107 protein-coding genes, 2 pseudogenes and 1 riboswitch (2 of these 110 running past the window's edge) are annotated in these 111,927 nt (G+C 72.4%); of the genes and pseudogenes, 48 read left to right on the forward strand and 61 right to left on the reverse strand.

The window, feature by feature from the left end; genetic code table 11:
* Positions 1-400, forward strand: partial view of a spermidine synthase gene (locus ACWD3E_RS18680; protein WP_451388650.1) — the 3' portion only. It extends 446 nt beyond the left edge of the window; only the last 400 of its 846 coding nucleotides appear in the window; its start codon lies beyond the left edge, outside the window; the stop codon is at positions 398-400.
* Here ACWD3E_RS18680 and ACWD3E_RS18685 read toward each other — a convergent pair.
* A pseudogene (locus tag ACWD3E_RS18685) lies at positions 362-643 on the reverse strand (MFS transporter); the annotation flags it as partial. The gene ACWD3E_RS18680 and the pseudogene ACWD3E_RS18685 sit on opposite strands and share 39 nt — an antisense overlap.
* 452 nt (positions 644-1,095) lie before the next feature.
* On the opposite strand from ACWD3E_RS18685, the gene ACWD3E_RS18690 reads away from it, so the two are divergent.
* Positions 1,096-1,533, forward strand: coding sequence for a cupin domain-containing protein (locus ACWD3E_RS18690; RefSeq protein WP_451388651.1), 438 nt, complete (start codon positions 1,096-1,098; stop codon positions 1,531-1,533).
* A gap of 157 nt (positions 1,534-1,690) precedes the next feature.
* Here the strand turns inward: ACWD3E_RS18690 and ACWD3E_RS18695 are convergent, their stop codons facing one another.
* Entirely contained in the window at positions 1,691-1,816 is a 126-nt protein-coding gene (locus tag ACWD3E_RS18695) for a hypothetical protein (protein WP_451388652.1), read from the reverse strand.
* Positions 1,817-1,854: 38 nt separating this feature from the next.
* Between ACWD3E_RS18695 and ACWD3E_RS18700 the strand changes: the two genes are divergently transcribed.
* Both ACWD3E_RS18700 and ACWD3E_RS18705 read left to right on the forward strand, forming a co-directional pair.
* Positions 1,855-2,070 (forward strand): nitroreductase family protein, encoded by a 216-nt coding sequence (locus tag ACWD3E_RS18700; RefSeq protein WP_451388980.1) that lies wholly within the window; start codon positions 1,855-1,857, stop codon positions 2,068-2,070.
* Between the two features lie 179 nt (positions 2,071-2,249).
* Positions 2,250-2,978: an SDR family oxidoreductase gene (locus tag ACWD3E_RS18705; RefSeq protein WP_451388653.1), complete on the forward strand. Its 729-nt coding sequence runs from the start codon at positions 2,250-2,252 to the stop codon at positions 2,976-2,978.
* 490 nt (positions 2,979-3,468) lie between these two features.
* Here the strand turns inward: ACWD3E_RS18705 and ACWD3E_RS18710 are convergent, their stop codons facing one another.
* Together ACWD3E_RS18710 and ACWD3E_RS18715 are read right to left on the reverse strand one after the other, a co-directional pair.
* A complete protein-coding gene (locus ACWD3E_RS18710) occupies positions 3,469-3,858 on the reverse strand; it encodes a hypothetical protein (protein WP_451388996.1) in 390 nt (129 codons plus the stop codon).
* 10 nt (positions 3,859-3,868) lie between these two features.
* Positions 3,869-4,264: pseudogene (locus ACWD3E_RS18715) on the reverse strand (MFS transporter); the annotation flags it as partial.
* A gap of 206 nt (positions 4,265-4,470) precedes the next feature.
* Here ACWD3E_RS18715 and ACWD3E_RS18720 point away from each other — a divergent pair.
* Positions 4,471-4,806, forward strand: coding sequence for a hypothetical protein (locus tag ACWD3E_RS18720; protein WP_451388654.1), 336 nt, complete (start codon positions 4,471-4,473; stop codon positions 4,804-4,806).
* 54 nt (positions 4,807-4,860) lie between these two features.
* Here the strand turns inward: ACWD3E_RS18720 and ACWD3E_RS18725 are convergent, their stop codons facing one another.
* On the reverse strand, positions 4,861-5,859 hold the full coding sequence (locus tag ACWD3E_RS18725; RefSeq protein WP_451388655.1) for a hypothetical protein: 999 nt from the start codon (positions 5,857-5,859) through the stop codon (positions 4,861-4,863).
* 142 nt (positions 5,860-6,001) lie between these two features.
* On the opposite strand from ACWD3E_RS18725, the gene ACWD3E_RS18730 reads away from it, so the two are divergent.
* From ACWD3E_RS18730 to ACWD3E_RS18765, 8 genes are all read left to right on the forward strand, one after another.
* Positions 6,002-6,445 (forward strand): DUF4442 domain-containing protein, encoded by a 444-nt coding sequence (locus ACWD3E_RS18730; protein WP_451388981.1) that lies wholly within the window; start codon positions 6,002-6,004, stop codon positions 6,443-6,445.
* Between the two features lie 290 nt (positions 6,446-6,735).
* A complete protein-coding gene (locus ACWD3E_RS18735) occupies positions 6,736-9,216 on the forward strand; it encodes a beta-glucosidase (protein ID WP_451388656.1) in 2,481 nt (826 codons plus the stop codon).
* 199 nt (positions 9,217-9,415) lie between these two features.
* Positions 9,416-16,237: an SDR family oxidoreductase gene (locus tag ACWD3E_RS18740; RefSeq protein ID WP_451388657.1), complete on the forward strand. Its 6,822-nt coding sequence runs from the start codon at positions 9,416-9,418 to the stop codon at positions 16,235-16,237.
* Positions 16,238-16,301: 64 nt separating this feature from the next.
* Entirely contained in the window at positions 16,302-20,837 is a 4,536-nt protein-coding gene (locus ACWD3E_RS18745; RefSeq protein WP_451388982.1) for a beta-ketoacyl synthase N-terminal-like domain-containing protein, read from the forward strand.
* Between the two features lie 92 nt (positions 20,838-20,929).
* Complete coding sequence (locus ACWD3E_RS18750; protein ID WP_451388983.1) at positions 20,930-21,184, forward strand: acyl carrier protein; 255 nt, start codon at positions 20,930-20,932, stop codon at positions 21,182-21,184.
* 3 nt (positions 21,185-21,187) lie between these two features.
* Complete coding sequence (locus ACWD3E_RS18755) at positions 21,188-22,009, forward strand: alpha/beta fold hydrolase (RefSeq protein ID WP_451388658.1); 822 nt, start codon at positions 21,188-21,190, stop codon at positions 22,007-22,009.
* Positions 22,006-23,217, forward strand: coding sequence for a glycosyltransferase (locus ACWD3E_RS18760; RefSeq protein ID WP_451388659.1), 1,212 nt, complete (start codon positions 22,006-22,008; stop codon positions 23,215-23,217). Before ACWD3E_RS18755 ends, ACWD3E_RS18760 begins: the two co-directional genes overlap by 4 nt.
* On the forward strand, positions 23,214-24,290 hold the full coding sequence (locus tag ACWD3E_RS18765; protein WP_451388660.1) for a class I SAM-dependent methyltransferase: 1,077 nt from the start codon (positions 23,214-23,216) through the stop codon (positions 24,288-24,290). Before ACWD3E_RS18760 ends, ACWD3E_RS18765 begins: the two co-directional genes overlap by 4 nt.
* 55 nt (positions 24,291-24,345) lie before the next feature.
* On the opposite strand, the gene ACWD3E_RS18770 is transcribed toward ACWD3E_RS18765, so the two are convergent.
* Positions 24,346-25,362 carry a lysylphosphatidylglycerol synthase transmembrane domain-containing protein gene (locus ACWD3E_RS18770; protein ID WP_451388661.1) on the reverse strand — a complete coding sequence of 339 codons (1,017 nt, stop codon included), beginning with the start codon at positions 25,360-25,362 and terminating at the stop codon, positions 24,346-24,348.
* Between the two features lie 250 nt (positions 25,363-25,612).
* Here ACWD3E_RS18770 and ACWD3E_RS18775 point away from each other — a divergent pair, with 250 nt between their 5' ends.
* Positions 25,613-26,257 carry a DedA family protein gene (locus tag ACWD3E_RS18775; RefSeq protein ID WP_451388662.1) on the forward strand — a complete coding sequence of 215 codons (645 nt, stop codon included), beginning with the start codon at positions 25,613-25,615 and terminating at the stop codon, positions 26,255-26,257.
* A 6-nt stretch (positions 26,258-26,263) separates the two neighbouring features.
* Here ACWD3E_RS18775 and ACWD3E_RS18780 read toward each other — a convergent pair whose 3' ends face one another.
* The gene (locus ACWD3E_RS18780; protein ID WP_451388663.1) at positions 26,264-26,791 is read right to left on the reverse strand and encodes a gamma carbonic anhydrase family protein; all 528 of its coding nucleotides are present in this window, start codon (positions 26,789-26,791) and stop codon (positions 26,264-26,266) included.
* 120 nt (positions 26,792-26,911) lie between these two features.
* On the opposite strand from ACWD3E_RS18780, the gene ACWD3E_RS18785 reads away from it, so the two are divergent.
* Entirely contained in the window at positions 26,912-27,676 is a 765-nt protein-coding gene (locus ACWD3E_RS18785; RefSeq protein WP_451388664.1) for an acyltransferase, read from the forward strand.
* 1 nt (position 27,677) lies between these two features.
* Here the strand turns inward: ACWD3E_RS18785 and ACWD3E_RS18790 are convergent, their stop codons facing one another.
* On the reverse strand, positions 27,678-28,535 hold the full coding sequence (locus tag ACWD3E_RS18790) for an EamA family transporter (RefSeq protein WP_451388665.1): 858 nt from the start codon (positions 28,533-28,535) through the stop codon (positions 27,678-27,680).
* A 93-nt stretch (positions 28,536-28,628) separates the two neighbouring features.
* Here ACWD3E_RS18790 and ACWD3E_RS18795 point away from each other — a divergent pair, with 93 nt between their 5' ends.
* Entirely contained in the window at positions 28,629-29,201 is a 573-nt protein-coding gene (locus ACWD3E_RS18795; protein WP_451388666.1) for a helix-turn-helix domain-containing protein, read from the forward strand.
* Between the two features lie 41 nt (positions 29,202-29,242).
* The gene (locus tag ACWD3E_RS18800; protein ID WP_451388667.1) at positions 29,243-29,800 is read left to right on the forward strand and encodes a YbaK/EbsC family protein; all 558 of its coding nucleotides are present in this window, start codon (positions 29,243-29,245) and stop codon (positions 29,798-29,800) included.
* Positions 29,801-29,850: 50 nt separating this feature from the next.
* Here ACWD3E_RS18800 and ACWD3E_RS18805 read toward each other — a convergent pair whose 3' ends face one another.
* Entirely contained in the window at positions 29,851-30,978 is a 1,128-nt protein-coding gene (locus ACWD3E_RS18805) for a cation diffusion facilitator family transporter (protein WP_451388668.1), read from the reverse strand.
* Between the two features lie 61 nt (positions 30,979-31,039).
* Here ACWD3E_RS18805 and ACWD3E_RS18810 point away from each other — a divergent pair, with 61 nt between their 5' ends.
* Positions 31,040-31,405, forward strand: a complete 366-nt coding sequence (locus tag ACWD3E_RS18810; protein WP_451388669.1) for an ArsR/SmtB family transcription factor — start codon at positions 31,040-31,042, stop codon at positions 31,403-31,405.
* A 2-nt stretch (positions 31,406-31,407) separates the two neighbouring features.
* On the opposite strand, the gene ACWD3E_RS18815 is transcribed toward ACWD3E_RS18810, so the two are convergent.
* The 3 genes from ACWD3E_RS18815 to ACWD3E_RS18825 all read right to left on the reverse strand — a co-directional run bounded on the left by ACWD3E_RS18815 (position 31,408) and on the right by ACWD3E_RS18825 (position 34,989).
* Complete coding sequence (locus ACWD3E_RS18815) at positions 31,408-32,631, reverse strand: 4-hydroxybenzoate 3-monooxygenase (RefSeq protein WP_451388670.1); 1,224 nt, start codon at positions 32,629-32,631, stop codon at positions 31,408-31,410.
* Positions 32,632-32,711: 80 nt separating this feature from the next.
* Entirely contained in the window at positions 32,712-34,349 is a 1,638-nt protein-coding gene (locus ACWD3E_RS18820) for an APC family permease (protein WP_451388671.1), read from the reverse strand.
* A gap of 211 nt (positions 34,350-34,560) precedes the next feature.
* Positions 34,561-34,989: a CoA-binding protein gene (locus ACWD3E_RS18825; protein ID WP_451388984.1), complete on the reverse strand. Its 429-nt coding sequence runs from the start codon at positions 34,987-34,989 to the stop codon at positions 34,561-34,563.
* A gap of 153 nt (positions 34,990-35,142) precedes the next feature.
* Between ACWD3E_RS18825 and ACWD3E_RS18830 the strand changes: the two genes are divergently transcribed.
* From ACWD3E_RS18830 to ACWD3E_RS18850, 5 genes are all read left to right on the forward strand, one after another.
* Positions 35,143-36,153 (forward strand): hypothetical protein, encoded by a 1,011-nt coding sequence (locus ACWD3E_RS18830; protein WP_451388672.1) that lies wholly within the window; start codon positions 35,143-35,145, stop codon positions 36,151-36,153.
* Complete coding sequence (locus ACWD3E_RS18835; protein WP_451388673.1) at positions 36,150-36,689, forward strand: SixA phosphatase family protein; 540 nt, start codon at positions 36,150-36,152, stop codon at positions 36,687-36,689. The genes ACWD3E_RS18830 and ACWD3E_RS18835 overlap by 4 nt, the downstream gene beginning before the upstream one ends.
* Positions 36,690-36,751: 62 nt before the next feature.
* A complete protein-coding gene (locus ACWD3E_RS18840) occupies positions 36,752-37,378 on the forward strand; it encodes a YigZ family protein (protein WP_451388674.1) in 627 nt (208 codons plus the stop codon).
* A 107-nt stretch (positions 37,379-37,485) separates the two neighbouring features.
* Entirely contained in the window at positions 37,486-38,649 is a 1,164-nt protein-coding gene (locus tag ACWD3E_RS18845) for an exonuclease SbcCD subunit D (RefSeq protein ID WP_451388675.1), read from the forward strand.
* Positions 38,646-41,654 carry an AAA family ATPase gene (locus ACWD3E_RS18850; RefSeq protein WP_451388676.1) on the forward strand — a complete coding sequence of 1,003 codons (3,009 nt, stop codon included), beginning with the start codon at positions 38,646-38,648 and terminating at the stop codon, positions 41,652-41,654. The genes ACWD3E_RS18845 and ACWD3E_RS18850 overlap by 4 nt, the downstream gene beginning before the upstream one ends.
* Here ACWD3E_RS18850 and ACWD3E_RS18855 read toward each other — a convergent pair.
* Positions 41,651-42,097: an Lrp/AsnC family transcriptional regulator gene (locus tag ACWD3E_RS18855; protein WP_451388677.1), complete on the reverse strand. Its 447-nt coding sequence runs from the start codon at positions 42,095-42,097 to the stop codon at positions 41,651-41,653. The genes ACWD3E_RS18850 and ACWD3E_RS18855 overlap by 4 nt on opposite strands.
* Positions 42,098-42,191: 94 nt before the next feature.
* On the opposite strand from ACWD3E_RS18855, the gene ACWD3E_RS18860 reads away from it, so the two are divergent.
* A complete protein-coding gene (locus tag ACWD3E_RS18860) occupies positions 42,192-42,668 on the forward strand; it encodes a rhodanese-like domain-containing protein (RefSeq protein WP_451388678.1) in 477 nt (158 codons plus the stop codon).
* 58 nt (positions 42,669-42,726) lie between these two features.
* A complete protein-coding gene (locus ACWD3E_RS18865) occupies positions 42,727-43,242 on the forward strand; it encodes an immunity 21 family protein (protein WP_451388679.1) in 516 nt (171 codons plus the stop codon).
* Between the two features lie 36 nt (positions 43,243-43,278).
* Here the strand turns inward: ACWD3E_RS18865 and ACWD3E_RS18870 are convergent, their stop codons facing one another.
* The 6 genes from ACWD3E_RS18870 to ACWD3E_RS18895 form a co-directional block, all read right to left on the reverse strand.
* A complete protein-coding gene (locus ACWD3E_RS18870) occupies positions 43,279-44,517 on the reverse strand; it encodes a cytochrome P450 (protein ID WP_451388680.1) in 1,239 nt (412 codons plus the stop codon).
* Between the two features lie 33 nt (positions 44,518-44,550).
* Positions 44,551-45,942 carry an NAD(P)/FAD-dependent oxidoreductase gene (locus tag ACWD3E_RS18875; protein ID WP_451388681.1) on the reverse strand — a complete coding sequence of 464 codons (1,392 nt, stop codon included), beginning with the start codon at positions 45,940-45,942 and terminating at the stop codon, positions 44,551-44,553.
* Positions 45,932-46,174 (reverse strand): ferredoxin, encoded by a 243-nt coding sequence (locus ACWD3E_RS18880; protein WP_451354025.1) that lies wholly within the window; start codon positions 46,172-46,174, stop codon positions 45,932-45,934. The genes ACWD3E_RS18875 and ACWD3E_RS18880 overlap by 11 nt, the downstream gene beginning before the upstream one ends.
* 154 nt (positions 46,175-46,328) lie before the next feature.
* Positions 46,329-47,006 (reverse strand): hypothetical protein, encoded by a 678-nt coding sequence (locus ACWD3E_RS18885; RefSeq protein WP_451388682.1) that lies wholly within the window; start codon positions 47,004-47,006, stop codon positions 46,329-46,331.
* A gap of 152 nt (positions 47,007-47,158) precedes the next feature.
* Positions 47,159-48,850 carry a DUF885 domain-containing protein gene (locus ACWD3E_RS18890; RefSeq protein ID WP_451388683.1) on the reverse strand — a complete coding sequence of 564 codons (1,692 nt, stop codon included), beginning with the start codon at positions 48,848-48,850 and terminating at the stop codon, positions 47,159-47,161.
* Positions 48,851-48,903: 53 nt separating this feature from the next.
* Positions 48,904-49,389 carry an Lrp/AsnC family transcriptional regulator gene (locus ACWD3E_RS18895; protein ID WP_451388684.1) on the reverse strand — a complete coding sequence of 162 codons (486 nt, stop codon included), beginning with the start codon at positions 49,387-49,389 and terminating at the stop codon, positions 48,904-48,906.
* Between the two features lie 60 nt (positions 49,390-49,449).
* Here ACWD3E_RS18895 and ACWD3E_RS18900 point away from each other — a divergent pair, with 60 nt between their 5' ends.
* Entirely contained in the window at positions 49,450-50,649 is a 1,200-nt protein-coding gene (locus ACWD3E_RS18900; protein ID WP_451388685.1) for a trans-sulfuration enzyme family protein, read from the forward strand.
* A 68-nt stretch (positions 50,650-50,717) separates the two neighbouring features.
* On the opposite strand, the gene ACWD3E_RS18905 is transcribed toward ACWD3E_RS18900, so the two are convergent.
* The 4 genes from ACWD3E_RS18905 to ACWD3E_RS18920 form a co-directional block, all read right to left on the reverse strand.
* A complete protein-coding gene (locus ACWD3E_RS18905) occupies positions 50,718-52,166 on the reverse strand; it encodes an N-acetyltransferase family protein (protein ID WP_451388686.1) in 1,449 nt (482 codons plus the stop codon).
* Between the two features lie 88 nt (positions 52,167-52,254).
* Positions 52,255-54,756, reverse strand: coding sequence for a DUF7824 domain-containing protein (locus ACWD3E_RS18910; RefSeq protein WP_451388687.1), 2,502 nt, complete (start codon positions 54,754-54,756; stop codon positions 52,255-52,257).
* 36 nt (positions 54,757-54,792) lie between these two features.
* Positions 54,793-56,379, reverse strand: a complete 1,587-nt coding sequence (locus ACWD3E_RS18915; protein WP_451388688.1) for an alkaline phosphatase D family protein — start codon at positions 56,377-56,379, stop codon at positions 54,793-54,795.
* Between the two features lie 122 nt (positions 56,380-56,501).
* Positions 56,502-57,332: an alpha/beta fold hydrolase gene (locus tag ACWD3E_RS18920; protein ID WP_451388689.1), complete on the reverse strand. Its 831-nt coding sequence runs from the start codon at positions 57,330-57,332 to the stop codon at positions 56,502-56,504.
* A gap of 195 nt (positions 57,333-57,527) precedes the next feature.
* Here ACWD3E_RS18920 and ACWD3E_RS18925 point away from each other — a divergent pair, with 195 nt between their 5' ends.
* Positions 57,528-58,289, forward strand: a complete 762-nt coding sequence (locus tag ACWD3E_RS18925; RefSeq protein ID WP_451388690.1) for a GntR family transcriptional regulator — start codon at positions 57,528-57,530, stop codon at positions 58,287-58,289.
* A gap of 114 nt (positions 58,290-58,403) precedes the next feature.
* Here the strand turns inward: ACWD3E_RS18925 and ACWD3E_RS18930 are convergent, their stop codons facing one another.
* From ACWD3E_RS18930 to ACWD3E_RS18940, 3 genes are all read right to left on the reverse strand, one after another.
* Positions 58,404-59,561: an ROK family transcriptional regulator gene (locus ACWD3E_RS18930; protein ID WP_451388691.1), complete on the reverse strand. Its 1,158-nt coding sequence runs from the start codon at positions 59,559-59,561 to the stop codon at positions 58,404-58,406.
* Between the two features lie 100 nt (positions 59,562-59,661).
* Positions 59,662-60,318 (reverse strand): response regulator, encoded by a 657-nt coding sequence (locus ACWD3E_RS18935; RefSeq protein WP_451388692.1) that lies wholly within the window; start codon positions 60,316-60,318, stop codon positions 59,662-59,664.
* Positions 60,319-60,332: 14 nt separating this feature from the next.
* Entirely contained in the window at positions 60,333-61,487 is a 1,155-nt protein-coding gene (locus ACWD3E_RS18940; RefSeq protein ID WP_451388693.1) for a sensor histidine kinase, read from the reverse strand.
* A 107-nt stretch (positions 61,488-61,594) separates the two neighbouring features.
* Between ACWD3E_RS18940 and ACWD3E_RS18945 the strand changes: the two genes are divergently transcribed.
* From ACWD3E_RS18945 to ACWD3E_RS18955, 3 genes are read left to right on the forward strand one after another with little or no spacing between them, the layout of a single operon-like run.
* Positions 61,595-62,515, forward strand: coding sequence for an ABC transporter ATP-binding protein (locus ACWD3E_RS18945; protein WP_451388694.1), 921 nt, complete (start codon positions 61,595-61,597; stop codon positions 62,513-62,515).
* Between the two features lie 2 nt (positions 62,516-62,517).
* Positions 62,518-63,228, forward strand: coding sequence for an ABC transporter permease (locus tag ACWD3E_RS18950; RefSeq protein ID WP_451388695.1), 711 nt, complete (start codon positions 62,518-62,520; stop codon positions 63,226-63,228).
* Positions 63,229-63,269: 41 nt separating this feature from the next.
* Positions 63,270-63,713 (forward strand): hypothetical protein, encoded by a 444-nt coding sequence (locus ACWD3E_RS18955; RefSeq protein WP_451354009.1) that lies wholly within the window; start codon positions 63,270-63,272, stop codon positions 63,711-63,713.
* Here the strand turns inward: ACWD3E_RS18955 and mug are convergent.
* The 9 genes from mug to ACWD3E_RS19000 form a co-directional block, all read right to left on the reverse strand.
* Positions 63,710-64,255: a G/U mismatch-specific DNA glycosylase gene (gene mug / locus ACWD3E_RS18960; RefSeq protein ID WP_451388985.1), complete on the reverse strand. Its 546-nt coding sequence runs from the start codon at positions 64,253-64,255 to the stop codon at positions 63,710-63,712. The two genes, ACWD3E_RS18955 and mug, sit on opposite strands and share 4 nt — an antisense overlap.
* Positions 64,252-65,694, reverse strand: a complete 1,443-nt coding sequence (gene purB, locus ACWD3E_RS18965) for an adenylosuccinate lyase (RefSeq protein WP_451388696.1) — start codon at positions 65,692-65,694, stop codon at positions 64,252-64,254. Before purB ends, mug begins: the two co-directional genes overlap by 4 nt.
* Before the next feature lie 83 nt (positions 65,695-65,777).
* Positions 65,778-66,566, reverse strand: coding sequence for an SGNH/GDSL hydrolase family protein (locus ACWD3E_RS18970; RefSeq protein ID WP_451388697.1), 789 nt, complete (start codon positions 66,564-66,566; stop codon positions 65,778-65,780).
* Between the two features lie 60 nt (positions 66,567-66,626).
* A complete protein-coding gene (locus ACWD3E_RS18975; protein ID WP_451388698.1) occupies positions 66,627-67,640 on the reverse strand; it encodes a hemolysin family protein in 1,014 nt (337 codons plus the stop codon).
* Positions 67,637-68,980: a hemolysin family protein gene (locus tag ACWD3E_RS18980; RefSeq protein ID WP_451388699.1), complete on the reverse strand. Its 1,344-nt coding sequence runs from the start codon at positions 68,978-68,980 to the stop codon at positions 67,637-67,639. The genes ACWD3E_RS18975 and ACWD3E_RS18980 overlap by 4 nt, the downstream gene beginning before the upstream one ends.
* Before the next feature lie 35 nt (positions 68,981-69,015).
* A complete protein-coding gene (locus ACWD3E_RS18985) occupies positions 69,016-69,441 on the reverse strand; it encodes a GNAT family N-acetyltransferase (protein WP_451388700.1) in 426 nt (141 codons plus the stop codon).
* Positions 69,442-69,498: 57 nt separating this feature from the next.
* The gene (locus tag ACWD3E_RS18990; protein ID WP_451388701.1) at positions 69,499-70,422 is read right to left on the reverse strand and encodes an LLM class F420-dependent oxidoreductase; all 924 of its coding nucleotides are present in this window, start codon (positions 70,420-70,422) and stop codon (positions 69,499-69,501) included.
* Between the two features lie 198 nt (positions 70,423-70,620).
* Positions 70,621-73,188: an ABC transporter permease gene (locus tag ACWD3E_RS18995; protein ID WP_451388702.1), complete on the reverse strand. Its 2,568-nt coding sequence runs from the start codon at positions 73,186-73,188 to the stop codon at positions 70,621-70,623.
* Between the two features lie 4 nt (positions 73,189-73,192).
* On the reverse strand, positions 73,193-74,005 hold the full coding sequence (locus ACWD3E_RS19000) for an ABC transporter ATP-binding protein (protein WP_451388703.1): 813 nt from the start codon (positions 74,003-74,005) through the stop codon (positions 73,193-73,195).
* 148 nt (positions 74,006-74,153) lie between these two features.
* Here ACWD3E_RS19000 and ACWD3E_RS19005 point away from each other — a divergent pair, with 148 nt between their 5' ends.
* Positions 74,154-74,414 carry a toxin-antitoxin system HicB family antitoxin gene (locus ACWD3E_RS19005; RefSeq protein ID WP_451388704.1) on the forward strand — a complete coding sequence of 87 codons (261 nt, stop codon included), beginning with the start codon at positions 74,154-74,156 and terminating at the stop codon, positions 74,412-74,414.
* A 4-nt stretch (positions 74,415-74,418) separates the two neighbouring features.
* Complete coding sequence (locus ACWD3E_RS19010; RefSeq protein WP_451388705.1) at positions 74,419-74,793, forward strand: fic family toxin-antitoxin system, toxin component; 375 nt, start codon at positions 74,419-74,421, stop codon at positions 74,791-74,793.
* On the opposite strand, the gene ACWD3E_RS19015 is transcribed toward ACWD3E_RS19010, so the two are convergent.
* The 4 genes from ACWD3E_RS19015 to bioB all read right to left on the reverse strand — a co-directional run bounded on the left by ACWD3E_RS19015 (position 74,794) and on the right by bioB (position 78,806).
* Positions 74,794-75,486 (reverse strand): class I SAM-dependent methyltransferase, encoded by a 693-nt coding sequence (locus ACWD3E_RS19015; RefSeq protein ID WP_451388706.1) that lies wholly within the window; start codon positions 75,484-75,486, stop codon positions 74,794-74,796.
* Positions 75,487-75,582: 96 nt separating this feature from the next.
* Positions 75,583-76,299 (reverse strand): dethiobiotin synthase, encoded by a 717-nt coding sequence (gene bioD, locus ACWD3E_RS19020; RefSeq protein ID WP_451388707.1) that lies wholly within the window; start codon positions 76,297-76,299, stop codon positions 75,583-75,585.
* A 1-nt stretch (position 76,300) separates the two neighbouring features.
* Positions 76,301-77,581, reverse strand: a complete 1,281-nt coding sequence (locus tag ACWD3E_RS19025) for an adenosylmethionine--8-amino-7-oxononanoate transaminase (protein ID WP_451388708.1) — start codon at positions 77,579-77,581, stop codon at positions 76,301-76,303.
* Entirely contained in the window at positions 77,574-78,806 is a 1,233-nt protein-coding gene (gene bioB / locus ACWD3E_RS19030) for a biotin synthase BioB (RefSeq protein ID WP_451388709.1), read from the reverse strand. Before bioB ends, ACWD3E_RS19025 begins: the two co-directional genes overlap by 8 nt.
* Positions 78,807-78,953: 147 nt before the next feature.
* Between bioB and ACWD3E_RS19035 the strand changes: the two genes are divergently transcribed.
* The gene (locus ACWD3E_RS19035) at positions 78,954-80,081 is read left to right on the forward strand and encodes an 8-amino-7-oxononanoate synthase (protein ID WP_451388710.1); all 1,128 of its coding nucleotides are present in this window, start codon (positions 78,954-78,956) and stop codon (positions 80,079-80,081) included.
* A 114-nt stretch (positions 80,082-80,195) separates the two neighbouring features.
* Here ACWD3E_RS19035 and ACWD3E_RS19040 read toward each other — a convergent pair whose 3' ends face one another.
* Together ACWD3E_RS19040 and ACWD3E_RS19045 are read right to left on the reverse strand one after the other, a co-directional pair.
* The gene (locus ACWD3E_RS19040; RefSeq protein WP_451388711.1) at positions 80,196-80,420 is read right to left on the reverse strand and encodes a DUF397 domain-containing protein; all 225 of its coding nucleotides are present in this window, start codon (positions 80,418-80,420) and stop codon (positions 80,196-80,198) included.
* Between the two features lie 9 nt (positions 80,421-80,429).
* Positions 80,430-81,296: a helix-turn-helix domain-containing protein gene (locus ACWD3E_RS19045; RefSeq protein WP_451388712.1), complete on the reverse strand. Its 867-nt coding sequence runs from the start codon at positions 81,294-81,296 to the stop codon at positions 80,430-80,432.
* Positions 81,297-81,509: 213 nt separating this feature from the next.
* Here ACWD3E_RS19045 and ACWD3E_RS19050 point away from each other — a divergent pair, with 213 nt between their 5' ends.
* Positions 81,510-81,968, forward strand: coding sequence for an ATP-binding protein (locus tag ACWD3E_RS19050; RefSeq protein ID WP_451388713.1), 459 nt, complete (start codon positions 81,510-81,512; stop codon positions 81,966-81,968).
* Positions 81,969-81,990: 22 nt separating this feature from the next.
* On the opposite strand, the gene ACWD3E_RS19055 is transcribed toward ACWD3E_RS19050, so the two are convergent.
* The 3 genes from ACWD3E_RS19055 to ACWD3E_RS19065 form a co-directional block, all read right to left on the reverse strand.
* Positions 81,991-82,464 (reverse strand): C40 family peptidase, encoded by a 474-nt coding sequence (locus tag ACWD3E_RS19055; protein ID WP_451388714.1) that lies wholly within the window; start codon positions 82,462-82,464, stop codon positions 81,991-81,993.
* 3 nt (positions 82,465-82,467) lie between these two features.
* A riboswitch (cyclic di-AMP (ydaO/yuaA leader) is annotated at positions 82,468-82,606 on the reverse strand.
* A 433-nt stretch (positions 82,607-83,039) separates the two neighbouring features.
* On the reverse strand, positions 83,040-83,345 hold the full coding sequence (locus ACWD3E_RS19060) for a hypothetical protein (protein ID WP_451388715.1): 306 nt from the start codon (positions 83,343-83,345) through the stop codon (positions 83,040-83,042).
* 7 nt (positions 83,346-83,352) lie between these two features.
* Positions 83,353-83,988: an ATP-dependent Clp protease proteolytic subunit gene (locus tag ACWD3E_RS19065; protein WP_451388716.1), complete on the reverse strand. Its 636-nt coding sequence runs from the start codon at positions 83,986-83,988 to the stop codon at positions 83,353-83,355.
* A 98-nt stretch (positions 83,989-84,086) separates the two neighbouring features.
* Between ACWD3E_RS19065 and ACWD3E_RS19070 the strand changes: the two genes are divergently transcribed.
* The 8 genes from ACWD3E_RS19070 (at position 84,087) to ACWD3E_RS19105 (ending at position 90,895) form a co-directional block, all read left to right on the forward strand.
* Positions 84,087-84,386: a type II toxin-antitoxin system Phd/YefM family antitoxin gene (locus ACWD3E_RS19070; protein WP_451388717.1), complete on the forward strand. Its 300-nt coding sequence runs from the start codon at positions 84,087-84,089 to the stop codon at positions 84,384-84,386.
* A 222-nt stretch (positions 84,387-84,608) separates the two neighbouring features.
* Positions 84,609-84,911 carry an urease subunit gamma gene (locus ACWD3E_RS19075; RefSeq protein WP_451388718.1) on the forward strand — a complete coding sequence of 101 codons (303 nt, stop codon included), beginning with the start codon at positions 84,609-84,611 and terminating at the stop codon, positions 84,909-84,911.
* A gap of 11 nt (positions 84,912-84,922) precedes the next feature.
* On the forward strand, positions 84,923-85,234 hold the full coding sequence (locus ACWD3E_RS19080) for an urease subunit beta (protein ID WP_451352204.1): 312 nt from the start codon (positions 84,923-84,925) through the stop codon (positions 85,232-85,234).
* Entirely contained in the window at positions 85,227-86,948 is a 1,722-nt protein-coding gene (locus tag ACWD3E_RS19085) for an urease subunit alpha (RefSeq protein ID WP_451388719.1), read from the forward strand. Before ACWD3E_RS19080 ends, ACWD3E_RS19085 begins: the two co-directional genes overlap by 8 nt.
* Before the next feature lie 10 nt (positions 86,949-86,958).
* Entirely contained in the window at positions 86,959-87,633 is a 675-nt protein-coding gene (locus ACWD3E_RS19090) for an urease accessory protein UreF (protein WP_451388986.1), read from the forward strand.
* Between the two features lie 67 nt (positions 87,634-87,700).
* On the forward strand, positions 87,701-88,378 hold the full coding sequence (gene ureG, locus ACWD3E_RS19095) for an urease accessory protein UreG (protein ID WP_451388720.1): 678 nt from the start codon (positions 87,701-87,703) through the stop codon (positions 88,376-88,378).
* Entirely contained in the window at positions 88,375-89,136 is a 762-nt protein-coding gene (locus tag ACWD3E_RS19100; RefSeq protein ID WP_451388987.1) for an urease accessory protein UreD, read from the forward strand. Before ureG ends, ACWD3E_RS19100 begins: the two co-directional genes overlap by 4 nt.
* Positions 89,137-89,299: 163 nt before the next feature.
* Positions 89,300-90,895: an alpha/beta hydrolase gene (locus tag ACWD3E_RS19105; RefSeq protein WP_451388721.1), complete on the forward strand. Its 1,596-nt coding sequence runs from the start codon at positions 89,300-89,302 to the stop codon at positions 90,893-90,895.
* Between the two features lie 59 nt (positions 90,896-90,954).
* Here ACWD3E_RS19105 and ACWD3E_RS19110 read toward each other — a convergent pair whose 3' ends face one another.
* From ACWD3E_RS19110 to ACWD3E_RS19150, 9 genes are all read right to left on the reverse strand, one after another.
* Positions 90,955-91,683, reverse strand: a complete 729-nt coding sequence (locus ACWD3E_RS19110; RefSeq protein WP_451388722.1) for a lysophospholipid acyltransferase family protein — start codon at positions 91,681-91,683, stop codon at positions 90,955-90,957.
* A 146-nt stretch (positions 91,684-91,829) separates the two neighbouring features.
* Positions 91,830-93,050 (reverse strand): ornithine--oxo-acid transaminase, encoded by a 1,221-nt coding sequence (gene rocD / locus ACWD3E_RS19115; protein ID WP_451388723.1) that lies wholly within the window; start codon positions 93,048-93,050, stop codon positions 91,830-91,832.
* Entirely contained in the window at positions 93,047-93,859 is an 813-nt protein-coding gene (gene ddaH, locus ACWD3E_RS19120; protein WP_451352211.1) for a dimethylargininase, read from the reverse strand. The genes rocD and ddaH overlap by 4 nt, the downstream gene beginning before the upstream one ends.
* A 164-nt stretch (positions 93,860-94,023) precedes the next feature.
* Positions 94,024-94,509 carry an Lrp/AsnC family transcriptional regulator gene (locus ACWD3E_RS19125; RefSeq protein ID WP_451388724.1) on the reverse strand — a complete coding sequence of 162 codons (486 nt, stop codon included), beginning with the start codon at positions 94,507-94,509 and terminating at the stop codon, positions 94,024-94,026.
* 57 nt (positions 94,510-94,566) lie between these two features.
* Positions 94,567-94,734 carry a hypothetical protein gene (locus tag ACWD3E_RS19130; RefSeq protein ID WP_451388725.1) on the reverse strand — a complete coding sequence of 56 codons (168 nt, stop codon included), beginning with the start codon at positions 94,732-94,734 and terminating at the stop codon, positions 94,567-94,569.
* Positions 94,735-94,792: 58 nt separating this feature from the next.
* On the reverse strand, positions 94,793-95,743 hold the full coding sequence (locus tag ACWD3E_RS19135) for a cytochrome c oxidase assembly protein (protein ID WP_451388726.1): 951 nt from the start codon (positions 95,741-95,743) through the stop codon (positions 94,793-94,795).
* A 105-nt stretch (positions 95,744-95,848) separates the two neighbouring features.
* Positions 95,849-96,874 (reverse strand): 6-phosphofructokinase, encoded by a 1,026-nt coding sequence (locus ACWD3E_RS19140; protein WP_451352215.1) that lies wholly within the window; start codon positions 96,872-96,874, stop codon positions 95,849-95,851.
* 223 nt (positions 96,875-97,097) lie between these two features.
* Positions 97,098-97,826 (reverse strand): type 1 glutamine amidotransferase, encoded by a 729-nt coding sequence (locus tag ACWD3E_RS19145; RefSeq protein WP_451388727.1) that lies wholly within the window; start codon positions 97,824-97,826, stop codon positions 97,098-97,100.
* Positions 97,827-97,851: 25 nt separating this feature from the next.
* Positions 97,852-99,090 (reverse strand): MurT ligase domain-containing protein, encoded by a 1,239-nt coding sequence (locus tag ACWD3E_RS19150; RefSeq protein ID WP_451388728.1) that lies wholly within the window; start codon positions 99,088-99,090, stop codon positions 97,852-97,854.
* A 149-nt stretch (positions 99,091-99,239) separates the two neighbouring features.
* Between ACWD3E_RS19150 and def the strand changes: the two genes are divergently transcribed.
* Complete coding sequence (gene def / locus ACWD3E_RS19155) at positions 99,240-99,779, forward strand: peptide deformylase (protein WP_451388729.1); 540 nt, start codon at positions 99,240-99,242, stop codon at positions 99,777-99,779.
* A 3-nt stretch (positions 99,780-99,782) separates the two neighbouring features.
* On the opposite strand, the gene ACWD3E_RS19160 is transcribed toward def, so the two are convergent.
* A complete protein-coding gene (locus tag ACWD3E_RS19160) occupies positions 99,783-100,424 on the reverse strand; it encodes a TetR family transcriptional regulator (RefSeq protein WP_451352219.1) in 642 nt (213 codons plus the stop codon).
* A 170-nt stretch (positions 100,425-100,594) separates the two neighbouring features.
* On the opposite strand from ACWD3E_RS19160, the gene ACWD3E_RS19165 reads away from it, so the two are divergent.
* Complete coding sequence (locus ACWD3E_RS19165; RefSeq protein ID WP_451388730.1) at positions 100,595-101,824, forward strand: acyl-CoA dehydrogenase family protein; 1,230 nt, start codon at positions 100,595-100,597, stop codon at positions 101,822-101,824.
* Positions 101,825-101,833: 9 nt separating this feature from the next.
* Here ACWD3E_RS19165 and ACWD3E_RS19170 read toward each other — a convergent pair whose 3' ends face one another.
* The 7 genes from ACWD3E_RS19170 to ACWD3E_RS19200 all read right to left on the reverse strand — a co-directional run bounded on the left by ACWD3E_RS19170 (position 101,834) and on the right by ACWD3E_RS19200 (position 108,516).
* The gene (locus tag ACWD3E_RS19170; protein ID WP_451388731.1) at positions 101,834-102,352 is read right to left on the reverse strand and encodes a cupin domain-containing protein; all 519 of its coding nucleotides are present in this window, start codon (positions 102,350-102,352) and stop codon (positions 101,834-101,836) included.
* Positions 102,353-102,359: 7 nt separating this feature from the next.
* Positions 102,360-103,574 (reverse strand): cytochrome P450, encoded by a 1,215-nt coding sequence (locus ACWD3E_RS19175; protein ID WP_451388732.1) that lies wholly within the window; start codon positions 103,572-103,574, stop codon positions 102,360-102,362.
* Entirely contained in the window at positions 103,571-104,704 is a 1,134-nt protein-coding gene (locus ACWD3E_RS19180; RefSeq protein ID WP_451388733.1) for a type III polyketide synthase, read from the reverse strand. Before ACWD3E_RS19180 ends, ACWD3E_RS19175 begins: the two co-directional genes overlap by 4 nt.
* A gap of 82 nt (positions 104,705-104,786) precedes the next feature.
* Positions 104,787-105,020, reverse strand: coding sequence for a DUF6213 family protein (locus tag ACWD3E_RS19185; protein WP_451388734.1), 234 nt, complete (start codon positions 105,018-105,020; stop codon positions 104,787-104,789).
* A 26-nt stretch (positions 105,021-105,046) separates the two neighbouring features.
* Entirely contained in the window at positions 105,047-106,432 is a 1,386-nt protein-coding gene (locus ACWD3E_RS19190; protein ID WP_451388735.1) for an NADP-dependent succinic semialdehyde dehydrogenase, read from the reverse strand.
* Positions 106,433-106,507: 75 nt separating this feature from the next.
* Positions 106,508-106,981 (reverse strand): NUDIX domain-containing protein, encoded by a 474-nt coding sequence (locus ACWD3E_RS19195; protein WP_451388736.1) that lies wholly within the window; start codon positions 106,979-106,981, stop codon positions 106,508-106,510.
* Positions 106,978-108,516 (reverse strand): ATP-dependent DNA ligase, encoded by a 1,539-nt coding sequence (locus ACWD3E_RS19200; RefSeq protein WP_451388988.1) that lies wholly within the window; start codon positions 108,514-108,516, stop codon positions 106,978-106,980. Before ACWD3E_RS19200 ends, ACWD3E_RS19195 begins: the two co-directional genes overlap by 4 nt.
* A 225-nt stretch (positions 108,517-108,741) precedes the next feature.
* Between ACWD3E_RS19200 and ACWD3E_RS19205 the strand changes: the two genes are divergently transcribed.
* The 4 genes from ACWD3E_RS19205 to ACWD3E_RS19220 all read left to right on the forward strand — a co-directional run.
* A complete protein-coding gene (locus ACWD3E_RS19205; protein WP_451388737.1) occupies positions 108,742-109,314 on the forward strand; it encodes a helix-turn-helix domain-containing protein in 573 nt (190 codons plus the stop codon).
* 84 nt (positions 109,315-109,398) lie between these two features.
* Positions 109,399-110,376 (forward strand): NADPH:quinone oxidoreductase family protein, encoded by a 978-nt coding sequence (locus ACWD3E_RS19210; RefSeq protein ID WP_451388738.1) that lies wholly within the window; start codon positions 109,399-109,401, stop codon positions 110,374-110,376.
* Positions 110,373-111,554 carry an acyl-CoA dehydrogenase family protein gene (locus tag ACWD3E_RS19215; protein ID WP_451388739.1) on the forward strand — a complete coding sequence of 394 codons (1,182 nt, stop codon included), beginning with the start codon at positions 110,373-110,375 and terminating at the stop codon, positions 111,552-111,554. Before ACWD3E_RS19210 ends, ACWD3E_RS19215 begins: the two co-directional genes overlap by 4 nt.
* Positions 111,551-111,927, forward strand: the start of a protein-coding gene (locus ACWD3E_RS19220) for an acyl-CoA dehydrogenase family protein (RefSeq protein WP_451388740.1). It continues 712 nt past the right edge of the window; only the first 377 of its 1,089 coding nucleotides appear in the window; it begins with the start codon at positions 111,551-111,553; its stop codon lies beyond the right edge, outside the window. Before ACWD3E_RS19215 ends, ACWD3E_RS19220 begins: the two co-directional genes overlap by 4 nt.

A 111,927-nucleotide genomic window follows, 5' to 3' on the forward strand; every position in this document is an offset into this window, starting at 1 on the left:
CTCCCGCATCCCGGCGCACCTCACGTCCCTCGCCTACGCACGGGAGGCGGAGCGCGTCCTGCGGCCCGGCGGGGTCTATATGGCGAACCTCGCCGACGGGGCGCCGTTCGCCTTCCTGCGTTCCCAACTCGCCACGTTCGCCGCCGTGTTCGCGGAACTGGCGCTGATCGCCGAGCCGGGCGTGCTGCGCGGGCGCCGGTTCGGCAACGGCGTGCTCGTCGCCGCCCACCGGCCCCTCGACACAGCCGCGCTGGCCCGCCGCACCGCGGCCGACGCCTTCCCGGCCCGCGTCGAACACGGCCCGGCGCTGCGGGACTTCATCGGCTCGGCGCAGCCGGTTGCGGACGCCGACGCCGTGCCCTCACCCGAGCCCCCCGACGGCGCGTTCGGCATCGGCTGACACCTCGCCTGCCGGGACAGGGTCGGGTGACATCGCGTCGTCGCCGGCGATCCGCTGCGGGCGGCGGGTCAGTTCGCGGACGTCCGGGACCAGTAGGACCAGGGCCGTGACCAGCACGACGAGGCCCGCGCAGCCCCAGTGCGCCGCCGTACGGCCGAAGGCCGACTCGGCGGGGCCGGCCAGGGCCGTGGCGAGCGGCAGCAGAGAGACCGAGCCGAACCAGTCGTACGCCGACACGCGCGAGTCGCTCAGCTCGGTGCTCATCGCGTGATTCAGCCCGCCGCTTCCCTACCAACCTGATGCTCCGCTGCCTCAGCTGAAGATGCTGCGCCAGAGCGTCTGTCAGCCTCGGCACGCAGGTTGCGCACCTGTGGCGCGAGGAGGGCGGCCATGGCCGCCAGGACACCCGCACACGCTCTGCCACCCGCTGCGATGCGGTCTCGATGCCGCCAGCTCCCGGATTGTGGCGGCCGCCGACGGGAGGCAGGGTGGTCTCGAGACCGTTCGGGCGAGGCAGAAGGCACACGGCCTGTCACGGATACGGGCCGTGGCTTGCCCTCATCACGAAGCGAGTCGTGTGAGCCGGGAACCGGCGACCTCGGTCACCGCCGAACGAGTAGGTCGGTACACCGGTCCGGAATACGGTGACCAACCCAAGATCGTCCATTCCGGACAGGCTTACGGAGGTGTGGTGCATGTCAGGGAAGAACCCAGAGCACGGGACCGCCACCGAGGTCACCTTGCCGTCCGAAGTCAAGTTGCTCCAGGAAGTCACTCCGCCCTTTTTTCCCGAAGGTGGTTCGGGAATGACCATTCTCGTCGAGTGGCCTCCCGGTCACCCCGGGCTCCCTCCGCATCGCCACTCGGGCCCGTCGTTCGGCTACGTGATGGAGGGCGCGCTCCGGTTCGAGCTCGAGGGTGAGCCGGAGCGTGTGGTCGAGGCCGGCGGGACGTTCTGGGAGCCAGGCGGTGACGTGATCCACTATCAGGACGGCAACGCCCTGTCGGACGCACCGACCAAGTTTGTGGTGACCATGGTGTGCGCGCCGGGTCAGCCGATGCTCACGGTGGTCGACGAGGAGGAGCTGAAGGAACGGGCGCACCTGCGCGCCCCGCGTCCCTCCGAAGGCTGACCGCGAGATCGACACGCGTCACATCACAACAGGGCAAACGTTGCCTGATACGGCCCCAGGTCTGCCCCGGGCACGGTGACGCGCCGTCATTCGTAGACCGAGCACTGCACTGTCGTCGGTGAGGTCTGACCGAGCGCACGGGAGCGGCGGGCTGGGTTCATGGGCGCACGATGGCCAGGGCGGTGTCGCCGGTGGCGCCGCCGGGTGTGAGTAGGTCGGTGAGCACGGCGTCGGCGAGGGCTTCGGGAGCGTCTGCCTGGGGGCCGACGGGCGGTGCGCGCATTCACCGACCGGGATGTCCCGAGGGAGGTGCTGGAGCGCGTGGTGTCCGCCGTGGCTTGGGCGCCGTCCGCGGCGAAGCTCCAGCCTTGGCACACCTACGCGGTGACAGGCGTGCCGTCGGCCGAGATCAAGAAGCGCGCCGGCGAGCGCCTTGCCGCAGGCGACCCCTGGGACGAGCCGGAGTACGAGCAGTACCCACCGGCACTGAAGTCCCCCTACCGCGAGCGCCGATCCACCTTCGGTGAGCAGCGCTAGGGCGCCCGTTTCACAAGGCCGTCGCGGAAGTCCTGTCATCCCCGGACGAGCTCACCCAGGTCATCTTCGTCGAGGTCTCTGACGCCGCGCCTCCTCAGCCGATTGAGGTGCATGTTGCCGCACCCGCACAGTGTCCTATATGTCATATTTGCCCACGTAATCTCGAGGAAAGGCGCCTTATGAAGATCGCAGTCGTCGGTGGTACCGGGCTGATCGGATCACAGGTCGTCACAGACCTGAACGCCGCCGGGCACGAGGCGGTACCCCACTCGAAGTCCACCGGGGTCGACGTCATCAGCGGCCAGGGACTGGACGAGGCGGTGGCGGGAGCTGACGTCGTCGTCAACCTGACGAACTCCCCGACCTTCGACGAAGCCTCCCTGGCCTTCTTCCAGACCTCGATGGACAACCTCCTGGCCGCGGCCCACAAGGGCGGTGTCGGTCACTTCGTCATCCTCTCGATCGTCGGGGCGGACCAGGTGCCGGAGCTGGACTACTACAAGGCCAAGGTGCTCCAGGAGCAGGTCCTCGCGGCCGGGCCGATCCCCTACTCGATCGTCCGGGCGACGCAGTTCATGGAGTTCATGGACGCCGTCCTGTCCTGGACCGCCGACGGCGACACTGTCCGGTTGCCCGCCACGCCGATCCAGCCGATCGCCGCCAAGGACGTGGCCGACGCGGTGGCGCAGGTCGCCGCAGGCGCCCCGCTGAACAGCATTCGCAACATCGCCGGCCCCGAGATCTTCTCCCTGGACGAGTTGGGCCGCATCACCCTGTCCCACAAGGGCGACAGCCGCACGGTCGTCACCGACCCCACCGCCGGCATGTTCGCCGTCGTCAAGGGCGACGTCCTCACCGACGAGCACGCCCACCTCGCCCCCACCCGCTACACCGACTGGCTCTCCTGACCCGCTCGCACCCTCTGAGGTGTGCAGACCGCAAAGAGCCACCCCGTCGCCCACCTCGCCAACTGCCCGCCTTGCGCGCCGCCGGGCTCGACGCCTGCTGCATCGGCGGTGCGGCGCGGCTCTCGGGTGGGACCTGCCGGCGGACGTCGCATCATTCGACCGCAGGCGCACAGCGTTGGACGCGCCGGTGCCGGTGGGTGGACTGGGCTTTCCGTTCCGGGCGCGGTGCCCACTGCCTGGTCACCTGCGCAGGGCGCGATCTGGTGCGACTTCTTGTGCCCACGACTGTCCGCGAGTGGTCACACGGAGCAGATGAGGGAGGTAGGTGATCCTGGACGTCTATGAGGCGGTCACGAGCCGACGAGCATTCTTCCCCCCGGGTCGGCCGCAAGGAGCGGAACGAGATCGCGGCCGCCTTGCCTCTGGCCGACTAACTGGCTCGGACCGGAAAGGAGTCGAGTGCCCGTGGGCATGCGCTGGTTGACCGCGGTTATCCAGAGACGCCGAACACCACCGTCGTACCGGCGAGGAACATGACGGCGTACAGCACGCCCACCGGCACCGAAACGGCCGGCGCGGCGGACGGCAGCGCGAGCGGGAACACGCAGAAGGTGCCGGCGAGCAGGAAGCGGCGGGGCTTCCAGCGGGTCATCAGCAGCGCCCCGCAGACCGTGCCCGCGCCGAACGCGGCCAGCGCCAGACCCCAGGGGCCCGCGCCGCCCAGGCTGTCCCGGGCGACGAGCGGACCGTAGACGGCGTCGGCCGCGCCCACGACAGCGTTGGCGACGGAGAACTGCACGACGATGCCCCACAGCCAGGGCCGTCCGATGAACTCCCGCCAGCCGTCCTGGAGATCGGCGAGCAGGCCGCCGCCCGGCACGCGCCGGGGGGATGTGGCCGACGTCGAGGAACGCGCGCAGCGCCCCGGCGATCGCGAAGGCCGCCGCGTCCAGCGCGGGCACCCAGCCGGGGCCGAACGCCGCGACCAGCGCGCCGCCGAGCGCAGCTCCGGCGAGGGCCGCGCCCTGGGTGGCCATGCGGAGGGCGGCGAACGCCCGGCCCGCCTCCTCGCCCTCCACGCAGGACATCAGCATGCCCTCGGCCGCCGGGCCGAAGAACGCCTGCCCGGTGCCGCCCAACGCGGTGAGCAGGAACACCACCAGAGGGAAGGGTGCGGGACGCGGCCACCAGTCCCACGCCCCGCCGTCGCCGCCCGCGCCCAGCACCGCGAACGCGGCTGCGATGAGCGAGCCGTTGGCGCCGAGGCTGGGCACGGCTGTCTTCACCGGCCGACTGTCACTTGCGCGTGCCGAGGTTGCAAACGGTTTCCGGTGGCGAACGCCCGGGCTCAACTCGGCGTGCCCCGAGCTGTTTTGACCGGGGCGATGGCGCCTCCTACAGTACTCAAGTCATGTTTATGACGAATTGTCAGGACATGGGCTCATTTGCGCGAGAACACTCGTTTGCAGAAGATCAAGAAGAAAGGACTCTCATGCGCAAGCATGCTGCAGCCCTGATCGGCACGGCCGCGCTCATCGGCGCCGCCGTGCCCGCCCTCGTCGCGGCGCCCGCCTCGGCCTCGACGCTCAGCTGCCGCCCCGCCGCCCACCGCTACGTCGTGACCGCGACGAAGGCCGCCGTCCACAAGACGCCGAGCGCGCGCGGCACGGTGATCGGCCACGTGTACAAGGGCCAGCAGGTGGTCTCCAAGTACGAGTGCAACAACGGTGGCACCCTCTGGGAGTGCATCAAGGACTGCCAGGTCTCCGACAACGGGACCCCCACCGTGTGGGGCCACTGGGTCTACCGCGGCTACCTGAGGGGCTGAGGCCCCACGGTGTTCCGGCCCGCCGCGTCGAGGCGGGCCGAAGCGCCTGCCGGCTCAGTCGCTCGTCGGAGTGCCGTGAAGCCGGACCGTGCTGAGGACCTTCAGGACGGTTGCGTCGGGAACCTCGTCGTGCACGCCCTTGGCCCCGAAGAAGTTGACGGACACGAAGTCGTCGTTGGAGTTCTTGAAGCCGAACGTGAGTGCCTTGCCGTCGCTCGCGCACTTGCCCTTGGCGGGCGTGTTCGTCGAGTGCGCCCAGCCGTAGCTGCCCGCGATGCCCGAGGCGGTCGTGAACGGCGTGCCCTTCTTGTCGAAGGTGATGCTCTTCTTGTCGGGCATCGTGTAGCCGCCGAAGACCCACCAGGCCGGCGTGTTGACCGCGATCTCGTCGGCGTTCTTGGCACCGCTCGCGCCCTTGGACCCCACGACGGCCAGCGGGGTGTCCTCGGTGCGGCCGTCCTTGTCGTCGTCCGAGGTGCACCACTTGGACTGGTACTCGGCGATGCCCGACATGGTGATGCCCTTGTCCTTCTCCTTCGGGAACTTGAAGGAATAGGGCACGCCCGGGGCCTCGACCTCCCACTCGGCGGGCACGTCGAAGGCTATGCCCCACTTGGGGTTCACCACGACCTTCCAGCCGGGGATCGTCGGCTTCTCCGTCTCGCTGCCGCGCGGGTCGTCCGTGGCGGACGACGTCGGCGTCGAAGCGGTCGTAGGGGACTGGCTCTGCTTGCCCTTCCCGCTGCTCGCCTCGTCGTCCTTCGAGTCGCCCAGGATCACGTATCCGGTCACCCCGGCGGCGATCACGACGGCCGCCGCCGCGAGGATCGCGATCAGCTTCGTCCGTCCGCCGCCGCCCCGCGGGGGCGTGGGCAGGGGGGTGGTCGGGGGCTGCTGCTGGCCCCACTGCTGCTGCTGGCCGTACGGGTTCGCCTGCGGGTACTGCTGGTAGCCGGGCTGCTGGTACGGATTCGGCTGCTGGTAACCCGGCTGTTGGTACGGGTTGTTCTGCGGGTTCTGCGCGCCCCCGGGCGGCTGCTCTCCTGGCCACATGGGGAGTAACCCTAGCCGTGTCGTGGACACGATTCGGTCACCGGATCTTGTCAGGCACGTACCAGGAGCGGAGCAAGGTGCCGGAGAGCCTGGCCAGCCGGACCTACTCGTTAGTAACATCGCGGCCATGAGCGAAGACCAGATGTCGATCGGCGAGCTGCTCGCCGCCACGGTTCCGATGGTGAAGACCCTGAACCTGGAGTACCTGGAGACCACTCCGGAGCGGGCCGTCCTGTCGCTGCCGGACCAGAGCGAGTACCGCAACCACGTCGGCGGGCCGCACGCCGGCGCGATGTTCACCCTCGGTGAGTCCGCGAGCGGTGCGATCGTCCTCGCGGCCTTCGGTGACCAGCTCTCGCGTGCCGTGCCGCTGCCGGTCACCGCGCAGATCGCCTTCAAGAAGATCGCCCTGGGTCCGGTGAAGGCCACCGCGACCCTCGGCCGGCCGATCGCCGACGTCGTCGCCGAACTCGACGCGGGCAAGCGCCCCGAGTTCCCGGTGACCGTCGCCATCCAGCGGGAGGACGGCGCCGTCACGACGGAGATGGAAGTGATCTGGACGCTCCGGCCCAACAACAAGGACTGACGCGTCGTATGTCGCACATGGACTGACACGTCGCACGAGAGGGGCCCGGCCGGGAGCGGAGGGGCCCCTCTCCCGTCTTCCCTTCGGTTCTTGTCGGCATGACCCCGATTTCCGTTCGTCTCGTTGACACGAGTCATCAATGGTTCTAGTTTTCGGGCGCACCCGTGATGTCCCATGGGGCGTCAGGTCCTTGGGGCACGTGATGCGTTCAGGGGCTGAACACGATTCGGGGGGCGCGGGTGCACAGCGGTTCACAACGTAGTGCCCGCTCACCGAAGGAGTGACGGCCCATGCCCGCACCCGTCTCCCGGCGTTCCACCCTGCGTCTGACCGCCGCCGCGATCGTCGTCGCCGCGACCGCCGCCGGCTCGTTCGTCCCCGCCCGTCCCGCCTTCGCGAGGGGCAGGACCGAGGCCGGAGCCGGCCCCCGCGTCGAGGGGCTGATCGCGAAGCTCACCCTCGACGAGAAGATCTCCCTCCTGCACGGCGCCACCGACCCGGACTCGCTCGGCCAGGCCGGGTACGTGCCCGGCGTGCCCCGCCTGGGCATTCCGCCGCTGCGGCTGGCCGACGGGCCCGCCGGGGTCCGCATCACCCGGCACGCCACCGCCCTGCCCGCCCCGGTGCTGCTCGCCTCCGCCTTCGACCCGGAGCTGGCCCGCCGCTACGGCAGCGTCATCGGCCGCGAGGGCCGAGCCCTGGGCCAGGACGTGCTGCTCTCCCCGATGGTCAACCTCATCCGCACCCCGTACGCGGGCCGCAACTTCGAGACCTTCGGCGAGGATCCGCTGCTCGCCGCCGACCTGGTCGCCGCCGAGATCGAGGGCATCCAGGGCGAGGGACTCATCGCGACCGTCAAGCACTTCGCCCTGAACAACCAGGAGAAGAACCGCACGTCCATCGACGTACGAGCCGACGAACAGACCATGCACGAACTGGAGTTGCGCGGCTTCGAAGCCGCCGTCCGGGCCGGCACCGGCGCCGTCATGGGTGCCTACAACAAGGTCAACGGCACCTACGCCTGCGAGAACAGGACGCTGCTCACCGACATCCTGCGCGAGCAGTGGGGCTTCACGGGCTGGGTGATGACCGACTGGTTCGCTGCGCACAGCACGGCCGCCGCGCTGACCGCCGGGCTCGACATGGAGATGCCCGACGACACCTACTTCGGTACGGCGCTGAAGACGGCCGTACGCGACGGCAGCGTACCGGAGCGGTACGTCGACCGGGCCGTGCGCAGGGTGCTCTCCGTCATCGACCGGTTCGGGCTGCTCGACGGCAGCCCGCCACCGCGCCCCGCCCGCGACCCCAAGGCCGGGGCGGCCGTCGCACTGGAGGTCGCCAAGGCGGGCGCGACGCTGCTCCGCAACGAACACCGCACCCTGCCCCTCGATGCCGGCCGCATCGCGGTGATCGGGCCGACCGGAGCTCTGCCGTTCGTCAGCGGCGGCGGCAGCGCGCACGTCGTCCCGGACGCGGCGGCCAGCCCCCTCGACGCGATCCGCGAGCGGTCCGGCGCCGACGTCGTCCACGCCCTGGGTGAGGACCTGTACGGCAAGGCCCTCCCGCCCGACGCCCTCGCCCCGCGCCTCGACACCGAGGCGCAGCGCGTCGCCGCCGGGGCCACCTGGAGTTACGAGGGCACGCTCACCGTCCCCGAGGACGACGAGTGGACCCTGCTCATCCACTACTCGGGCACCCCCGCCCTCCGGCCCAAGGTGCTCCTCGACGGACAGGAACTGTTCCCGCTCGCTCCCGGATACGACGAGTACATCCTGTTCGGCGGCCTGGTCTCCGTCGCCCCCGACCGGCTCGCCGTGCGCCGCAAGACGCTCCGCCTGACCAAGGGTGCGCACACCCTGCGCATCACCGCGCAGGGCGGTGACCAGGGCCAGTTGTTCCGGCTGCGCCGCATCACCGGCGCCACCCGGGCCGCCGACGTGGCCGAGGCCGTCACCGCGGCCCGGGCCGCGCGGCACGTCGTGCTCTTCGCCTACGAGGACGCCACCGAGGGCCTGGACCGCACCACCCTCGCCCTGCCCGGCCACCAGGAGGCCCTGATCGAGGCGGTGACCGCGGCCAACCCGCGGACGACCGTGGTTCTCAACACCTCCTCGGCCACCTCGATGCCCTGGCTGCGGCGCACCGGCGCGGTGCTCCAGATGTACTACCCGGGCCAGGAGGGCGCCGCAGCCACCGCCGCCGTCCTGTTCGGCGACTGCGACCCCGGCGGCCGGCTGACCCAGTCCTTCCCGGTCGACGACGACCACCATCCGGTCGCGGGCGACCCGCACCGCTACCCCGGCATCGACGGCGAGGAGGAGTACTCCGAGGGCATCCACCTCGGCTACCGCTGGTACGACGCCCACGGCGGGCGCCCGCTGTTCCCCTTCGGGTACGGGCTGTCGTACACCTCCTTCGCCTACTCGGACCTGTCGGCCCGGTGGACGGGTCACGCGCTGGACGTGGCCTTCACCGTGCACAACACCGGCCGGCGTGACGGCATCGACGTGCCCCAGGTGTACGTCGGACGCTCCCCCGACCTCCAACTCGACCAGGTCGTAAGGGCGTTGGGCGGCTACCGGCGGATCGCGCTGGCGGCGGGGGAGCGGCGCCGGGTGACCGTCCGGGTGACGCCGCGCTCGCTGTCGTCGTGGGACGCGCGCCGGCACGGCTGGGTGCTCGGCACCGGGCCGCGCACGGTCTGGGTCGGCGCGTCCTCGCGTGACCTGCGGCTGCGGACGAGCGTGCGGGTGACCGGCGCGGACTGAGGGGGAGGCTTCGGGTGCTTTGACAGTTCTGTGGGGAATTGGGCGCGCTGGCTGAATCGGTGCCACCGCTCAGGAAAAGGACGCGGCGTTGTTGACCCATCAGTAAGTACTCGCTACGTTCCGGGGGCCCCGAACCGCTTAAGAGCGTTCTGCCGCACAAACCCCCCACCGTGCTGTCTCGACGATTGGTCGGAGCATCATGACCACTCCTGTGCGCGCCCACGAACTGATCCTGTGCATCACCCCGTTCGGCGAGCCCGACGCCGGGCTCGCCGCTGCCGCCTGTGCCGCCGGCGGGCTCGGCGTTCTCGATCTGGGTACCGGAGACCGCAGAGCACGCGACGAGCTGACCCGGCTCTCGCGGGCGTCGCCGGGCCCCTTCGGCGTACGGGTGACGGGTCGCTGCGCCCTGCGCCTGGACGAACTCGGCTGCGTCCCGGACATCGTGGTCCGCGCGGCCGACGCCCCCTGGAGCTTGGCCGAAGTTGCCGTCCGTCACCGGGTGTTGGCGGAGGTCACCGACCTTGCCGAGGCGTGTGCGGCCGTCCGCGCCGGAGCGCACGGGGTCATCGCGCGAGGCAGCGAGAGCGGTGGCCGCGTCGGCGAGCTGAGCACCTTCGTTCTACTCCAACAGCTCCTCGCCCATGAGGAGTTGGGCGGTACCCCGATCTGGGCCTGCGGAGGTATCGGGCCGCGTACGGCGGCTGCCGCCGTGGCGGGCGGGGCCTTTGGTGTCGTCCTCGACACCCAACTGGCACTGCTCGCCGAGGCCCGGCTTTCCGAGGCGACCCGGGCCGTGCTGCGGTCACTGGACGGCTCGGAGACCGTGGTGCTGGGCGGGCACCGGGTGCTGCGCCGCCGCGGACCGGACGCCCCGCGTCCGCCCGTCGACGATCCTGCTGCCGTCGCGTCCCTGCTGGGCGCTGGGGACCTGCGTAGTCAGCTGTTGCCGGTCGGCCAGGACGGCTTCCTCGCCACACGCTTCGCCGAGCGGTGGGGGGATGTCCGGCGGACGCTGCGTGAAATCACGTCAGCCATGAGCGAGTTGGGGCCCGGCGGTGCAGGCGGTGCGTTCGCCCAGGCCCTGCGGCCCGGCTCGGCGATGAGCCGGGCGCTCGGGACCCGGCTGCCCGTCGCGCAGGGCCCGATGACGCGGGTCAGCGACCAGGCCGGGTTCGCCGCCGCCGTTGCCGCGGACGGGGCGCTGCCCTTCCTGGCGCTGGCCCTGGCCGACGGCGAGCGGTCACGGGAGTTGCTCACCGAGGCCCGTGCCGTGCTGGACGGGCGGCCCTGGGGCGTGGGCGTGCTCGGCTTCGCACCCGAGGAGATCAGGAACGCCCAGCTGGACGTCGTACGGGAACTCGGGCCCACGCACGCGATCGTCGCGGGCGGCCGGCCCGCTCAGGCCGAGGCGCTGGAACGGGCCGGGATCCGCACCTTCCTGCATGTGCCCTCGCCGGGGCTGCTGCGGCAGTTCCTGGACGCCGGCGCCCGCAGGTTCGTGTTCGAGGGCTCCGAGTGCGGCGGACACGTCGGGCCGCGCGCCTCCTTCCCGCTGTGGGAGGCCCAACTGGCCGTCCTGGAGGACTTCCTGGACGACGGCGATGACGGCACCGCTGAGCGACTGGAGGTGTTCTTCGCGGGCGGCATCCACGACGAGCGGTCGGCGGCGATGGTCGCCGCGCTCGCCGCGCCGCTGACCGCCCGGGGCGCCGCCGTCGGCGTCCTCATGGGCACCGCCTACCTGTTCACAGAGGAAGCGGTGCGCGACGGCGCGATCCGCCCCCTGTTCCAACGGCAGGTGCTCGACGCCACCGCGACCACGCTCCTGGAGACCGCCCCGGGCCACGCGACCCGCTGCTTGCCCAGCCCGTTCACCGGCAACTACCGCGACCGAGAAGCCGAGTTACGGGCGAACGGCGTGCCCGACCGGGAGGCCTGGGAAACCCTGGAGCGCCTCAACGTGGGACGGCTGCGCATCGCCAGCAAGGGCGTGGAGCGCGCCTTCGACGGCGAGTTGCGCGTAGTCGACGAGGAACGCCATTTCGCCGACGGAATGTTCATGGCGGGCGAGGTCGCTGTCCTGCGCTCGGCGACCACCACCGTCGCCGATCTGCACCGCGCCGTGACCGAAGGCGCCGCCGAGTTCCGCCCGGCGCGCGCCGAACACCCGAGCCCAGAGCCCCGGCCCGAACCGGAGCCGCCCGCACCGCTCGACATCGCCGTCGTCGGCATGGCCTGCATGTTCCCGGACGCGCCCGACCTGGCCGCCTTCTGGGCGAACGTCGTCGCGGGCCACGACGCGGTCACCGAGGTCCCGCCCGACCGCTGGGACCCGGACCTGCACCACACCGCGGGCACCACCGCCTCCCGCTGGGGCGGCTTCCTGCCCCGCATCCCCTTCGACCCGCTGCGCTACGGCATCCCGCCCGCCTCCCTCGGCAGCATCGAACCGGTCCAGCTGCTGTCGCTGGAGGCCGCCCGCCGGGCACTCGACGACGCCGGATACGGCGAGCGCGGGCGGGAGTTCGACCGGGCTCGCACCTCCGTCTTCTTCGGCGCGGAGGCGGGCAGCGACCTCTCCAACGCCGTCACCCTGCGCGCCGTGCTCCCGTCGTACTACGGCGAGGTTCCCGCAGCGCTGGAGGAGCAACTGCCCCGGCTCACCGAGGACTCCTTCCCCGGCATGCTGGCCAACGTCATCTCCGGCCGGATCGCCAACCGACTCGACCTGGGCGGCTCCAACTTCACCGTCGACGCCGCCTGCGCCTCCTCCCTCGCCGCCCTCGACGTGGCCTGCAAGGAACTCGTCGCCGGCACCAGCGACCTCGTGCTGTGCGGGGGAGCCGATCTGCACAACGGCATCAACGACTACGTCCTGTTCTCCTCGGTGCACGCGCTCTCCCCGACCGGCCGCTCCCGCGCCTTCGACTCCTCCGCCGACGGCATCGCGCTCGGCGAGGGGGTGGCCTGCGTGGCCCTCAAACGGCTCGCCGACGCCGAACGCGACGGCGACCGCGTCTACGGCGTGATCAAGGGCCTCGGCTCCGCGAGCGACGGCCGCTCCCTGGGCCTGACCGCACCCCGGCCCGAAGGACAGCGGGCCGCGCTGGAGCGCGCCTATCGCAACGCGGGCGTCTCACCGGCCCAGGTCGGCCTGATCGAGGCGCACGGCACCGGGACCGTCGTGGGCGACCGCACCGAACTCACCGTGCTCGCAGAGGTGTTCACCGAAGCGGGGGCTGCCGGCGGCAGCTGCGCCCTCGGCTCGGTCAAGTCGCAGATCGGGCACACCAAATGCGCTGCCGGACTCGCGGGTCTGATCAAGACCACCCTCGCTCTCTACACCGGCGTCCGGCCGCCCACCCTGCACCTGGACCGGCCCAACCCGGCCTGGGCGGAGGACACCAGCCCGTTCGCCTTCCACACCCGGGCCCAGCCCTGGGCGGCACCGGCGGCAGAACGCATCGCCGGGGTCAGCGCGTTCGGCTTCGGTGGCACCAACTTCCATGCGGTGTTGAGCGCTTACGGTGCCACCGCGCCCCCGCCGAAAACGCTGGACGCCTGGCCCGCCGAGCTGTTCCTCTTCCGGGGCAAGGACACGGCGGCGGCCCACCGGCAGGCCGAGGACCTCCTCCGGGCCGCCGAGTCCGACGGCCACCCCTGGCGCCTGCGCGACCTCGCCCTCGCCGCGGCGCACCGCGCGGACACCTCCCACGAGCCGGTGCGGGTGGCAGTGGTGGCGCGGGATGTGCCCGAACTGACGCGGCAGTTACGGGGGATCCTGAGCGGGGAGCCCGAACCGGCGGCCGGGGTCAGACATGGGGAGGGGACGCGGCTCGGCGCCGACGAAAAGGTCGCGTTCCTCTTCCCCGGGCAGGGCAGCCAGCGGCCCGGCATGCTCGCCGACCTCCTGGTCACCCTGCCCGAGCTGCGGCACTACCTGCACCTCGGCCGCGCCCACGCCGACGTCCTCTACCCGCCCGCCGGTTTCGACGACACCGCGCGCGAACGCCGCCGGGCCGCCCTCACCGACACCCGGGCCGCGCAGCCCGCCCTCGGCATCACCGGCCTCGCCGCACACGCCTTCCTCACCTCCGCGGGCGTCCAGCCGGACCTGGCCGCCGGGCACAGCTACGGCGAACTGGTCGCCCTGAGCGCGGCCGGCGCCCTGGACGCCGAAACCCTCCTGGAGCTGAGCACCGAGCGCGCCTCGGCGATCCTGGCCGCCGCCGGTGACGAACCCGGCACCATGGCCGCGGTCGGCGCCCCCGCCGACGACGTGGCGCACACCCTGCGCACGGCCAGGGCGCCGGAGTCGGTTGTCGTCGCCAACCTCAACTCCCCGGAGCAGACCGTGATCTCCGGTCCCACAGCGGACGTCGAGTCCGCCGTACGCCTGCTGCGCGAGGCCGGCTTCGGCGCCCGGCGCATCCCCGTGGCCTGTGCCTTCCACAGTCCGCTGGTGGCTGCCGCGGTGGAGCCGTTCGCCGTGGCCCTCGCCGACAAGGCGGTGCGCGCACCCGAGTTCCCCGTCTGGGCCAACCGCACGGCCAAGCCCTACCCGCGGGATGCCGACGGCGTGCGCGCCGAACTCGCCGCGCAGATCGGTGCCCCCGTTGCCTTCGCCGCGCAGATCGAGGCGATGTACGAAGCGGGCGCGCGGATCTTCGTCGAGGCAGGGCCGGGCCAGGTCCTCACCCGGCTCGTCGGACAGATCCTCGGCGACCGCCCGCACCGCACGGTCGCCTGCGAGCCGCGCGCCGACAGCGGCCTGCCCGGCTGGCTCGACGCCCTCGCCCAACTCGCCGTCGCGGGGCTGCCGGTACGCACCGCCTGGCTCTTCCAGGGCCGCGACGCCGTCGACGCCCTGCGGACGCCGCCGCCGAAGCGGCCCGGCTGGACGGTCGACGGACACCTCGTGCGCACCGCCGACGGAGCACTCCTTGCCGGTGCTCTCGCACCGGCCCGACGAGTCGTGGAGACGACCGTGACGACGACACCGCACCACTCGCAGGGCACCGGCCCCGCCGATCAGGACGCCCTGATCTCCGAATTCCTGCGCACCAGCCGGGAGTTGGTCGCGGCGCAGCGTGATGTGCTGCTCGCGTACTTCGGCACGGCACCTGCGGTGACACCAGCGGCGCCGGCCGTACACGTATCGGAGCCGTTTGCCGAACTTGCCCCGGCCGCAAAGGAGTCGCCGCAAGCCGCTCCGGCGGACGACGTGGCGCGCGTCGTCCTGGAGATCATCAGCGAGCGCACCGGCTACCCCGTCGACATGATCGAGCCCGACCTCGATCTGGAGGCGGATCTGAGCATCGACTCGATCAAGCGGGCCGAGATCGCGGGCGAACTCGCCAAGCGCCTGGGCATCGCGGGCGGCGCGGCCGTCCTGGACGACGCTGAGCTGGAGGAGCTGGCCAAGGCGCGTACGGCGGCTGCGGTGACGGGGTGGCTCGAGGCGCGGGTCGGGCGTGGTCCCACCGCTCGGCCGTCCGCGTCGCCCGCTGAACCCGAGGGCCCGGGAAGCCCACTCGGCGAGGCCCCCAAGCGCTGTGAGCTGCGTCCCGTGCTCCTGTCGCAACACGAACGTCCCACCGACCCTGTCGCTGTCATGTCCGGCTCACGTTTCGTCCTTCTCGGCGACGGCGGTGGGGCGGCGGCCGAAGTCGTGGCGCGGCTCGCCGCGCACGGCGCGGACGCGGTGACGCTCGACCAGGGGCACCTCATCGGCCAGGGGGAGGGCGCTATCGACGGCGTCCTCTACCTGGGCGCGCTCTCCGGCCCGGACCTGCCCGTGCTGCCGGACGCGTTCCCCGTGCTCCGCGCCGCCCTGGCCCGCGGGCCGCGCCGGCTGCTGGGCGTGCGGCCCGCCGAGGGTGCCGGTGTGCTGCGGTCGGCCGGGCTCGACGGCCTGTTCCGCAGCATCGCCCGCGAGTACCCGGACCTGCTCGCGCGTGTCGTGGCCGTCCCCGACACGAGCCCTGCGGCCGTGGCCGACGCCCTGGTCGCCGAGCTGCTGGCACCGGATCCGGAACCGGTCGTACTGCGCACGCAAGAGGATCGTCGGCACAGGTTTGAGCTGGTGCCCGCCCCCCTGGGCCCCCTCGCCACCACCGGTGCCGGACCCGCCGCAGACGGTGCCGCCGAGGCCGCCGCCCTCGGTCTCGACCGGGACTCCGTGGTGCTGCTGGTCGGGGGCGCCCGGGGCATCACCGCGAGGTTCGCGACCTCGTTGGCCGCCGCCTGTCGGTGCCGGATCGAACTGCTGGGCCGCACCCCCGCGCCGACCGGACCCGAAGCCCCGGAGACCGCCGCCGCCCGCACCCCCGCCGAACTGCGGGCCGCTCTCGCCGCCACGCTCGGCCCGGTGCAGCCCGCCGAGCTCAACCGGGCCGCCGAACTGATTCTCGCCCAGCGGGAGATCACCGCCACCCGCGCCGAACTCGACGCCGTCGGCAGCGCGGCCCGCTACCGCTCGGTGGACTTCCGGGAACGGGACGCCGTGCTCCAGACGGTCAAGGAGATCCACGCCGAACACGGCCGGCTCGACGGTGTCGTCTTCGCGGCCGGCGTGATCGAGGACCGGCTGATCGCCGAGAAGACCCCCGAGTCCTTCCAGCGGGTCTACGGCACCAAGACGGCCGGGGCCGCCGCGCTGCTCGCCGCGCTGGAGGACCTGCCGCACGGGCCCGGATTCACCGTGCTGTTCGGCAGCATCGCCGCCGTCCTCGGCAATCGCGGCCAGGCCGACTACGCCGCCGCGAACGACGCCCTCGAACGGCTCGGCGCCGACTGGGCCGCCCGCACGGGCCACCGTACGCTCACCGTCCACTGGGGGCCCTGGGCGCCGTCCGGCATGCACACCGGCATGGTCAGCGCGGAACTCGGCCGAGAGTACGCCCGCCGCGGGGTCAGCCTGATCGACCCGGACGAGGGGTGCGCGGCCCTGCTCCGGGAACTCGCCTGGGGCGACCCGACGGCCCGCGCCGTCGTCTACACCGCCTCGGGCTGGTGACATGACGGAACATCGGATTCGTCAGACGGGTGAGTTGCGTCAGACACCCGTCGCCATCGTGGGCATGGCGGTGCTGCTGCCCGGTGCCGACGGCCTCGACGCCTACTGGCGCAACCTGCGGGAGGGCGTGGACGCGATCGGCGACGTGCCCTCGGGCCGCTGGGACGCCGACTACTACCGGCCGGACTCGGCCGCCGGACCGGCCGTCGCCGACCAGGTGTACTGCCGGCGCGGCGGATTCGTGGACACACTGGCCCGGGTCGAGGTCACCCGGTACGGCATCATGCCCGCGTCGGTGCCCGGCACCGAGCCGGACCAGCTCATCGCCCTCGACGTGGCCGCCGCCGCGCTTGCCGACGCGGGTGGCGCGGAACGGCTGCCCGAGCGGCACCGGATCGGCGTGGCCCTCGGTCGCGGCGGCTATCTCACCCCCGGTCTGGTCAGGCTGGACCAGCGGGTGCGTACGGCGGGCCAACTCGTCCGGACACTGGGTGAGTTGCTGCCCGATCTGGACTCCGGCCAACTGGACCGGGTGCGGGCGGCGTTCACCGAGCGGCTCGGTGCGGACAGCCCCGAGTCCGCAATCGGCCTGGTCCCCAACCTCGCGGCCTCCCGCATCGCCAACCGGCTCGATCTGCGCGGCCCCGCCTACACGGTCGACGCCGCCTGCGCCTCCTCGCTCGTCGCCGTCGACCAAGCGGTCACCGAGCTCAGCACCGGCCGCTGTGACCTGATGCTGGCCGGGGGAGTGCACCACTGCCACGACATCACCCTGTGGAGCGTCTTCTCCCAGCTTCGAGCCCTGTCTCCGACGCAGCGGATCCGCCCCTTCCATCGCGAGGCCGACGGCCTGCTCATCGGCGAGGGCACCGGAGTCGTCGTACTGAAACGCCTCGCCGACGCCCAGCGGGACGGCGACCGCGTGTACGCGGTGATCCGCGGGACGGGCGTGGCCAGTGACGGTCGTACGGCCGGGCTCGTCACCCCCGATCCGGGCGGTCAGGCCCGAGCCGTGCGCCAGGCCTGGCGGGCCGCCGGACTCGACCCCGCCGCGCCGCACTCGATCGGCCTGCTGGAGGCGCACGGCACCGCCACACCGACGGGCGACGCCGCCGAACTGGCCACCCTGGCCGAGGTGTTCGGGCCCGCGCATGGCTACGGTGACGACGACCGGCGTCCGGTGCTCGGCTCGGTGAAGTCGATGATCGGCCACACCATGCCGGCCGCCGGAGTGGCGGGCCTGGTCAAGGCCGCCCTCGCGCTGCACCACCGCACCCTCCTGCCCACCCTCCACTGCGACGACCCGCACCCGGCCCTGGACGCCACCCGCTTCCGCACGCTGGACCGGGCGCGCCCCTGGGAACCCCACCCCGAACAGCCCGTCCGCCGCGCGGCCGTGAACGCCTTCGGCTTCGGCGGGATCAACGCCCACGTCCTCCTGGAGGAGTCCCCGGCCGCACGAGCCACTCGCCCGGCCGCCTCCGCTCCGGCCGCGGTGCACGTCAATGAGCCCGAACGCGTCCTCCTGCTCGCCGCCGACAGCGCCGGTCAGCTGGCCGTCTCGCTCGACGCCGACGACGCTGCCGTCCTCGCCGCGGGCCTCGACCCCGGGCAGTCGCATCCCGAGGCCGGTCCGGTGCGGCTCGGGATCGTGGATCCCACCGCCAAGCGGCTCGCCCTGGCCCGCCGCGCGGTGGCGAAGGGCCGGGCCTGGCACGGCCGGGGCGAGGTCTGGTTCCGGCCCGCCCCGCTGCTCGGGCCCGCCGGCGGCAGGCTGGCGTTCGTCTTCCCCGGCCTGGAAGGCGAGTTCACACCCCGCACCGACGACATCGCCGCCCACTTCGGCCTGCCCCCGCTCACCCGCACCGGTGCGGAGGCACGAGCCGGTGACGTCGGCCGGCACGGGTTCGAGGTCGTCGGCGTGGGCCGGCTGCTCGACGCGGCGCTGCGCCGTATGGGCATCGCCCCGGACGCGGTCGCCGGGCACAGCGTCGGCGAGTGGACGGCCATGGCGGTGGCCGGGCTGTACTCGGCCGACCAAGTCGACGCCTTCATGGTGAAGTTCGACCCGGACACCCTGACCGTCCCGGGGCTCGCCTTTGCCGCCGTGGGCGCCTCAGCCGACCGGGTCCGCGCCGCGCTCGCCGAGGCCTGGGCGGACTCCGGGCTCGTGCTCTCCCACGACAACGCGCCCCGGCAGTCGATGGTCTGCGGACCGGACGGCGCCGTAGAGGGGTTCGTACGGGCCTTCCGCGCCCAGGGCGTCCTGTGTCAGGTGCTGCCGTTCCGGTCGGGCTTCCACACGCCGATGCTCGAACCGTACGTGGCGCCCATCAAGGAGGCCGCCGAGCGTTTCCGGCTCCACCCGCCGACCGTACCGGTGTGGTCGGGGACCACCGCCGCTCCCTTCCCGCAAGCCGAGTCGGCCGTACGCGAGTTGTTCGTACGGCACCTGCTGGAGCCGGTCCGCTTCCGGGAGCTGACCGAGGCGCTGTACGCGGCAGGCCACCGCGCCTTCGTCCAGACCGGGCCGGGCCGGCTCGCCTCCCTCATCGACGACACCCTCGGCGACCGCGACCACCTCGCCGTCGCCGCCAACTCACCTCACCGCACAGGGATGTCCCAACTCCGGTGCGTGGCAACGGCATTGTGGACAGCAGGGGCTGCCGTGGCCCCGAGCGTGTCCCCCACTCGTACCTCGGCGCCCCCCACCTCGAAGCGCCCACCTGTCCCTCTCGACCTCAACGGCGCCCTGGTGTCGCTGGACCCCCGCACCCTTGACGTACTGCGGTCCGAGTTGCGGCCGCGGTCGCTCCGCACCGGGCCGTCCCCCTTGGACGACCTCGCCACGCACATCCCCGCCGCCGCCGAACTGCGCGCCCTGCTGCGGGACACCGCCGACACGGCCGCCGAACTGCTCGCAACCGGCCGCCCCTCACGGCCCCGCTCCACCCCGACGACCGCCACCACCCTCCAACCCTCCCCCTCCACCACAACCGTCCACGTCTCCCCGCACACCATGCCCCACCTCCTCGACCACTGCTTCTTCCCGCAGCGCCCCAACTGGCCCGATGTGAAAGACCGTTGGCCGGTGGTGCCGGCCACCACGATCGTCCGGCACATGATGGACGCGGCGGAGGCCGCGAACCCCGGTCTGCGCGCGGTCGCCGTGCACGGTGCCCGCTTCGACCGGTGGCTCACCGCCACCCCGCCCGTCGACGTCCCGGTCACCGTCAGCCCCGATCCCGGCCACCCGGACCGCGTCGCCGTCACCTTCGGCCCCACGGCCCGCGCCGTGATCGAACTCGCCCCACGCCACCCCGCACCGCCCGCGCCGCGCGGCTTCCCGGAAGCCCACGAACGCACCCCCGACCACACCGCCGCCCAGCTCTACCGCGACCGCTGGATGTTCCACGGCCCGGCCTTCCAGGGCCTGACCGAACTCACCGCGATCGGCGAGCGGCACATCCGCGGGTTGATCACCACGCCGCCCGCGCCGGGCGCGCTGCTCGACAACGTGGGTCAGCTCCTCGGCTACTGGATCATGGCGACCCGCACCGAACGGACCGTCGTGTTCCCCGTGCAACTGCGTGACCTGCGCTTCCACGGACCGCACCCGGTCCCCGGGACCGAGGTCACCTGTCTGCTGCGGATCACCTCGCTCACGGACACCGTGCTGGAGGCGGACGCGGAGCTGACCGTCGGCGGCCGGGTGTGGGCCGTGCTCACCGGCTGGCAGGACCGCCGCTTCGACAACGACCCGACGACCCGGCCCGTCGAACGCTTCCCCGAGCGCCACACCCTCTCCGAGGCCCGTCCGGGCGGCTGGACGCTGGTGCACGAGCGGTGGCCCGACCTCGCCTCCCGCGAGCTGATCATGCGCAACTCCCTCGGCAGCGCCGAACGCGCCGAGTACGCCGAGCGCCCGCCCCGGGGCCGCCGCCAGTGGCTGCTCGGCCGGATCGCGGTCAAGGACGCGGTACGGCAGTGGCTCTGGCAGCAGGGCGAGGGTCCCGTGTTCCCGGCGGAACTCCAGGTCCGCAACGACGAAGTCGGCCGCCCGTACGTCACCGGGGTGCACGGCCGCGTCCTGCCGCCACTGGACGTCTCGCTCGCCCACCGCGCCGAGGCGGGCGTGGCGATCGTACGGCCGCACACCCCGCGTCCCGGCCCCGACCCCAGCGCCGGTCCCGGTCTCGGTATCGGTATCGGTATCGACATCGAAGAGGTCACCGCCCGCGACCCGGCGACCCTCGCCACCGCCCTCGGCCCCGACGAACTGCGGCTGCTGCACGCCCGGTCCGGCGGTGACCCGGAAGAGCTGTGGTTCACCCGCTTCTGGGCCGCGAAGGAGGCGGTCGCCAAGGCCGAGGGCACCGGGCTCGGTGGGCTCCCCAGGGACTTCGCGGTGCTGGAGGCAGCCCCGGACGGCAGCCGACTGGTGGTCTCCGGGCGTCTGCAACGCGCCTACACCGTGCACTGCGCGCCGGCGGCCAACCCGCCCGCCCTGCCGCGCCGCTCCTATGTCGTGGCCTGGACGACCGGAACCGGGGCCGACGAAGGACCACACGACCAGACAGCCGAGGAGTACCCCCGATGAAGCCCATACAGCCGGCCCCTGCGCAGCCCGCCCCCGCGCAGCCCGCCCCCGCGCAGGACCCCGTCGGCACGGTGCTCGCCGACGTGTCCGCCATGCTCCGCACGGTCCTCGCCGAGTACGGCGACGACGACGTGCTGATCGGCATGTCCACCACCTTCAATCACGACCTGGAGCTGGAGAGCATCGACCTCGTCACGCTGGCGGGCCTGCTGGAGGAGCGGTACGGGAAGCGGGTCAACCTCGCCGAGTTCCTCGCCGGGATGGAGTTCGAGGAGATCATCGAGCTGACCGTCGGCCGGCTCGTGGAGTACGTCGTGTGGAGCCTGAAGACCACGCAGGCGGGCTGAGCCATGGCGATGCTCGACGCCGGCGGCATCCGGCTGCACGTCCAGCGCATGGGCCCCACGTCCGGCCGACCCCCGCGCGCCACGGTCGTCCTGGTGCACGGGCTGCTCACCGACAGCCTGGCCAGCTACTACTTCACCGTCGCACCAGCCTTCGCGGCGGCCGGACTCGACGTCGTCATGTACGACCTGCGCGGGCACGGCCGCAGCGAGCGCCCGCCGGACGGCTACACGCTCGACCACAACATCGACGACCTGGAGGCCCTCCTCGGCCGGCTGGACATCACCGGGCCCGTCCACCTCGTCGGCAACTCCTACGGCGGCACCATCGCCTTCGGCTACGCGGCCCGACACCCGGAGCGCGCCGCCACCCTCACCCTCATCGAATCCGAACCCGCGACCGCCGCCTGGGCCGCGAAACTCGGCGGCATCCTGCGCCGGGTGGTGACCGACCTCGCGCACAACGAACCCGACGCCCTCGCCTGGATCACCGCCCACCGCGGCCACAACACGGCCCGCCTCGCCAAGGGCGCGGCCCGGCTCGCCCGCGAGACCACCCTCGGCCGGGACATCCCCGCCAGCCGGGTGCTGACCGAGGCCGAGATCGGCGCCGTACGCTGCCCCGTCCTCGGCGTGTACGGCGGTGACTCGGACCTGGTGGACCTGGTCCCGCTGAAGAAGGCGCTGCTCACGGACTTCCGCACGGTGGTGCTGCCGGGGCATGCGCACTCGGTGCTGGTCGAGGCGGCCGGAGCCGTCGGCGGGCACGTCCTGGACCTCATCGGCCGCCGCACACGCGGCCTCGGCACGGCGGCGAGCGTCCGGTGAGCGGCTTCCTGTTCGTCGTCCCGGCCCTGGTCGGGCACGTCAACCCGGCCGTCGGCGTGGCGGCCCGGCTCGCCGCCCGCGGCCACCGGGTCGCCTGGGCGTGCGCCGACCCGGGCCTGGTGCGGCGGCTCGCGGGAGCCGACGCCCTGGTGTTCGGCTGCGCGGGCCCCGTGCCGGGCGCCGAAGGTGCCGTACGGCCACCGGAGTTGCGCGGCGCCGAGGCGCTGAAGTTCCTGTGGGAGCGGTACCTGGTGCCGCTCGCCGACGCGATGGTGCCCGGAGTGCGGGGGGCCGTCGAGGAGTTCCGCCCGGACGTGGTCGTCGCCGACCAACAGGCCTTCGCCGGCGCCCTCGTGGCCGAACGCCTCGGTCTGCCCTGGGCGACCTCCGCGACCACCACCGCGGAGTTCACCGGCGCCTACGACGGCCTGCCCAAGGTCGCCGACTGGCTGCGCGGGCGCCTGGCCGAGCTTCGCGCCCGCCTCGGCGACCCGGCCGGCACCGCCGACCCGCGCTACTCGCCCCATCTCCTGCTCGTGTTCAGCACACCCGAACTGATCGGCCCCCAGGCCCCGTTGGCGCCCCACATCCACTACGTCGGCCCGTCCCTGGCCGACCGGCCCGCCGGGCCGGGCTTCCCCTGGGCCTGGCTGGACTCCGGGCGCGCCAAGGTCCTGGTCACCCTGGGCACCGCCAACGCCGACGCCGGCGGACGCTTCCTCGCCGAGTGCGTCACCGCGCTGCGCGAACGCGCCGACCGGGTGCAGGCGGTGCTCGTGGACCCGGGCGGCACCCTGTCCGCCGACCGGGCCGGCCCTGCCGACCCTTGCGGCCCTGCAGACAAGGACGTACTGATCCTTCCGTCCGTCCCTCAACTCCCGCTGCTGGAGCGGATGGACGCGGTCGTCTGCCATGCCGGGCACAACACGGTGTGCGAGGCGCTCTGGCACGGTGTGCCGCTCGTCGTGGCGCCGATCCGCGACGACCAGCCCCTGGTGGCCGCGCAGGTCGTGGACGCGGGCGCCGGCGTCCGCGTCCGCTTCGGCCGGGTCACCGCACCCCGGCTCGGCACAGCCCTCGACACCGTCCTGCACGACCCCGCCCACCGGGCCGCCGCCGCCCGGGTCGGCGCCGCCTTCCGCGCCGCGGGCGGGGCCGGGGCCGCGGCGGACCGTCTGGAACGACTGGCAGCTACGGAGACCCGATGAGCGACCGGACCAAGGACACCGACCGCACCGCGCGTATCGCCGCCCTCCGCCCCGCCTACCGGGCCGACCTGGCCGACGGCACGGACCGCTTCTTCGCCCCCCGGCGCACCACCTGCCCCTGGTGCGCCTCCGGCCGGCTCGTGACCCGCCTGCGCACCACCGACCTCCTCCAGCACAAGCCGGGGCGCTTCACCCTCGACCGCTGCGTGGACTGCGGCCACACCTTCCAGAATCCCCAACTCACCGACGAGGGACTGGCGTTCTACTACCGAGACTTCTACGACGGCCTCGGCGAGCAGCGGATGAGCGGCACCTTCGGCGGTCGTACCGCCATGTACCGGGGCCGCGCCGAGGCGATGCTGCCGCACGACCTGGCCCCGAAGACCTGGCTCGACGTCGGCACCGGCCACGGCCACTTCTGCGCGACCGCCCGGACCGTCCTGCCCGACACCGCCTTCGACGGGCTCGACTTCACCGACAGCGTCGAACTCGCCGCCCGCGAAGGCCGCGTGGCGCAGGCCTACCGAGGCGCCTTCCCCGAGCTCGCGCCCGAACTGGCCGCCGGCTACGACGTGGTGAGCATGTTCCACTACCTGGAGCACAGCACCGACCCCGACCGCGAACTGCGGGCCGCGCACCAGGTCGTACGCCCCGGCGGCCATCTGCTCATCGAAGTCCCGGACCCGGAGAGCCGGTACGCCCGGCTGCTCGGCCGCTGGTGGCTGCCCTGGCTCCAGCCGCAGCACCTGCACTTCATGCCCGTCGCCAACCTGCGCCGCCGGCTCACCGAACTGGGCTTCACCGTCGTCGCCGAACAGCACGCCGAACCGCACGACCCGGTCGACCTGCTCGCCGCCGTCTGGCTGGCCCTCGACCACACCGCCCCACGCGACGACGCGCCCTGGCTGCCCGAGCCGCCCGGTGCCGTGCGCCGAGCCCTGCGCACCGCCGTGCTGCTCACGGGCGTACCCGCGCTCCTCACCGCCACCCTCCTCGACCGGTTCGCGGTACGCCCCCTGGCCCACCGCCTCGGCCTGGCCAACGCCTACCGCCTGGTCGCCCGCCGCGAGTGAGACGAGGGGCGCGAATGACGACGTGAGTGACAAGAGTGACGTGAGTGGACGGACCTCACAGGACCTCGGCGCGGATCAGCGCCGACAGCACCAGGGCGCCCGGCACCAGCGGCAGCCAGTCGGTCAGCACCCGGTAGCCGATCACGGTCGCGGTGGCCACCGCCGGCAGGGCGCCGAAGGCGACCAGCGTCCACACCAGCGCCGCGTCCACCGCGAATCCGCCGGGCGACGGGACCGCCCCCACCGCAGTGCCCGCCGCCAGGTAGGCGAGGACGATCTGCTCCCAGGGCAGCCCCAGCCCGAGCGAGTCCCCGACGCACGCGAGGGTGCTCGCCTGCACCAGCGGCAGTGCGGCGGCCCCGCCCCACAGGGCGAGCACCCGGCAGGGCCGCGTGTGCACCTCCCGGGCATCGGCCAGGGCGGACCGCACCAGCCTCGTCACCGGGCGCCGCAACGGCCGTACGACCGTCAGCAGCGCCCCGGCCACCGTGAGCGCCCCGGCCGCGAGGGCACCGGCCGGCAGCAGCAGCCGCCCGTCCGGGACCAGTTCGCCGAGGCGCCGCCAGCTGGGGGAGAGGCCCAGGAACACCAGCAGTACGAGCGGCTTCGCGGTGGATTTCGCCAGCGAGTACAGGCCGATCGATGCGGTCGCCCGCTCCAGCGGCACACCCCGCCCGCGCAGGAACCGCAGCGTCACGGCGTGCGCGCCGAGACCGCCGGGCAGCGCGTGGTTGGCGGCACCGGCGGCGAACTGCGAGGCCAGCAGCTGCCCCGCCGGCAGCCGGTCCGGCAGCGCGCCCTGCCGGGCGCACGAGGCCGCCACCCACGTCAGACAGGTGCAGCCGGCCCCTGCCAGCAGCCACAGCGGATCGGCGGCGACCAGCCGCCGCACCCCGTCGCACAGCAGGGGCCGGTGGGCCACGGCCCAGCCGCCGGCGAGCAGCAGGGGAGCCAGACACAGGGCGAGCCGTACGGGCCGGGCGGACAGCCGGGACGGCGGACGGGCCGGAGCGTCCGGCGGGGGACTGGAGCGCGAGGACAGCGAGAGCGGGGAGGGCAGGGGTGAGGACACGGGGATGTCGTCCTTCCGCGGCGGGCCCTGGGGCGGGGCCGGGGGGAGGCGGGCCGGGCGAACCGCGGAGAGCCTTCCCCTCCCGCGTGACACCGGGATGTCCGAAAACCGAAGGAGCGAGGGCGGGACGGTGCCTCGCGCGCACGCGCGAAAGCCGCCGGTCACAGCCGACCAGGTAGCCTTCCCTTGGGGCGCTCTTTACATGCAGCGCCCTATAAAGGCAAGTTAAGCAACGGGGAGGAACCCAGCGGTGCACGTGCAGGAATGGCTCGACACGGTGCCTCCGGGCGCTGTCTACGCCCTGGTGGCCCTGGTGATCGGCGTGGAGAGCCTGGGCATCCCGCTGCCGGGCGAGATCGTCCTCGTCTCGGCGGCCCTGATGTCCTCGCAGCACTCCGGCATCAACCCGATCCTCCTCGGCGTGTGCGCGACCGCCGGTGCCGTCGTCGGCGACTCCATCGGCTACGCGATCGGCCGCAAGGGCGGACGGCCACTGCTGGCCTGGGCGGGCAAGAAGTTCCCCAAGCACTTCAGCGAGGGCCATGTCGCCACCGCCGAGCGGTCCTTCGAGAAGTGGGGCATGTGGGCGGTCTTCTTCGGCCGCTTCGTCGCCCTTCTCCGCATCTTCGCCGGCCCGCTGGCGGGCGTCCTGCAGATGCCGTACTGGAAGTTCCTGACCGCCAACGTCCTCGGCGGCATCTGCTGGGCGGGCGGCACCACGGCCGTCATCTACTACGTGGGCGTGGTCGCCGAGGGCTGGCTGAAGAAGTTCTCGTGGCTGGGCCTGGTGGCTGCCGTGCTGATCGGCCTGGCCTCCATGCTGATCGTGAAGCGCAAGGCGAAGAAGGCCCAGGCGGCACAGCGGGAAGCAGAGCCTGTGACCGCCGGGGACTGAAGTCCCCTACCCGTGCACCTCGCGGTGCGCCTTGGCCAGCTCCGCATACAGCGTGCCGTTGAGGGTCACCCCCTGCTGCTCCTCCTCGGACAGTTCCCGCCGGACCTTCGCCGGCACCCCCGCCACCAAAGACCCCGGCGGCACCACCATCCCCTGCGGCACCAAGGCCTGCGCGGCAACCAGCGAACCCGCCCCGATCACCGCCCCGTTCAGCACGGTCGCCCCCATCCCGATCAGGCAGTCGTCCTCGACCGTCGCTCCGTGCACCACGGCGTTGTGCCCGATGGACACCCGCTCCCCGACGTTCACCGGGAACCCGGGGTCGGCGTGCAGCGTGACGTTGTCCTGCACGTTGGCATCGGCGCCCACGGTGATCCGCTCGACGTCCCCGCGCACCACGGCGCCGTACCAGACGCTCGCCCCCGCGTGCAGCGTGACGTCGCCGATCACCGATGCCGTCGGCGCCACGAACGCCTCCGGGTCGAGCTGGGGCTCCTTGCCGCCGATGCCCACGATCAGCGCCTTGTGCGTCATCACCGTCACCTCATGTCCGTGTCATGTCCGTAGTACGACGCACGGTACGACACCGCATGGGGTGAAGATCACAGCAGCCCGCCCTCTCTCCCCAAGGCAACCGATGAGTAACGTGACCCCGTGCCGAAGCGCAAGAACACGTTCCCATCCTGGCGGGACCACCTCGCCCAGCGCGCCGTGCACGCGGTCTGGTCGTGGGCCCAGCGCAAGGGCTCCGTCACTGCCGAGCACCCGGCGAAGTTCCGCTTCGGCTCGATCGGCGAAGCCACCCGCCTCGCCTTCCCGCTCGGCACCGTCTTCGGCGAGCCCTGGATCCACCTCGGCTCCCACTGCATCATCGGCGAGCAGGTCACGCTCACGGCCGGCCTGATGCCGGACCTGGACCTCGGCCCCGAGCCGATCCTGCGCATCGGCGACGGCGTGGTCCTCGGCCGGGGCAGCCATGTCATCGCCGACACCACGGTGACCATCGGCCGCGACTGCTACTTCGGGCCGTACGTCTACGTCACCTCCACCAACCACTCCTACGACGACCCGCACGAGCCCATCGGCAGGCAGTGGCCGCGGATGGAGCCCGTGGAGATCGGCCCCGGATGCTGGATCGGCACCGGCGCGGTGATCCTGCCGGGCGCCCGGATCGGCCGGAACGTGGTCGTGGCCGCCGGTGCGGTGGTGCGCGGGACCGTGCCCGACCACGCCGTCGTCGCGGGGGCACCGGCGCGGGTCGTACGGCGCTGGACGCCCGACGAGGGCTGGCAGCCACCGCTTCGGACCCCGGCGCCGGTGCCGCCCCCGGAAGGGGTCACGCCGGAGCAGCTGCGGGCGCTCGCCGACCTCGACGAGGAGGGCGTGGAGCGGTTGGCCCGGCTGGAGGCGGACGGCTGAGTCAGCCGGTCGCCAGCAACAGCGTCCCCAGCAGGGCGAGGCCCGCGCCTGCCGCCTGGACGGCGCGCAGCCGCTCGCTGAGGAAGCCGCGCGCGGCCAGGGCGGTCACCACCGGGTAGAGCGAGGCGAGCACGGCGGCCACGGTGACCGGGCCGTGCTGGGCGGCGACCGCGTACGTGCCGTTCGCCGCGACGTCCGCGAGGCCGACGAAGGCCAGCGCCGACAGCGACGGCCACGGGAAGCCGCCCTCCGGGAGGGCGGGAGCGCCCCGCCGGACCGAGACGTACAGCGCGGCACCGCCTGCCGCGACATTGGTCACGCGCTGCACGAACAGCGAGAGGAACAGGCCGGTGACGCTGGTCGAGGCCTCGGTGATGAGGGCGAACACGGTGCCGAAGCCGAGCGCCGCGACCAGCGTGAGCAGGATCGTCTGCCGCTGCACCGGGGCGCCCCTGAGCTGCGGTCCGCCCGCGAGGACGACACCGGTGACGGCGACGGCGATGCCCGCGAACTGCACCAGCCCCGGACGCTCGCCGAGGAACAGCCCGACGCCGACGGGGACGGCCACGCTGAGCGTGGCGAGCGGGGAGACCACGCCCATCGGGCCCAGGGCGAGCGCCTTGTAGAAGGAGAGCAGGGCGACCGGCCCGACCAGGCCCGCCGCGAAGGCGAACCACAGCCGCGGGCCGGCCTCGCTCCAGCCCCCGGTCGCCACCACGATCGCGCCCAGGACGGCCGCCGCGATCGCCTGCGAGACGACCACCACCGTCAGCGCCGGCATGCGCCTGGTCAGCAGCCCGCCGCCGAAGTCGGCCAGGCCCCACAGGAGACTGGTGGCCAGGGCGAAGAATGCTGTCACGGGTCGCCTCGCAGTACAGTTCGGTGAACGATCGGGTGCACCACACCGTAGTTCAGTAAATTGAACTCTGTCATCCAGAATATTGGACGTAATGTGTCGGACCTCGACCTGCTGACCCAGTCCCTGGCGCGCAACGTCAAGCGCTGGCGCACCGAGCGCGGCTTCACCCTGGACACGCTGGCCGCCCGGGCAGGAGTCAGCCGCGGCATGCTCATCCAGATCGAGCAGGCCCGCACCAACCCGAGCCTCGGCACGGTGGTCAAGATCGGCGACGCGCTCGGCATCAGCATCACCACCCTGCTCGACTACGAGCAGGGCCCGAAGGTCCGGATCGTCCCCGCCGAGCAGGCCGTACGCCTCTGGCATACGGACGCCGGCAGCTACAACCGGCTCCTCGCGGGCACGGAGGCCCCCGGCCCGCTCGAGTTGTGGGACTGGCGACTGATGCCGGGCCAGGACAGCCCCTCCGACCCGCACCCGCCCGGCACGGTCGAGCTGGTCCACGTCACGGCGGGGGAGCTGACCCTCACCGTCGACGGCGTGGAGTACCTCGTCCCCACCGGCGCGAGCGCCTCCTTCGAGGCCAGTACGCCGCACACGTACGGCAATCACGGCGACGTACCGATGGACATGGTGATGGCGGTCTCGGTCCCGCCCGTGCGCTGAGCGGTCGGCCCGGGGCTCTGCGGGGCTGTTAGCGTGCGGTCATGCGCGCACCCATCGGAGACTTCGACACCGCCACGCCCGCTCCCGACTGCCTCGACGAACTGACCGGCCCGGTCGCCGACGCCGTACGCCACTGGCGCGGCAGCGTCCCCGCCGACCAGGTGCTGTACGTCGACACCGAGCCGCAGTGGGCGGACACCGCCGTCTTCGTGGAGCACTACGGGCGCGAGCTGCTGGAGCAGTCCGCGAACTGCGTGGTGGTCGCGGGCAAGCGGGGCGGCGAGACCACGCTTGCCGCGTGCCTCGTGCTCTCCACCACCCGGGTCGACGTCAACGGTGTCGTACGCCGCCACCTCGGCGCCCGCAAGGCCTCGTTCGCGTCGATGGACCTCGCGACGGGGGAGACCGGCATGGAGTACGGCGGCATCACCCCGGTCGGACTGCCCGACGGCTGGCCCGTGTTGGTGGACGCGGCCGTCGTCGACCTGCCCTACGTCCTGGTCGGCAGTGGACGCCGGCGCGGCAAACTGCTTGTGCCGGGCAAGGTGTTCGCGGAGCTGCCGGGGGCCGTGGTGCTGGAGGGGCTCGGGCTCGCCTGAGCCGGGCCGTCAGGGCGCCCCGACGTCACAGCGCCAGGGCGCCTGACGCGTCAGGCCGCCGCGTGGTGGGCCAGCGCCAGGTGCGGGTCCGTCTCGCCCGGGACCGGCGCCGGGTCGGCGTGCACCAGGGCCGCCATCAGCCTCGGTACGGCGTGCAGCAGGGCGTGTTCGGCCTCGACGGCAATCGCGTGCGCCTGCCGTACCGTCGCCTCGCCGTCCACCACCACCGCGAGTTCGGCCCGCAGCCGGTGCCCGATCCAGCGCAGCCGCAGCTCGCCCACCGCGCGCACGCCCGGCACCGCCCGCACCGCCTGCTCGGCCCGGTCCACCAGCGCCGGGTCGACGGCGTCCATGACCCGCCGGAAGACCTCCCGGGCCGCGTCCCGCAGTACCAGCGCGATCGCGGCCGTGATCGCCAACCCCACGATCGGGTCGGCCAGTTGCCAGCCCAGGGCCGAGCCGCCGGCGCCCAGCAGCACGGCCAGCGAGGTGAAGCCGTCGGTGCGCGCGTGCAGCCCGTCGGCGACGAGCGCGGCCGAGCCGATCTCCCGGCCCACGCGGATCCGGTACCGGGCCACCCACTCGTTGCCCGCGAACCCGACCAGCGCGGCCACGGCCACCGCGGGCAGATGGCCCACCGGCCGCGGGTCGAGCAGCCGCCCGACGGCCGCCCACGCGGCGAAGGCCGCGGACCCGGCGATGGTCAGCACGATCACCAGCCCCGCCAGATCCTCGGCCCGCCCGAAGCCGTAGGTGAAACGCCGGGTCGCCGCGCGGCGGCCCAGCACGAAGGCGATGCCCAGCGGTACGGCGGTCAGCGCGTCGGCCGCGTTGTGCACGCTGTCCCCGAGCAGCGCCACCGACCCGGAGAGCGCCACCACGACCGCCTGCGCCGCCGCGGTCACCCCGAGCACGGCCAGCGACACCCACAGCGCCCGCATCCCGCGCGCCGAGGACTCCAGGGCGGGGTCGAGCTTGTCGGCACTCTCGTGGGAGTGCGGGGTGAGCACATGGGCCAGTCGGTGGCGCAGGACGGCGGCGCGACCGCCGTGCCGGTGCCGGTGCGGATGCTCGTGGGCGTGGCCGTGCTCGGGCTCGTGGTCGTGCTGGTGCCCGTCGTGGTGCTCATGCCCGTGGTGGTGTTCGTGCCCGTCGTGGTGCGGGTGCCGGTCGCTCACGTTCATCCCCTTCCGGTGCGTGGGTGTGGACGCGCGGCGCCCACACCGCCATTATGTGCGTATGAGCGCACGCATGCACCTATCACCTGCGCATCATGCGCATACGCACACGCCGGGCGAAGGGCAGTTCACCCTCGCGGCCGAGCTGCTCGCCCTGCTCGGCGACCGCACCCGCCTGACCCTGCTGCACGCCCTGGCGGCGGCGGAGGCCGATGTCACCACGCTCACCGAGGCGTGCGGTGCGGCCCGGCCCGCCGTCAGCCAGCATCTGGCCCGGCTGCGCCTCGCGGGACTGGTGCAGACCCGCAAGGAGGGCCGCCGGGTGGTCTACTCGCTCAGCGACGGACACCTGCGCCGGCTGGTCGACGAGGCGCTGAACGTGGCCGACCACCGGCTGGCCGAGCGGCGAGCCGAGACTGGGCCTTGATGTCAGAACGCGGCGGCCGTTCCGAGGTACTGCTCGACGAAGGCCGCCGCCGCGGCGGGCGAGGTGAACAGACGGCGCAGCCGGGCCAGCGTGGTGCCCGCGCGGAACGGATCGCCCGAGGCGACCCCGTGGTAGATGTCCGACAGCCACTGTGAGAACTCCTGGTAGTCCCACACGCGGCGCAGCGACGCCTCCGAGTACCCCTCCAGCCGGCTGCCGTCGCCCTCGGTGACGTACGCGACGAGCGCGTCGCCGAGCAGGAAGGCGTCGCTGAGGGCGAGGTTCATGCCCTTCGCCGCGATCGGTGCGACCAGGTGACCGGCGTCGCCGGCGAGGAACAGCCGCCCGTGGGCCATGGGTTCGACCACGTAGTGGTGCATGTCCAGGACCCGCTTCTCGATCAGCTTGCCCTCCTTGAGCGCCGGCGCCCCGGCCGCCCCGAGCCGTTCCCGCAGCTCGGCCCAGACCCGCTCGTGCGACCAGTCCTCCGGGTCCTCGCCCGGCGGGCACTGGAGGTAGTAGCGGGTGACCTCGGGACTGCGGGGCATGTGCCCGGCGAAGCCGCGCGGATGGATGCCGAACAGCACGCAGTCCGAGGAGGGCGGCGCCTCGGCGAGCAGCGCCAGCCAGCTGATGCCGTCGTCCTGCCGCGCGATCCGCGCCCGCTCCGGCACCAGCGCGTCCCGCGTCACCCCGCGCGCCCCGTCACAGCCCGCGACGAACTCGGCGCGCAGCACCCGCCGCCGACCCGTGTCCGGGCAGTGGTACGACACCGCGGGCCGGTCCGTGTCCAGGTCGTGCAGGCGTACGTCCCGCACGCCGAAGCGGATGTCGCCGCCGCGAACGTCCGCGTACTCCCGCACCAGGTCCGTGACCAGCAGCGGCTGCGGATAGACGTGGTGGCGGCGGTCCGTGAGATCGGCGTACGTGAACCGGTGGCGCTCGCCGTCGAAGCGGAACTCGCAGGCGGTGTGCGTCTCGGTGCGGTCCAGCAGGTTCTTTGCCAGGCCGCGTTGTTCGAGGGCGCGGACCGCCCACTCCTCGATGATCCCGGCTCTGGGCCGGGTTTCGATGAACTGTCTGCTCTCGGTCTCCAGGACCACGCAGTCCACGGAGGCGGCCCGCAGGATGCTGCCGATGGTGAGCCCGGCGGGCCCGGCGCCCACGATGACGACCGTACGGCCTTCCTCGGGCGCGGAGTCGAGTTCGGGGGAGGGGTGCGTCACCCCCGCATTATGACGGTGTCCCGTCAGCCACTGATCGGCTGACGGGACACCGGGGGAGGGAGCTCGGTGAGCGGGGAGGGTCAGTGCGCCGGGGCGTCCGTGACCACGACCTCCTCGATGCTCTGCTCGATCGCCTCGGGCTTCGACGCGGTGGCCTTGGCCCAGTAGTAGATGCCGAGCGAGAACGCCGAGACGACCACCATGTCCCACCACAGCGGCAGGTCACCGGTGCCGCCGAAGGTGCTCAGCCCGGAGATCAGGCCGATGCCCAGCAGGTAGGGGAGCAGCCACTGCGCGGCCTTGAAGTCCAGCCGCGGGGCGTCGGGGAGGCCCTTGCGGATGGCGTACGCGGCGTAGGAGCCCAGCAGCAGGTAGCCGATCAGGATCGCGCAGCCCAGGCGCCACAGGGTGTCCCAGCCGGACCAGAAGATGATCAGGTTGGCGACCGCGAACGACAGGGGCGCGATGAACTTGCCGAACGGCAGCCGGTACGGGCGCTCGTGGTGCGGCAGCCGGTCCTTGAAGACGCCGTACGCCAGCGGGGCGCCCGCGTACATCAGCACGCTCGCCGAGGTGATGAAGCTGACCAGCGTCTGCCAGCTGGGGAAGGGCAGGAAGCAGATCACGCCGGTCACGAAGGAGACCGCGAGGCCGAACCACGGAACACCGCGCGAGTCGGTCTTGGCGAACAGCTTCGGGGCGTAGCCGTTCTTGGCCAGGCCGTAGGAGATCCGGGAGGTGGCGGTGGTGTAGATCAGGCCGGTGCCACCGGGAGAGATGATCGCGTCGGCGAACAGCACGAAGCTCAGCCAGCCGAGGCCCACCAGCGTGGCGAGACCGGCCCAGGGGCCGCTGATGCCGGGGAAGTCGAGCTTCGCCCAGCCGTGCGCGAAGGTGTTGTGCGGCAGCGCGATGATGAACACGACCTGGAGCAGGATGTAGATCACGGAGCCGATCGCGACCGAACCGAGGGTCGCGCGGGGCAGGTCACGCTTCGGGTTGCGGCTCTCGCCGGCCAGCTGGATCGCCTGCTCGAAGCCGAGCAGCGCGAAGATGATGCCGCTGGAGCTGATCGCGGTGAGGACGCCCTTGGCGCCGAACGGTGCGAAGCCCTCGGAGGTGAAGTTGCCGGGGTGGAAGTTGCCGATGGCGATGACGAAGATCGCGGCGAGCGGGACGGCGATCTTCCACCAGGTGGCGGCGCTGTTGGTGTGTGCGAGGACGCGGACGCCGAGGAAGTTCACCGCGACGAAGAGCGCCATGAGGACGACCGCGACGGCGATGCCGCTGGGCGTGAGCGTGCCGTTGGCGCGCTGGAATCCGTCGGCCCACTGCCAGTGCTTGGCGTAGCCGATCATGGCCTCGACCTCGATCGGGGCCACCGTCGCGGCCTGCAGCCACGAGAACCAGCCGAACGACATGCCGGCCAGGCCGCCGAACGCGTAGTGCGGGTAGCGGGCGGTGCCGCCGGCCACCGGGAACATGCCGCCGAGTTCGGCGTGCACCAGGGCGAGCAGCACGATCGCCACTGCGCCGATCACCCACGAGATGATCGCCGCGGGGCCTGCCACCGTCACTGCCTTCTCGGCACCGAACAGCCAGCCGGAGCCGATGATGGAGCCCACCGAGGCCCACATCAGACCGATGAGTCCGACGTCGCGTCGCAGCCCACCGGTGTCGCTTTTGGCTGCCGGTGGAGCCAGGTCGACTTTCGCCATGTAAGTGGCCTCTCAGATCGCTTACGCAGTTTTAACGGGCAATGAGGCCAGAGAATAGAGATGGCTTCCGAGCGAGCAAAAGACTGTTAACCAAAACTTGACCTGGGATCTTAGCTGTCTTGGGCGCACGCTCAGTCACAGGGTTGTTACAGGTCAGATGGTCGCTCGGAATGTCAATATTCATCGGCGAATTGTGAGTAGAAGGAAAGATTCAGTAGTTCAGGAGGGGAATTTCGATCGCGGGGCAGCGGTCCATGACCATGTCAAGTCCGGCGTTCCGGGTCCGTTCATAGGCGGCCTCGTCGACGACGTCGAGCTGGAACCACACCGCCTTCGCCCCCTTCGCCGCGGCCTCGTCGGCCACCGCTCCGGCCAGGGAGCTGTTGACGAACACGTCGACCACGTCAACCTCGAACGGGATGTCCGCGAGGGAGGCGTAGCCCCGCTCGCCGTGCACCGTCTCCGCCCTCGGGTGCACCGGCACGATCCGCTTGCCGAACCGCTGCAGCACCCGGGCGACGCCGAACGCGGCCCGCCGAGGGTTCGAGGACAGGCCGACCACGGCCCAGGTGTCACCCAGCTCGGTCAGGATCCTGCGGATCGTCGCTTCGTCGCCGTAGTTGCCGTAGTCGCCGTACACGGCCGCCTCCTCGGGCTGCTGGGTCCTGTCGTCGCGGCAACGGCCCCACGCCGCGGCTGATTCCCGCCAGGGTGTCCGGATCGGGGCCGCCACGGGGTCCGGAATCGGGGCAAGGTGGCTGCATACGGCTGCTTTCCCGCCTACGCTCGCTGCGTGCTGCGCATCCTCGACGCCCGAACCGGTGAGCCCGTCACCGCCGCGCCCGCCCGGCGCGGCCTGACCCGTGTCGAGGCGCGCGCCTCCGGCCTCGACCCGACGTCCCTGCGCGTGCTGCTCACCGCCGACCTCCTCGCCCGCGCGCTGGAACTCGGCGGCACCCCCGTGTGGACGATGCTCACCGCCCCCCATGACCAGCCCGAACTCCGCCGAGCGGCCACCACCCTGTCCATCCGGCCCTTCGAGAACGCCCACGACCTCGCGCCCGGCCTCGGCGAGGCCCAGGTGATCCATGTGACGGAACGGGACTATGGGGACACGCCCGGCGCAGGGCCGGTGGTGTCGGTGGCGCCGGTGGTGTGGCAGGGGGAGCGGCGCGACGGGTCGGCCGGAGCCACGGGCGGGCTGGAGGGCGCTCCGGGCGCTCCGGGCAGGGCTGCGGACGGGCTGGTCGGGCCGGACCGGGCTCCGGACGGGGGAGACCGGGGCCTCGACGGGCCGGACCGGGCCCCGGGGCAGCCCCGCCGGGCTCCGGGCGCCCCGGCGGATCCCGCAACCCGTCCCGCGCCCCCAGCCGAATCCCTCCCGGCGCCCCACCCCGAACCCGGCCTCGCCTCTCGTCCCGGATCTCTCCCGGAGCCCGCGGCCTTCCTCGCTGACGCCGGCGCGGACCCCGCCGCCCTTCGGCTCGCCCTGCTCTCCGTCCCGCGGCGGGAGCCCGTGCGGTTGGACGCGGCCCTCCTGGACGATGCCGCGCGCACTCTCGCCGGGTGGCGGCGGGATGTCGCCCGATGGGCGCGGCAGCGCTCGCGGCCGGTGCCCGACGAGGTGCGGGCGCGGCTGCGCGCCGCCTGGGAGGACGATCTGGACGTGCCCGCGGTGCTCGGCGTCCTGCGGGACGTGGCGAGCGAGCCCGGGCTGGCGGACGGCGCCCGCTTCGAGACGTACGCCTACGCCGACCGGCTGCTCGCCCTCGACCTCGCCCGGGACCTCGGGAGCCTCGCATGATCGAGCGGGCGGGTTCGGGCCCGCTGCGCCGCCTGGTCGTGCTTCGGCACGCCAAGTCCGCCTGGCCCGAGGGTGTCGAGGACCACCGCCGCCCGCTGGCGGCGCGCGGCCTCAGGGACGCCCCGGCCGCCGGGCGCGCCCTCGCCGAGGCCGACTGCCTTCCCGACCTCGCCCTGTGTTCCCCCGCCGTACGCGCCCGCCGTACCTGGGAGCTGGCCTCCGCCCAGTGGGGCACCCCGCCCGAGGTCCGCTACGACCGGCGGCTCTACGGCGCCGACGCGGACGAGCTGCTGCAGGTCGTGCGCGAGACACCGGCCGAGGTAGAGACGCTGCTGGTGGTCGGCCACAACCCCGGTCTGGAGGAGCTGGTCCTGGAGCTGGCCGGGGACGGCCTGGACGATGCGCTGGACCGGTTGCGGGTGAAGTTCCCCACCTCCGGGATCGCCGTACTGTCCTGGCGCGGCACCGGCTGGCCGGCTCTCGCCCCGGGTGTGGCCCTGCTGACGTCGTTCACCGTGCCGCGCGGCCAGAAGTAAGGACAAGGGGTGGAAGGGGCGGCCCGGACCGGCGGGCCCGCCGCTGCGCATAGGCTGGCGGGATGCAGGACGAGTACCGCACAGTCGCCCGCGCGGGCGTGCACGAGACCGAGGTCAACCGCTCCCGCTTCCTGTGCGCGCTCGCCCCGGCGGCCACCGAGCAGGAGGCGCAGGAGTTCATCGCCTCCGTCCGCAAGGAGCACGCCGACGCCACCCACAACTGCTGGGCCTACGTCATCGGCGCCGACGCGGCCGTCCAGAAGGCCAGCGACGACGGCGAGCCGGGCGGCACCGCCGGTGTCCCCATGCTCCAGATGCTGCTGCGCCGCGACATGCGGTACGTCGTCGCCGTCGTCACCCGGTACTACGGCGGCGTCAAGCTCGGCGCGGGCGGGCTCATCCGTGCCTACGGCGGCGCCGTCGGCGAGGCCCTGGACACGCTCGGCACGCTCACCCGGCGCCGCTTCCGGCTGGCCACGGTGACCGTCGACCACCAGCGCGCGGGCAAGGTGCAGAACGACCTGCGGTCCACGGGGCGCGAGGTGCGGGACGTCCGCTACGGCGAGGCGGTCACGATCGAGCTCGGCCTGCCGGACGCCGACGTGGACGCCTTCCGCGCGTGGCTGGCCGACGCCACGGCCGGAACGGCGTCGTTCGAACTGGGCGGCGAAGCCTATGGAGATGCCTGACATCTGCCACTGATCGCGCGGAACGAACAATCAAGGCGCGGGGTATGTCTGGCCGATACGGGAGTAACCGCCCGTGATGTCAGACCCCGCCGATACTCTCGGGGATCATGAGACTCCTGCACACGTCCGACTGGCATCTCGGCCGGGCCTTCCACCGGGTGAACATGCTCGGGGCCCAGGCCGAGTTCATCGGTCACCTCGTCACCACCGTGCGCGAGCGCGCGGTGGACGCGGTGGTCGTGTCGGGCGACGTGTACGACCGCGCGGTGCCCCCGCTCGCCGCGGTCGAGCTGTTCGACGACGTCCTGCACCGGCTCGCCGACCTCGGCGTACCCACGGTGATGATCTCCGGGAACCACGACTCGGCCCGCAGGCTCGGCGTCGGCGCCGGACTCATCGACCGCGCGGGCATCCATCTGCGCACCGAACCGGCCGCCGTCGGTACGCCGGTCGTGCTCGCCGACGACCACGGCGACGTGGCCTTCTACGGGCTGCCGTATCTCGAACCCGCCCTGGTGAAGGACGAGTTCGCGGTGGAGAAGGCGGGCCACGAGGCCGTGCTCGGCGCAGCCATGGACCGGGTCCGCGCCGACCTCGCCACGCGCGCGCGGGGCACCCGCTCCGTCGTCCTCGCCCACGCCTTCGTCACCGGCGGCCAGGCCAGCGACAGCGAGCGGGACATCACCGTCGGCGGGGTGGCCGCCGTACCGGCCGGAGTCTTCGACGGCGTCGAGTACGTGGCTCTCGGGCATCTGCATGGCTGCCAGAGCCTCACCGAGCGCGTCCGCTACTCGGGCTCCCCGCTCGCCTACTCCTTCTCCGAGGCCGACCACCGCAAGAGCATGTGGCTCGTGGACCTGGACGCCGACGGTGCCGTCACTGCCGAGCGTGTCGACTGCCCGGTCCCGCGCCCCCTCGCCCGGATCCGCGGCACCCTGGAGGGTCTGCTCGCCGACCCGGAGCTGAGCCGCCACGAGGACGCCTGGGTCGAGGCCACCCTCACCGACCCGGTCCGCCCCGCCGACCCCATGGCCCGGCTCACCGAGCGCTTCCCGCACACCCTCAGCCTGGTCTTCGCTCCCGAGCGTGCCCCCGACGACCCCGCGGTGTCCTATGCCCGGCGGCTCGCGGGCCGCAGCGACCAGGAGATCGCCCAGGACTTCGTCGCCCATGTGCGCGGCGCCGTGCCCGACGAGCAGGAGACGGCCGTGCTCCGCGAGGCCTTCGACGCGGTGCGCGCCGACGACGCCGTACGGGAGGTGGCCCGGTGAGGCTGCACCGGCTCGACATCACCGCCTTCGGCCCCTTCGGCGGCTCGCAGACCGTCGACTTCGACGCGCTCTGCGCCGCCGGCCTGTTCCTGCTGCACGGTCCGACCGGCGCGGGCAAGACCTCCGTCCTGGACGCCGTCTGCTACGCCCTCTACGGCACCGTGCCCGGCGCCCGGCAGAGCGGCCAGGGGATGCACCTGCGCAGCGACCACGCCGACCCCGCCACCCGCACCGAGGTCCGCCTCGAACTGACCGTCGCCGGACGCCGTTTGGAGGTCACCCGGCAGCCGCCCTGGGAGCGCCGCAAACTGCGCGGCAAGGGCACCACGGTCGACAAGGCCCAGACCTGGCTGCGCGAGTACGACGCCACGGCCGGCGCCTGGAAGGACCGCAGCCGCTCCCACCAGGAGATCGGCAACGAGTTCGAGCAGCTCCTCGGCATGAGCCGCGAGCAGTTCTGCCAGGTCGTCCTGCTGCCGCAGGGCGACTTCGCGCGCTTCCTGCGCGCCGACGCCGAGGCCCGCGGCCGGCTGCTGGGCCGCCTCTTCGACACCCAGCGCTTCGCCGACGTCGAGAAGCGGCTCGCCGAGCGCCGCCGCGCCACCGAGGCCCGGGTGCGGGACGGGGACGCCGCGCTGCTCGCCGACGCGCACCGCATGCAGCAGGAGGCGGGCGACGCCATGGAGCTGCCCGACCTGGCCCCGGGCGACCCAGGCCTGGCCGAGGCCGTGCTCGGCGCCGCCGCCGTCGCCCGCAGCACCGCCCGCGAACGCCTCACCCTCGCCCACAGCCGCCTCGCCGCCGCCGAGTCCCACCGCGCCGCCGCCCAGAGGACCCTGGACGACGTACGCGAACTCGCCCGGCTGCAGAGCCGGTTCGCCGAGGCCCGGCAGCGCGCCGAGCGCCTCCAGGAGCGGGCCGGTGCGCATCGTGCGGCCCAGGAGCGCATGGAGCGGTCCCGGAAGGCGGAGGCGGTGGCCCCCGCGCTGGAGCTGCGGGAGGCCGCCGAGAGCGAGCACGTGGGGGCCGCGCGCGCCGAGGCACGCGCGCGCGGGATGCTGCCCGGCTCCTTCGCCGACGCCGGCCCGGCGGGTCTGGCCGCCGCCGCCCGCCGCCTCGCCGAGGAGCTGGGCGGCCTGGAGGCGGCCCGGCGCGCCGAGCAGCGGCTCGCCGCACTGGCCGAGGAGCGGGCCGGGCTCGACCGGCAGGAGCGCGCCGACGAGGAGGTCCTGCGCGAGGCGGACGCCTGGCTCGCCGACTGGGAGAGCACCCGCGCGGCCCTCCGGTCCCGCGCCGAGTCGGCCCAGGAGGCCGCCACCCGCGCCGAACAGCTCGCCGTCCGGCGCGAACCCGCGCGGGGGCGGCTGGGCGCGGCCCGTACGCGCGACCGGTTGGCCTCAGACCTGGAGCAGGCCCAGCAGCGCGCGCACACCTCCCGGCAGGGCGCCCTGGACGCCCGTACCCACTGGCTCGACCTCAAGGAAGCGCGCCTGAACGGCATCGCGGCCGAGCTGGCAGCGCACCTCACCGACGGCGAACCCTGCGCCGTCTGCGGAGCCACCGAACACCCCGCGCCCGCCCGCAAGGTCGCCGGACATGTCGACCGCGACGCCGAGGAACGCGCCCTCGCCGCCCACCAGCGGGCCGAGGAGCAGCACGCCGAGGACGAGCGACGCCTCGGCGTCGTCCGCGAAGCCCTGGCCGCCGCCACCGCCGAGGCGGGCGACACCCCCACCGACCGGCTCGCCGCCGAGGCCGACGAACTGGAACAGGAGTACGCCCGCGCGCGCCGCGAGGGCTCCGCCCTGCACGCCGTCCGGGAAGAACTGCGGCGCGCCGAGCACGAGCGGGAACAGCGGCTGGCCGACCGCCAGCAGGCCGCCGTGCGCGCCGCCTCACGCCTGGCCCGGCGCGACACCCTGGACCGTGAACAGGCCACCTTGCAGCGGGAGTTGGCCGAAGCCCGCGGAACCGCCGACAGCGTGGCCGCGCGTGCCGCGCAACTGGAGAGGCAGACGGCGCTCCTCACCGACGCGGCCGACGCCGCGCGTGCCGCCGAGGACGCCGCCCAGCGCCTGAAGGACGCCGACGCCCGCCTCGCCGACGCCGCCTACCGCGCGGGCTTCGACACCCCGCAGGCCGCGGCTGGCGCCCTCCTCGACGCCGCCGCCCACCGCGAGCTGCAGCACCGCCTCGACGCCTGGCAGACGGAGGAGGCCGCCGTACGCGCGGTGCTCGCCGAGGCCGACACGGCCGCCGCGGCCCAGCAGCCGCCCGCCGGCCTCGCCACCGCGGAACGGGCCGCGGCCGAGGCGGAGCGACGGCTGCGCGAGGCCGCCTCCGCGCGCGACGCCGCCGCCCGCTGCTGCACCGAGCTGGACCGGCTCTCCGCCCGCGCCACCGACGGCGTACGACACCTCGCGCCGCTGCGCGCCGAGTACGACCGGGTGGCCCGTATGGCCTCCCTCACCGCGGGCACCTCGGCCGACAACGACCGCAAGATGCGCCTGGAGTCGTACGTCCTGGCGGCCCGCCTGGAGCAGGTCGCCGCAGCCGCGACCGTACGCCTCCAGCGCATGTCCGCGGGCCGCTACACCCTCGTCCACTCCGACGACCGCGCCGGACGCGGGCGCAGCGGGCTCGGGCTGCACGTGGTCGACGCCTGGACCGGCCGCGAACGTGACACCGCCACCCTGTCCGGCGGCGAGACCTTCTTCGCCTCCCTCGCGCTCGCCCTCGGCCTCGCGGATGTCGTCACGGACGAGGCCGGAGGCGTCAGCCTCGACACGCTCTTCATCGACGAGGGCTTCGGCAGCCTCGACGACCAGACCCTCGACGAGGTCCTCGACGTCCTCGACTCGCTGCGCGAACGCGACCGAAGCGTCGGCATCGTCAGCCACGTCGCCGACCTTCGCCGCCGGATCCACGCTCAGTTGGAGGTCGTCAAGGGACGGTCGGGCTCGTCGCTGCGGCAGCGGGGAGTCGGTCAGGCCGCCAGGGCCTAGCGGCCGAGGGCGCGCCGGGGCAGCGGGGACGAGTACACGACGCTCGTGGTCACCGAGCCCAGTGAGCCGATCCTGCCCGAGACCTCCTCCAGGTGGGACATGGACCGCGCGGCGACCTTGATGACGAAGCAGTCGTCACCCGTGACGTGGTGCGCCTCCAGGATCTCCGGTGTCGCGGCCACCAGGTCGTGGAACGGCTTGTAGTTGCCGTTCGGGTACCTGAGCCGCACGAACGCCAGGATCGGCAGGCCGAGCCGCTCGGGGTCCACGACCGCCGCGTATCCCTGGATCACGCCCGCCTCCTCCAGGCGCCGGACACGTTCGGTGACGGCACTCGGCGACATGGACACCGCGCGCGCCAGCTCGGCATAGCTGGCCCGTCCGTCGCGCTGCAGGGCCTCTAGGATGCGCCAGTCGGTGGCGTCCGGGGAATACACGGTCATCCCGGATGAATAGCAGGGGAATCCCCGGCCAGGCAAGGGTGAGCCGGTGGATCTCCCCTTCAGGGAGCGAGTCGCGGACCGTAGATTTTCGGTCATGATCACCACGACTTCCGAGAACCCCGTCCTCCGCGTCGCCCCCGCCGCCCCGGCCGAGGCCGCCGCCTACTTCCGCGCGAGCCTCGCCTTCCATGCCGACGTCTCCGACGTGGCCGCGGCGCTCGCGGCCGGCGGCGACCCCGGCTTCGTCGTGCTGGACTCCCGCTCCACCGAGTCCTGGGACCAGGGCCACATCCCCGGCGCCGTCCACCTGCCGACCGCGCTCATCCCCGAGCAGGCCGGCCAACTCCTCGACAGGTCCGTGCCGGTGGTGACGTACTGCTGGGGCCCCGGCTGCAACGGCGCCACCCGCGCCGCCCTCGCCCTTGCCGAACTCGGCTACCAGGTCAAGGAGTTGCTCGGCGGCTTCGAGTACTGGGCCCGCGAGGGCTTCGCGTACGAGACCTGGCAGGGCCCCGCCCGCCGCGAAGCCGACCCGCTGACCGCGCCGGTCGAGGGCGAATGCGGTTGCTGAGACCGGAGAAAATCCTGAGAAGTGAACCGGATCCCTTGGTTCCGTGTAGGTTCTGACCATGGCGCGATACGCGGATCCAGGCACGCTGGAGTGGGTGGAGTCGGGCGGCGGCCCGCTGATAGCGATACCGGAGACGGTGCTGCCGTTCTGGGCGGGCGCGGACAGCGCCGAACCCGACTCGGACTACGACCGGGCGTGCGAGGTCGACGGGTACGTCGGTCTGCTCCCGGTCGGCGACAGCGCGGCGCTGGTGTTCGGCGACGACCCCGCCTCGACCTCCTACCTGCCGGACCACGGCACCTTCGTACGGTGGGCCGCCGCCGACTCGGAGGAGGAACTGCTCGCCGGCGTTCCCGCCGCCCTGGCCTCGGCGGCATGGGCGCCCGAGATCCACTGGGAGGTGCCCGGCTCGGTGCTGCTGTTCGACTCGGCCTGGCCGGGCGGGACGGCGGACCGCACCGAACACCTGCGCGTCCCCCTGGACGCGGGCACGTACGCGGTGCGCGCCGCCTACGCCCAGCCGGGACCCGAGACCTGGGTCGGTCTGGTCCAGCTCAGGCGGCTCGCGGACTGACCGGGGTCACCCGAGAGGGGAGACCCGGGGCAGACCTCAACGCAGGCCGTCGAACGCGATGTTCAGATGGCGCGGGCCACGGAGCACCGCGTTCTGCCGGTACGGCGGCGGGTCCTCGACCAGGCGGGGATTCTCCAGCCGCCGGGCCAGTTCGGACAGGGCGATCTGGGTCTCCAACCGGGCCAGCGGTGCGCCGAAGCAGCTGTGGATGCCGCTGCCGAAGCCGAGGTGCTGGATGTCCCCGCGGTCCGGGTCGAAGCGGTCGGGTTCTTTGAACCGCTCCGGGTCCCGGTTGCCCGCGGCGAGGACCAGCCAGATGCGGGAGCCCTTCGGGATGGTCACCCCGCGCAGCTCGATGTCGGCGATGCTGGTGCGCTGCGGTACGAGCTGCACCGGCGGCTCGTACCGGAGCAGCTCCTCCACGATCTTCACCGACAGCCCCGGTTCCTCCCGCAGGCGCTGGAGGTACTCGGGGTGGCGCAGCAGGGTGAGCATGCCGTTGGTGATCAGGTTGACCGTCGTCTCGTGACCGGCGATCAGCAGCAGCACCGAGGTGGCCAGCACCTCCATCATCGTCATCGAGCCGTCCGGGCCCTTGCTGTTCACCAGGTCGGACAGCAGGTCGTCCTGCGGCTCCTTGGCGCGCTGCTCGACCAGTCCGGCCAGGTACATGCCGAGCTGCATCCGCGCTTCCTGCGCGGCCTTCGCGAATTCGCCGCCCGCGCCCTCGCGCGTCTCGGGGTCGAGGCTCGCGACCAGCGGGTCGACCCACGCGCGGAAGCGTGGCTCGTCCTCGCGCGGCACGCCGAGCAGCCGGCAGATGACCGTCACCGGGAACGGGTAGGCGAACTGGTCGACCAGGTCGATCTCCCGCGCGTCCCCGAATCCGTCGATCAGAGCGGTGACGATGTCGCCCAGTTCACCGCGCATGTTCTCGATCCGGCGCGGCTGGTGCGGCGGCCCGAAGCCCCTGTTGGCGATGCGCCGCAGCCGGTCGTGCTCCGGCGGGTCGAGCCGGATGAAGGACGGCGGCAGTCCGCCCGTCTCCTCCGCCTGGGCCAGCGGGTCGGCCCCGGCGGCGGCCAGGTTGGTGGCGTCGGAGCTGATCCGCGGGTCGTGGAGGAGGGCCTCGATGTCGTAGTACGAGCTGATGATGTAGGGACCGTCCTCCTCGTCGTGGAGCACCGGTGTCTTGCGGAGTTCCTCGTACACCGGATACGGGTTGGCGCGGTTCGCGAAGTCGGTGATCTTGCGCATCATCGAGGCTTGCGTCATGGCAGGTCCTTGGAGCGTCGGGCCGGGCGGCAGTCAGTGGCGGGCGGGGTGGAAGACCAGCTGCTGGTCGGCCGGCGAGTAACCGGTGAGGGTCACCATGGGGCCGTGGGTCGGCAGGGACGGGTCCGGGAAGTCGGCATCCACCGGCTGCCGCCCCTCGGGACGCCGGTCCACCGTCGGGTACTCCACGGGGAACGGTGCACCCCGCTCGATCTGCCGCTGGTAGAACTCCAGCCACCGGGTGTTGTCGAAGGACACGGCGGCCACGATCCGGCCCTTGTGGCCGTAGACGCCCACGAACCGCCGCTCGGCCAGTGACCCCTGCGTGATCATGAGCTGGTCGCCCAGGGGCGGCACCCCGACCGACTTGATGTTCACCCCGAACTGCGAGGACCAGAAGGCCGGCATCCACAGGTGGGGGCGGCGGTCGGCGCCCCGGCAGATCATGTTGTGCGCGGCGGTCTCCGCCTGGGCGACGGCGTTGCCCCAGTGCTCCAGCGAGAGGAACTGGTAGCCGAACAGCGCGTGCGGGGACCGTGCGACGTCACCGGCGACGAAGACGTCGTCGGTGACGATGCCCCGGAAGTCGAAGGCCCGGCAGCCCGCGTCGCAGGCGATGCCCCGCGGCCCCGCCCCGAGCCCCGACCCGGTCAGCCACTCCGTGTTGCGCAGCGAACCCAGCGAGACGACCACGACGTCGGCCTCGACGACGCTCCCGTCGGACAGATGAACGGCCCGCACCCGGCCGCCGGAGTCGCCCTCCAGCGCGGTCACCGTGACATGAGTGCGCAGGTCCACGCCGTTCTCGGTCTGCAGCTCGGCGGCGACCGCGCCGATCACCCCGCCGAGGGCACCGACCAGCGGGGCGTCGGCGCGCTCCGCCACGGTGACCGCGATGCCCAGCTCCCGGCACGCCGAGGCGACCTCCGAACCGGCGAACCCGGCACCGATGATGAACACCCGTCGCGGCCCGGCCTTCAGCCGCTGGTACAGCCCGGCCGCGTCGTCCCGCGTGCGCAGCAGGCAGACGCCGTCCAGCCGGGCCTCGTCCTCCTTGATCCAGGGGCGGGCCCGGACGCCGGTGGCGATGAGCAGCCGGTCGTACTCCACCTCGTCCCCGTCGGCGAGCCGTACGCGCTTGGCCGCCAGGTCGAGGCCGGTCGCCGCGACGCCGAGCCGCCACTTGGCGTCGGTCTCCCAGCGCTGGGGCAGCTCGGTGTGGAGCGGGGACGCCCTGCCGAGCAGTACCGCCTTGGACAGCGGCGGCCGGTCGTAGGGCTCGTACGGCTCGTCGCCGATCATCGTGAGCGAACCGGCGAAGCCCTCGGCGCGCAGCGTCTCGGCGGCCCGCAGGCCGGCCAGCGAGGCACCCACGATCACGATCCGGCCCTCGCGCCGGAGCCGGTCCATGTAGTCAGCGTCCATGGGACGCCTCCCGGCCGTCCCCGGCCCGGTCACCCGTGTCCTCCAGCCCGTCGGCCGTGATCGCCTGCACCGGGCAGGCGGCGACGGCCCGCGCCAGCCGCTCCCGCTGCTCCTCAGGCGCCCGCGGGTTGTAGACCAGCGACTCCTCGCCGTGCATGGCGAAGACGTCGGGCGCGAGGAACGCGCACTGCGCGTACCCCTGACACTTGTTGAGATCGACCACGAGCCTCATCGACGCCGCGCCCTTCCGGTGGCCAGGTCCGGTGCGCGTCACCGCATTGCACGGGCGGCTCCGGACGGCGGTCATGTCCCGCTCGCCAGCATGGAAGCCGGGCGGGGGCCGCGCGCCCCGGGGCACGCCGTTCGGGTGAGCGACGTCCGGCGGGTCACGGGGACGCCGTGGCGCGGGACCCGGTACGGCCGCCTGCCACGAGGATGTACACGCCGAGTACCAGCGACCAGGCGGGGAAGAGCAGTTCCGCCCAGGGGATGTACGACGCGACGAAGAGCAGCGTCAGGGCGGTGAGGAAGCCCAGGAGCGTGAGCGGGCGCGGCAGCACGTGGAGGCGGTGCCCGATCACCGACAGGGAGCACACGAAGACGGCCGCCATCCGCACCGTGTACTGCGTCAGCAGGGTGAACGCGAAGTGGCGGCCGAAGTCCCACGCCTGCAGCTCGGGAGCGGCACCGGCGGGGTGCTCGACCGCGAGCACGGCGTCGGCCGCCGCGGCGGCGGCGAACATCGTGGCGGTGAAGACCAGCCCGCTGCCGAGAAAGACGGTGGCGAGGAACTTGTCCTCGGCCGCTCCGAGGTGGGCCCGTACGGCACCGATGAACCACAGGAAGAAGATGCCCGCGAACGGCACCAGGGCGAGGGCCGTCCGCAGTGCGGCGCGCTGCCCGGAGTCGGTGAACCCCTTGGCCGTGACCGCCCCGGTTCCCTCGGGAATCCCCAGCCGGACCAGGACGATCGCCGCCGCGAACAGCAGCGCGAAGACGACCCCGGCCAGTCCCGCGCCCCGCGGCGCCTGCAACGCCTGCTGCCCAGGCCCTTTGTCCGGCATACGCGGCCCGCCTCCTCCGAATCGCCCCGGCATCAGCAAGCCCCGTACGCCCCGCTCCCGCAACCGGGGGACGGCCGTACGGGTCAACTCCGAAGAGGCTTCCTCGGAGTTGACCCCTCCAAGAACGTGAAGGAACGGCCGGGCCCGAAGGATCAGAGCTGGGACAGCTCGTCCACCAGGTCGTCCAGGCCCAGCGAGCCCTGGGACAGGGCCGCCATGTGCCAGGCCTTCAGGTCGAAGCCGGCGCCGTGCCGCTCGCGCGCCTTCTCCCGGCCCAGCAGCCAGGCCCGCTCGCCCAGCTTGTAGCCGATCGCCTGGCCCGGCATGGTCAGGTAGCGGGTCAGCTCGCTCTCCACGAAGTCCGCCGGGCGGCTGCTGTGCGCGCCGAAGAACTCCTGCGCCAGCTCCGGAGTCCAGCGCTCACCCGGGTGGAAGGGCGAGTCGGCCGGGATCTCCAGCTCCAGGTGCATGCCGATGTCGATGATCACCCGGACCGCGCGCATCATCTGCGCGTCCAGGTAGCCCAGCCGCTCCTCCGGGTCCGTGAGGTAGCCCAGCTCGTCCATCAGACGTTCCGCGTACAGCGCCCAGCCCTCCGCGTTGGCGCTGACCCCGCCGACCGTGGCCTGGTAGCGGGAGAGGTCCCCCGCCACGTGCGCCCACTGCGCGAGCTGGAGGTGGTGGCCGGGCACGCCCTCGTGGTACCAGGTCGACACCAGGTCGTACGCCGGGAACCGGGTCTGGCCCATGGTCGGCAGCCAGGTGCGGCCGGGCCGCGAGAAGTCCTCCGAGGGGGCCGTGTAGTACGGGGCCGCGGCACCGCCGGGCGGGGCGATCATCGCCTCCACCTTCCGTACCCGCTCGGCGAGTTCGAAGTGCGTGCCGTCCAGGTCCTCGATGGCCTTGTCCATCAGGCCCTGCAGCCACTCCCGCACCTCCTCCACGCCCTCGATGTGCCGGCCGTGCTCGTCCAGGTGCGCGAGCGCCGCCCACGGCGTCTGTGCGCCGGGCAGGATCTTCTCCGCCTCCTGCTTCATCTCGCCGAGGAGCCGGTGGAACTCCGCCCAGCCGTACGCGTACGCCTCGTCCAGGTCGAGGTCGGTGCCGTTGAAGTAGCGGGCGCACACCGCGTACCGCTCGCGGCCCACCGTGTTCGGGGCGCCCTCGATCGCCGGCGCGTACACGTCGCGCAGCCAGTCGCGCAGCTCCGCCGTGGCCGCCGTGGCCGTACGGGCCGCCGCGTTCAGCTCGGCGCGCAGCGCGTCCGGTCCGGCGGAGACGAAGTCCTCGTACCAGCCGCGTCCCTGGCCGTCCGTGTCCGTCCACTCGGTGAGCTGGCCGATGAAGGTCGCGGTCGGCCGCGGAGCCGCGTACAGCTTGCGCTCCAGTCCCAGCGCCAGCGACGCGCGGTAGCCCGCGAGTGCGTCCGGCACCGCGCGCAGCCGCTCGGCGATCGCCGCCCAGTCCTCCTCGGTCTGCGTCGGCGTCACCGTGAAGATGTCCCGCACCGAGTGGCCGGGCGTGTGCATGTTGCCGACCGCGCGCAGCTGCTCGTCAGCCTCGTGCATGGCGAGTTCGGCGGTCAGCCGTTCCCGCAGCAGCCGCCCGCAGCGGCGCTCCACGTCACTGTCCGCACCGGGCTGCCGCTCGGCCTCGTCCAGCTTCGCGAGCGTGGCCCGCGCCAGCTCCGCGAGGGCTTCCTGACCGGCGGGCGAGTAGTCGGGCAGCTTGCCCGAACTGTCCGGCACACCGAGGTAGGTACCGGTCACCGGATCCAGGGCGATGAGGTCGTCCACATATGCGTCGGCCACCTGACGGGGCAGCGGGCTCTTGGTCTCAGACATGCCGACCATCCTCATACGGCGAGGAAGCCTGCGTCACCCGTGTATCGCGGGATTCAGCTCTGGGCGTGCCCGGGTGGCAGCAGCGGCCCGCAGTCCCACTGCTGGAAGATCAACCGGGTCTCCACCCGGGCCACTTCGCGCTGCGAGGTGAACTCGTCCAGCACCAGCCGCTGCAGATCGGCCATGTCCGCCACCGCCACGTGCACGAGATAGTCGTCGGGCCCGGTCAGATGGAACACCGTGCGCGACTCGGACAGCGACCGGATCCGCTCCACGAACGGTCCCACCAGCTCCCGCCGGTGCGGCCGGACCTGCACCGACAGCAGCGCCTCCAGGCCGCGACCGAGCTTCGCCGGGTCCAGCCGCAGCTGGTGCCCCAGGATCACGCCCGAGCGGCGCAGCCGGGTCACCCGGTCCAGACACGTCGACGGAGCCACGCCCACCTGAGCGGCGAGGTCGCGGTAGGTGGTCCGGGCGTCGTTCTGCAGCAGCCGCAGCAGATGGAGGTCCACCGGATCCAGTACGACAGATTCGGCCATTGGCCGAACGTAACACGGCGAACGAATCCGGTCACCCGTTCGGTGTTCACCCTTCCCGCCATGGACACAGCGAGCATGGGTGCGTACGACGACGTACGCACCGCATCGAGAGCACTGGCCACCGACGCCGTGCACGCCGGCCGCGACGACCTCGCCCGCCAGGGGCTGCACGCCCCGCCGATCGACCTGTCCACCACCTACCCCTCCTACGACAGCCGCGCCGAGGCCGCCCGCATCGACGCCTTCGCCACCGACGGCGCCGACCCGGTGGGCCCGCCGGTCTACGGCCGCCTCGGCAACCCGACCGTCGCCCGCTTCGAGACCGCCCTGGCCCGCCTGGAGGGCACCGAGTCCGCGGTCGCGTTCGCCAGCGGCATGGCCGCGCTCAGCGCGGTCCTCCTCGCCCGGTCCGCCATGGGCCTGCGACACGTCGTCGCCGTACGGCCCCTGTACGGCTGCAGCGACCACCTGCTGACCGCGGGGCTGCTCGGCACGGAGGTCACCTGGACCGACCCGGCCGGCATCACCGACGCGCTCCGTCCGGACACCGGTCTGGTGATGGTCGAGTCCCCGGCCAACCCCACCCTCGCCGAACTCGACCTGCGGGCCGTCGCCCACGCCTGCGGCTCGGTCCCGCTGCTCGCCGACAACACCTTCGCCACGCCCGTCCTGCAGCGCCCGGCGGAACTCGGCGCCCGCCTGGTGCTGCACAGCGCCACCAAGTACCTCGGCGGCCACGGCGATGTGCTGGCCGGCGTGGTGGCCTGCGACGAGGAGTTCGCGGGACGGCTCCGGCAGATACGTTTCGCCACTGGTGGTGTCCTGCACCCGCTGGCGGGCTACCTGCTGCTGCGCGGGCTCTCCACGCTCCCGGTGCGGGTGCGCGCGGCCTCGGCGAACGCCGCCGAACTCGTGCGCCGGCTCGCCGGAGACCCGCGCGTGGCCCGCGTCCACTATCCGCGGCTCGGCGGCGCGATGATCGCCTTCGAGGTGCACGGAGACCCGCACGAGGTCATCTCCCGGGTCCGGCTGATCACCCCGGCGGTCAGTCTCGGCAGCGTCGACACGCTCATCCAGCACCCCGCGTCCATCAGCCACCGCATCGTCGACGCCGACGACCGGCGCGGCGCTGGGGTGAGCGACCGCCTGCTGCGCCTCTCGGTGGGCCTGGAGGACGTCGACGACCTCTGGGCGGACCTGGACAACGCCCTCGGGGAGCGGGTGCGGACGCCGGTGCCGCTCCAGGAGGCGAAGGTCTGAACCTGACGTTCCCCAACGCGTACGGCCCGGCGGAATGCCGCCGGGCCGTCGTGCACGTGTGAGGGCCCTCAGTCCTTGCGGGCCGGGCCGCCGAGCTGCTCCTGCCGGGTCTCGTACGGCGGCCGGGCGGCGACCGGGGTGGCGTTCAGGCGGGCCGTGATGACCAGGGTGCCCTCCTCGATCTGGTAGTCCAGGGGCAGCCCGAGTCCGCGCATCGCGGCGACCATGCCCGTGTTGGAGGCCTGCGTCACGGCGTACACGCTCTCGCAGTGGGCCTCCACTGCCATCGCCACCAGCCGGCCGAGCAGTTCGGTGCCGATACCGCGCTGCTGCCAGTCGTCCTCGATGAGCAGCGCGACCTCCGTCTCGTCGCCGTCCCACAGCAGATGCCCGAGACCGACGATGCGGCCCGAGGTGGTCTGCGCGGCCAGGGTGCGCCCGAAGCGGGGGCTGAGCAGGTGGTTCAGATAACGGTCCGTGTTGCCGACCGGCCCGTGGTAGCGCATGCCGAGCGTGCGCGGCGAGCACCGCTCGTGCATCGCCTTGGCCGCCGCCAGATCGCCGGTGTCGACCCGGCGCACGGTGATGTCGTTGCCCTCGGGCAGGGTCAGGACGTCCTGGCCGCGCGGAATCCGCGGACCGAGCCGGCTGTCCAGCTCCACCAGTGCACGGGCCCGTGCGAACTCGGTCGGTGTGAACGGCAGATACGGCCGCTCCACCGTGAGCACCCCGCCCTCCGGCGCCCGCAGCCGCATGACGGTGTCGTCCAGGACGCCCTCGACCGGCACCTGCTCCGCCGCACGGCCTCCGCCGGCCGGCGTGCCGGGCAGCGAGCGGATCGTGCACCGGCCCAGCAACTGCCGCAGTGCCAGGGGAAGTTCGGAGGGATCCAGCGCGGTGCGGGCCGCCAGGCCGAGGACCCGGGTGGGGGCGTCGACCAGGTCGTGGGCGTCGGCCCGCTCGGTCCACGTCGAGGTGCCTCCGGCCGCCGCGACGACCCGGGTGAGCTCGGCCGCCGTCAGCGTGTCCGGCGCCCGCAGCAGGAACTCGTCCACCGTGCCGTCGGCCAGCGGGTGCGTCTGCAGGCTCAGGATGTCGACCTGCCCGGCGGCCAAGGCCGTGCACAGCGCGGCCAGCGAACCCGGCGCGTCCTTCACGGTCGTCCGCATCCGCCACAGCACGCTCGCCCGGTCCGTGCCCGGGGCCTGCGCCTCTGGGGCTCCGGACGGCCCGGCCGACCGCGTCCGAGCGGCCGGCCGGGCACCGGTATGTTCCGTCGGCGGTGCGTGCCCGTGGCGGCGTGCCCACCAGATGTGGAAGCCCGCCGTCGCGGCCAGCACGACCGCCGAGATCACCAGCAGCGCCGGGCCGCCGGGGCCGTGCCCGACAACGTTGGCCACGGCGTCGGCCACCGCGACCGCCGTGAACAGGGCGGCGAGTTCGACGACGTCCCGCCGCCAGTGGTGCACGGGCCGGCCGTGCTTCGCTCGGGTCACATCGGGCATGTCTGGAGTCATACACTCACTGTGGACGAGCGGTGTTGCGTGATCACGAACTGCTTGTGACCGATGGGTTAAGCATGCTCCGCCCCTTTTATTGGGATTTCTACTGTCCGGGTGTTCTCCTTCCGGCCTGTACTCCTCCCGTCACGCTGTGCGCCCCCTCCAGCGCGTCCCGCAGTCGCCGGGCCTCGGCCACCAGGCGCGAGCCGCTCTTGCGCGAGGCGATCTCCGTCAGGTGGGGCAGCTCTTCGCGCGCCCCGGTCCGCTCGGCACAGTCCGCCGCGACGGCCAGCAGCTCCCCGGGTCCCCGCGGTGCCACGGCGGCGGCCTCGGGCCGGGCGGTCGTGAGGTCGGCGAGCAGCGGGGGCAGGGTGTGCCGGAGCGCGCCCCAGATCGTCGCGTTGGCCCCGGTGTCCGCCGCCGTCCGCGCCGACTCTGCCAGCCGCAGCGGCTTCACCGCCCCGCGCCGCACCAACTCGCCGAGGTCCAGCCCCAGCCGCTCCGTGTCCAGCTGCGCCCGCGCCGCGAGCACCAGCAGAGCGTCCACGGCGGCCGGCCGGTCCTCCTGCTGCCGGGCGCTCAGCCCGTACGCGATGCACAGGTGCACCGCCTCGCCCGCCTCGCCGCCGGACTCGGCGAGCAGCGGCAGGACGGCGGCGCCCCGGCCGCCCGCCACGGCCGTCTCCGCCAGGTCGTGCAGCAGCCGGGCCGCGACCAGTTCCCGCCGCTCGGGCAGTACGGCGAGCCAGTGCGGGCGCAGCGCCACGCTCCGGTGGTAGCAGTACCAGCGGCCGTCGGAGGCGGAGACGGGCCGGCCCAGCCGGTGGAACGCCTGCGGGAAACCCTCCTGGAACTCCAGGACTTCGCCCAGGTCCAGGAGGACCGGCGCGCCCTCGGTCCGGCGACTGGTCGAGGACTGCGCGGCAGCGGGGGCGGTCAGCCGGCGGGCGAGCCGGTCCCCCTCGTGCGTGCCGAGTGCCCGCGCCGTGCGGGCCGCCCCTTCGGCCGCCGCACGGTCGTCCCGGCGCACGCGCAGCAGGGCTTGGCCGAAGTCGGCCGCGCCGACCCGGGCGTCCAGCCGCCGGTACTCCGCGAGGCGGTCCACCAACTCGTCCGGCTCCAGCAGGCCCGTGCTCCAGCTGGGTGTGGCCAGCAGCAGGGGCAGCGGTTCCGCGCGCAGGCGGTACGCCACCTCGCGCAGCCGGGCGTCGAACGCGCGGGCGAGGCCGCTGTGCGGGCAGGGGTGCTCGTCCGGCCCGCGCTGTACCGCCGCGTGCAGCGTGGCCGTCCGCACCTTGCCGTGCAGGGTTGCGAGGAGCAGATCGAGGCCCTGAGCGGTGTCGAGGAGGCCGTAGTGCGCGCTGCCGAAGAGGTCGTCGGTGCGCGGCCATTCGGGGTAGTCCTCTCCGGACCACCAGCGGTTCGCGATCACCGGTGCCAGTGCCTCGCGCAGTGGGTCCGGGTCCTGGTAGGTGTGCCGCACCAGACCGTCCAGCGCCCGCTCGAACGCTGCCACGTCACCGCCCGACGCGAGCAGCGCGCCGGCCTCCTCGGCCACTTCGACCGCCGTCCGGGGCGCGGGCGCGAGCCGGACCGGCTCCGGTGCGGGCGGCAGCAGTTCCTCGTACGTCTCAGGGATCCGGTCCGTCGCGGGGATGCCCAGCGCGACGGAGGCCCGTGCGCGCAGTGCCGGGGTCAACCGGTCGGCGAGCGCGGCGACTTCATCGCGCACGTCGGCGGAGCCAAGCTTTCCGGCGTGCCGTTCGACGAGTTTCAGCGCGCGCTCCTGCACCTGGGTGTCCTCGTGGCCGAACGCCTGGGCCACGACCGGAAGCAGCTCCGGCGCGGCGGCGATGTCGCGGGACAACACCTTGCCGAGCAGCACGAGTTGGGCCCGGACCAGCTTCTTCTCGCTGCGGAAGAGGAGTCCTTCGGAGGCCTCGGCCAGCTGTCGTGCGGTCAGTTCCCCGTCCAGGGCGAGGGCGGCGAGCACCGCCTGGGCGTGGGCGGCCACGGGGGAGACCGCGTCCCGGGCGAGCGCCGTCCAGTCGGCGACCCGCTCGCGCTCCTCCGCGCGGGTCAGGCCGAGCCGGGTCAGCATCGGCAGGAAGATCCGGTGGTCCGTGGGGCCGCCCCCGCGCAGCAGCCGGGCCACGCAGGCGTCGGCCAGGAACGCCCGGTCGAGGAAGCCCTCCTGGGCCAGGGTCGCGAGGGCGCTCTGCCAGGAGTCCGGTCCGTCTTCGAGTACCCAGCGGACCTCACCGAGGTCCCCGAGGGCGAAGAGCCCGGTGACCAACGGGACCAGCTGCGGCTCGCGGCGCAGCTCTGCGACGATGCGGCCCTGGCCCCAGCCGCCTCCGATGTGCTGGATCCAGCCGATGACACAGGCGTCCGTCACCGGCACCTCACCGCCCGACCTGCTCGCCAGGCCCGCCATCAGCTCGTACGGCACCCGCGCGGACACCGGCCGCTGGGCCAGCCGCTGCGCGACATCGGCCGGCCAGCCCGTGTCCCGGTGCTCCAGCGCCTGAACACTCGCTCGGGCGGGGAGTCGGCCGGTGTGGGGCCGTGCCGCGTGCCGGGGGATGACGCCGGTGCGCGGCACGGCTTCGAGAGTACGGGACCCGGGGCCGGCGAATGCCTACTGGCCGACCCGGCCCGGCTGCAGCGTCTTGGTGAACAGCACCGTGCCGTCCTGCTCGCGCAGCCGTACCGTCAGCTCGCTGCTGCCGGCGTCGATGTCGACCTCGCCGAAGAACTGATAGCCACCGGCGGGGGAGACGTTCGCCACGGTCGGCGCCTTCACGAACACCCGCTCCGGACCGAAGGTGTTGTCCAGCGCGCTCGCCGGGAAGGCGCCGGCGTTCAGCGGACCGGACACGAACTCCCAGAACGGCTCGAAGTCGGTGAACGCGGCACGCGAGGGCTGGTAGTGCTGGGCGGAGGTGTGGTGGACGTCGGCGGTCAGCCACAGCGTGCCGGTGATCTGCCGGTGCTTGATGAAGCGCAGCAGCTCGGCGATCTGCAGTTCACGGCCGAGCGGGGCGCCCGGGTCGCCCTGCGCGACCGCCTCGAAGTTCGCCTTGCCCTCCATGCCGTCGGGCACGACGAGGCCGAGCGGCATGTCCGCGGCGATCACCTTCCACACCGCCCGCGACCGGGACAGCTCCCGCTTGAGCCACTCCAGCTGCTCGCGGCCGAGGATGCCCTGCGGGTCGACGGTCTGGTCGTCGGGGGAGTTGGCGTTGCGGTACGTGCGCATGTCGAGGACGAAGACGTCCAGCAGCGGGCCCTGGTGCAGCACGCGGTAGACCCGGCCCTCCTGCGCTCCGGGCTGCAGCGTCGAGATCGGGAAGTACTCGCTGAACGCCCGCTGGGCGCGCGCGGCCAGCACGTCGATGCTCTTCTCGGTGTACCGGGCGTCCGTGGAGGCGATCACCTCGCCCGGGTACCAGTTGTTGCGCACCTCGTGGTCGTCCCACTGGACGACCGAGGGCACCTGGGCGTTGAACCGGCGGAGGTTCTCGTCCAGCAGGTTGTAGCGGAAGTTGCCCCGGTACTCGGCCAGGGTCTCGGCGACCTTCGACTTCTCCTCGGTGGTGATGTTGCGCCAGGTGCCGCCGCCCGGCAGGGCCTGCGTGGCGGGGATCGGGCCGTCGGCGTAGACGTTGTCGCCGCTGCACAGGAAGAAGTCCGGGTTCAGCTTCGCCATCGCGTCGAAGATCCGGTAGCCGCCGAGGTCGGGGTTGATGCCCCAGCCCTGGCCGGCCAGATCGCCCGACCACAGGAACTTCACACCCTGGCGGTGGCGCCGGGAGACGGTACGGAAGGTTCCGGTCACGGGCTCGCCGGTCGCGCGCGGGTCGTCCGGGTCCGCGAGCAGCACGCGGTAGTGGATCTGCTCGCCGGACGGCAGCCCGTGCAGCCGGGTGGTGCCGGTGAAGTCCGTGTCCGGGCCCAGCACCGGCCCCTGCCATCTGCGCGGGTCGCGGAACGACTCGGTGGCCGAGGTCTCCACGATCATCCGGGCCGGCCGGTCCGAACGCACCCATACCAGGCCGGAGTCGGTGGTGACGTCGCCCGCCTGCACGCCCCAGCCCGCCTGGGGACGCCCGGAGCGGGCGAACGCCGGTGCCGCGCCGAGGCTCACGGGCAGGGTGAGGGCCGCGGAGGCGGCCAGGGAGCCGCGCAGGATGCTGCGGCGCCCGGGGAGCTGACGGTGTGACATGGCTGTGCCTCCAGAGATGGGATCCGGCCAATGCAGGGATCCACACCTAACTGGCGAGCCATAACGGATACATGAGTTCAAAGTGAACGACAGGCAATGAGAAGGAGTTTCGGGTTTGGATGTCAGCGGCTGCCGTCGAGGATGACGCGGGCGACCAGTGCCGGGTCGTCGTTCATGGGGACGTGGCCGCAGCCGGGCAGCCGAACCAGGCGGGCGTGCGGGATCAGCTGCTTGGCGCGGACGCCCTGGCGGCGTACGAGCACCCGGTCCCGGGTGCCCCAGGCCACGGTGACCGGCAGGCCCGGCAGGTTGTCGGTGAACTGGACCGTGGCGCCCGCCCGGAGGGTCTGGTCGAATCCGGTGGCACCCGCGAGCGCCAGCGTCTCGGCGACCACCGCCTCCGGATCGCGGCGGGCGGGACGGCCGTAGATGGTGCTCGTCAGCGCGGCACGGCCGGCCGCGGTGCGCGACAGCCGTGTCACGAGGGGCAGCGGGAGCTGCTGGGCGATGCCGCGCATCGCGAGCAGCACACCGAAGGCGTAGCGCCGCTCGGCCTGCGTCCAGAAGCCCGCCGGGGAGAGGGCGGTGACGGACCGTACGAGCTTCTCCCGGCCCAGTTCGAGGGCCAGCAGGCCGCCGAGCGAGTTGCCCGCGACGTGCGGGCGGTCCAGCTTCAGCGCCTCGAACAGGGCGGCGAGGACGGTGTTCGTCGTGGGCAGGTCGTAGGCGAGGCCGGCGGGCAGGCCCGGGGACGCGCCGAAGCCGGGCAGGTCCACGGCGATCACGTCGCGTTCGGTGGCGAGGATGTCCACCACCGGGTCCCAGGCCTGCAGGTGGTGGCCGATGCCGTGCAGCAGGACCAGCGGTTCACCGCGTCCCACGCGCGCGTACGTGACGGTCACCTCCTTCGCGCCGTGCGGGGTCGGGACCTCGAAGGCGACGGTGGTGGGCATGCGTTGCTCCTCGTCTGGCTGCGGACGGACGCCGTAGACAGCTTGTCAGTAATCGCTACCGGCGGGTAGCCCTCGGAATCGAGGATTGGTCTTGACCAAGGGTGAGGGTCGCCCTATGGTCGCAGAGAACTGCAACAACCTTTAATAAACAAGGGCGCTAAAAACCGCCGGACCACGGCTCTTGCGGAGGACAGGGTGGGGACCACGCAGCTGGAATCGGTGCCGGAACCGAAGTACTGGCACCTCAAGACCGTGCTCAGCGAGGCACTTGACTCCGAGTTCTCGGTCGGTGAGATCCTGCCCAACGAGCGCGACCTCGCCGCCCGCTTCGGAGTGGCCCGGGCCACGCTCCGTCAGGCACTCGAACAGCTGGAGCTGGAAGGCCGGCTCCAGCGCCGCCGCGGCGTCGGCACCACCGTCGCGCCCCCGCGCGTGGGTGTGGCCGTGGGCACCGAGCAGCAGGCCTGGCCGGGAGCCGAAGACGACGCCTGGCAGCCCGTCGACGTCCTCCAGTCCGCGCCGCCCGCGGCCGTCGCCGCCGCCCTGGAGACCGGCTCCGGCGAGCCCGTGCACACCGTGCGCCGCTCCCGGACCTCCCACGGCCGGCACGTCGCCACGGAACTGCTCTACGTCCCGGCCGCCTCGGTGCCCGACCTCAGCGCGATCGACGCCCCGTCCGGCCCGGCACGCGCGCGTGCCGTGCTGCGCGAGCTGCAGCACCTGAGCCTGGAGGGCCAGGACCGCGCCGTCGAGCTGGGCTCGGCCCGCGCGGACGACGCCAAGGAACTGGACCGGCTCCCCGGCGCCCCCGTCCTGGTCGTCACCACCCGCTTCTTCGCCGAGGGCCGCACCGCGGCGCTGTCCGTCGCGACCTACCGTGCCGACACCTGCCGGCTGACCTTCGGCGACTCGGCAGGCGTGGAAATACACCACGGTCCGGCGCAGCAGGCGTCCTGACCCGACCCCACGCTCCACGCCTGGCTACGGCCCCGCACGCCCCGGAACTCCGCCGGGGCGTGACGCGTTGTGCGGGCAGACCCTGTCCGCCCGGGCCGCCGCCGCTCGCCCCGGTCAGCGGCGGGCCGTCACCGTGCCCTCCACCGCGAACAGCTGCTCCTCGACGTGGTCCAAAGCCAAGCGCAGCGCCCCCGTGGCCACGGCCGTCTCGCCCAGCAGGGACAGGGCGACCTGCGGGGGCCGCAGGCAGTAGCGCGCGAGTTCGCGGCGCAGCGGCTCCAGTACGCCGTCCAGACCGGCCGCCCAGCCGCCGATGACGACCAGCTCCGGGTCGAGGGCCAGCACCAGTGCGGCCACGTCGTGGACGAGGCGCTGGATGAACCGCTCGACGGCCGCCAGCGCCCGCTGGTCGCCCTCCCGGGCCAGCGCGAACACTTCGGCCACCGCCTGCTCGTCCAGCGGATGAACCGGCTTGTCCGTGGTGGACAGCAGCGTCTCCGGGGTCTCCTCACGGCCCAGCAGATGCAGCGCGCCGATCTCCCCGGCCGCCCCGCCGTAACCCCGGTGCAGCCGCCCGCCGATCAGCGAACCCGCCCCCGGGCTCAGTCCGGCCAGCACGAACACCACGTCGTCCGACTCGGTCGCCGCGCCCTTCCAGTGCTCGGCGACGGCCGCCGCGTTGGCGTCGTTCTCCACCAGCACCGGGCACTTGAAGGAACGGCTCAGCCGCTCGCCGAGCCTCAGTCCCGTCCACTCGGGCAGGGCCGTGCCCAGCCGTACCGTGCCGTCGGCCTCGACGATGCCCGGCGTGCCCACGCCCACCGCACGCAGCGAGCCGCGCGCCACCCCGGCCCGCCGCAGCAGTTCCGCCACCGCACCGCGCAGCCGCTCCAGCCGCTCGTCGGCCGGAGCCGTCTCGTCGACCTCCTTGGCCTGCGCGCCCAGCACCCGCCCGTCCAGGTCGGACAGGAGCGCGGCGACCCGGTGCGCCCCGATCTCCAGGCCCAGCAGATGCCCCGCCTCGGCCCGGAACCGGAACCGGCGGGCGGGCCGCCCCTGGCGGCGTGCGGTGCCCTCGTCGGCCGCCGTCTCCACGACCAGCCCGGCCTCGATGAGGCCTTCGACGACCCCTTCGACGGTCGGCCGCGACAGTCCGGTGACCCGGGTGATCTCGGTGAGCGTCGCACAGTCAGTGGCACGCAGCGCGTGCAGCACCACCGCGGAATTGATCCTTCGCAGCAGCGAGGGATCGCCGCCGGTCAGCTGCCCCACCGTCCGTCCTCCCAGCTAGCGGGCGTGTTGGGGCGGATCGTACTCGGCCCGGCCCACCCCGGCGAGTGCCGGGTTGCGCCGGCCCGGCAGCGCTCGTGACTCAGCCCGGCGCGACGAAGCCCGACTCGTAGGCGGCGATCACCGCCTGCGTGCGGTCGCGCGCCCCGAGCTTGGCCAGCACGGCGCTCACATGCGACTTCACGGTCTCCGTTCCGACGACCAGCCGGGCGGCGATCTCCGCGTTCGACAGCCCCCGCGCCATGAGCCGCAGCACCTCCGCCTCCCGCTCCGTCAGCCCGGCCTCCACCAGCGGGGCAGGCGCCGCGGGTTCGCCGCCGCCGTACCGGGCGGCGAGCCGGCGTACGGACGCGGGGAACAGCAGCGACTCGCCCTCCGCCACCAGCCGCACCGCATGGACGATCTCGGCCGGCCGGGCCCGCTTCAGGAGGAACCCGTCGGCACCCGCGCGCAGCGCCTCGTACACGAACTCGTCGTCCTCGAAGGTGGTCACGACGAGGATCCTGGGCGGTGCGTCGACGGTGCGCAGCACCGCGCGCGTGGCCTCGATCCCGTCCATCAGCGGCATGCGGACGTCCATCGCGACCACGTCCGGCCGCAGTTGGCGCACCAGCGGGATGACCGCCGCGCCGTCGGCCGCCTCGCCCACCACCTCGATGTCGGGCTGGGCCTCCAGCACGGCGCGCAGACCCGCGCGGACCAGGGGTTCGTCGTCGACGAGGAGAACGGTGACCGGCATCCGGCCAGCGTAGATCAGCCGAGCGGCAGCTCCGCGCGCACCTGCCAGTCACCCCCGTCCGGTCCGGTGCGGGCACTGCCCCCCAGCAGTTCCGCCCGCTCCCGTACGCCGCGCAGCCCGCTGCCCCGCCCGGGCCCGGGTATCGCGGCCGGAAGCGGATTACGGACCTCCAGGGCGAGGGCGCCCTCCGCCACGGACACCCGGACGCGCACGGGTACGGCCCCCGCGTGCCGCAGCACATTGGTCAGCGCCTCCTGCAGGATGCGGTACCCCTCCCGCGAGACCAGCCCCGGCACGGCCGCGACGGGCCCCGTCACCTCGGCGTCCACCGTGGCGCCGGAGGCGCGCGCGGAGTCCAGGAGGCGGCCGGCGTCGGCCAGCGTCGGCCGGGCGCTCGCCGGCTGCTCGGACTCGCGCAGCACCCCGAGGACTCGGTCCAGGTCCGTGAGGGCGGCCCGGCCGGTCTCCTCGATGGCCTCCAGCGCCCGGTCGGTGAACGCCGGATCGCCCGCCGCCCGCGCGGCACCCGCCTGCACCACCGCCACCGTCAGGGCATGCCCGATGGAGTCGTGCAACTCCCGTGCGATGCGGGTGCGTTCGAGCAGCTGCTCGGTGCGCTCCTCCAGGGCCGCCAGCCGCTCCGTGGCCGACGGCCCGAGGAGCCGGCGCGCACACGCCGTGATCAGCTCGCCGAGCCCGACGACGGCGCCGTACAGGGCGAGCAGCGGAAGCGGCGCCAGCAGGGCGTACGCCCGGTCCGGCGGCAGCCGGTCCAGCAGCGGAACACCGGAAGGCGCCTGTCCCCAAGCGCACTTCACCAGCTCGTAGGTGAGCACCGGCAGCCACACCGAGGCGAACATGGCCGTCGCACCGAGGACCATCCGCAGCTCCAGCCAGAGCACCGTGCGCAGCCGGTCCCGCCAGGTCGCCGACGGCGTCACGGAGATGCCCGGCTCCTCCTCGCCGGGCGTCAGCAGCAGCCGCGCCTGAACGCCCTCTCCCATGCGCACGGCGGGCAGGAGACCGACCGGAGCGAGCAGCAGCGCGGGCATCCAGGGAGTCGACAAGTCGATGAAGAGCCACACGCTCACGATCAGCATGGGCACCCACAGATGCAACAGGCGCGTGTACGTCGTCCCCCGCAGCAGCGGGCGCAGGAAGCGGGCCATGGAGGAATCGTCGCAGGCAGCACCGACAACGGACCTCCCCCGCACGGGGGAGACGAACTCCACCGGCGGGGGAGGAACCGAGCCGCACGCCCGGCCAGGCTGGTGCCATGACCAGCATCGACGTACGAGACCTCACCAAGGAGTACGGCACCCGCCGGGCCGTGGACCACCTCACCTTCAGCGTCCGCCCCGGCCGCGTCACCGGCTTCCTCGGCCCCAACGGCGCCGGAAAGTCCACCACCATGCGGCTCGTCCTCGGCCTCGACCGGCCGACCTCCGGCACCGCCACCATCGGAGGCCACGCCTACGCCGAACTCCCCGATCCCCTGCGCCGGGTGGGCGCGCTGCTGGACGCGCGGGCCGCGCACGGCTCCCGCACCGCGCGGGACCATCTGCGGGCCCTGGCGGCGAGCAACCGCATCCCGGACCGCAGGGTCGACACGGTCCTGGAGGAGACCGGACTCGCCGCGGTGGCCCGGCGCCGGGTGAAGACGTACTCCCTCGGCATGCGCCAGCGCCTCGGCATCGCCGCCGCGCTGCTCGGCGACCCCGAGGTGATCCTGCTGGACGAACCCGCCAACGGCCTCGACCCGGAGGGCATCGTGTGGATCCGCACGCTGCTGCGCCGGCTCGCGGCACAGGGCCGTACGGTCCTGGTCTCCAGCCACTTGATGAACGAGACCGCCGCCTTCGCCGACCACCTCGTGATCCTCGGCCGGGGCCGCCTCCTCGCCGACACCCCCGTCCAGGAGTTCATCCACGCGCGCGTACGGCCCCAGGTGAGGATCCGTACGACCGACGCCGCCGCGCTCGGCGACCTGCTCGCCCGGCACGGCCACGACGCCTCCCGGGACGAGGACGGAACGTGGACCGTGCGCCACGCGCGCGTCGACGAGCTGGGCCGCCTCATGTCCGAGGCGGGCATCCCCGTACTGGAACTGGCCGCCCAGGAAGCCACCCTGGAGCAGGCCTACTTCGATCTGACCGCGGCCGAGGCCGAGTTCACCGCCCAGCCCCAGGAGGCCTGACCATGCCCTTCGTCCCCGTTCTGCGCGCCGAGTGGATCAAGATCCGTACGCTGCGCTCGCTCATCGGCAGCCTGGCCGCGGTCCTCGTCACCACCGTGGCGTTCTCCGCGCTCGCCTCCGCCGACGCCGACGACACCGATCCGTTGTTCTCGGTGTTCTTCGGCATCAGCTTCGGACAGATCGCCGCGATCGCCTTCGGCACGACGGCCGTTGCGGCCGAGTTCCGGGGCGGCGCGCTGCGGCTGACGCTCGCCGCCGCGCCCGACCGGCTCCGCTGGTTCGCCGCGAAGGCCACGGCGATCGCCCTGCCGGTGCTGGCCGTGGGCCTCCTCACGGGTCTGGTGACGCTGCTGGCCGGCAAGGCCGCCCTCGGCCCCGACGGTCCCACCTGGACCGAGGGACTGCGCGGCGCGCTCGGCTGCGGCCTCCACCTCACGCTGATGGCACTGTTCGCCGCCGGACTCGCGGGCGTACTGCGCAGCGGCGTCGCGACCCTCTCCGTCCTGATCCCGTTCCTGCTGATCGTGTCCTTCGTCATCGGTGACCTGTCCGGGGGAGTCGCCGACTTCCTGCCCGACCGGGCCGGCCAAGTGGCCCTGCACAGCACCTGGGACGGCGCGCTCGGCCCCTGGACCGGGCTCGGGGTGACCGCGCTGTGGGCAGCGGCGGCGCTGAGCGCGGGAGCGTGGTGCGTGCAGCGCCGGGACGCCTGACGGCCCGCCAATTGTCAGTGGGGCCCGCTTTACTGGACCACATGGACATCGCGAAGCATCTCGTCGTGATCGACCTGCTGTGCGCCCGCGAGTTTCCGGGGGAGGACTGCAAGTCGGACATGGGCACGGCCGGGCCCGGATACAGCACGGCGGTGTTGGAGACGAGCCATGGGATGCGCGCGGCCCAAGCCTGGGTGCGGCAGCGGGCCGCCGAGGACTTCCACGCGTACCGGGAGGCGATCGCGCAGCGGCTGAACGACCGCTGGGGCGAACAGCCCCCCTGGGGCCAGTTGACCGTGCGGGTGCGCATGGGCCGGGGCGAGGAGATACCTGAGCCCTGGGCGACCCTCAGCCTCCACACCGACGAACTCGACGTGTGGCGGGCGGAGGAGGCCGGCCGCTGGGTGGCCCTCGGTGTCGCCGACCGTGACGGTGCCGACGAGATCCGGCTGCTGGCCACGGTCACGGAGACGGACCCGCCCTAGGCGAGCGCGGCGTCCCGCAGCCGGGCGAACTCCTGCGCCATCGTCGCCGCCGTCCAGTGCGCGTTCAGCCCGCTCGGGTTGGGCAGCACCCACACCCGGGTCTCGCCGATGGTCCGCTCCTGCGGACCCACCTGCGCCCCGCGGTCCGCGAAAGCGGCCCGGTACGCGGTCACGCCGACCACGGCGAGCCACTTCGGCCGCCACCGCGTCACCTTGGCCGTCAGCAGCCGGCCGCCCTCGGCGTACTCCTCGGCGCTCAGCTCGTCGGCGCGCGCGGTCGCCCGCGCCACCACGTTGGTGATGCCCAGCCCGTACGTCGGCAGTTCCCCCTGCTCGGCGGGTTTCATCAGCCTCGGGGTGAAGCCGGACAGGTGCAGCACCGGCCAGAAGCGGTTGCCGGGCCGGGCGAAGTGGTGGCCCGTCGCCGCCGTCATCAGGCCCGGGTTGATGCCGCAGAACAGCACCTGGAGGCCGTCCGCGACCACGTCCGGGACGAGACGGTCGCGGGCGGCCTCCAGTTCCGCCTGGGTGAAGCGGGTCAGAGGATCGCTCCGGGCGTGTAGCCGGCGGCCTCCGGGTGCTGCTTGACGAGCTCCTCGATGCGGCCGACGACGACGCCGACCTGGTCGGCCGCCGCACCCGTGAAGGAGAGCTTGTCGGCCATCAGGGCCGCGAGCTGCTCGCGGTCGAGCGGGAGGCGCTCGTCGGCGGCGAGCTTGTCGAGCAGGTCGTTGCGCTCGGCACCCTGCTCGCGCATCGTGAGCGCGGTGGCGACGGCGTTCTCCTTGATCGCCTCGTGCCCGACCTCGCGGCCCACACCGGCCCGCACGGCGCCCATGAGCACCTTGGTGGTGGCGAGGAACGGCAGGTAGCGGTCCAGCTCGCGGGCGATGACGGCCGGGAAGGCGCCGAACTCGTCGAGGACCGTCAGGAAGGTCTCCAGCAGACCGTCCAGCGCGAAGAATGCGTCCGGCAGCGCGACCCGGCGCACCACCGAGCAGGACACGTCGCCCTCGTTCCACTGGTCGCCCGCCAGCTCGCCGGTCATCGAGGCGTAGCCGCGCAGGATGACCATGAGGCCGTTGACGCGCTCGCAGGAGCGGGTGTTCATCTTGTGCGGCATGGCCGAGGAGCCGACCTGGCCCGGCTTGAAGCCCTCGGTGACCAGCTCGTGCCCGGCCATCAGCCGGATCGTCTTGGCCAGCGAGGACGGGGCGGCGGCCAGCTGCACCAGCGCGGTGACGACCTCGTAGTCCAGCGAGCGCGGGTAGACCTGGCCGACCGAGGTGAAGGCCTGCGAGAAGCCCAGGTGCCCGGCGATCCGGTGCTCCAGCTCGGCGAGCTTCGTGGCGTCGCCGCCGAGCAGGTCGAGCATGTCCTGCGCGGTGCCGACCGGGCCCTTGATGCCGCGCAGCGGGTAGCGGCCGAGCAGCTCCTCGACACGGCCGTAGGCGACGAGCAGCTCGTCGGCGGCGGTCGCGAAGCGCTTGCCGAGGGTCGTGGCCTGTGCGGCGACGTTGTGCGAGCGGCCGGCCATGACCAGCTCGCCGTACTCCCCTGCCAGCTTGCCCAGACGGGCGAGCACGGCCACCGTGCGGTCGCGCATCAGCTCCAGGGAGAGCCGGATCTGCAGCTGCTCGACGTTCTCCGTCAGGTCACGCGAGGTCATGCCCTTGTGCACGTGCTCGTGCCCGGCGAGGTCGTTGAACTCCTCGATCCGCGCCTTCACGTCGTGCCGGGTGACCTTCTCGCGCTCGGCGATCGAGGCCAGGTCGACGGTGTCGAGGACACGCTCGTAGTCGGCGATCGCCTCGTCGGGCACCTCGATGCCGAGGTCCTTCTGGGCCCGCAGCACGGCGAGCCAGAGCTGCCGCTCCAGCTTCACCTTCTGCTCGGGCGACCAGAGCGTGGCGAGCTGGGCGGAGGCGTAGCGTCCGGCGAGGACGTTCGGGATGCGGGGCTTGGCGGGCGCTGAAGTCACGTGTCCAGATTCTACTGGCGGTTTGTGCAGGTCGGCGCCATGGGGTCATTCGGCGGAAGCTACAAGCGCAAGCCGCAGGGTCGCTACGCCTGGCCCTCGTACGGCAGCAGCTCCGGCCGCTTCGGCGCGCGGCCGTCCCCGGAGGAGCGGCCGGTGAGGCGGCGGCCTATCCACGGCAGCAGGTGCTGCCGGGCGAACCGTGCGTCCGCGACCCGCCGCGCCGCCCAGCCCGGAGGCGGCGTGGCCGGCATCGGGGTGCGCCACTCGGTGTCCTCGGGCTCGTAGCCGAGCCTCTGCCACACCGCCTCGGCGACCCGGCGGTGTCCCTCGGCCGTCAGATGCAGCCGGTCCACGTCCCACAGCCGGGGGTCGCCCAGCGCGGGCGCCCCGTACAGGTCGACCACCAGCGCGCCGTGCCGCTCGGCCAGCTCGTCCACGCAGGCGAACAGCTCCTCCATGCGCGGCCGGAACCGCTCCAGCACAGGGCCCTGCCGGCCGGGGCTGCGCATCAGCACCAGCTGCTTGCAGGACGGGGCCAGCCGCTCCACCGCCTCGGTCAGCAGCCCCCGCACCCGGCCCATGTCGCAGTTGGGCCGCAGGGTGTCGTTGAGGCCGCCGACCAGCGTGACCACGTCGGCGTTCATGGCCGCCGCCACGTCCACCTGCTCGGTCACGATCTGCCCGATCAGCTTCCCGCGCACGGCGAGGTTGGCGTACCGGAACCCGGGGGTGCCGGCCGCCATCCGCGCGGCCAGCAGGTCGGCCCAGCCCCGGTACGAGCCGTCGGGCAGCAGGTCCGACATGCCCTCCGTGAACGAGTCGCCGACCGCGACCAGGCTGGTGTGCGTGGGAGTTGTGGGATTCGTCTGCATGGCGTGAGCGATCGTATCCCGGTCCCATACCCGCCGGTCGGTCGGCCCCGGCCCACCGCCTCACGCAGGCTGGCCGAACAGCTCCCGCAGCACGTCCTCCATCGTCACCAGGCCGGCCAGCCGTCCGTCGTCGCCGAGCACGGCCGCCAGGTGCGTACGGCTGCCGCGCATCGCGGTGAGCACGTCGTCCAGCGGGGTGGCCTCCCGCACGCGCGCGATGGGCCGCATGTCCCGCAGCCGGAACGGCAGGTCCCGCGGCAAGGCGTCCAGCGCGTCCTTCACATGCAGGTAGCCCACGATCCGGCGCCCCTCGTCGACCACCGGGAACCGGGAGTAGCCCGAGGTCGCCGACAGCCGCTCCAGCTGTTCCGCGGTGACGCCCACGCGCGCGTACACCACCCGCTCCAGCGGGACCACCACGTCGCGTACGGGTCTGCTGCCCAGCTCCAGGGCGTCGTGCAACCGCTCCTGCGCCCGGTCGTCGATCAGACCCGCCAGACTGGCGTCCTTGACGATCTCGATGAGCTGGGCGTCCGTGAAGGTCGCCGCGACCTCCCCCTTGGCCTCCACCCTGAGCAGCTTCAGCAGCCCGTTCGCGAAGGCGTTGACAGCGAAGATCACCGGGCGCAGCGCACGGGCGAGGGTCACCAGGGGAGGTCCGAGCAGCAGCGCGCTGCGCACCGGTTCGGCCAGCGCGATGTTCTTGGGCACCATCTCGCCGAGCAGCATGTGCAGGTACGTGGCCAGGGCCAGCGCGATCACGAACGACACGGCGTGGCCCGCGCTCTCGGACACGCCGAGCGCGTGGAAGACCGGCTCCAGCAGGTGCGCGATGGCCGGCTCGGCGACCACGCCCAGGACCAGCGTGCACAGGGTGATGCCGAGCTGGGCGGCGGCCAGCAGCGCGGAGACGTGCTTCAGGCCCCACAGCACGGCCTTGGCGCGCAGGTCGCCCTTCTCGGCGCGCGGCTCGATCTGGGAGCGGCGCACCGAGATCAGCGCGAACTCGGCGCCCACGAAGACGGCGTTGAGGACCAGCGTCGCCAGGCCGATCAGCAGCTGTACGACGGTCATCGCGCCCCCTCCGTCCGCTCGTCGCCGCGCGCGTCGTCCAGTGGCGCGTGCAGCACCACGCGGGCCGCCCGGCGGCCCGCGGCGTCCACCACGTCCAGCCGCCAGCCGGCGACCTCGAGGGTGTCCCCGACCTGGGGTATCCGTCCCAGCTCGGTGGCGACGAGGCCGGCCAGCGTCTCGTACGGCCCCTCCGGCACGCGCAGACCCACCCGCTCCAGCTGGTCGGTGCGGGCGGCGCCGTCCGCCGAGTACAGGGCGCGGCCCTCTTCGTCGGCTCCGGCCGGGGCGAGGTCGGGCGTCTCGTGCGGGTCGTGCTCGTCGCGCACCTCGCCGACGACCTCCTCGACGATGTCCTCCAGCGTGGCGACGCCCGCCGTACCGCCGTACTCGTCGATGACGACGGCCATGGTGCGCCTGCCGGAGAGCCGGTCCAGCAGCCGGTCGACCGTGAGGGACTCCGGCACGAGCAGGGGTTCGCGCATGATCTGGGCTACGGAGCGGCGGGGCCGGTCCTCGGCGTGCAGGGCCACGACGTCCTTGATGTGGGCGATGCCGACGACCGAGTCCAGGCTGCCCCGGTAGACCGGGAACCGGGACAGGCCGGTCGCCCGGGTCGCGTTGGCCACGTCCTCGCAGGTCGCCTGGGTGTCCAGGGCGACCATCTGGACGCGCGGGGTCATCACGTTCTCCGCGGTCAGGTCGGCCAGCTTCAGCGTCCGCACGAACAGCTCGGCGGTGTCCGCCTCCAGGGCACCCTCCCGGGCGGAGTGCCGGGCGACAGCCGCCAGCTCCTGCCGCCCGCGCGCGGAGGCCAGCTCCTCGGCGGGCTCGATGCCGAACACGCGCACCGCACGGTTCGCCGTGTTGTTGAGGTGGGTGATGAAAGGCCGGAAGGCCGCGCTGAACCAGCGCTGGGCGTTGCCGACCCGCTTCGCCACGGCCAGCGGCGAGGAGATCGCCCAGTTCTTCGGCACCAGCTCGCCGACGACCATCAGGAACACCGTCGACAGACCCGTGCCCAGCACCAGCGCCACCGAATTCGCCGCTCCGCGCGACAGGCCCATCGCGCGGAACGGTCCGGCGAGCAGCGCGGCGATCGACGGCTGGGCGAGCATGCCGACGATCAGGTTGGTCACGGTGATACCGAGCTGGGCGCCGGACAGCTGGAAGGTCAGGTTCCGTGCGGCCTTCAGGGCGCCCGGGGCACCGCGCTCGCCACGCTCGGCGGCCCGCTCCAGCTCACCGCGCTCGACCGTGGTCAGCGAGAACTCCGCCGCCACGAACACGCCGCAGGCGAGCGACAGCAGGATCGCCACCAGAAGGAGCAGCACTTCGGTCATCGGGTCACCCCTGTCCCATGATCGGACAGGGCGGGTCAGTCTGCCAGCGGCTTCACCCAGCGCCTCCACTGCTCCTGCGGCCCGTACCCGGCCGCACGCCACGCATGCTGCGCCCGCTCGTTGCGCACCAGCACCATCGCGTCCGCGCGCCGCCCGCCCAGCCGCACGAACCGCTCCTCGGCGGCGGCCAGCAGCGCCGAGCCGATGCCCTGTCGGCGCCGCTGCGGATGCACCGCGAGCCGGTACAGATGGCACCGCCAGCCGTCGAAGCCCGCGATCACCGTGCCGACCAGCTCCCCGTTCCGTTCGGCGAGGATCAGCGCCTCGGGGTCGCGGGCGACCAGCCACGCCACCCCCTCGCGGTCGTCGCTGATGCTGGTGCCCTCGGCGGCCGTCTTCCAGAAGGCGAGTACGGCGTCGAGGTCGTCCGGCAGGGCAGGGCGTATGCGCAGTTCGATCATGAACTCAGCTCAGCACGCGAGGCCGTGGCGGTGCCAAGGATTTTCGCCGTGCGGACGCTATGCGGACTCCTCGCGCAGCCGCTCCATGACCGGAGCGAACGCCTCCATGGACGGCTCCAGGACCGTCAGGTACGAGAACCCGAACCGCTCGCGCAGCGCCCGTACCTGCCCGACGAGGTCGTCGAGGGGCCCGACCAGCACGATGGGCAGGTCCAGCGCCTGCTTCAGCGTCAGCTGCGGCTGGCGCCGAAGCAGCGGCTCGAGCACGGGCTCGGGGTCGTCGGTGACGGCCACGAGCTGCAGCAGCAGGTTCAGCTCGGCCGGTTCCGCCCGGCCCGCGGCCCGCTCCCGGTACAGGGCCACCCGCCCGTCCAGCTCGTCCGCGGTGAGCGGCTCGAGCGAGCCGGGGGTCTTCCCCGGCCGGGCCCCCGTGAAGGCCGCGATGTCCGCGTGCTCGGCGGTCAGACGCAGCATCCGGTCGCCGTTCGCACCGATCAGCAGCGGCACCCGGGACTGGGCGGGGCGAGGCATGGAGGTCCCCCCGCTCGAGGGAACCCGAGAGTGGGGGAGCTCCTCAGACCCCAGCAGCCGGTCCAGTTCCTCGATCGTGCGCCGTAGATGGTCGACCCGCTCGCCCGGCGAGCCGTACGGCAGCCCCGCCGTCTCGTGCTCGGCCTGTACGTACCCGGTGCCGAGGCCGAGTTCGAGCCGGCCGCCGGTCAGCGCGTCCGTGGTGGCCACCTCGCGGGCCAGCAGCGCGGAGTTCCAGAAGCCCGCGTTGAGCACGAACGTGCCGACCCGGGGCCGCTCGGTGGCCTCGGCCGCCGCGACCAGCGCCGGGAACGGCGCCGGCATGCCGAGGTGGTCGGGGACGAGGATCACGTCGTACCCCAGCTCCTCGGCACGCCGGCACTTGGCGCGCCACTCGGAGGCGGGCGCGGGCGTGAGCAGATTGACCCCGAAGCGGAACGGGCGCGGCATGGAATCCCCCTGTGCGGAAGGCGACTTGACCGACTTGATCGTGCGTCACGATTCCATCACCGCGCCCGGACGGCCGCCACCGAGTTCGCTCGTGGGGCACTGTCGGCACCCGCCGCCGGGCCCAGGCCCTGTCGTCAATTTCCCGCCTGCACTGCGACGCCCGGCACGCACTCCAATTCGACGACAGGACCCAGCGGCTCACTCGTGCGCGATCGCCGCCAGCACGTTCATCCGCGAGGCCCGCAGCGCCGGCAGCAGCGCCGCCACGATGCCCACCACCGCCGAACCGATCACGACCGCGACGATCGTCCCCCAGGGGAACGCGAGCGCCGTCAGGCCGCGCAGCGCGAGCACCTGCTGCATGCACACGCCCCACACGAGGCCGAGCCCGAGACCGAGGACCGCGCCGAACACCGCGATCACCACCGACTCCAGCCGGATCATCCGGCGCAGCTGCCGGCGGCCGAGCCCGATCGCGCGCAGCAGCCCGATCTCCCGGGTGCGCTCCACCACCGACAGGGCGAGGGTGTTGACCACGCCGAGCACGGCGATGACGATCGCGAGGCCCAGCAGGGCGTACACGAGGTAGAGCAGCACGGCGATCTGGTCGTGCACCAGCTTCTTGTAGTCGGCCTGGTTGCGCACCTGGACCTGCGGGAACGGCGTGAGTTCCCGTTCCAGGCGGGTGCGCAGGTCCTGCGCCGTCGTGCCGGGGGCCGCGTTGACGTAGAGCGAGGACTCCTGCCCGCCGGGCACGTACTTCTCGACCGTCGCGAGCCCGAAGAACATGCCGCCCTGGGTGCCGAAGCCGCCGGCGGTGCCCTGGTCGGTGAGCGCACCGACCGTCAGCTCGGTGTGGCGTCCGCCGGGGAACTCGACCGGGAGCACGCTGCCGACCCGCACATGGTGGTCCTTCGCGAAGTCGACGTCCATCGCCATGTGCCCGTCCGCCAGCGCCGCCGCCGAGCCGCCCTGGGCGTACGTGAGGTGCACGACGTCGTCGAGCCGCGTGCCGTATCCGGCGGCGGCCGTCTTCACGCGCGAGCCGTCCGGCAGCTGTACGGCGACAGGGGTGAACCGCTGCCGTACGACGAGGCCGACGCCGTCCGTGGCGGCCACCTTGTCCGTGATCTCCTTGGTGAACGGCGTGAAGTTGGTGTTCTGGACGATGAAGTCGGCGCCCAGCGTCCTGTCGATCTGCCGGTCGAACGACGCCGACAGGGAGGCGCTCGCCACCGACATCCCGCCGACCAGGGCGAGGCCCACCATCAGCGCGGCGGCCGTGGCGCCGGTACGGCGCGGATTGCGCAGGGCGTTGCGCTGGCTCATCCGGCCGACCGAGCCGAACAGCGCGGGGAAGGCCCCGCCCAGGACGCGGATCACCGGCCGCACCAGCAGCGGTCCGGCGACCACGGTCGCGATCAGCGTCAGGACCACACCGAGACCCAGCAGCGAGGCCGCCGAGGCGGTCTTCGTGGCCGCCGCGCACCCGGCCAGCGCAGCCGCACCGGCCAGCCCGACCACCGACCCGGCGATCGCCCGCATCTTCAAGGGCTTGCCCACCCCGGCGACTTCGGCGTCCGCGAGCGCCGCCATCGGCGAGACGGCCGCCGCGCGCCGCGCGGGCAGATACGCGGCGACGAAGGTGACGCCGATGCCGACGACGTACGCCACGACGGGCGTGGACCAGCCGATCACCATCTCCGTGGCCTTCAGGTTCATGCCGAAGGCACCCATCAGCCGGATCAGACCGGCCGCCAGCCCGATCCCGGCCGCGAGCCCCAGCGTCGAGCCGACGAGCCCGAGCAGCAGCGCCTCCGTGAGCACCGAGCGCCGCACCTGCCGCCGGTCCGCGCCCAGCGCCCGCATCAGGCCCAGTTCGCGGGTGCGCTGGGCGATCAGCATGGAGAAGGTGTTGACGATGAGGAAGACACCGACCAGCACCGCGACACCGGCGAAGCCCAGCATCACGTACTTGATCACGTCCAGGAAGCCGCCGAGGGAGGCCGCGGCCGACTTGGCCTGCTCGTCGGCGGTCTTCACGTCGTAGGTACCGGTGCCGATCGCGGCGCCGACACGGCGCTTCAGCTCCGCGTCGGTGACGCCCTTCGCCGCGTCCACCGAGATGCTGGTGGCCTTCGCGGCGGACCCGAGCAGCTCCCGGCCCGCCACCGCCGGGTCCAGGTACACCAGGGCCGCGCCCGGGTTGGTCGTGGTGAACGTGGCGATGCCGACCACGCGCACCTCGACCGTGCCGGGCTGCGCCTGGAGGGTCAGCGTGTCGCCGATGTGCACGTGCTTCTTGTCCGCGGTGTCCGCGTCCAGCAGCGCCTCGTGGGCGCCGTTCGGGGCATGGCCCGAGGTCAGCTTCACCGGGCTGCGGTCGGTGACGTACCAGGCGGTGGCGATGGTGGGGGCGCCGGTGGTCGGGCCGACGTTCTTGTTGTGGCTGTCGACCACCACGACGTTCTGCACCGACACGTCCGCGTGCGCCGCCGCGACCCCGTCGACCTGTGCCACCTGGTCCCGCAGCGCGGCGGGCACGGTCTGCGCCGCACCGCTCGCCACACGGGACTTCAGCTCCTCCTTCGGCTCCACCGTCACATCGGCGGCGGTGGAGGCGAACAGCCGGTCGAAGGTGCGGGTGACGGTGTCGGAGAAGATGAGGCTGCCCGAGACGAACGCCACGGACAGGATCACGGCCAGCGCGGACAGGGCCAGCCGCCCCTTGTGCGCGAGGAAACTCCTCAGGGTCGCCTTCAGCACGGGGTCAGCCCTCCTGGGCGGTGAGGTCGTCGGCGAGCCGCTCGCGTACGACGTCGAACCGTTTCATCCGTTCGAGTACGGCGTCGGCCGTGGGCCGTTCCATCTGGTCCACGATCCGCCCGTCGGCGAGGAAGAGCACGAGGTCGGAGTGGGCAGCGGCGCCGGGGTCGTGGGTGACCATGACGACGGTCTGCCCGAGCTCGTCCACCGAGCTGCGCAGGAAGCCCAGCACCTCCAGACCGGCCCGCGAGTCCAGGTTGCCGGTCGGTTCGTCGGCGAAGATCAGCTCCGGCCGGGAGGCCAGCGCCCGCGCGCAGGCGACGCGCTGCTGCTGGCCGCCGGAGAGCTGCGCCGGGCGGTGGGTCAGGCGCCCGCGCAGGCCGAGCGTGTCGATGACCTGGTCCAGCCACGCCTGGTCGGGCTTCTTGCCCGCGATGTCCATCGGCAGGGTGATGTTCTCGGCCGCGTTCAGCGTCGGGATGAGGTTGAACGACTGGAACATGAACCCGATCCGGTCCCGCCGCAGCCGGGTGAGTTCCCGTTCCTTCAGCCCCGTGATCTCGGTGTCACCCAGCCACACCTGACCGGCCGACACCGTGTCGAGGCCGGCGAGGCAGTGCATCAGTGTGGACTTGCCAGAGCCCGAAGGACCCATCACCGCGGTGAAGCGCCCGCGCGCGATGTCGACGTCCACCGAGTCCAGGGCGAGCACCGCCGTCTCGCCCGAGCCGTACGCCTTGGTCAGCCCACGGGCGCGGGCCGCGATCGTGTCGCCCGGCGCGCGGTCCGGGGCCTGCTCCGCAGTTGTTGTGGACAAGACTGCCTCCCGGTCGCCTCGACGTCCCGACTCCTTGGTCCGAGCCGACCCTATTCTGACCGGTCGCACAACCGGAATCCCGTCAGGATTGGCCTCCTCTTGCCGCACTCCCTTGCTGCCGCTAGCGTCCCGGCGCTAGCTTCGAGGCATGGCCAAGACTCAGCTGAACGTGCGCGTGGACGAGGACACCGCCCGCGCGGCCCGCGAGCGCGCCCTGGCCCGCGGGATGAGCGTCAACCGCTACATCGAAGAGCTGGTCAGACAGGACGCGGGGGAAGCCGGCCGCACGTTCGTGGAGGCCGCCGCCGACTTCATGAAGCAGTACGAGTCCGTGTTCGCCGAGGAGTTCGCCGAGACGCGCGGCTCCGGCACCGGCACCGGCACCGCTACCGGCGACGGGCGCCGCTGAGCCCTTGAACGAGCTCAGCATCGACCTCGCCTGGCTGCTCATGCTCGCCGAACAGAAGACGTCCGGGGATCCGCAGGTCACCGACTGGGGCGCGCTGGTCGCCGCCGTCGCCCGGCACCGGGCCGACATATTCGGCGTGCCCGTCTACGACTCGCCGCACGCCCGCGCCGCCGCCCTGCTCCAGTTGCTCGTCCACATACCGGCGCTGGAGCGCTCCAACGCGCTGTTCGCCTCGGCCGTCGCCTACGGCTACCTGGTCGCCAGTGGCCTGAAGCCCGTCACCACCCCCGAGCAGGTCCGCGACCTCGCCCGGCTGGTGAAGGACGGAGAGGCGAGCGTGGACGACATCGCGCGGGAGCTGCGCCGCTGGAGCCTGTGATCAGGACTCTGCGGGCTGCCGCGGCCGGTGGGCCGTGCCCAGCGTGCAGAAGGACATGGGCAGCTTCGGCCCGTTCTCCGGCAGCAGCATCCGCCGGTGCGGCCCCAGTTCGAACCCGGCCTCACGCAGCGCGGCGACCGGATCGCGGCCCAGATGGCAACCGCCGTTCAGCACGGGCCACACCGTCCGGTCCAGCGCCCGCTGGGCCAGCCGCATCACCCGCCCGCCGCCGCTCCCGTGTTCGAAGAACCGCACTTCGCCGCCGGGCCGCAGCACCCGCCGCGCCTCGGCCAGCGCCCGCGGCACGTCCCGCACGCTGCACAGCACCAGCGACAGCACGACCGCGTCGAAGGCCTCGCTCTTGACCGGCAGTGCCTCCGCCGCGCCCGGCACCACGTCGACCGGCACCTCCGCGCGTACGGCGGCCTCCAGCGCCAACTTCCTGAGCAGCGGCTCGGGTTCGATCGCGACGACCTCCGCGACGGTGCCCGGATAGTGCGCGAAGTTGAGCCCGTTTCCCGCGCCGATCTCGATGACCCGCCCGGACAGCCCGGCGAGCAGCCGCTCGCGCACCCCGGCCATCCCGAGCCGGGTCTCGGCGCCCACGCTCAGCCAGGCGTAGTAGCGGGCGAACAACGGGTGGTGGACGGGGCTCCGCGCCTCCTTGCCGGAGCCGGTGGACAACAGCCGCATGGGAACCTCCCGGACAGGACCGCCTGGGAAGAGTGTCCCCCCAGCCGGACCTCCGGTCGACCCCGGCCGTCGCCCCCGGCGTGCGCGGAGCCTAGGCTACGGCGCCTCCCGCACCCGGAACGCCTCCGCGTCCCAGGTGCCGTCCAGCCGCGGTGCCAGCCAACCCGGGGCCGCCGCACGGAAGTCGGCGGGGGCCAGGCGGCTCGCGCCGGCGGGAAGCGCGCCCAGCAGCGGGGCTCCCGCGACCTCCGGCAGGTCGGCCACGTTGCAGCGGCTCGCCAGGTCGGCGTCCTTTGACCAGCTTCCGATCACGACACCCGCCAACTCGACCTTGCGTGCCCGCAGTTCGCGCGCGGTCAGCTCGGTCGAGTTCAGCGTGCCGAGCCCGGCCGGGGCCACCACCACTACCGGTGCGCGCAGCGCCTCGGCGGCGTCCGCCAGGGTGCCGCCCGCCGCGTCGAACCGTACGAGCAGCCCGCCCGCGCCCTCGACCAGCACCAGATCGTGCTCGGCGGCCAGCTTGGCCGCGGCCTCGGCCACCTCGTGCGGGTGCACCGGCGCCATTCCGGCTCGCCGGGCCGCCGTACCCGGCGCCAGCGGCTCGGGGTAACGGGCCAGCTCGGTGGCCGTGACCGGGCCCGCGAGCCGCGCGACCTCGGCGGCGTCCCCGTGCTCGTCGGGGCCCACTCCCGTCTGCGCGGCCTTCAGCACGGCCACCGACCGGCCGGCCGCGAGTGCCGCCGCGGCGACGGCGGCGGTCGTGACCGTCTTGCCGATCTCCGTGCCCGTCCCCGTGATGATCAGAACCGGCATATCAACCCTCCCGCGCCGCGGCGCACACCGCGCGCGCGATCCGTGCCACGTCGTCGTCGGAGCTGACGTAGGGCGGCATCGTGTAGACCATGTCGCGGAACGGGCGCAGCCACACGCCCTCCCGCACGGCGGCCCGGGTGGCGGCGGCCATGTCGACCTCGTGGTCGAGCTGGACGACCCCGATGGCACCCAGGACGCGGACGTCCTTCACCCCGGGCAGTTCGGCGGCGGGTGCGAGGCCCTCCCGCAGTCCCGCCTCGATCCGCCGCACCTCGGACTGCCAGTCCTGGCCGAGCAGCAGCTCGATCGAGGCGCAGGCGACGGCCGCGGCGAGCGGGTTGCCCATGAAGGTCGGCCCGTGGGCCAGCACCGGCACCTCGCCCTGCGAGATGCCGTCGGCCACCCGCGCGGTGCACAAGGTGGCCGCCATCGTGAGATAGCCGCCGGTCAGGGCCTTGCCCACGCACATCACGTCCGGGGTGACCCCCGCGTGCCCGGCCGCGAACAGCTCGCCGGTGCGGCCGAAGCCGGTGGCGATCTCGTCGAACACCAGCAGCACGTCGTGCGCGTCGCACGCCTCGCGCAGCACCCGCAGATACTCGGGGGAGTGGAAGCGCATCCCGCCCGCGCCCTGCACCACCGGCTCCACGATGACCGCCGCCAGTTCGTGGGCGTGGGCCTCGATCAGCGACCGCAGATGCCCGGCGTACGACTCCTGGTACTCCGTCGGGGGCGCGTCCGCGAACACCTGGCGCTGGAGCACCCCGGTCCACAGCTCGTGCATCCCGCCCTGGGGGTCGCACACCGACATCGGCTGCCAGGTGTCCCCGTGGTAGCCGCCCCGCCAGGTCATCAGCCGCTGCTTCTGCGGGCGGCCGAGCGAGCGCCAGTACTGCAGGCACATCTTCACCGCGACCTCGACCGACACGGACCCGGAGTCGGCCAGGAACACATGCTCCAGACCGTCAGGCGACAAGTCGACAAGGAGCTTCGCGAGCCGCACGGCGGGCTCGTGCGTGAGCCCGCCGAACATGACATGGCTCATCCGGCCCAGCTGCCGCTGCACGGCCTCGTTGAGGACCGGGTGGTTGTAGCCGTGGATCGCCGACCACCAGGACGACATCCCGTCGACGAGTTCGCCCGAGCCGTCCGCGAGCTTCAGCCGGACCCCGCTCGCCGACTCCACGACGAGCGGTTCGGCACGTCCGGGCATCGGGCCGTACGGATGCCACACATGCCGCCGGTCCAGCTCCAGCAGCTCGGGCACGCCCAGCTCAGGCATTGGGCGCGATGTCCGTTCCGGCGCCCCGGCGGCGGACGGCGACGAGGTCGGTGCGCGGCTCGTTCGCCGAAGCCGCAGGCGCGGATGCGGGCACGGACGCCGTACCGCACACGTCCCCTCCCTCGTGCGAGCCGCACACGGACCCGCAGCCGCCGCCCTCGTGCGACCCGCAGCCCGCCTCGGCGTGCGATCCGCAGCCGCCACGGGCGCCCTGGACGTCGGCCCGGTGCTTCGGCAGCGTGACCTGGTCGGCGCCCTCCACCTCGAAACCGGCGTCGGCGATCATCTCCAGGTCGGCCTTGCCCGCCTGGCCCTCGCTGGTCAGGTAGTCGCCGAGGAAGATCGAGTTGGCCAGGTTCAGGGCGAGGGGCTGCATCGAGCGCAGGTGGACCTCACGGCCGCCCGCGATACGCACCTCCACGTCGGGGCAGACGAAGCGGACCATCGCGAGGATGCGCAGGCAGCGCTGCGGGGTGAGGTTCCACTCCTTGGCCAGCGGGGTGCCCTCGAACGGGATCAGGAAGTTGACCGGCACCGAGTCCGGGTCCAGCTCGCGCAGCGAGTAGACCACGTCCACCAGGTCCTCGTCGCTCTCGCCCATGCCCGCGATCAGACCGGAGCAGGCGGACAGACCGGCCGCGTGCGCCTTCTGCACCGTGTCCACCCGATCGGCGTACGTGTGGGTGGTGGTGATGTCCCCGTACGTGGCCTCGGAGGTGTTGAGGTTGTGGTTGTAGGCGTCGGCACCGGCCTCACGCAGCCGCTCGGCCTGGCCGTCGGAGAGCAGACCGAGGCACGCGCACACCTCGACGCCCTCGTTCTGGTCCTTGATCGCCTTGATCGTCCGGGAGACCCGGTCCACGTCGCGGTCCGTCGGACCGCGTCCGCTGGCCACCAGGCAGACCCGCTTGGCACCGCCGGCCAGGCCCGCGGCGGCGGCCTGCGAGGCCTCGTCCGGCTTGAGCCAGGTGTACTTCAGGATGCCGGCCTCGGAGCCGAGCCGCTGGGAGCAGTAGGAGCAGTCCTCCGGGCACAGGCCGGACTTGAGGTTGACCAGGTAGTTGAGTTTCACGCGCCGGCCGAACCAGTGCCGGCGCACCTTGCCGGCCGCGGCCACCACATCGAGCAGGTCGTCGTCGGAGGTGGCGAGTACGGCGAGTGCTTCCTCGCGGGTCGGCAGCTCGCGCCGAAGCCCCTTTTCCACCAGCGTGTTCAGCAGGTCCATGAGGTCTGATCCTGTCTTACGCGACCGCCCCGGGCCAATGTGAGTTTGAACAACGCGGACGGTTCACCGTGTGGGTATCGCCACACCCTGGGCGGCTCGGCGTCCGGCTAGGGTCTGTCCGCTACCTACAAATGCCCCGGAGGACCCATGGCGTTCGGCTGGATCGACGAGCAGGCCGAGGCGCGCCGCCGCGCCGGACTCGTACGGACGCTGCGCCCGCGCCCCGCCGACTCGCCGCTGCTGGACCTCGCGAGCAACGACTACCTGGGCCTGGCCCACCACCCCGACGTCGCCGAGGGAGCCGCCCAGGCCGCCCGGGCGTGGGGCGGCGGCTCCACCGGTTCCCGGCTGGTCACCGGCACCACCGAACTCCACACCGAGCTGGAGCGCGAACTGGCGGAGTTCTGCGGCTTCGAGGCGGCTCTGGTCTTTTCGTCCGGTTATGCCGCGAACCTGGCCGCCGTGACCGCGCTGGGCCCGCACGGCTCGCTGATCGTCTCGGACGCGGGCAACCACGCCTCGCTGATCGACGGCTGCCGGCTCGCCCGGGGCAGCACGCAGGTGGTCGGGCACGCCGACCCGGAGGCCGTGTGCAAGGCGCTGAGCACGCACGAGGGACCGGCGATCGTCGTCTCCGACACCGTGTTCTCCGTCGACGGCGACGCGGCCCCGCTGGCCGAACTGGCCGCGGCGTGCCGGGAGCACGGCGCCGGGCTGGTCGTGGACGACGCCCACGGGCTCGGCGTGCTGGGTGACGGCGGCCGGGGAGCGCCGAACGAGGCCGGGCTCGCGGGCGCGGACGACGTGGTCGTCACGGCCACGCTGTCCAAGTCGCTGGGCAGCCAGGGCGGGGTGGTGCTGGGCCCGGCCCGGGTGATCGACCACCTGGTCAACGCGGCCCGGACGTTCATCTTCGACACCGGCCTCGCCCCCGCCGCGGCGGGGGCGGCGCTGGCGGCGCTGCGGCTGCTGCGCCGTGAGCCGGAGCGGGCGGCACGGGCCCGTGAGGTGGCCGCGGAACTGCACGCACGCCTGACCGCCGCGGGTCTGGAAGCGGTGCGTCCGGACGCCGCGGTGGTCTCGGTGCGGGCCCCGTCCCCGGAGAGCGCCGTGCGCTGGGCGGCCGACTGCCGTTCGGCCGGTCTTGCCGTGGGCTGCTTCCGTCCTCCTTCCGTGCCCGACGGCATCTCGCGGCTGCGGCTGACCGCCCGCGCGGACCTCTCCGGGTCCGAGATCGAACGCGCTGTACGGGTCATCGACGAGGCGCGACCATGAGTCGGCGTGACACGGCCGGGCTTCGCACGCATCTGATCGGATCTGATCGGTAGCGGTTGGTCGGGGTCAGGGTCAGGGTCGGGGTCGGGGTCGGGGTCGGTCGGGATCCGCGGGTCACCGGAGCGCGGCCACGAACCCCGCCCAGCTCCCGGGGGAGAAGAGCAGCGCGGGTCCGGCCGGGTTCTTGGAGTCGCGCACGGCGAGCAGTCCGGCCCGCGGGCCGGAGCGCGGCCGGGCCGTCTCCACGCAGTTGTTCGCTCCCGTGCTGTAGCTGCTGCGCAGCCATTGCGCATCGTGCAGATCGGTACTGATCGGGACGTGCCGAGGCAGTACTGACATGGTGCCTCCTTACGCGCCGTCACCTATCCCGGCGATGTAATCCAACGATTCCTCGGGTGAAAGGGCGTGGATGCGAAGGGTGTTGAAGGCCTCCGAGTAAGCCACGAGGTCTTCTTTCCGTTCCAGATAGAGGCTACTCGTCAATTGGTCGAGAACAACCACGTCCAGATCAGAAGTGCTCGGAAATGAGAAGATTACGAAAGGTCCCGTGAGGCCGACATGTGCCCCGGCTCCGAACGGAAGTACCTGTAGCCGTACTTGGGGCAGCCGCGCCGCCTGCAGCAACCGCTCCAGCTGCCGGGCCATCACCTCCGGGCCGCCGACCTCGCGCCGGAGCACCGCCTCGTCCAGTACGGCGTCCAGGTGCAGCGGCGGATCCGAGTGGAGCACGTCCTGCCTGGCCAGACGCACTTCCACTAACGCGTCCAGCGCCTCCTCGTCCAGGCTCTTCACGGCCGCCCGGGTCACCGCGCGGGCGTACTCGGGCGTCTGGAGCAGACCCGGGACCACCGTGGTCTCCAGGGTGCGCATGCCACTGGCCTGTGACTCGAGGCTGATGAAATCGCGATAGGTCGGCGGCAATACCCCGCGGTACGCATGCCACCAGCGGTTGCGTGCGCCGACCGCGTTCTCCTCGGCACCGGCCAACAACAGTAGTAACTCACGGAGTTGGGCGTCCCGAACCGCGTACGCGTCCAGGAGTATGCGCACATCGGCCGGTTTCACGCCGCTGGCACCCGTCTCGATACGGCTCACTTTCGACTGGTGCCAGCCCACCAGCCGGGCGGCCTCGCCACTCGTGAGCCCAGCCTCGGCGCGCAGCGTGCGCAGTTCGGCGCCCAGTTTGCGGCGGCGCACCGCGGGACCGTTCTGCATGGGCTCCTCCTTACTCCTTCCGGGCCGCCCAAATACGTGCTCCCGTCGCAGAGTTCACCGCTTTGAGCGACAGATATATGCATATCTTGGTGGATCGCTCCCCTGACCGGCCCGGTAATGGCAGTCTGGCGAAGAAGCACCAGTCCGGGACCGTACTCGAACCATCCGCTCCTTTGTCGGACTCCGGTCCCGTGGGAAAGGGACGACCTCGCCATGGCAGACCATCTGGAAGCATCCGTCACTCTGCCGAGCGATCCGGCCTCGGTCTCCGTCGCCCGCTCCTACGTCGTGGGCACCCTCGCGGAGTGGGGCCTGCCGTCGGACACCGACGTGGCCGACACCGTGCGACTCATCGTCTCCGAACTCGCCACGAACGCCGTACAGCACACCTTCGGCCAGTCACCCACCTTCACGGTCGACATCGCGCTGCACCGTGACGAACACCTGCGCATCGGCGTCACAGACAGTCATCCACGCTTTCCGAAGAGACTGCCCGCCGCGGTCCAGCAGGACAACGGCCGCGGCATGGTCATCATCCGCTGGCTCACCGCCGAGTGCGGCGGCAAACTCCGCGTCCGCCCCACCCGCGAGGGCGGCAAGACGGTCTCCATCGAGCTCCCGTGGACGATCCCGGCCGAACCGGTGCCGGCGGCCGGCCAGCAGGAGCCCTGACCGTCCACGGGGTGAGGAGCCCTCAGCTGACCCGGCCGTACCAGACGCTCCGCGTCCAGATCCTCTCCAGCTTCACCACGTCACCCGTCTTCGGGGCGTGCCAGATCTTCCCGTGTCCGGCGTAGATGCCGACGTGGTAGATGCTCGAACCCGAGTGGAAGAACACCAGGTCGCCCGCCCTGCGGCTGCCGGCCGAGATGTGGTGCGTCTTGTTGTACTGCTGGGCGGCCGTACGCGGCAGGGTCTTGCCCACCTTCTTGTACGAATAGAGCGTCAGCCCCGAGCAGTCGAACCTGCGCGGCCCGCTGGCGCCCCACTGGTACGGGGCGCCCCTCTTGGAGGCCGCGACCTGGAGCGCCTTCGTGGCCGTGGTGGCGGCCGAGGCCTCGGTGGCCAGACCCGGGACCGCGATCGTGCCGCCCACGGCGGCGAGAGTGAGTGCCGAGGCCGTGCCGGCCCGGGCCATCAGTGACGGGACACGATTGAGCGCAGTCATGCGCAACCCTTCGTCAGCCGCCTGTGAAGGATGACCTGTCGGATTCGGGCTGGCGAAGTTGCCCGGCCGCGTTGCCGCGGCTTCACCCCAAGGGCCTGCTCGGAACCTCCGCCCGTCCGCGCTGTGCGGACGAACCTCCGTTCCGGCGACCCGCCTTGCTCGGGTCCTCCACTCCTGCCGATCCACTCCTGTCGACCTGTCGTCCGGGCGGCGGCAGGACTCGGCGTCCGCCCGGACCGCCCCGCCGCGGTGGCGGGGGCTTGTCGTCGGACAGGGATCTTCACCCACAGGTGTCCGAAAATCCCAATGGAATCGGGGATTTGTGGTGTTACTCACCACTCACCCGTTCGGGTGGACATGGGTGCGTTCGAGACACCGTCAGTTCCCTTACAGGGCCCCGGACCTGGGACGGAGCGCGTTCGGGCCCCCTCGGACGAGCGCCGTGCGCAAGCCGAGGGGGCCCGGAAAAGGATCCGTGAATACGCCGGCCGTGGGTCCGCCGTTCGGGCCGTTTCAACTCCCGCCCGGGCGCGGCTTCGACACGCGGTTCCCGGCGTCTCGGATATGTGTCCGGATCAGCCGACACCGTCGGGCGGGAGCGCGACGCGAGCGGTACGGCGCTCACCGTCGAGCACCCGCAAAGCCCGTGCCAGCGTGTCCCCGTGCAGCTCCGTCTCACCCCGACGGTGCATCAGCACCAGCGCGTCGCGCAGCTCGGACGCCTTGTGCACCAGCGCCTGCGCCGCGCGCAGCCCGCGGTAGGTGTCACCGTCGTGCGCCGGGTTGATCCGGCCCAGCAGATCGACGGTCTCCAGGTAACGGTCTATCAACTCGCCCTCGGCCCGTGTCAGCGCGGGCAGCGGAGGCAGGTCCGGCAGCATCGGCGGCTCACCCGGCCTCGGGCGCGCCGGGCACGGTCCTGCGGCTGGGGACGACGCCGTCCACCAGTCCGTACTCCAGCGCTGCCGTGGCGTCCAGGATCAGATCCCGCTCCAGGTCCCGGTCGACCTGCTCCTCCGTACGGCCGGTGTGCCGCGCGAGCATCTCCGCCGTCAGGGTGCGCACCCGCTCCAACTCCTGGGCCTGGATGACGAGGTCGCTGGGCATCCCCCGCACCGGCTCGCCGAGACCGGGCTGTTCGATCACCATCCGCGCTCCCGGCAGCGTGAACCGCCTGCCCGGGGCCCCGGCCGCGAGCAGGACGGCGGCGGTCCCGGCGGCCTGCCCCAGGCAGTAGGTCCCCACCGGGCAACTGACGTACTGCATGGTGTCGTAGATCGCCGCCAGCGCCCCGAAGGAGCCGCCCGGGGAGTTGATGTACAGCGTGATCTCCCGGTCCGGGGCCGCGTGTTCGAGGTACATGAACTGCGCCGTCACGTCGTTGGCCGCCGTGTCGTCGAGCGGTGTCCCCAGGAAGACCACCCGGTCCTCGAAGAGCTTGGCGTAGGGATCGAGCGTGCGGTGGCCCGTCCCGGTGCGCTCGGTGAACTCAGGCAGGACGTGACGGGCTGACGGTCGGGTCATGGGCATACCCCTCCTCGCGGCAGAGCCTTCGCCGGCCGGGCTTCCGGCCTGGCTTCTGTAAAAAATGTACAGGACGTACGTGACGTTATGATGGGGGTATGGCCTACGAGATTCCGGTGACGCAAGCCAGGGCTGAGCTCGCCGACCTGATCAATCGGGTGGTGTACGGCGGCGAGCGCGTCGTCGTGACCCGGCACGGCAAGCCCCTGGTCGCGCTGGTCTCCGCCGCCGACCTGGAGCGGCTCGATGCCCTGGACGCCCTCGACGCCGCTGACGACCCCGCCGAGGAGCAGGTGATCAGCTCCGTGTCCCGGATGCGCGAGGTGGCGTCCGCTCCGCGCGAACGGCAGCAGCGGTTCGGGATCGCGGCCGAACACCGGGGGCCCGGCGTCTCGTGACGGGGTATCAGCGGACCCATCGCGCGGTCATACGCTGATCAAGGTCCGGTTAACGTGGCTGAAACTCCGGCAAACTAGCCTGCCGATCCACGCCACCAGGGGTTTTTCTGTCCGTGTTGCCCACGGCCGGGCCATTTGTCTGTGTGTTACACCTGTTCCCCGTCGCGGTGGCTGCGGCAGCCGGACCCCGCACGGTCCGGAGCAAGGACTGTGAGGTGGGACGTGCAACTGACCCCGCACGAGCAAGAGAGGCTGCTGATCCATGTGGCAGCCGACGTCGCCGAGAAGCGCAGGGCCCGCGGGCTCAAGCTGAACCACCCGGAAGCGGTCGCCCTCATCACCTCGCACATCCTCGAGGGCGCGCGGGACGGCCGTACGGTCGCCGAGCTGATGTCCTCCGGTCGCAAGCTCCTCACCCGGGACGACGTCATGGACGGGATCCCCGAGATGATGCACGACGTCCAGGTCGAGGCCACCTTCCCGGACGGCACCAAGCTCGTCACCGTCCACGAGCCGATCATCTGAGGGAGGCCGCGATGATTCCCGGAGAGATCCTCTTCGCGGACGACCCGATCGTCTGCAACGAGGGCCGCGAGGTCACGCCCCTCACCGTCCTCAACGCCGCCGACCGCCCCGTCCAGGTCGGCTCCCACTACCACTTCGCCGAGGCCAACCCCGGCCTGGAGTTCGACCGTGCCGCCGCCCGCGGCAAGCGGCTGAACATCGCCGCCGGCACCGCCGTGCGCTTCGAACCCGGCATCCCCGTCGCCGTCGAACTCGTGCCCATCGCCGGCGCCCGGATCGTGCCGGGGCTGCGCGGGGAGACCGGAGGCGCCCTCGATGCCTGAGATCTCCCGCGGCGCGTACGCCGACCTGTTCGGGCCCACCACCGGCGACCGCATCCGGCTCGCCGACACCGACCTGCTGATCGAGATCGAGGAGGACCGCTCCGGCGGCCCCGGGCAGGCCGGGGACGAGGCGGTCTTCGGTGGCGGCAAGGTCATCCGCGAGTCCATGGGCCAGTCCCGGGCCACCCGGGCCGACGGCACCCCGGACACCGTCATCACCGGGGTCGTCATCGTCGACCACTGGGGTGTCGTCAAGGCCGACGTCGGCATCCGGGACGGCCGGATCACCGGCATCGGCAAGGCCGGCAACCCCGACACCATGGACGGCGTACACCCCGACCTGGTCATCGGCCCGGAGACCGAGGTCGTCGCGGGCAACGGGCGGATCCTGACCGCCGGTGCCGTCGACGCGCACGTCCACTTCATCTGCCCGCAGATCGCCGACGAGGCGCTCGCCTCCGGCGTCACCACCCTGGTCGGCGGCGGCACCGGACCCGCCGAGGGCTCCAAGGCGACGACCGTGACACCCGGTCCCTGGCATCTTGCGCGGATGTTCGAGGCGATGGAGGCCTACCCGGTCAACGTCGGCTTCCTGGGCAAGGGCAACACCGTCTCCCACGAGGCGATGCTCTCCCAGATCCGCGGCGGCGCGGCGGGCCTGAAGCTGCACGAGGACTGGGGCTCCACCCCGGCCGTCATCGACGCCGCGCTCACCGTCGCCGACCGCACCGGCATCCAGGTCGCCATCCACACGGACACGCTGAACGAGGCCGGGTTCGTCGGCGACACCCTCGCCGCCGTCGCGGGCCGGGGCATCCACGCGTACCACACCGAGGGCGCGGGCGGCGGGCACGCACCGGACATCATGAGCGTGGTCTCCGAGCCGCACGTGCTGCCCAGCTCGACCAACCCGACCCGGCCGTTCACCGTCAACACCGCCGAGGAACACCTCGACATGCTGATGGTGTGCCACCACCTCAACCCGGCGGTCCCGGAGGACCTGGCGTTCGCCGAGTCCCGGATCCGGCCGTCCACCATCGGCGCGGAGGACATCCTCCACGACCTCGGCGCGATCTCGATCATCTCCTCCGACTCCCAGGCCATGGGGCGGGTGGGCGAGGTGATACTGCGGACCTGGCAGACCGCGCATGTGATGAAGCGGCGGCGGGGCGCGCTGCCGGGCGACGGTCGCGCGGACAACCACCGCGTACGCCGCTATGTCGCCAAGTACACGATCAACCCCGCGCTCGCCCAGGGCCTCGCCGCCGAGATCGGCTCCGTCGAGACCGGCAAGCTCGCCGACCTGGTGTTGTGGGAGCCCGCGTTCTTCGGGGTCAAGCCGCTCCTCGTACTCAAGGGCGGGCAGATCGCGTACGCGCAGATGGGCGACGCCAACGCTTCCATCCCCACCCCGCAGCCGATCCTGCCGCGCCCGATGTACGGGGCGATCGGCCGGGCCCCGGCCGCCAACTCGGTCAACTTCGTGGCCCCCTTGGCGATCGAGGACGGGCTGCCGGAGCGGCTCCGGCTCGGCAAGCGGTTCGCGGCGATCGAGTCGACGCGTCGGGTCACCAAGGCCGACATGCGCGAGAACGACGCCCGGCCCGACGTACGGATCGACCCCGACAGCTTCGCCGTGCACATCGACGGGGAGCTGGTCGAGGCGACACCGGCCGCCGAACTGCCCATGGCCCAGCGCTACTTCCTCTTCTGATGGCGTCGTGATGGTACGGGCAGCACTTCTCGTCCTGGCCGACGGCCGCTTCCCCGCCGGAGGGCACGCGCACTCCGGCGGGGCGGAGGCCGCCGTCAAGGCGGGCCGGATCACCTGCGCCGCGAGCCTGGAGGACTTCTGCCGGGGGCGGCTGCACACCACCGGGCTGGTCGCGGGCGCGCTTGCGGCTGCCGCCGTACTCGGCGTGGAACCCCGGGAGTTGGACGCCGCCGCCGACGCGCGTACGCCGTCACCCGCACTGCGGGGCACTGCACGCAGGCTCGGCCGGCAGCTGCTGCGGGCCGCTCGGGCGAGCTGGCCGTCCGCCGAACTCGACGCGCTGGCCCGGGAGTTTCCCAAAGGGGCCCATCAACCAGTGGTGCTGGGGCTTGCCGCTCGGGCGGCCGGACTGGGGCCGCTGGACGCCGCGTACTGCGCGGCGTACGAGAGTGTGAGCGGGCCGGCGACTGCGACGGTGCGGTTGCTGAGCCTTGATCCGTTCGATGCGACCGGTGTACTGGCGCGGCTGGCGCCGGAGTTGGACCGCGTTGCGGACTCGGCGGTGGAGGCGGCGGGCAGGGTGCTCGACGAGGGTGTCGATGCGTTGCCTGCGGCGTCCGGGCCGTTGCTGGAGGCCGGGGCGGAGTGGCATGCGTCCTGGCCCGTGCGGTTGTTCGCGTCCTAGCGGGTTTCGCCCCCGCCGCCCCTACCCGTGGAATCAGCCGGACTCGGCTGGAAATTGGAGCCGCCGTATGCACCTCGATCACACCCACCCCGGCCCCGCCGCCCTCAGTGCCGACGCGCACCGCCCTGACGGCTCGCGCCGTGCCCTGCGTATCGGGCTCGGTGGGCCCGTGGGGTCCGGGAAGACCGCGACCGTCGCCGCGCTGTGCCGGGCGTTGCGCGACGAACTGTCCCTCGCCGTCGTCACCAATGACATCTACACCCGCGAAGACGCCGAGTTCCTGCTCCGGGAGGCCGTGCTGCCGCCCGAGCGGATCACGGCCGTGGAGACCGGGGCCTGCCCGCACACCGCGATCCGCGACGACATCTCCGCCAACCTCGAAGCCGTGGAGGACCTGGAGGAGGCCGTCGGGCCGCTGGACCTGATCCTCGTCGAGTCGGGCGGGGACAATCTCACCGCGACCTTCTCCAAGGGGCTCGTGGACGCGCAGATCTTCGTCATCGACGTGGCCGGCGGTGACGACATCCCGCGCAAGGGCGGGCCCGGTGTCACCACCGCCGACCTGCTCGTCGTCAACAAGACCGACCTCGCGCCGTACGTCGGCTCCGACCTCGCCCGCATGGCCGCCGACGCGAAGGCACAGCGGGCCGAACTCCCGGTCGTCCTCCAGTCGTTGCGGGGCGGGGACGGCGTCGCGGACGTGGCCGTGTGGGTGCGGGAGCGGCTCGCCGCGTGGGCGTCATGACCGCGGTGACCGGGATCCGGGCGCAGGCGCGGATCGTCGCCCGCGCCGACGGACGCGGCGGCACGGCCCTGCCCGTGCTGGACGGCGAGGGCCCGCTCGCGCTCCGCCGGACCAGGGGGAGCGGCGGCGAGGCGCGCGTGATGGTCGTCGGCGCGATGAGCGGGCCGCTCGGTGGTGACCGCTTCTCCGTACAGGCGAGCGTGGAGGAGGGCGCCCGGCTGCACGTGGGGTCGGCCGCCGCCACCATCGCGCTGCCGGGCCAGGCGAAGGGTGAGGCGCGCTACGACGTACGGCTCGACGTGGCCGACGGCGCCGAGCTGCACTGGCTGCCCGAGCAGCTGATCGCGGCCGGAGGCAGCGATCTGTACGTCACCACCCGGGCCGAACTCGGCGCCGGCGCACGGCTCGTGCTGCGCGAGGAGCAGGTGCTCGGGCGGGTGGGGGAGGAGCCCGGGCGGCTCACCAGCCGGCTCACCGTACGGATCGCGGGCCGGACCGTGCTGGACCAGGAGCTGTCCTGCGGGCCCGGGGCACCGGGCGGCTGGGACGGGCCCGCCGTGCTCGCCGGGCACCGATCGGTCGGTCAACTCGTGGTCGTACGCCCCGAGTTCGCCCAGCAGCCGGTGGCCGCCCGGATACTGGGGGAGTGCGCCGCACTGGTGCCGCTCGCCGGGCCCGCCGTCCTCGTCAGCGCCGTGGCCCCCGACGCGCTCAGGCTGCGGCGACTGCTGGACGAAGCGCTGACGCTGCTGGCGTGAGGGCGGGTGCTCCGTTCAGCCCAAAAGGCCGGCACTCCGCTCAGCGAGACGTGATCATCCGTTTATCGGATTGGTAAAGATGGGCTTCGACCCCTGTTCTTCGACGGTCCGCAGCCGGGAGGATCCCGGCCTGACCACTCAAAGACACAGGGGGAGGGCCAACTTGAGGGACAACCGACCGAAAGGCCGTCTGCTCGCGCTCGGTTCCGCCGGAGCGCTTGTCACGGCGACTCTGATAGCCGGCGCGGTGTCGGCGCCCGCGGCCAGCGCCGACAGCCGCCCGGCACGCGACCGCGAGGCCGTGGGCGCCGAGATCGCCGCCGCCCGTGCCGCCAAGGCCGGCATCGACTGGCAGGACTGCGCCGCCGACTGGGGGCTGGAGAAGCCCATCCAGTGCGGCTGGGTCAGCGTGCCGCTCGACTACGCGCATCCGTACGGAAAGCAGATCAAGCTCGCCGTCGACCACATCGGCAACACCGGGACCCCGCAGGAGCGCCAGGGCGCCCTCGTCTACAACCCGGGCGGTCCCGGCGGCTCCGGCCTGCGCTTCCCGCGCCGGGTCACCACCAAGAACCCGATCTGGGCGAACGTTTCCAAGGCCTACGACTTCGTGGGCTTCGACCCGCGTGGTGTCGGCCACTCCGCGCCCATCTCCTGCGTCGACCCGCAGGAGTTCGTCAAGGCGCCCAAGGCCGACCCGGTGCCCGACACCGAGGCGGACAAGACCGCGCAGCGGGGGCTCGCCCGCGCGTACGCCGAGGGCTGCGCCGAGCGCAGCGGCGAGATGCTGCCGTACATGACCACGCGGAACACCGCCCGCGACCTGGATGTCATCCGCGCCGCGCTGGGCGAGAAGAAGCTCAACTACCTCGGCGTCTCCTACGGCACCTACCTCGGCGCCGTCTACGGCACCCTCTTCCCGGGCCACCTGCGCCGCATGGTCGTCGACAGCGTGGTCAACCCCGCGCGCGAGAACATCTGGTACCAGGCCAACCTGGAGCAGGACGTCGCCTTCGAGGGCCGCTGGAAGGACTGGGAGGACTGGGTCGCCGCGAACGACGCCGCCTTCCACCTCGGCACCACGCGGGACGCGGTGCAGGCCAAGTGGCTGGAACTGCGCGCCACCGCGAAGAAGAACCCCATCGGCGGGGTCGTCGGCCCGGCCGAGCTGATCTCCTTCTTCCAGAGCGCCCCGTACTACGACTCCTCGTGGGTGCCGGTCGCGTCGGTCTTCAGCAAGTACGTCGCCGGTGACACGCAGGCGCTCGTCGACGCCGCAGCCCCCGACATGTCGGACACGGCCGGCAACATCAGCGCGGAGAACGGCAACGCCGTCTACACCGCCGTCGAGTGCGCCGACGCCAAGTGGCCCACCAGCTGGGACAGGTGGGACCGGGACAACACCCGGCTCAACAAGGACTACCCGTTCATGACCTGGGCCAACGCCTGGATGAACCTGCCCTGCGCCACCTGGCCGACCAGGCAGCTGACCCCGACGGACGTCCGGACCCACCGCGGCCTGCCGCCGGTGATGATCGTGCAGTCCACGCGCGACGCGGCGACCCCCTACCAGGGAGCCGTCGAACTGCACAACCGCTTCCAGGGCTCCCGCCTGATCACCGAGAGGGACGCGGGCTCCCACGGTGTGACCGGCCTGGTCAACCCGTGCATCAACAGCCGGGTGGACGCCTACCTGATCGACGGCAAGCTGGACAGCTCCGACGTGACCTGCGCGCCGCACGCGACGCCCAAGCCGTAACCGCTCCACTACGGCGACAAGGGGCGGCCGGAACCTCCGGCCGCCCCTTTGCCGTGCCGTCAGCTGAGCGGCGCCCGGGGGAACTTGCGGCCCTTCTCGGCCTTCGCTGCCGCCGCCTGCTCCGCCTTGACGACGGCCGCGTACTCGTCGACGTACTCCTGCTCGGACAGCGACAGGATCGCGTACATGATCTCGTCGGTGATGGCCCGCAGGACGGCCTTCTCGTGCTCCATGCCCGCGTAGCGGGAGAAGTCGAGCGGCTTGCCGAAGCGGATGGCGACGGGGTGGAGGTGCGGAATCACCTTGCCGGGCGGCTGCGCCTCGAACGTGCCGATCATGGCACAGGGCACGACCGGCACCCCGGCCTTCAGCGCCATGACGGCCACGCCGACCTTGCCCTTGTAGAGCCGGCCGTCGTGCGAGCGGGTGCCCTCCGGGTAGATGCCCAGCAGCTCGCCCTTGCTCAGCACGCCGAGCCCCTCGCGGATCGCCGCCTGGCCCGCCTCCTTGCCGGAGCGGTCCACCGGGATCTGCCCGGCGCTGCGGAAGAAGAACGCGGTGAGCCGGCCCTTGAGGCCCGGACCGGTGAAGTACTCCGCCTTGGCCAGGAAGGTGATCCGGCGTTTCAGGATCGCCGGCATCAGGAAGTGGTCGGAGAAGGACAGATGGTTGCCCGCGACGATCGCCGCTCCCGACTCCGGTACGTTCTCCAGCCCTTCGATCCGGGGCCGGAAGACCAGCCTGAGCAGGGGGCCCAGCAGCACGTACTTGAGCAGGTAGTAGAACAAGGGGTCGCTCCTCACTCCGGCTCAACCGCGACGTCACCTGACATTAAGTCGCAGTCCGGCCCGCATGACCAGGCCATCCGCACGGGCGCGGCGCACCGGCACAACAGCGAGGGGCCCACCCGGCTGGTCGGCCCCTCGCTGTTGTCCTACTCGCCCAGCACCTTCTCCAGCGCGCCCAGCGCGGAGCGCAGTTCCTCGGCCGTGATGGTCAGCGGGGGCGCCAGCCGGATCGTGGATCCGTGGGTGTCCTTGGCGAGGATCCCCTCCCGCATCAGGCGCTCGCTGATCTCCCGCCCGGTGCCGAGGGCCGGGTCTACGTCGACGCCCGCCCACAGCCCGCGCGCACGGAAGCCGGTCACGCCCCGGCCCACCAGCTGGGCCAGCCCGTCCCGCAGGATCTCGCCCAGCTCGGCCGCCCGGCGCTGGAACTCGCCGGTCTCCAGCAGCTCGACCACCGCCGTGCCGACCGCCGCCGCGAGCGGGTTGCCGCCGAACGTGGAGCCGTGCTCGCCCGGGTGCAGCACGCCCAGCACCTCGCGCCGGCCCACCACCGCCGACACCGGCACGATGCCGCCGCCCAGCGCCTTGCCGAGCAGCAGCACGTCCGGGACGACGTCCTCGTGCTCGACGGCGAGGGTGCGGCCGGTGCGCCCGAGGCCGGACTGGATCTCGTCCGCGATGAACAGGCAGCCCTTGCGGCGGGTCAGCTCGCGCACCCCGGCGAGGTAGCCGTCGTCCGGGATGATGACGCCCGCCTCGCCCTGGATGGGCTCGATCAGCACCGCCGCCGTCGTCTCGTCGACCGCCTCCTCCAGCGCGGCCAGGTCGTTGTACGGCACGATCCGGAAGCCGGGGGTGAACGGGCCGAAGCCGGTGCGGGCGGTCTCGTCCGTGGAGAAGCTGACGATCGTCGTCGTACGGCCGTGGAAGTTCTCCGCCGCCACGACGATCGTCGCCTGGTCGGCGGGGACGCCCTTCACGTCGTACGCCCACTTGCGGGCCACCTTGATGCCGCTCTCCACCGCCTCGGCGCCGGTGTTCATCGGCAGCACCATGTCGAGGCCGGTCAGCGCCGCGAGCCGCTCGGCGAACTCGGCGAGCCGGTCGTTGTGGAAGGCGCGCGAGGTGAGGGTGAGCCGGTCGAGCTGGCGGTGCGCGGCCTCGATCAGCGCCGGGTGCCGGTGGCCGAAGTTGAGCGCCGAGTAGCCGGCCAGCATGTCGAGGTAGCGGCGGCCCTCGACGTCCTCCACCCAGGTGCCCTCGGCGCCGGCCACGACCACGGGCAGCGGGTGGTAGTTGTGCGCGAGGACCGGCTCCTCCGCCCGGATCAGGTCGGCGGACGAACGGGTGCGGGCGGGCGCGGTCATGAGCGGATCTCCTGGGTGCAGCACTTGATGCCTCCGCCGGCCTTGTGGAACTCGGACAGGTCGACGGGGACGGGGACGTAACCGTGGTCGGTGAGGCGCTCGGCCAGCGCCTCGGCCTGGGGGGCGATGAAGACGTGCCGGCCGTCGGAGACGGAGTTCAGGCCGAACGTCATCGCGTCGTCGCGGGTGGCGAGCACCGCGTCCGGGTACAGGCGCTCCAGCACCTCCCGACTGCCCGGCGAGAACGCCTCCGGGTAGTACGCGATGTTGTCGTCGTCGAGGACGAACAGCGCCGTGTCGAGGTGGTAGAAGTACGGGTCCACCAGCGTCAGGCCGATCACCGGGTGGCCGAGGAACTCCTGCACCTCCCGGTGCGCCTCGCGGGTGGTGCGGAAGCCGGTGCCGGCCAGCACGTACCGGCCCGTCCACACCAGGTCGCCCTCGCCCTCGGAGGTCGACTCCGGGCGGTGGACGGCGTAGCCCGCCGCCTTGAACCAGGTGTCGTAGTGGTCCGACTCGGGGCGCCGCTCCGGCGCGTGGAACAGGGAGCCGAAGACCCGGCCGCCGACCACGAACGCCGCGTTCGCGGCGAAGACCATGTCGGGCAGGCCCGGGACCGGATCGACCGTCTCGACGGTGTGGCCGTGGGCCCGGTAGACGCGGATCAGTTCCTGCCACTGCTCCTGGGCCAGATCCACGTCGACGGGTGTGTCGGGATGCATCCAGGGGTTGATCGCGTACTGCACGGCGAAGTGTCTGGGTTCGCAGACGAGGAAGCGCCGAGCGCGCGCCACACGGCTGTCGGGCACAGAGGGTCTCCTCCGGTTCCTGTGTGTCACTGAGGGGTGGCACCAACGGTAGAAACCGAAACAGAGGATCGACAAGGAACGAAAGCTGCGCGCATACGCAGCATCACTGCGTTCTCATCAGGCAGAACGCATGATCACTGCGTAGGTCGAGGTTTAGAACCCGATCACTCCGGTGCGGCGAGGGTGGCGCCCGCTTCGGGACTCTCCGGGAGCAGGTGGGACAGCACCATGACGCTGATCGTCTTCCGGATGAACGGCTCGACACGGATCCGCTCCAGCACCTCCTCGAAGTGCTCCACGTCCCGCGCCCGCACATGCAGCAGCGCGTCGGCGCCGCCGGTCACCGTCATGGCTGCCGTGATCTCCGGATGGTTGCGCACGACCTCCGCCAGGCGCCGCGGCGGGGCGGCCCCCTCGCAGTACACCTCGACGTACGCCTCCGTGCGCCAGCCGAGCGCCGACGGCTTGACCGTCGCCGTGAACCCGGTGATCACACCGGTCTCCCGGAGCCGGTCCACGCGCCGCTTGACCGCGGTGGACGACAGCCCGATGGCCGCGCCGATCTCGGCGAAACTGGTCCGGGCGTTCGCCATCAACGCGGTGATGATCTTCCGGTCGAGGTCGTCGAACGAGGGGGTCCTGCTGTTCATGCGGGCACTGTAAGCCCTGCCCGCAGCAGGGCGTTCACGACAGGATGGCGGGGTCTTCTACGGCTGCGTGAGAACCATGGCGAGGGTCAGCAGCCCCAGCACCACCCAGCCGAACCAGAGCCACCCGTTGCTGCCGAGCGCGACGGTGTAGGCCGTGACGACGACGAGCCCGCCGACCGTCATCGCCCCCATCGCCTTGGTGGAACCGTGCGTGGAACCGGGCATCGCGACACCCTCCTCGTGGTTCGTCCTCCACCATGGTGCCCCGCGCCTGTTGAGCGAGCTAGTTCTCGTGCGTGCTCAGCGAGGCCAGGTAGGCGTTGTACGCCTCCAGCTCCTTGTCGCCGTCCCGGTCGGCGGCGCGGTCCTTGCGCTTGGCCTGCCGCTGTTCGGAGCCGTACCACTGGAACAGCAGCGCGATCAGCACCAGTACGGACGGGATCTCGCTGAAGGCCCAGGCGATGCCGCCGGCCGCGCTCTGGTCGGACAGAGCCTCGATGCCGAGCGAGGCCGGCGGGTTCTTGAACGTCTCCACCATCGGCGTCGACGCCATCATCAGCGCGATGCCGAAGAACGCGTGGAACGGCATGCCCGCGAACAGCTCCAGCATCCGCATCAGATGACCCGGCCGGCGCGGACCCGGGTCGACGCCGATGATCGGCCAGAAGAAGGCGACACCGACCGCGAGGAAGTGCACCATCATCGCGACGTGCCCGGCCTTCGAGCCCATCAGGAAGTCGAACAGCGGGGTGAAGTACAGCGCGTACAGGCTCGCGATGAACATCGGGATCGTGAACCCCGGGTGCGTGACGAACCGCATGTAGCGGCTGTGCAACAGCGCCAGCAGCAGCTCACGCAGCCCCTTGCGGCCCTTGCCCGCGGCCGGCAGCGCGCGCAGCGCCAGCGTGACCGGGGCGCCCAGCAGGATCAGGATCGGCGACAGCATGCTGATCACCATGTGCTGCACCATGTGCACGCTGAACATGACCATCCCGTAGTCGTTCAGCTTGGTGCACATCACCAGCCCGATGGTCAGCACGCCGGTGACGTACGACACGGTGCGGCCCACCGGCCACGCGTCCCCGCGCTGCCGCAGCCGCACGACCCCCCACCCGTACAGGCCGAGCCCCAGCAGGCAGGCGACGAGGAAGAAGGGGTCGGCGGACCACTCGAGCCCCCGCCCCAGCGTGAACGGCGGCAGATCCATCGTCATGCCGTGCCCGCTGTGATCCATCCGGCGGCTCCTGATTCGTGGGGGTTGTACGGTTTCTGTCCGCCCCCAAGAGTAGAACCGCCCCCGGCCACGGCCGTGACCGGGGGCGGGTTGTTCTCGTAGGAACTACAGCACGCACTCCGCCTCGTCGTACCGCTGGGCGGGAACCGTCTTCAGGGTCTCCACCGCCTCGGCCAGCGACACCATGACGATGTCGGTCCCGCGCAGGGCCGTCATCATCCCGAACTCCCCGCGGTGCACGGCCTCCACCGCGTGCCACCCGAAGCGCGTGGCCAGCACCCGGTCGTACGCCGTCGGCGTGCCGCCCCGCTGGACGTGTCCCAGGATCACCGGCCGCGCCTCCTTGCCGAGGCGGTGCTCCAGCTCGACCGACAGCTGCCGGGCGATGCCCGCGAAGCGCTCATGGCCGTAGATGTCCTTGCCGCCCTCGTCGAACTCCATGGAGCCGGGGCGCGGCTTGGCGCCCTCGGCGGCGACCACGATGGCGAACCGCTTGCCCGCCTCGAACCGCTCGCCGACCCGCCTCGTCAACTCCTCGATGTCGAAGGGCCGTTCCGGTACGACGATGGCGTGGGCGCCCGCCGCCATGCCGGAGTGCAGCGCGATCCAGCCGGTGTGCCGGCCCATGACCTCCACGACCAGCACCCGCTGGTGGGACTCGGCGGTGGTCTTCAGCCGGTCCAGCGCCTCGGTGGCGACGCCCACCGCCGTGTCGAAGCCGAACGTGACGTCCGTGACAGCGATGTCGTTGTCGATGGTCTTCGGGACGCCGACGACGGGCAGGCCGTTGTCCGACATCAGCCGGGCCGCCTTCAGTGTGCCCTCGCCGCCGATCGGGATGATCGCGTCCAGGCCCAGCTCCTCGACATGGCCCTTGGCCCGTTCAACCCCGTCCCGCAGGTGCGAGGGCTGGACCCGGGAGGAGCCGAGGATGGTGCCGCCGCGCGCCAGGATGCCGCCCACGGCATCCAGGTCGAGCTTCGTGTAGTCGCATTCCAGGAGGCCCTTCCAGCCGTCCCGGAAGCCGATGACCTCGTCGCCGTGGTCGGCCACGGCACGGTGCACGACGGACCGGATGACGGCGTTCAGGCCGGGGCAGTCGCCGCCGGACGTGAGGACACCAATGCGCATAGCCCGAAATACCTTCTCAACGTGGGCCGGAAGACCGGACCACGTCGTCCGGCGGATTCCCGCTCACCCTACCGGCGCGAGGGGGTGGCTCCGTAGCGGGCGTCCGCCTGCTGGACGCGCCCGCACATGTGAGCGGACGGCCCGTCAGGCGGGCCCGCCACGAGCCTGCCGGAAGGCACTGGAAGGGCGCTTCAGCACCCCTCCAGTACCTCTGGAAAAACGCTTACGCGGACTGCTGAGCAGCCGCGATGCGCTCGTCGCGCAGCGCCTCGTACCAGCGGTCGTCGATCGGCGGCAGCGCGTTCACGTCGAGCGCCAGCTTCAGCAGCAGGTCGGCGATCAGCGGGTTCCGGGCGAGGACCGGCCCGTGCATGTACGTGCCGAAGACCGTCCCGTTGTACGCGCCCTCCGTGCCGTCCCCGGTGCCGTTGCCCCGGCCCATGCGGACCTGGGCGAAGGGGCGGGCGGTGGAGCCGAGGTGGGTGACGCCCTGGTGGTTCTCGAAGCCGGTGAGCTGGGGCAGGCCGAGCCGCGGGTCGATGTCCGCGAGGACGTCGCCGACGCACCGCTCGCCCTCGCCGCGCACCGACACCACGTCGAGCAGGCCGAGGCCCGGCTCGCGCTGGCCGAGGTCGTTGATGAACTCGTGGCCGAGGATCTGGTAGCCGGCGCAGACGGAGAAGACGATCGCGCCGTTCTCCACCGCGCGGTGCAGATGGCCGTCGCGCCGCAGCCGCTCGGCCGCGAGCCGCTGCGGGCGGTCCTCGCCGCCGCCGATGAGGTAGATGTCACCGGAGGTCGGGATCGGCTGGTCGCTGCGCACGTCCAGCCGGGCCACGTCCAGGCCGCGCTGCCGGGCCCGGCGCTCCACGACGAGCGCGTTGCCCTGGTCGCCGTAGGTGCTCAGCAGGTCCGGGTAGATCCACACCAGCCGCAGTTGGTTGTCGCTCATGAGGTGATTGATCGCCCTTCGAAGATCAGTTGCCGACGCGGCGGCGCAGGTCCTGGAACGCGGTGTAGTTCGCGATGACCTCGATGCGTCCGGGCGGGGCCATCTGGACGGCCTCGTCGAGGTTCTCGCAGACCTGGAAGTGCTGGTTCGCGACCTCCAGACGGACGGCGAGGTCCAGCTTGCGGTCACCGATGACGAAGATCGGGTGGCCGGTCAGCCGCGTGTAGTCGACGTCCCACAGCCAGGAGGTGTCGGTGCCGTCGGCACCGCGCGCGTTCACGGAGAGGATCACCGGGGTGGGCGGCGGGTCGATCAGGGAGAACGTCTCCAGCCAGCCGGCCGGGTTCTTGGCCAGCAGCAGCCGCAGGTCACGGCCCTCGAACTGGACGACGTCGTAGCGTCCGGCGACGGCCTGGACCTGGTACATCCGCTCCAGGGCGACCTGCGGCGGCACCCCGAAGACGGCGGCGACGGCCGCGGAGCTGGCCGCGTTCGCCTTGTTGGCGCGTCCCGGCAGCTGCAGATGGATCGGCCAGGCGGAGCCGTGCGGGTCGAGGACGTGGTCCCCGGACAGCGCCCAGGTCGGCGTCGGCCGGCGGAAGCCGCACTCACCGCAGAACCAGTCCTCGCCGGGGCGCTGCATGACGCCGCCGCACGACGGGCAGGACCAGGCGTCGTCCTTCCACATCTGCCCGGCCGCGACCCAGATCACATTCGGGGAGGACGAGGCGGCCCACACCACCAGCGGGTCGTCGCAGTTGGCGACGACGACGGCCTTGGAGCCGGCCAGGCCCTCGCGCCAGTTCTCCGCGAGCATCCGGGTCTCGGCGGCGCGGTCGAGCTGGTCGCGGGAGAGGTTGAGCAGGGCGATGCACTTCGGGTCGGTGTCCCGGGCCACACCGGCCAGGTACTTCTCGTCGACCTCTATGACGCCGAACTTCGCCTCCGAGCCGCCCGCGAGCGCGGAGGTGATACCGGCCGGCATGTTGGCGCCGAGCGCGTTCGACACCACCGGGCCCGCGGCGCGCAGCGCCTCCGCGATGAGCCGGGTGGTCGTGGTCTTGCCGTTGGTGGCGGAGACCAGGACGACGTCCAGGTTCTGCGCGAGCCGGGCGAGCAGATCGGGGTCGAGTTTCAGCGCGACCCGGCCGCCGATCACCGACCCGCTGCCGCGTCCCGCTGCGCGCGATGCCGCAGCTACCGCCTTGCCGGCGGTCACGGCCAGCTTGGCCCGCGCGTTGAGCGGGTCCGAGTTGCCTGCCATCAGTTCTCGATCCTCCTTGCGTACGCGCCGCGCCTGGGGCCATCCGGCAACGTGGTTGTGCCTCAGCCTATCGAGATCCGATCGCACACCCGAATCCCGGCCCAGCCTGCGCGGCGGTCGTGTGCCGAGGGAACCGTACCCTTGCGCCCATGCGACACGGTTCCATTGCGGGCGCCCGCGGGCGCGTCCGGCCTCTCACCCTGCTCGGCGACGCCCCACTGCGCGAACAATGCCGGGAAGTAACCGATTTCGGCAGCGACCTGGCGGCGCTCGTGGAGGACCTGTTCGCCACGATGTACGCGGCGCGCGGGGTGGGGCTGGCCGCGAATCAGATCGGGGTGCCGCTGCGCGTGTTCGTGTACGACTGCCCGGACGACGAGGACGTGCGGCACCTCGGACATGTGGTGAACCCCCGCCTCGTGGAGGCGGACGGTGTGGTGATCCGCGGCCCGGAGGGCTGCCTCTCCCTGCCGGGCCTTGAGGCGGGCACCGAACGGTACGACCATGCGGTGGTCGAGGGCGTGACGATGACGGGGGAGCCGGTCACCGTCCACGGCACCGGGTTCTTCGCCCGGTGCCTCCAGCACGAGTGCGACCACCTGGACGGCACGGTGTACGCCGACCACCTTGCGGGGTGGCGCAAGCGCAGGCTGCACAGGCAGATCGACCGGGCTTCCTGGCGCCGCTGAGAGTCAGAACCCCGGGCCGCCCACCCGCTCCCCGGCCGCCGCGAGCCGCCCCCACAGCAGATCGGCGAGGGACTTGACCAACTCGGCCCGGGGGCAAGGGCGTTCACCCAGCCACCAGTCCCCGGCCGCGTGCATCATGCCGACGATGCCATGGCCCCACACGCGGGCCAGCTGCTGGCTGCCCGGCCCCAGGTCGACCCGCTCCTCGATGACCTGGGCCAGCTCCTCGCCCATCCTGCGGAGCAGCGGCGCGGTGTGCATGCCGACGTTGAAGCCCTGCTCGGTCTGGGACCCCTCCGCCGGATGCATCAGGAACCGGTAGACCTGGGGCCGGGCCTCGATCGCCGCGAGGTAGGTGTCCAGGGTGGACTCCACGCGCTCCCGCCGGTCGGCCGGCGCGTCCAGAGCCGCGCGCAGCGAGTCCAGCAAGGCGTCCGTGTGCCGCTTGGCCAAGGCCGCGTAAAGGCCGCCCTTGTCCCCGAAGTGCCGGTAAAGGATCGGCTTGGTGATGCCGGCCTCTGCGGCGATCGCGTTCATCGACGCCTGCGGGCCGTCGCGCAGCACCACCCGGTCGGCGGCCTCCAGCAGCTCGCGCCGTCGGCGTTCGGCGGACCGCTGCTGGTCGGTCCGCTGTGTGGTGTTCATGTGCTCTCCCCACCCGTGCTGATTCGGTGACGCACGCGCAAAGTAACACTGACCGGCCCCCTGGCATCGAACGGGCTGCCGAGGGGTCCTCGGGAGTTGACTTTTCCTACCGGTCAGTAACACACTCGGGTTACCGCTAGTAACACTGTACTGCCGCCGCTGGAGGGGACATGGCCGAGTTCACCATGGAGCTGAACGACGAACAGAAGGAGGTCCGGGACTGGCTCCATGGCTTCGCCGCCGATGTGATCCGTCCCGCCGCCGCCGAGTGGGACGAGCGCGAGGAGACTCCCTGGCCGGTCATCCAGGAGGCCGCCAAGGTCGGCATCTACTCCCTCGACTTCTACGCGCAGCAGTACTTCGACCCCACCGGCCTCGGCATACCGATGGCCATGGAGGAGCTGTTCTGGGGTGACGCCGGCATCGCGCTCTCCATCGTCGGCACCGGCCTCGCCGCCGTGGGCGTGCTCGCCAACGGCACCGAGGAGCAGATCGGCACCTGGATCCCCCAGATGTACGGCGACGTGAACGACGTCAAGGTCGCCGCGTTCTGCTCCTCCGAGCCCGACGCCGGCTCCGACGTGGCCTCCATGCGCACGCGTGCCGTGTACGACGAGGCCAAGGACGAGTGGGTGATCAACGGCACGAAGACCTGGGCGACCAACGGCGGCATCGCGAGCGTCCACGTCGTCGTCGCCGCCGTCGACCCGGACCTGGGCTCCAAGGGGCACGCCTCCTTCATCATCCCGCCGGGCACGCCGGGCCTCGCCCAGGGCCAGAAGTTCAAGAAGCACGGCATCCGCGCCTCGCACACCGCCGAGGTCATCCTCGACAACGTCCGCGTCCCCGGCTCCTGCCTGCTCGGCGGCAAGGAGAAGCTGGACGAGCGGCTCGCCCGCGCCCGTGAGAAGGCCAAGGCCGGCGGCGGGGAGAGGGTGAAGAACGCGGCGATGGCCACCTTCGAGGCCTCGCGGCCGGCGGTGGGCGCGATGGCGGTCGGCACCGCCCGCGCCGCGTACGAGGTCGCCCTCGACTACGCCAAGACCCGCGAGCAGTTCGGTCGGCCGATCATCGACAACCAGGGCGTGGCCTTCCAGCTCGCTGACATGCGCACGCAGGTCGACGCGGCCCGTCTCCTCGTGTGGCGCGCCTCCTGGATGGCGGTCAACGGGAAGCCGTTCACCGCGGCCGAGGGGTCGATGTCCAAGCTGTACGCGAGTGAGACCGCGAAGAAGGTCACCGCGCAGGCCATCCAGATCCTGGGCGGCAACGGGTACACCCGGGAGTACCCGGTCGAGCGGATGCACCGGGACAGCGCGATCTACACCATCTTCGAGGGCACGAGCGAGATCCAGCGGCTCGTCATCGCTCGTACGCTGGCCGGGATGCCGATCCGGTAGCGGCGCGGGTCAGCGATGTCTCAGCGGCGTGAGCTGCTGGATGTCGTACTTGGCCCGCAGCTCCTCGATCGCCGCCTGATCGGGTGGCCCCCCGGCCCCCAGGATCTCCAGCAGCTCCTCGAAGTAGCGCTCGTGGTCGGGCGGCGGAAACGCCTGGAAGAACATCCTCGTCGGTGTCTCCGTCGGGTTGGCGAAGGCGTGCGGGCAGCCCGGGGGCACGACGATCAGCGTGCCCGGTGTCGCGCGGACCACGCGGTTGCCCGAACTCGACTCCCAGCGCTGCCAGTTGTCCGGTGTACGGATGCGCGGCTCGAAGGCGAGCACGTCCAGCTCGCCTTCGAGGACGTAGAACAACTCCTCGCTGCGCGTGTGCACATGGGCGCCGACGTCGAAACCCGGCGGGACCTCCACCTCGAACGTGGAGGCCATCCGCGACTGCAGGCCGGTGACCTTGTACGTCACACGCTGGGCCGGTGTCTCGACGATGCGGCCGTGACCGGGCGGTACGAGCAGTCCCTCGGTCGTCATCGCCAGCTCACCAGGCCACCGGCAGGGCCTCGGGCCCCCGGATCAACGCGCCCTTCCTGAAGGGCACTTGGCCGGGCGGCACGGCCAGTCGCAGCCGCGGCACCCGGTCCAGCAGGGCGTCGACCAGGAGTTCCGACTCCAGCCGGGCCAGCATGTTGCCCGGGCAGAAGTGCGGACCGAAGCCGAAGGACACGTGCGGGTTGGGACTGCGGGAGAAGTCGATCCGCTCCGGGTCGGGAAAGACGTCCGGGTCGCGGTTGGCGGCCAGGTAGGAGACGTAGACCGCGTCGCCGGCCCGGATGCGTACGCCGCTGATCCCCACGTCCTCCAGGGCGATCCGGGAGAGACCGACCGCGCTGCGGTGCGGGATGTAGCGCAGGAGTTCGTCGATCGCCTTCGGGCGGATCTCCGGCTCGTCGCGCAGCCGTGCGGTCAGGTCGGGGCGGGTCAGCAGCAGGTAGAACATCTGCCCGCTGTTGTTGGTGACCGCCTCGCCGCCGATCTGGAGCAGGACCGCGAGGCCGGTCGCCTCGTCCAGGGTGACCTCGCCGCTGCCCACGGCGGCGCCGAGCAGCGAGGTGACGTCCTCGTCCGTGCTGTCCGCGCGCCGCCCGATCAGGTCCGAGAAGTAGGCGCTCATCTCGCGCTTGGCCTTCTCGCTGACGTCCTTGCCGTGCGAGGAGGACAGGATCAGCTGGGTCCAGGTGTGCATGACGTGCCGGTCGGCGGCCGGCACGCCCATCAGCTCGCAGATCACCGCGATGGGGAACGGGCTGAGGACCGTCGCCGTGAGGTCGGCGGGCGGACCGTCCTGGAGGAGCTCGTCCACCAGCTCGTCCAGCATCCCGCGCGCCTTCTCCCGGACGCGTTCCACGCCCTTCGCGGTGAACGCGGCGGCCACCGAGCGGCGCAGCCGGGTGTGGTCGGGCGGGTCCAGGAAGCCGACCGCGCCCCGGTCGGGGATGAAGTGCGGGGCGAGCCGGGTGACCGGCTTGTCCATGACCACCGCACGGCTGAAGCGGGGGTCGTTGGCGACCATGCGCACGTCGTCGTACCGGGTCACCAGCCACGCCCAGCCCTCGCCGTTGGCCAGCTGAATGCGGGTGATCGGGCCCTCGCGCATCAGCTCGGTCAGCACCGGGTCGAAGTCCGTGCCGGCCAGGTCGAGCGCCGGCCAGTGCCGGACCGGGGGCAGGATCTCGACAATGGTCTCGTCGGTCATCGTTTCGCTCCGTCCCCGGTGGTCCAGCGGCCCACCGTCATCTCGGCCGTGATGCCCGGACCGAACCCGGCGAGCAGTCCGCGTGCCCGGTCCTCGGCGCCGCCCTCGTCGAACAGCCGGCGCAGCGCGTCCAGGACGACGGCGCTAGCGATGTTGCCGTACTCGGTCAGCGTGGCCCGGCTGAACCGGAACGCGCGCGGATCGACCTGGAGGAACTTGCTCAGGTCGTCGAGTATTCGGGGCCCGCCCGCGTGGATGATGTAGAAGTCCAGGTCGGACGCGTCCCAGCCGTGCGTGCCGGCCAGGTCCTTCAGCGCCGGGGCGAGCGGCTCCATGGTCGCCGGCACCCGCTTGTCCAGCAGGAAGTGGAAGCCGGTCGCCCGGACGTCGTACGCGATCCACTCCTCGGTCTTCGGGATCAGGTACGAGCCGTTGCGCTCCAGGTGGACGCCCGTGCCGCCCCGGCCGCGCACCACGGCGGCGGCGATGCCGTCGCCGAAGAGGCCGTTGGAGAGCAGCGAGCCGATCCCGAGGTCGGTCGGCTGGTAGCACAGCGAGCAGAACTCGCAGGCCACGATGAGCGCGTTGGCGTGCGGGTAGGCCGTGCAGAAGTCGTGGGCCCGGTTGATCGCCGCGCCGCCGGCCGCACAGCCCAGCTGGGCTATGGGGAGCTGGCGGGTGGTGGTGTCGAAGTCCATCTCGTTGATCAGCCACGCCGTGAGCGAGGGCATCATGAAGCCCGTGCACGAGACGTAGATGATGACGTCGATGTCCGAGGTCAGGAGTTCGGCGTCGTCGAGCGCACGCTGGATCACCGCGGGGACCCGGGCCTTCGCCTCGGCCTCGTAGAGCTTGTTGCGCTCCTGGAAGCCGGGGTGCTTCAGGGTCTCCTCGATGGGCTGCACGATGTGCCGTGTGCGTACGCCGGTGTTCTCGATCAGCCTCAGGGCCAGAGGCAGTTGGGGGTGGTCCTCGTGGCGGGAGCGCGCCAGTTCCAGCGTCTCCTCCATCGTGATCACGTGCTCCGGGACCGACACCGAAGGTCTGCACAAAGTCGCCATGAGCGTCCCTGCTTTCGCCTTCCGGCAGGCCTGCGCCCGCCGGTCAGTAGGTGGTCCACTCAGGTTCACCCGACAGGGCGACGATCTCGCGCGGGACTACTCCAAATCGGTGACAAGGGGTAAGGGGCGGGCGACCAAGCGGCACCTACGCCTACGGCGCCCCGCTGCTGTGCGCGATGCACGCCACGTCGATACGGTCCGCGAGCTTCGCCAGCTCGATCGCCAGGGCCGCCACGGTGTCCTCGTCGAGCCCCTGCTCCCCGGCCTCGACGAGATGAAGCCACCGGCCACCCAACGTCCGCAGCAACTTACTCACGTCGGCCGCGGCCACCTGCAAGGTCCCGCGGTCGTCGACGATCAGAGGCAGAGTCACTTCGCGGTTCACAAAAGGGGATGGTAGCCGCGCAGTGCTCACGCACCCTGCCAAACCGTGGTGATGTTGCAGAACTCCCGGATTCCGTGCCCGGACAGCTCACGTCCGTATCCGGACCGCTTCACACCGCCGAACGGGAACGCCGGGTGGGAGGCGGTCATGCCGTTGACGTACACGGAACCGGCCTCCAGGTCGTGGGCGAAGCGCGCCACCTCGGCCTCCTCGCGGGTCCACACGTTCGAACTCAGCCCGAACGGCGAATCGTTGGCGATGAGCACGGCTTCGTCCAGGTCCGCGGCCCGGTACACCGTGGCGACCGGCCCGAACGCCTCCTCGCGGTGGATGCGCATCTCGCGGGTGATCTCCGCGAGCACGGTCGGCGGGTAGTACCAGCCCGGCCCGTCGGGGCGCTCGCCGCCGCACAGTACCGCCGCGCCGCTGCGCTTGGCGTCGTCCACCAGCTCCTCCAGGTCGGACCGCCCCTGCTCGCTGGCGAGCGGCCCGATCTCGGTGTCCTCCTCCAGGGGGTCGCCGATCTTGAGCGCCTTCATGCCCGCGACGAACCTCTCGGTGAAGGCGTCGTACACGTCGCTGTGCACGATGAACCGCTTGGCGGCGATGCAGGACTGCCCGTTGTTCTGCACCCGCGCGGTCACCGCGACCTGTGCCGCACGGTCGAGGTCGGCGGACGGCATGACGACGAACGGGTCGCTGCCGCCCAGCTCCATCACCGTCTTCTTGATCATCTCTCCGGAGGTGGAGGCGACCGCCCGGCCCGCGGGCTCGCTGCCCGTGAGCGTCGCAGCCTTCACGCGCTCGTCGCGCAGGATGCCGTCCACCGAGCCCGAGCCGACCAGCAGCGTCTGGAAGCAGCCCTCCTTGAAGCCCGCCCGGTGGAACAGGTCCTCCAGGTAGAGGGCCGTCTGGGGGACGTTCGAGGCGTGCTTGAGCAGGCCGACGTTGCCGGCCATCAGGGCGGGCGCGGCGAAGCGGACCACCTGCCAGAGGGGGAAGTTCCACGGCATCACCGCGAGCACGGGTCCGAGCGGCCGGTAGACGACTCGCACCCGGGACGCGCCCGAGTCCCGTACGTCGGACTCGGCGGGCTCCTCGTCGGCCAGCAGCGACTCGGCCCGTTCGGCGTACCAGCGCATGGCCTTGGCGCACTTGGCGGCCTCGGCCCGGGCCTGCTTGATCGGCTTGCCCATCTCCGTGGTCATGACACGGCCGATCTCGGGCAGGTCCTCGTCCAGCAGGTCGGCGGCCTTGTTCAGCAGCCGGGCGCGCTCGGCGAACGCCGTCGTCCGGTACGTGCGGAAGGTGGCCTCGGCGAGCTGGAGCCGGCGTTCCAGCTCCTCCTCGCCCATGGGCTCGTACGACTTGAGCGTCTCGCCGTTCGCCGGGTTCACCGTCGCGATGGGCATGGCTGGCCTCCCTGGGAGCGGGCTTGCTTCGACCTTCGCGCGCGCCCGAGCCGTGCGCAACGCGTAGGCCTCCCTTCAGCCCGAGTGCTCCTCCAGTCGGTCGAGAAACGCGGTCTGCGCCGTGACGATCAGCTCTCGGGCCGGGCCGAGCCCGAACCACGCCACCCGGTCCAGCTCGGGAAACTCCCGCACGTGGCCGGATCTCGGGGGCCACTCCATGGTGAAGGTGCCGGGGATGATCGTCTCCGGGTCGAGGTCCGCCTCGACCGCCCACACGGTCACGACCTTGCCGCCGCGCTGCACGACCTCGCCGAGGGGTACGGCCTCCCCGTCGGGCGGCTCCAGGCCCAGCTCCTCGCGGAACTCGCGCCGGGCCGCCTCCCAGGCGGGCTCGTCCGGCTCGTACTCGCCCTTCGGCACGGTCCACGCCCCCGCGTCCTTCTTCGCGAAGAACGGCCCGCCCATATGGCCCAGCAATACCTCCAGCCCGTCGCCGGTGTGCCGGAACAACAGCAGTCCCGCACTGCGCTTCGTCGTCCTCACCGTCACGGCTCGACCTCCGGGTGGGCCGCCAGCAGAGCCTCCACGGTATCGGCCTCCTCGGGGCGCTTGTCCTCGCGGTAGCGGACCACGCGGGCGAAGCGCAGGGTGACGCCGGCCGGGTAGCGGGTGGAGCGCTGGAGGCCGTCGTAGGCGATCTCCACGACGAGTTCGGGGCGTACGGTGACCACCCAGCCGTTGTCCTCGACGGCCAGCTCCTGGAGCCTCTCCGTCTGCCAGGCGAGCATCGCGTCGGTCATGCCCTTGAAGGTCTTGCCGAGCATCGCGAAGGTGCCGTCCGGGTTGCGGGCGCCGAGGTGGAGGTTGGACAGCCTGCCGGTGCGCCGGCCGTGGCCCCACTCGGCGGCCAGCACGACCAGGTCGAGGGTGTGCACGGGCTTGACCTTCAGCCAGGCGGCACCGCGCCGGCCCGCACTGTAGGGGGCGTCCAGCGCCTTGACGACCACGCCCTCGTGGCCGCGGGCCAGGGTGTCGGCGAGGAACCGTTCCGCCTCGGTGGCCTCCGGCGGGCCGGACACCACCGTGCGGCGCACCCGCATCGGCTCCGGCACCAGCCGGGCCAGCTCCGCGTGCCGCTCGGCGAAGGGCAGGTCGAGCAGGTCGCGGCCGTCGACCGACAGGGCGTCGAAGAAGACGGGGGAGACCGGCACCTGTCCGGCGGCCCTCGCCACGTCCGTCCGGGAGCCGACCCGGCCGGCCGTCTCCTGGAAGGACCGGGGGCGGCCGGCGGCGTCGAAGGAGATCACCTCGCCGTCCAGGATGAAACGTTCACCGGCCAACTCCCGTGCCACGGCGGTCACTTCGGGCAACCGGTCGGTGATGTCGTCCAGCGTGCGGGTGTGGATCCGTACGGCCTCGCCGTCCCGGTGGACCTGGATCCGGATGCCGTCCAGCTTCTCCTCCACCGCGCAGGCGCCCAGCTTCCCGACCGCCTCGGCGACCGAGGAGGCGCTCTGCGCCAGCATCGGCAGCACCGGGCGGCCGACCGTGAGCCGGAACCGCTCCAGCGACCCGGGCCCGTCGGCGAGCAGGGCCTCGGCCACCGTCTGCAGCGACCCGGCCAGCATCACCGCCCGCCGTACGTCCGCCGGATCCGCGCCGGTGGCCTGGGCGAGCCCCTCCACGGCCACCGCGTCCAGCGCGCCCTGGCGCACCTCGCCGGTGAGCAGACCGCGCAGGAAACGCTGCTCCGCCTCGGTCGCCGCGCCCATCACCTCGCCGACGATCCGGGCCCGCTCCGTCTGGGAACCGGGCCCGGACACCTTGCCCAGCTCGGTCAGCCGGGCGTCGACCTCGCGCACGGTCAGCGAGGGCTCGGCGGCCGGCGGCACCGGGCGGCTCAGCACCTTCCAGCCGACCCCGAGCCGCCCCTGCGGGAGCCGTCCGGCCAGATACGGGATGACGACCGGCACGTCGTCCGCCTCCGCCTCCCGGAACAGCTCCGCGAGCAGCGCCGTCTTCCGGGACCGGGCCGCCGTGGCGGCGACCTCCCGGGACACCTCGGCGAGCCGGGTCAGCAGCATGCAGTCATGGTGCACCAGCGCTCCGCCGGACGCGCGATGCCTCACCTGCCCGTTGATCGCCGCGCCGGCCCGGTGGCCGCGGCCGGCCGCGTTCACTGCCTGCTCGGCGAACCCGCTCGCGTTGCCGGCCGTCCACAGCGGGGCATGGTGACCACCTCCGCGGCCGACGATCACCCAGGTGCTGCCGTATTGACAAACCTGTTTGCCGATTCTGCAGTATGGCCCATGACGACCGAAGACGTACTGGCAGAGGTGGGTCCCCGGCTGCGGCGCATCCGCCAGGAGCGCGAGGTGACCCTCGCCGCGCTGTCGGAGGCGACGGGGATCTCCGTCAGCACCCTGTCCCGGCTGGAGTCGGGCCTGCGCAAGCCCAGCCTCGAACTGCTGCTGCCGATCGCCCAGGCCCATCAGGTGCCGCTGGGCGAACTGGTCGGCGCGCCTCCGGTCGGGGACCCTCGGGTGCGGTTCAAGCCGATCGTGCGCCACGGACGTACCCACTGGCCGCTGACCCGGCAGCCCGGCGGGCTCCAGGCCTTCAAGATCCTGGAACCGCAGCGCAAGGAGGTGCCTGAGCCGCGCAGCCACGAGGGCTACGAGTGGCTGTACGTGCTCTCCGGGCGGCTGCGGCTGGTGCTGGGCGAGCACGACGTGGTGCTCGCGGCGGGCGAGGCCGCCGAGTTCGACACCCGGGTGCCGCACTGGTTCGGGTCGACGGGGGAGGGGCCGGTGGAGTTCCTGAGCCTGTTCGGGCCGCAGGGGGAGCGGATGCACGTACGGGCGCGGCCCCGGCAGGCGTGATGCTCGGCACGGTTCCCTGAATGGCAAGCGACCGCTTAGTATGCGCTCGGACCCGGTCAGACGAAGCAGTCCCGTGGAGGCCCCATGCAGTCATGGCAAGTGCACGAGAACGGCGAACCGAGCGAAGTGATGCGCCTGGCGGAGGTGGAGCGCCCCACGCCCGGCGACGGCCAGGTGCTGCTGCGGGTGCGCGCCGCCAACATCAACTTCCCGGACGCGCTGATGTGCAGGGGCCACTACCAGGTGCGGCCCCCGCTGCCGTTCACGCCCGGCGTGGAGATCTGCGCCGAGACCGAGGACGGCCGCCGGGTCATCGCCAACCCCGAGCTGCCGCACGGCGGCTTCGCCGAGTACGCCGTCGCCGACGCCCGCGCCCTGCTGCCCGCGCCCGAGGCGCTGGACGACGCGGAGGCCGCGGCGCTGCACATCGGCTACCAGACCGGCTGGTTCGCCCTGCACCGCCGGGCGCACCTGGAGGCGGGCGAGACCCTCCTCGTGCACGCCGCCGCGGGCGGTGTCGGCAGCGCCGCCGTACAGCTCGGCAAGGCCGCCGGTGCGACGGTGATCGGCGTCGTCGGCGGCGCCGCCAAGGCGGCCGTCGCCCGCGAGCAGGGCTGCGACGTCGTGGTCGACCGGCACACCGAGGACGTCGTCGCCGCCGTGAAGGAGGCCACCGGCGGCCGGGGCGCCGACGTGATCTACGACCCCGTCGGCGGCGACGCCTACACGCAGTCCGCCAAGCTGGTGGCCTTCGAGGGCCGCATCGTGGTCATCGGCTTCGCCAGCGGGACCATCCCGGCCCCGGGCCTCAACCACGCCCTGGTGAAGAACTACTCGATCCTCGGCCTCCACTGGGGCCTGTACAACACCAAGAACCCCAAGCTGGTCCTGCACTGCCACGAGCAGCTCACCGAGCTGGCCGCCCGGGGTGCGATCAAGCCGCTGATCAGCGAGCGGGTGCCGCTTCAGGGCGCCGCGGACGCCGTGCAGCGGGTCGCCGACGGCGTGACCACCGGGCGGATCGCCGTCGTCCCGTCACTGAAGAACGGAGCCGCCGCATGACCGACGCCGAAGAACTGCGCCGCCGCACCCGGGAGTTGCTGGCCGCGCACCCGCCCGCCACCACCGACCGCCTCGACTTCCTCCGGGCCCGGTTCGACGCCGGTCTCGCCTGGGTGCACTACCCGGAGGGCCTCGGCGGCCTCGGTGCCCCGCGCTCCCTCCAGGCCGTCGTGGACACCGAGCTGGAGCAGGCCGGCGCGCCCGACAACGACCCCCGGCGCATCGGCATCGGCCTCGGCATGGCCGCCCCGACCGTCCTGCGCTACGGCACCGAGCAGCAGCACCGGCGCTACCTGCGGCCCCTGTGGACCGGGGAGGAGGTCTGGTGCCAGCTCTTCAGCGAGCCGGGCGCCGGATCCGACCTGGCCGCGCTGGGCACCCGTGCCGTACGAGAGGGCGACGACTGGGTCGTCAACGGGCAGAAGGTGTGGACGTCCAGCGCACACCTCGCCCGCTGGGCCATCCTCATCGCCCGCACCGACCCGGACGTGCCCAAGCACGCGGGCATCACGTACTTCATCTGCGACATGACCGACCCCGGTGTCGAGGTCCGGCCGCTGCGGCAGATCACCGGCGAGGCCGAGTTCAACGAGGTCTTCCTCACCGATGTCCGCATCCCCGACTCCCGCCGCCTCGGCGAGGCCGGTGACGGCTGGCGGGTCGCGCAGACCACGCTCAACAACGAACGCGTCGCCATCGGCGGCATGCGGCTGCCCCGCGAGGGCGGCATGATCGGCCCGGTCTCCAGGACGTGGCGCGAGCGCCCCGACCTGCGCACCCACGACCTCCACCAGCGGCTGCTGAAGCTCTGGGTCGAGGCCGAGGTCTCCCGGCTCACCGCCGAGCGCCTGCGCCAGCAGCTCGTCGCCGGGCAGCCCGGCCCCGAGGGCGCCGGCATGAAACTCGCCTTCGCCCGCCTCAACCAGGAGATCAGCGGCCTGGAGGTCGAACTCCGCGGCGAAGAGGGCCTGTTGTACGACGACTGGACCATGCGCCGCCCCGAGCTGGTCGACTTCACCGGCCGCGACGCCGGCTACCGCTATCTGCGCTCCAAGGGCAACAGCATCGAGGGCGGGACCAGCGAGGTCCTGCTGAACATCGTCGCCGAGCGAGTCCTCGGCCTGCCCGCCGAACCGCGCACCGACAAGGACGTCGCCTGGAAGGACCTGGCCCGATGAGCACACAGCGGGATCTCCTCCACTCCGAGGAGGAAGAGGCGCTGCGCGCCGCCGTCCGTGACCTGCTCACGGACCACTGCGCCGCGGCGGACGTGATCGCCCGCACCGAGTCGGACGCCTCGCACGACCTCGCCCTGTGGAAGTCCCTCGCCGAGGGCATGGGCCTCGCCGGGCTCCTGGTGCCCGAGGCGCAGGGCGGCCAGGGTGCGACGCACCGCGAAGTTGCCGTCGTCCTGGAGGAGTTGGGGCGCGCGGTGGCACCCGTGCCGTACCTCACCAGCGCGGTCGTCGCCACCGAGGCCCTGCTGGCCTGCGGGGACGAGGAGCTGCTGGGCCGGCTGGCCTCCGGGCGCACCATCGGCGCCCTCGCGGT

This window comes from Streptomyces sp. NPDC002676 (assembly GCF_053592455.1).

Bases quoted from the DNA above. Each gene is read 5' to 3' on its own strand.
- ACWD3E_RS18905 (WP_451388686.1), bottom strand. From the start codon at position 52,166: ATGACTCCAGACATGCCCGATGTGACCCGAGCGAAGCACGGCCGGCCC.
- ACWD3E_RS19045 (WP_451388712.1), bottom strand. From the start codon at position 81,296: ATGCAGAACGGTCCCGCGGTGCGCCGCCGCAAACTGGGCGCCGAACTG.
- ACWD3E_RS19085 (WP_451388719.1), top strand. From the start codon at position 85,227: ATGCCTGAGATCTCCCGCGGCGCGTACGCCGACCTGTTCGGGCCCACC.
- ACWD3E_RS18845 (WP_451388675.1), top strand. From the start codon at position 37,486: ATGAGACTCCTGCACACGTCCGACTGGCATCTCGGCCGGGCCTTCCAC.
- ACWD3E_RS19125 (WP_451388724.1), bottom strand. From the start codon at position 94,509: ATGAACAGCAGGACCCCCTCGTTCGACGACCTCGACCGGAAGATCATC.
- ACWD3E_RS19080 (WP_451352204.1), top strand. From the start codon at position 84,923: ATGATTCCCGGAGAGATCCTCTTCGCGGACGACCCGATCGTCTGCAAC.
- ACWD3E_RS18800 (WP_451388667.1), top strand. From the start codon at position 29,243: ATGCGCGCACCCATCGGAGACTTCGACACCGCCACGCCCGCTCCCGAC.
- ACWD3E_RS19005 (WP_451388704.1), top strand. From the start codon at position 74,154: ATGGCCAAGACTCAGCTGAACGTGCGCGTGGACGAGGACACCGCCCGC.
- ACWD3E_RS19205 (WP_451388737.1), top strand. From the start codon at position 108,742: ATGACGACCGAAGACGTACTGGCAGAGGTGGGTCCCCGGCTGCGGCGC.
- ACWD3E_RS18990 (WP_451388701.1), bottom strand. From the start codon at position 70,422: ATGCCGCGCCCGTTCCGCTTCGGGGTCAATCTGCTCACGCCCGCGCCC.
- ACWD3E_RS19035 (WP_451388710.1), top strand. From the start codon at position 78,954: ATGGCGTTCGGCTGGATCGACGAGCAGGCCGAGGCGCGCCGCCGCGCC.
- ACWD3E_RS18950 (WP_451388695.1), top strand. From the start codon at position 62,518: ATGCCCTTCGTCCCCGTTCTGCGCGCCGAGTGGATCAAGATCCGTACG.
- ACWD3E_RS19140 (WP_451352215.1), bottom strand. From the start codon at position 96,874: ATGCGCATTGGTGTCCTCACGTCCGGCGGCGACTGCCCCGGCCTGAAC.
- ACWD3E_RS18860 (WP_451388678.1), top strand. From the start codon at position 42,192: ATGATCACCACGACTTCCGAGAACCCCGTCCTCCGCGTCGCCCCCGCC.
- ACWD3E_RS18880 (WP_451354025.1), bottom strand. From the start codon at position 46,174: ATGAGGCTCGTGGTCGATCTCAACAAGTGTCAGGGGTACGCGCAGTGC.
- ACWD3E_RS19100 (WP_451388987.1), top strand. From the start codon at position 88,375: ATGACCGCGGTGACCGGGATCCGGGCGCAGGCGCGGATCGTCGCCCGC.
- ACWD3E_RS19130 (WP_451388725.1), bottom strand. From the start codon at position 94,734: ATGCCCGGTTCCACGCACGGTTCCACCAAGGCGATGGGGGCGATGACG.
- ACWD3E_RS18875 (WP_451388681.1), bottom strand. From the start codon at position 45,942: ATGGACGCTGACTACATGGACCGGCTCCGGCGCGAGGGCCGGATCGTG.
- ACWD3E_RS19065 (WP_451388716.1), bottom strand. From the start codon at position 83,988: ATGACCCGACCGTCAGCCCGTCACGTCCTGCCTGAGTTCACCGAGCGC.
- ACWD3E_RS19015 (WP_451388706.1), bottom strand. From the start codon at position 75,486: ATGCGGCTGTTGTCCACCGGCTCCGGCAAGGAGGCGCGGAGCCCCGTC.
- ACWD3E_RS18810 (WP_451388669.1), top strand. From the start codon at position 31,040: ATGAGCGCACGCATGCACCTATCACCTGCGCATCATGCGCATACGCAC.
- ACWD3E_RS18755 (WP_451388658.1), top strand. From the start codon at position 21,188: ATGGCGATGCTCGACGCCGGCGGCATCCGGCTGCACGTCCAGCGCATG.
- ACWD3E_RS18935 (WP_451388692.1), bottom strand. From the start codon at position 60,318: ATGCCGGTCACCGTTCTCCTCGTCGACGACGAACCCCTGGTCCGCGCG.
- rocD (WP_451388723.1), bottom strand. From the start codon at position 93,050: ATGACCGCGCCCGCCCGCACCCGTTCGTCCGCCGACCTGATCCGGGCG.
- ACWD3E_RS19175 (WP_451388732.1), bottom strand. From the start codon at position 103,574: ATGACCGACGAGACCATTGTCGAGATCCTGCCCCCGGTCCGGCACTGG.
- ACWD3E_RS18945 (WP_451388694.1), top strand. From the start codon at position 61,595: ATGACCAGCATCGACGTACGAGACCTCACCAAGGAGTACGGCACCCGC.
- ACWD3E_RS19145 (WP_451388727.1), bottom strand. From the start codon at position 97,826: ATGAGCGACAACCAACTGCGGCTGGTGTGGATCTACCCGGACCTGCTG.
- ACWD3E_RS18855 (WP_451388677.1), bottom strand. From the start codon at position 42,097: ATGACCGTGTATTCCCCGGACGCCACCGACTGGCGCATCCTAGAGGCC.
- ACWD3E_RS19040 (WP_451388711.1), bottom strand. From the start codon at position 80,420: ATGTCAGTACTGCCTCGGCACGTCCCGATCAGTACCGATCTGCACGAT.
- ACWD3E_RS18890 (WP_451388683.1), bottom strand. From the start codon at position 48,850: ATGTCTGAGACCAAGAGCCCGCTGCCCCGTCAGGTGGCCGACGCATAT.
- ACWD3E_RS19090 (WP_451388986.1), top strand. From the start codon at position 86,959: ATGGTACGGGCAGCACTTCTCGTCCTGGCCGACGGCCGCTTCCCCGCC.
- ACWD3E_RS18750 (WP_451388983.1), top strand. From the start codon at position 20,930: ATGCTCCGCACGGTCCTCGCCGAGTACGGCGACGACGACGTGCTGATC.
- ACWD3E_RS18900 (WP_451388685.1), top strand. From the start codon at position 49,450: ATGGACACAGCGAGCATGGGTGCGTACGACGACGTACGCACCGCATCG.
- ACWD3E_RS18955 (WP_451354009.1), top strand. From the start codon at position 63,270: ATGGACATCGCGAAGCATCTCGTCGTGATCGACCTGCTGTGCGCCCGC.
- ACWD3E_RS18730 (WP_451388981.1), top strand. From the start codon at position 6,002: ATGTCGATCGGCGAGCTGCTCGCCGCCACGGTTCCGATGGTGAAGACC.
- def (WP_451388729.1), top strand. From the start codon at position 99,240: ATGCGACACGGTTCCATTGCGGGCGCCCGCGGGCGCGTCCGGCCTCTC.
- ACWD3E_RS18780 (WP_451388663.1), bottom strand. From the start codon at position 26,791: ATGACGCACAAGGCGCTGATCGTGGGCATCGGCGGCAAGGAGCCCCAG.
- ACWD3E_RS18705 (WP_451388653.1), top strand. From the start codon at position 2,250: ATGAAGATCGCAGTCGTCGGTGGTACCGGGCTGATCGGATCACAGGTC.
- bioD (WP_451388707.1), bottom strand. From the start codon at position 76,299: ATGCCGGTTCTGATCATCACGGGGACGGGCACGGAGATCGGCAAGACG.
- ACWD3E_RS19210 (WP_451388738.1), top strand. From the start codon at position 109,399: ATGCAGTCATGGCAAGTGCACGAGAACGGCGAACCGAGCGAAGTGATG.
- ACWD3E_RS19160 (WP_451352219.1), bottom strand. From the start codon at position 100,424: ATGAACACCACACAGCGGACCGACCAGCAGCGGTCCGCCGAACGCCGA.
- ACWD3E_RS18870 (WP_451388680.1), bottom strand. From the start codon at position 44,517: ATGACGCAAGCCTCGATGATGCGCAAGATCACCGACTTCGCGAACCGC.
- ACWD3E_RS18765 (WP_451388660.1), top strand. From the start codon at position 23,214: ATGAGCGACCGGACCAAGGACACCGACCGCACCGCGCGTATCGCCGCC.
- ACWD3E_RS19055 (WP_451388714.1), bottom strand. From the start codon at position 82,464: ATGACTGCGCTCAATCGTGTCCCGTCACTGATGGCCCGGGCCGGCACG.
- ACWD3E_RS18820 (WP_451388671.1), bottom strand. From the start codon at position 34,349: ATGGCGAAAGTCGACCTGGCTCCACCGGCAGCCAAAAGCGACACCGGT.
- ACWD3E_RS18920 (WP_451388689.1), bottom strand. From the start codon at position 57,332: ATGCCCACCACCGTCGCCTTCGAGGTCCCGACCCCGCACGGCGCGAAG.
- ACWD3E_RS19190 (WP_451388735.1), bottom strand. From the start codon at position 106,432: ATGCCCATCGCGACGGTGAACCCGGCGAACGGCGAGACGCTCAAGTCG.
- ACWD3E_RS19025 (WP_451388708.1), bottom strand. From the start codon at position 77,581: ATGCCTGAGCTGGGCGTGCCCGAGCTGCTGGAGCTGGACCGGCGGCAT.
- bioB (WP_451388709.1), bottom strand. From the start codon at position 78,806: ATGGACCTGCTGAACACGCTGGTGGAAAAGGGGCTTCGGCGCGAGCTG.
- ACWD3E_RS18840 (WP_451388674.1), top strand. From the start codon at position 36,752: ATGCAGGACGAGTACCGCACAGTCGCCCGCGCGGGCGTGCACGAGACC.
- ACWD3E_RS18740 (WP_451388657.1), top strand. From the start codon at position 9,416: ATGACCACTCCTGTGCGCGCCCACGAACTGATCCTGTGCATCACCCCG.
- ACWD3E_RS18720 (WP_451388654.1), top strand. From the start codon at position 4,471: ATGCGCAAGCATGCTGCAGCCCTGATCGGCACGGCCGCGCTCATCGGC.
- ACWD3E_RS18690 (WP_451388651.1), top strand. From the start codon at position 1,096: ATGTCAGGGAAGAACCCAGAGCACGGGACCGCCACCGAGGTCACCTTG.
- ACWD3E_RS19070 (WP_451388717.1), top strand. From the start codon at position 84,087: ATGGCCTACGAGATTCCGGTGACGCAAGCCAGGGCTGAGCTCGCCGAC.
- ACWD3E_RS18940 (WP_451388693.1), bottom strand. From the start codon at position 61,487: ATGGCCCGCTTCCTGCGCCCGCTGCTGCGGGGGACGACGTACACGCGC.
- ureG (WP_451388720.1), top strand. From the start codon at position 87,701: ATGCACCTCGATCACACCCACCCCGGCCCCGCCGCCCTCAGTGCCGAC.
- ACWD3E_RS18695 (WP_451388652.1), bottom strand. From the start codon at position 1,816: ATGCGCGCACCGCCCGTCGGCCCCCAGGCAGACGCTCCCGAAGCCCTC.
- ACWD3E_RS19060 (WP_451388715.1), bottom strand. From the start codon at position 83,345: ATGCTGCCGGACCTGCCTCCGCTGCCCGCGCTGACACGGGCCGAGGGC.
- ACWD3E_RS18735 (WP_451388656.1), top strand. From the start codon at position 6,736: ATGCCCGCACCCGTCTCCCGGCGTTCCACCCTGCGTCTGACCGCCGCC.
- ACWD3E_RS18985 (WP_451388700.1), bottom strand. From the start codon at position 69,441: ATGATCGAACTGCGCATACGCCCTGCCCTGCCGGACGACCTCGACGCC.
- ACWD3E_RS19170 (WP_451388731.1), bottom strand. From the start codon at position 102,352: ATGACGACCGAGGGACTGCTCGTACCGCCCGGTCACGGCCGCATCGTC.
- ACWD3E_RS18970 (WP_451388697.1), bottom strand. From the start codon at position 66,566: ATGCAGACGAATCCCACAACTCCCACGCACACCAGCCTGGTCGCGGTC.
- ACWD3E_RS18835 (WP_451388673.1), top strand. From the start codon at position 36,150: ATGATCGAGCGGGCGGGTTCGGGCCCGCTGCGCCGCCTGGTCGTGCTT.
- ACWD3E_RS19050 (WP_451388713.1), top strand. From the start codon at position 81,510: ATGGCAGACCATCTGGAAGCATCCGTCACTCTGCCGAGCGATCCGGCC.
- ACWD3E_RS18975 (WP_451388698.1), bottom strand. From the start codon at position 67,640: ATGACCGTCGTACAGCTGCTGATCGGCCTGGCGACGCTGGTCCTCAAC.
- ACWD3E_RS19165 (WP_451388730.1), top strand. From the start codon at position 100,595: ATGGCCGAGTTCACCATGGAGCTGAACGACGAACAGAAGGAGGTCCGG.
- ACWD3E_RS18865 (WP_451388679.1), top strand. From the start codon at position 42,727: ATGGCGCGATACGCGGATCCAGGCACGCTGGAGTGGGTGGAGTCGGGC.
- ACWD3E_RS18895 (WP_451388684.1), bottom strand. From the start codon at position 49,389: ATGGCCGAATCTGTCGTACTGGATCCGGTGGACCTCCATCTGCTGCGG.
- ACWD3E_RS18885 (WP_451388682.1), bottom strand. From the start codon at position 47,006: ATGCCGGACAAAGGGCCTGGGCAGCAGGCGTTGCAGGCGCCGCGGGGC.
- ACWD3E_RS18745 (WP_451388982.1), top strand. From the start codon at position 16,302: ATGGCGGTGCTGCTGCCCGGTGCCGACGGCCTCGACGCCTACTGGCGC.
- ACWD3E_RS18725 (WP_451388655.1), bottom strand. From the start codon at position 5,859: ATGTGGCCAGGAGAGCAGCCGCCCGGGGGCGCGCAGAACCCGCAGAAC.
- ACWD3E_RS18915 (WP_451388688.1), bottom strand. From the start codon at position 56,379: ATGTCACACCGTCAGCTCCCCGGGCGCCGCAGCATCCTGCGCGGCTCC.
- ACWD3E_RS19135 (WP_451388726.1), bottom strand. From the start codon at position 95,743: ATGGATCACAGCGGGCACGGCATGACGATGGATCTGCCGCCGTTCACG.
- ACWD3E_RS19150 (WP_451388728.1), bottom strand. From the start codon at position 99,090: ATGGCAGGCAACTCGGACCCGCTCAACGCGCGGGCCAAGCTGGCCGTG.
- ACWD3E_RS18980 (WP_451388699.1), bottom strand. From the start codon at position 68,980: ATGACCGAAGTGCTGCTCCTTCTGGTGGCGATCCTGCTGTCGCTCGCC.
- ACWD3E_RS19215 (WP_451388739.1), top strand. From the start codon at position 110,373: ATGACCGACGCCGAAGAACTGCGCCGCCGCACCCGGGAGTTGCTGGCC.
- ACWD3E_RS19200 (WP_451388988.1), bottom strand. From the start codon at position 108,516: ATGCTGCTGACCCGGCTCGCCGAGGTGTCCCGGGAGGTCGCCGCCACG.